Origin of the sequence: Desulfovibrio sp. TomC (assembly GCF_000801335.2) — a bacterium.
Classification (GTDB): domain Bacteria; phylum Desulfobacterota; class Desulfovibrionia; order Desulfovibrionales; family Desulfovibrionaceae; genus Solidesulfovibrio.
On sequence record NZ_JSEH01000008.1, the window covers coordinates 1 to 115,343 of the forward strand.

Below are 115,343 nucleotides of genomic sequence, written 5' to 3' on the forward strand. Positions count from 1 at the left end.
CCCCACCAGACGCTGGCCATGACCAGCCGCACGCCCTGGGCCACGGCCGTATCCGCCGCCCGGCGCATGGCCTCGAGCCAGCGAGGATCACGGTATTCAGGCTGGTTGGCGATGGGCTGGCCCGAGGCTGGATAGTAGTAGACCTCAAAAAAACCCGTGGTCACGGGCCGGCCGTCGATCATGAGCCTGGGCTGGCCGGCATTGCGGACAACGGCGCTGGTCAACGTCAGGCCGGGCGCGGCCGCTCCAAGAAGCAAACCGACAAGCAGGACCAGACAGGCCGGCAACAGATGGGATCGACTGGACATGACACCTCTCCCCGGGACACGCGGCCCCGCCCCATCCCTGGCGGTCAGGCCATGACCACGGCCAGGGACGGCCCGATTGCCCCCTGGGCCGCGCCGGTCCCCATGGTCGCGTTGTCGCTGCTTACAAGCAGCGCGCCGCCGGTCAGGTCCTTGCCCCAAAAGCCGGCAAAATCATAGCCGTAACGCACGGCCTTGAAAATGTTGTTGACCGTGCCAAGGCCCACGGCCGGCACTTCCTCTCCCTGGGCCAGAAGCCCCATGTCCGTGTCGGGATTGACGTATCGCCAGACCTCATGGCCAAGGGCGTCCACTTCGACAACCGTGCCGGTACTGCCCAGGGTCATGAGCGTATTGCCGTTTTCCAGGCGCTGCGCCCCGGAAACGTAGGCGGCATAGAAATTCGGGTCATTGCCGTCGGGATAGCTCCAGACCACGTCGGCCGCGGCAAAGGCCCCGTCGTCGCCCATCAGGTAGTTGCCGGCGGCGTCCTTGGGCAGGGCCACCTCCAGGACGTGGGAAGCGTCCCCTTGGGGACTTTGCCAGCCGTTGTTGAAGATGAGGAGATTGCCGGCTCCGGGCAGGCCCTCGGCGATCCATTGGGCGTCGTGCTGGCCGTAGAGCACCTGATCGGTGCTGTCGCCGGCCCCGTAGGCCTGGGGATTGCCATAGCGGTAGAGGAGGTCGCCGCCGTGACCGGACTTGCCGCCGGTGGACCCGGCCGCTTCGGCCGTGGTGGTGCTGTGATCGATGATCCAGACTTCATTGAGGGTGTGGACGCTTAAGACAATCTGATCGGTTTCGGGATTATAGTCGATGCCGTTTACGTGATTCCAGTCGGGATCGGCGTCGGTCGTGTCCTTGATGGGCGTTCCGGCGTAGTTGACGTCGATGCGCTCGGGAGAATTCACTGCCTGCCCGTAGTTGGCCAGGCCGGGATTTTCGTCCTGCACCAGATGGTCCCAGACATGCCACTCCCAGACCACCTCCCCCGTGGCGGGTCCGGTTTTGGCGACCTCCACCACGGAGTCGACCACAAGGCCCTTGGGCGAAAGCAGCGACGGGTCGCGCCCGGCCAGCCAGGCCTCGGCCGGGGATTTGTATTCCCAGGCAATGAGCAGGACATGGCCGTTGGGCATGACGCTGAAATCGTGGTGCTGGCTGTAGTCCTCGCCGATATATTCATAATCCCAGACGAGATTGCCGGTCCAGTCATACTCCTGGATGCGCCCCCCGGAGGGCGCGTTGAGTTCGAGGTTGTACTTGTTGAGATAGGCGATGCCGGAACGGATGAGGTCGCCGTTGTCGAGCAGATAGGCCGGTCCGGCCCCGACGCTGTCGCTGGTCCAGGAGTTGACGACGCGGCCCTGGTTGTCGATGAGCCAGGTGTCGTAGCCGAACATGGTGGAAATAAGCGTGAGCCCCGGTTGGGCCAAGGCCGTGTCGGTAAAAAGGCCGACGGTCTGTTCATTGACGCTGACGTTGGTCATGGCCTGATCCCTGGGCGAACGGTCGGCCCGCACAAGCGCTTCGGTCGGCGCGGGGTCGACGGCACCATGCGGCGAGGCCATGGGCATCGAGGGCGCACAGTCGGGGCCTCCTGCCGCGGCAAGGTGGACGACGTCCCGACACCCAATGCACGACAAACCCAAAACACCATTACGTGGGTAGCGGCAACCCTCCGCCAAGTCAAGGCAGGCCGGGCAGGACCGAGGCAACCGGCATCCCTCGCCGGCACATTTCCCAAGTGGAACGCGGACGCCGCCCGGCAGTGAAGAGGATTCCCGCTGTATCGCCGGGTTTCTTCAAATCGCTCTCAGGCGGTTGCTGACCAAGGAGCATGGTTGGGGGATTGTCCGGGATTCCCCCTCCCCTGATGCCTTTTGCTGCCGCACAGATCACACGTTCGTCCCCGGGGGCGGGGCAGTCGGATCATAGCCTAACCGGACCATGGCGTCCCGGCAGACGTCGGTGATCATAGCATAGCCTTGGTAGCGGTTGATATGGGCGACACGGCCCGTTCGCGCGCACAGTTCCCGAAATGCGGCGTGGCCCGGGGCAAACCCGGGAAGTTCACAAAAATCCAGGATCGTCTGCACGGTTCCGGCCGGATCAGCCAGGACGTCCTCGAAGCGCACGGTCAGCAACCGTGGCAGGCGCGACGCCTGCTCGTCCAGAAAGGCCGCTGCGTCACGCCATAATCGGGCTGTGGTGCGCAGATCGTCCGGGCCAAACCGATCCATGTATTCCACCAGACGGGGGAGGCGCGGGTAGGGGATGAAGCGGTCAAGCCGCATGGTCAGTCGAGCCCGGCCGGCCTTGAGGGCTGTCAGTTGTTCGTCGCAGCGCACCAGAAGCTTTTGCATGGAATTGGCTGTCAGGCGCGGATCACGCACGAGATGAATAAACGCAGCGTCCGGGAAAAGCTCCGCCAATACCGGAGCATAGGGAATCAACGCCGGGTTCTTGCAGAAAAACCGGGACCGTCCCGGGAACTGAGCCAGGGCGATGCCCATGGTCTGGCGCATGTCCCGGACCGTACCCGGCTCGAGATCTGCCACGGTCAGGGCTTCGTATTGCAGACAGGCAGGGTCGAGTCCGAGCCATTCCCCCCACAGCGCCAGCCCTTCAGACGGACTGCCCAGGCCCTGGACCACCGAATCGCGGATAAACCGCTCTCCCCGGGCCTCCAGGCCAAGCAATCGGGCCAGTGTGCAGGCTTCCTGGATGGCGTTTGGAAAATGGTGCATCAGATGCGTGAAATAGCCCACGTCCGGATGGGCGCACAAGAGTTCCTGCAGCCACGTGGAGCCAGTTCGCGGCAGGCACAACAGGAAAATGGGCTTTCGGATCGGCACAGGATGCTGGCGCGGCAAGACATGCCGCAGCAGACCAATGGCCTGGGCCGTTGCGGCATTGTCAACGATGGGGAAGGCAAATTGCCGGGAAAAGCCTTGGTGCAACAGCAGCCGGGACAGCCAATTGGCGTATTCCATAGCGTCCTTTACGACGGGCGCAACACGCCCGGGAGACGGCGAAAAAGCTGTAACGGCTTCCAGCCGAGTCTGGCCGCGAGATCCAGCACGGAGGCGGCGCACACACTTGTCGTTCCAACGATATGACGCATCAGGTCGGACTTGGCGTGCATGGCGCACCAGGCCGCCATGGGCAGGCTCAAATAGGGGCCGGGGGAGTCGGCCAACTGCAGCAGCATGGTCCGAACGAGACTCGGCCCGTCGATCCGTTGCCGGGTGTCCAGGGTGGCTACAGCGTTGCGAAAAGGTTTCCCGGCCCTGCGCAGCAGTTCCGACGGCGTTTGCTCCGGCAAAAGGCCGTGGGTCCGCACGGCGGCGCGAAAACCAGGCACAAGATGGCGGTAGAAATCCAGCCATGGCCCGATGCTCGCCTGATGCGGCCCGGCTGGGCGACCATAGGCTGCCATCTCAAAACCCGGCAGCATCTCGGCAAACGACGGCGGCAGCATCTGACTCTGGCCCGGCAACCGATCTATCAGCCCGTATTCCCGGGACAGATCCAAAAAATGCTTCGAGCAGGTGCAGTCGAAATATTCATAAAAACCAGCCTCAACCAGGCCGAGAAACCGGCCAAAGGTGTGGTTGGCGATGCCGCACAGCCGGTCGATGCCGGAAAGATCCACGCCAAGCTCGCCCAGGATGGCCGTGAGGAGCGTGGCGCAATTTGAGGATTCGCTCTGGGCCTCGTCGGCTGCCCCATCCCGGCCGTCCGGCAACAGGGAGAAACGGGACCGATCCATGACGCGGCGGGCCGCTTCGCGGCAGGCTGCCGGGTCGAGTCCTGGCCAGCGTAACGCCGCCCACTGGACCATGCCGGCTCCGTCGTCCACGGTGGACCACGCATCCCAGGGCACAAGGCGCGGCCCTCCCGGTGAATCCGGAACTTCGGGATAACAGTCGGCCACCTGCAAGCCATGTTCGATACGCAACACCATTCCACAATGGGAGTAACCTGAAAACATGACCGATGCGATGCCAATTGACGGAGTGCTGGCCGGAAGGCGCAACACGACGTCTCCGTCACGGAGATCCGGCGTCGCCTGCACCGGCAGACGGCGCGAGAAAAGTCCTCCCTGTCGATAAATATGCATATCGCGCCTATAAAGTTGCAAAGCCCTCTGCCCGGCCATCATCATATGCTCCGATGCAGTATCAGAGTTACGAAACAACATGCTCTATGTCTTTTGACGACAGCTGCCCCCGATTCAAAAAGCCAATAAAGAAGTCCGGCACGGATAGGCTATAAGTATAGTTGCCGCCAGCCCCCTTCGCAAGCCCCTCAAAAGGATGCAGGCACAACAGTTCGCAAGAGCAACTCTATCCGCCGCCACGCAAGGCATCAATGGGATCAAGGGAAGCGGCCTTGAGTGCCGGTTTGAGGCCGAAGACCAAGGCGATGGCCAGGGCTGCGGCCAGGGCCAGCAAAATGATTTTCAGGGAAAGGTGCAGACTGAGCAAACCGAAACTGGAGAGAAGGGCTCCCAGCGCCGTACCAAGGACCACGCCGCAAGCTGCGCCCGTCACCGTCAGATAAAGGGCTTCGAACAGAAACTGCAGGGTGATGGCGATTCCGGTTGCGCCCACGGCCTTGCGCAAGCCGATCTCTTCCTGACGTTCGGTGACTCCGAGAAACATCAGATTTGCCAGGACAAAGCCGCCAACCAGCATGGCTACGACCGCGGTTAGGCCCAGAAAAACCACGATGCCGCCGGTAAAGGCCGTCAGGAAGCGCAGGATTTCCGTAGCCGATACAATGGTAAAGTCATCAGGATCGGCCGTTGCAAGCCGGTGCTGATATCGCAACAATGTCCGCAAATTCCGGGAGTAGTCATCCATAAACTGCGGATCGTAAAATTTCACACGAATGCTGTGCACGGTCAGACGATCATGATGGAGACGCTGCGTCAGCGTGGTGATGGGCAAAATGATGCGGTCATCAATGGAGATGTCCGAGCCGCCGCCCGTAATGCCTCGGAAGGCCAGACGGCCGATGATGCGCACTTGCAGCTGGTTGATGAAAATGGTGCGGCCAATGGGCGATGCGTCGCCGAAAAGCTGTTTGGCCGGGGCATCGCCAATAAGGGCCACCTTGGCTCCGCTGTCGACGTCCTCGGCGGAGAGGTCACGTCCCTCGGCCAGCGGCCAATTCCAGATGGCGGCATACCCGGCAGCGGCGCCGACGATGGCCGGGGTTTCGTGGTTTCTGTTGCCGTATTTGACGCGCACGAAGCGAATGGAGCGCATGGGCAACACGGCTTTGACCCCGGGCAGCGAGCGGCTGATGCTCTTGGCGTCGTTGAGGGTCAGGGTGTTGAAGCGCTGGCCCACAGCCTTGCTGCCCATGTCGCCGCCCATGAGCAGCAAGGCGTCCGGGCCAAAGAGACCGACGATCTCCAGAGCTTTTTCCCGGGCGCCATCCACTGCGGCGACAATGACCGTCAGTGTGGCCACCCCCAGGGCGACCGAGGCGATGACAAACAGGCTGCGGGCCTTGTGGGCCAGAACGGCCAGCAAGACGCTGGGCTGGATGCGCCACAGCAGGCGCGGCAGAACCATGAGACTGCGGGCTTCAAGCACAATCGACCTCGTTGCCGGACAGCCGGTGTCCAATGGCGCGGCTGTCCGGGGCCACGCGATGCTCTTACCGGACAGGCCTGCCGGGAATCCCGTTGACTCACGCGGTACGGGAGTCTCCTCCTCGCCCTGTTTCAGGGGCAGCAAGAAGCTATCGCTCCGAGCTGTCGCGTTGTCCCAAGACGGCCGGTCTCCTTGAGAGAGGCGTGCAATGATTGTTCCCTTGGCGGGGCTGTGCGTTGAAGCCCTGTCGCCCCTGACGCTCTGGGTCTGGCGGCCGGGCTGCGAGTGGTCAGACCGTTGTGTTTCCTATGGATGGGTACAGGCGGATGAAAACCGCCTTCCCCAAAAAGAACGGTCGCACCCGGCCGTCTCCCGCTGTGGCGCGGCCCAGGCGTTGACGATTCGCCGGATGCCCCAACCGGTCATCGGGGCATCAGCGCAAACACACCCCAGCCCAGGTATTCGCGCGTGTAAACGGCGTAGCGCTCGGGTTCAGAGGTCAACTTGGCGCGAACCTCTTTCGCCAACTCGTCGTCGGGATTGGCTTCAAGCCAGCGGCGCATGGTGAGCCATTTGGCCGCCTCGTATCTGTCCCAGCCGTCTTGGTCAGCCAGAACCATTTCAACGACGTCGTACCCAAGGCGGCCGAAAGACGCGAGCAGCTCCGGAAGCATGCGAAAGTCGGTGATTGCGCCGGCAAGACACCCCTTGGCGACATCTTCCGTCGGCGGCAACTGCCGCCAATAGGGTTCGCCGACGAGGAGGATCCCTCCGGTGCACAGGCTTCGCGCCAGGAGCTCGAGAGTGCCGGCGACTCCGCCGCCGATCCACGTGGCGCCGACACAGGCTGCCACACTAACCTTCTCGTCAGAGACATAACCGGCAGCATCGCCATGGATGAACCGGACTTGATCGGCGACGCCGAGTTCCACAGCACGGCGTTTCGCTTGCTCGACAAACAACTGGCTCATATCGATGCCAACGCCGATGACGCCGTAATCGCGAGCCCAGGTGCACAGCATCTCCCCCGAACCGCTGCCGAGGTCGAGCACCCGGTCCCCCGACTCCAGACGCAACGCCGCGCCAAGAGTGGCAAACTTTTCAGGGGTGAACGGGTTGTGAATACGGTGCGCGCTTTCCGTAATGGTGAATATCCGTGGAATGTCCACTGTGGAAAATCTCCTTATGGGTGTGAAGGGATTCGAAACGCGCCGCCTTGGCGGCCATGCCCACGGACGACGACGAGGATATTGACCGCCTTGCCAAGACGGCGGGGGCACTGCTGGCGGATGTTGCCGAGTCGTTTATTTCCGCCATGGCGGACTTCAACGATCCGCCCTTGTACGTCCGGTTGCGGGAATATGCGCCATGGTCGGGGCCGGGGTCGAAGCCGACCCGGTGGGCGCTGATCCGGTGGAGGTTCACCATGCGTAACCATATCCATCTGACAATTACGCGCTCCACCGACGACTGTACCAGAATCGGCCGGGGATTACTGGCGTAGGGAGCCGGCCACGGTTGTGGCTTGGTTGGGTGCATAGGCGGTAAAGAGATCGCAAGGGGCGGCCAGCTTCCATTCGGAGGTGGGTCGCTTTCTTTTGCTGGCCCGCCTATTCTATATCGAATTCCACGAACTTCAACACTTCTTGAATGGCTGCCTCACTTGAATCGACATCCGTCAAACGCGAATTCAGTTCGATTGCGTCATCATAGTTGCCATCGGCAAGCAAAGCATCCAGAGCACCAGAAACAACATGCTCAAGCACTATGCCAACTTTGACGTGCACGAGAGGTTTTCCCATTCGGAGAGAGTATCACATTTAGTTCCACCTGCAAGAATTATCACGCATTGCTGTGTCTGTCCCCCGTCTTTCCCCGGCAGGACGATAACACCTTGGAATCGTTGCCGGTTTCAGGCTTGCTGCGGCCAGGGCCACCACGCGCACGGCGCTGGCATCGTTGCGTGGAGGGAGCTTTGCCCTCCCCCGCTCACCGCTTCCGCAGGGGAACGGGCGGCGTCATTTAGGCAGTGGTTCACTGTCCCTGCCCATTGGCATTTTGCAGCAACAGCAGGTCGTTGAGAGCTGGGGAAGAAGGAATGTTGGTATAGGTGTCGCAAAGGCTCCAAGGACTGGTCCCGTCACTGCAATAGGAATGGACGACTATCTTGCCTATTAGCCCTGAATTATCCACATCGACAACAGCATAATTGAATTGAAACTGTTCATTCCAGTTTGGCGGGGCCGTTGGCATTGACGGTTCATCCCCTGTACCGGAAATAGGCGCTCCGCAGGTGCCGGCAACGATTTGCGGTATCGAATTTGTGAAATTGAAGGTTGGATTACTGGCGTTGAAGTTTGAATTGATCATGACCCGTGAGTACAGGTGGGTGTGCCCGTTGAAGACGGCGGTTACGTTTTGGTCGTTTATAATTTGCCAGAACGTACACATGCTTGGGGTCCAACAGGCGTGGTAGGCCTGATCGGTCGGCTCAAAGGCTGGATTGTGCACAATGACGAATTTTGTCTTGGCGGTGCTGGCGGCAAGGGTCGTCTGAAGATAGGTGAGTTGCGCCTGATTCAGAGAGCCGGAGGCCGTGTATGGGATCGAGGATTGACTCGGGTCCACGTAAAAGCCGTCCAGAACGACAAACAACGAATTTCCGCTATCGGCCGTAAATGAATAAGCCAGGTACTTGTATTCATCATTGTAATTCGTGATGCCCGGCATGAATTGGGCTGAGAGGTTGGCGGTTATGAAATCCTGATAGGCCACTTGGCAGGAGCGCATGAGAACGGCTTCCTCAGCCCCGACCGAAGTGCCGCCGGCCTCGTGCAATTCATGGTTTCCGATGGCCAGATAGAGCGGCAGCGAGGCGGGCAGGCCCGTCGGTTGGGTCCGCATGAAGTTCAGCCAGGACGTGTAGGTATATTGGCCGTCGATCTTGGCCCGATAGGACATATCCCCATAAAACATCAGGAATTCTGGAGAAGGATTTAAAGCCGTCACCTGTTGGTTCACGGTGCCCAGGACTGCGTTGTTGACGGGCGCAGCCGTTGTGTACCCACGCGAATCTCCCATGGCTACAAAGCGCAGGGCCAAGGCCTGATCGGGGGCAAGGCCGGCAAGGAAAGCACCAAGCGCAACGAGCCAGAAGGTCAGGGCACTGCGACGGAAGAGATGGTGGCGCGACATGGAAGACCCCCGCGGAGTTAGAGGTTCGATCCGGTCGTCCGGGAGCAAAGGGCGATAGCGAGGCCCATGGCCTTGGCTGCCGCCTGGGTGGTCCCGTAAGCCAGAATGCCGGGAATCTCCTGGACCTCGGCAATGAATCGGCCGTCATCTTTTTGGTCGAAGGCGAGAGTGAATCTGCTGCTTCCCAAATACTCTTTGGGGGCGGTTGTAAGCAAGGCCAATGGCGCTCCTTCGAGCAAGCGGCTGTTGCCTGGGGAAAGCCAAGTCAAAGCCTCGCGTCGATTGGCGGGCTACTCTTTTCCAAACATCGCTTCGATCAGTTCTTCGGTGTCGGCTTCGAGCTTGAGCGCATCCATGGCGTCGCCCGGGATCAGCAGCAAAAACGCCTCCCGCTTCTGCCGGGGCATTCCAGCCTTGGCCCAGGGCCGGGCAGCCTCATAGTCTCGGCACGACACTCGCCGCTTGGCCCAGGGCTTTTCCTGTTTCGGATTCGTGAGCATGGAGGACGGGATGCGCACGGCAGGACGAAGAGGGTTTTCCACTTGCCGTGGATGCCCCGGACCTCCGCAATCTTCACCTGATTTCACGCCACGTAATCCGAAACTGGGGGACAGGCGGGGGACAAAATCGCCTCCCCCAAACAAAAAGGTCACGCCCGGCCGTCTTTGACCGTCGCAACCCTTTGATTTTATTGGTACCCGAGGCCGGAATCGAACCGGCACGTCCCGAAGAACAAGGGATTTTAAGTCCCTGGCGTCTACCAGTTCCGCCACTCGGGCACCGCGTCGGCTTTCTTGCCTCGAATCCGGCCGCGCGTCAATTCGCTGCGTAGCCAGCATCCCCCTTTCCTGCTACACACCCGGCCATGCCACACGATCGCAAACGACTCGTTGTCCTGGGACTCGACGGGCTGCCGCTGACGCTGGCCAAAACGCTCGCCGCCTCTGGCCGCCTCCCCAACCTCGACCGGTTGCTGGCCCTGGACGCCGCCAGCATCGAGGCCGAATTGCCGGAACTCTCGCCGGTCAACTGGACCTCGTTTTTAACCGCCGCCGGTCCCGGAACGCACGGCATCTTCGGCTTTGTCGGCATCGACCCGGCCAGCTACCGCCTCGGTCCGGTGGACGCTTCCACCATCGCCGCCCCGACCATCATGGAGCGCGCCACCGCCGCCGGGCTGACCGCCAAGATGGTCAACATCCCCTGCGCCGCGCCGGTCAGGCCGCTTGCCGGAGCCATCATCGCCGGCTTCCCGGAAACCGACCTGGCCCGGGCCGTGTATCCGCCGGAACTGGCCCAGAATTTAAAGCTCGCCGGCTACCGCATCGAGGCCGACACCACCCGGGGCGCCGCCGATTTCGACGGGCTTGCCCGGGGCCTTCGCGCCACCTTGGCTTCGCGCCGCGCCGCTCTGGAGATGCTTTGGGCCGGCGGCGACTTTGACCTGTTCATGCTGGTTTTGACCGAAACAGACCGCCTGTTTCATTTCTTTTTCCCGGCTGTGGCCCACAGCGAACACCAGCTCCACGGCCCGGTCCTCGACCTGCTGGCCGACTGGGACAGGCTCATCGGCCTCGTCCTTGACCGCTACGAGGCCCTGCCCGGACCCAAGCGGTTTATCGCCCTGGCCGACCACGGCTTTGTGGAGCTTACGACCGAGTTTGACCTCAACGTCTGGCTGGCCTCCAAGGGGCTTTTAAAGACCCAGCCCGGGGCTGCCGACGAATATGACGCCCGCATCGTGCCGCACCACACCGCCGCCTTTGCCCTGGACCCGGGGCGCATCTATATCAACATCAAGGAACGCTTCGCCCGGGGCGTGTTCCACGAGCATGTGGCCGAAAAGCTGGCCAATGAATTGCGCGACGAACTGTTGACCGTCACCCACGAAGGCAAACCGGTCTTTGCGGCCATTCATCTGCGCGGTGAAATCTACAGTGGCCGGCAGGTCCGCCGCGCCCCGGACGTGGTCTGCGTCCCGCGCCAGGGGATCAGCCTTACGGCCAAGTACAACCGCACGGAACTGACCGGACACTACGGCCGTTTCGGCTGCCACAGCCCCTTTGACGCCCTGTGGTGCGACAGTGAGGCCGCCCGCCCGGCCCGCACCTCCGATGCCGGGGCCGTGGTTGCCGCCTATTTCAATCTTCCCGAACCCAAAGAGCAGGCATGGATTTCGAGCGCGAGCTAAACCCCGCCCAACTGCAAGCCGTCACCACCACTGAAGGCCCGGTCCTGGTCATCGCCGGAGCCGGAAGCGGCAAAACCCGCACCATCGTCTACCGCCTGGCCCATCTGGTCAGCCAGGGCGTGGCCCCGGCCTCCATCCTGCTCCTGACCTTTACCCGCAAGGCCTCCCAGGAGATGCTGACCCGGGCCGGGTTGCTGCTGGCCATGGGGTCCCAGGGCGTCTCCGGGGTGGCCGGCGGCACGTTTCACGCCTTCGCCTTTGCCACGCTTCGCCGCTACCACGAGGCGGCCGGCTTTCCCCTGGGCTTTACCTGCCTGGACAGCGCGGACTGCGAGGATGTGCTGGGCCAATGCAAGGACAAGCTTGGCCTTGGCAAGGGCGACCGCTCGTTTCCCCGCAAGAGCGCCCTTTTGGGACTGCTCTCCAAGGCCCGCAACAAGGAATTCGAGGTCGGCGACATCATCACCCGCGAGGCCTTTCATCTGCTGCCCTATGCCGATGCCGTCGGCAGTCTCGGCAAGGCCTACACGGCGTTTAAGGCCGAGCATAACCTGCTCGATTACGACGACCTGCTCTTCACCCTGGAACGCCTGCTGACCGAATCGCCCGAACTGGCCGATGGCATCCGCCAGCGCCACCGCTACATCATGGTGGACGAATACCAGGACACCAACAAGGTCCAGGCCCGCCTGGCCCGGCTCTTGGCCCCGGCCTCGGGCAACGTCATGGCCGTTGGCGACGACGCCCAGTCCATTTACGCCTTTCGCGGCGCATCCGTGGACAACATCCTCGATTTCCCGACCTATTTTCCCGGCACGACGCTCATTAAACTCGAGCGCAACTACCGCTCCACCCAGCCCATCTTAAATCTGACCAACGCCATCCTGGACGGGGCCAGCCGCAAGTTCGACAAGCACCTGTTCACCACCCGCGAAGACGGCCCAACGCCCCAGTACATGCGGCCCTTTTCCGATCTCACCCAGGCGGCCATGGTGGCGGCCAAGGTGCGCGAACTGACCGCCGCCTATCCGCTCCACGAAATCGCCGTGCTCTTTCGGGCCGGCTACCAGTCCTATCCCCTGGAAGTGGAACTGGGCAAAGCCGGCATCCCGTTTCAGAAATACGGCGGCCAGAAATTCTCCGACGCCGCCCACATCAAAGACGTGCTGGCCTATCTGCGTCTGGCCCGCAACACAGCCGATTTCCCGGCCTGGTCCCGGGTGCTGGCCTTTGTGCCGGGCATCGGCCCCAAGACGGCCACCAAGATCTTCGAGGCCATCCGGGCCGGCGACCGCGCGGTGCTGGGCAAGATGGCGGCCAAGACGCCGGAATTCAAGGCGCTCATTGAATTTCTCGACGCCCTGCGGGCGCTGCCGCCCCATCCGGCCGAGCTCCTCTCCAAAGTCATCGAGGCCTATGCCCCGCTTCTGGCCGAGAAATATCCCGAAGACTATCCCCGCCGTCAGGCGGGCCTGGAGCAACTCGAACAGATTGCCGCCAGCTACGCCGACCTCGACGCCCTCTTGGCCGATCTGGTCCTGGAAAACCCGGACGAGGACCGCAAGAAATCCCGCGAAGGCCATCTCGTGCTCTCCACTGTCCACTCGGCCAAGGGCCTGGAGTGGTCGGCGGTGCTGTTAATCGACCTCGTGGACGAACGCTTTCCCTCGCGCCATGCCTTGTCCCGGGCCGATGACCTGGAAGAGGAACGCCGGCTGCTCTACGTGGCCTGCACCCGGGCCAGGGAATACCTGGGCCTTTTTTCCCCGGAAACCCTCTACCAGCGCCAGGGCGGCGGCTGCTCCCCGGCCATGCCGAGTATCTTTTTGCGCGAACTGCCAACCGGCGTCCTGGCCGAGCGCCGTGAACGCCTCAGCGGCAACATGGCCGAGAGCTTTGCCTCCTGCCCAAGCCCCCGGGCCTCGGGCAGCGCCGCCGGACAGACCCTGCGCCAGCCCATCCGCCGGGCCACCTCGGCCCCGATGTCCGCCCGGATGCCGTCCCCGGCCCCGATGCCGGCTTCGGCCATGGGCTACTGCCGCCACAAGATTTTCGGGCGCGGCAAGATCATCGGCGTGCTGGACGGCGGCAAATACCGCATCAATTTCCCGAATTTCGGTCCCAAGGTCATCCTTGCCGACTATCTGGAAATGGAGGATGCTTCCAAGCCTGAGGCCTAACCCTCCTGACCGCCGACCGGAGTCGCCGTGCGCATCCGCTGGAAACTCTTCTGGCTCTTGGCAGCCATCTCCCTGGTGCCGCTCTTGCTGTTGCGCGTCAACAGCCAGCGGGCTTTATCCCATCTGGCCGAGCGGCTCTCCAGCCGCGTCGGCGCGCATCTCGTGGCCGAAGCCAAGACCCACCTGGAACGGCTCGTCGAAGACCATGCCCGGATTCTCGCCGCCCGCCGCCAATCCCTGGTCCTGGCCGCAGCCATGCAGGCGGCAGCCGTGGAAGCCGCCCTGGCCGCCCCTGCGGCCGACGCGCCCAAGGACCTCTCTGGCGCGGTGGTCGTCCTCTCCAGCGCGGCCGGACCGGGCATGGGCATGGGCATGGGCCGCCGCCAGCCGCCGGCCGACGCCGCCGGCTTCACCGAAACCCCGGGCTACTTCCGCATCGAACCCGACGGCGAACGGCTGCCCCTGCCGATTGATTCCTCGCGGGTCCTGCTGCGCCTGCCTCCCGGTTCCACCGCCGCCAACCCGCCGCCGCTCGCCGCCGCCCTGGCCGCCCTGGCCCCGACCTTGACCCGCATCGCCACCCTGACCGGCCCCCTGGCTCATTTCCAGACCGTCGCCCTGACCAGCGGACTGGCCGTCGTTTCCCCGGCCATCCCCGACACGCCCCGGCGCATGGACCCGACCCAGGCCCCCTGGTACCTGGCCGCGGTCACCGCCGCCGCCCCGGTCTGGACCCCGCCCCAGGCCGAACCCGGCACCGGGCGCGTGTCCGTAGCCGTGGGCAGCCCGGTCCATCGCCCGGATGGGACCGTGGCCGGGGCCACGGCCATCTTTACGCCCTTGGACGACCTGCTGGCCTCGGTGACCAGCCCCGGCCATATGGCCGGCGACGTGGAAACACTCCTCGTCCAGGCCGAACCTGGAAACGACGGCCCCCCCCGCCTGCTCGTCGAAGCCGGCGACGTGGCCCGCAGCCCCCGCCACGGCGGCCACGGCTGGCTGGTCTTCGTCACCCCCGCCCCCCTGGCCTCGCCCGACGGCGACGCCCTGGCCGCCATGGCGGCCAACGTGGCCGCCGGCACGTCCGGCGTCGAACGCCTGACCTACAACGGCCGGGATTGTCTGGCCGCTTACGCCAAAACCGGCGAAGGCGAAGCCCTGCTGCAAATCGCCCCGGTGGCCCAAGTGCTGGCCGAAGCCGAGGCCGTGGCCGGCGATGTGGAAGGGAGCATCCGCCGGCTCTATACCTTTGGCACCTTCATCGTTGGCGCGGTCATGCTGGCCCTGCTCTTTCTTTCCCTGTCCGCCTCCCGCGCCGTCACCCGCCCCATCCTGGCCCTCACCGCCGCCGCCCGGCGGCTGGCGGCCGGCGATTTCACCGTGCGCGTGCCGGCCACAGGCCGCGACGAAATCGCCGAACTCGGCCGGGTGTTTAACGATCTCGCCCCCACCCTCGACGCCCACCTCCGCTTGTGTGAGGCCATTGAACTGGCCAGCGAGATCCAGCGCAACCTGCTGCCGGCCACCCCCCCGGCCGTTCCCGGACTGGCCCTGGCCGCGCTTTGCCGCTACTGCGACGAAACCGGCGGCGACTACTACGATTTCCTGCCCTTTGACGGCCCCAAGGCCGGACGGGTCGGACTGGCGGTCGGCGACGTCACCGGCCATGGCCTGGGCGCGGCGCTGCTCATGACCACTGCCCGGGCCTTGCTGCGTCCCCGGGCCGCCGCCCCGGGCACGCCGGCCGAGGTGCTCGCCGACGTCAACCGGGAACTGGCCCGCGACACCATGGGCACAGGCCGGTTCATGACCCTCTTTTATATGGAGCTTGACCCGGTCCGACGCACGGCGGCCTACGCCCGGGCCGGGCATGATCCCGCCCTGCGCCACAATCCGGCCACCGGCCAGACCACGGAACTCTCCTGCCGGGGCATGATCCTTGGCGCAACCGGCGACGCCCGCTACGAAACCGGCCACGTAGCCGATCTGCTCCCGGGAGAAATCCTGCTCATCGGCTCCGACGGCCTGTGGGAAGCCCGAAACGCCAAGGACGAGATGTTCGGCAAGGCACGCACCCGGGCCGTCCTGGCCGCCGCCGCCCCAGACGGTCCCGAAGCGGTGTGCCGCGCCCTCATGGACGCCCTGGACGCCTTCCGGGGTCCGATCCCCCTGGCTGACGACGTCACCCTGCTGGCCGCCGCCCTCACCCGAACCGCCAACCCGTAAAGGAGACCCGCCATGCTGATCGTCGAAAAAGAAGCCAAATTCAAATACTGCCCGCTCCTGACAACCCATGACGACAAGATGAAATTCTGCCAGGGAACCATGTGCATGATGTGGCGCGCCACCGACGCCGAGACCGGCTATTGCGGGCTGGCCGGCACCCCCGTCGCCCTGACCGCCAAAAGCTGAGAAGCCCCTCCCATACAGGAGCGCAACCGTCGAAAATAGGCGGAATCAGTTGACGCCAAGGTCTTTTCTGGTAGGTTTTTGCCGGCAGATGTCTTGGCCTATGTTGCCTCAACAAAGAGAGTTCATGCTGCGCGCCCTCATCGTTGACGACGATCCCGTCAGCAAACGCTTCCTGGCGGAAATTCTTTCTCCCTACGCCACCTGCGATCTGGCAGACAACGGCCGCGAGGGCCTCGACGCCTTTGGCCGGTCACTGGCCGACCACACGCCCTACGACCTCATCTTTCTCGATATCATGATGCCCGGCATGGACGGCCATCAGGCCCTGGAAGGCATGCGCCACCTGGAACGCAGCCAGGGCGTCGGGATCGCCGATACCGCCAAGGTCATCATGGTCTCCGCCTCCGACGACTCCCGAAACGTCTACCGGGCCTTCTTCCAGGGGCAGGCCCTGTCGTTCCTGCAAAAACCCTTCACCATCGATACGGTCCTCGGCGAACTGCGAAAATTCGACATCATTGACGACCACGCCACCCAAAGGAGCAACGCATGAGCCAGACCCCGGACAAGCGATTCACGCCCCAGGAATTGGCCGGCTTCGACGGCAGCGACGGCAAACCCGTCTACCTGGCCCACAACGGCATCGTCTACGACGTGACCACAAGCCGCCTGTGGAAAGCCGGCAAACACATGAACCGACACCACGCCGGCGGCGATATGGGCCTCGAACTCTCCCAGGCCCCCCACTCCCCCGACGTCCTGGAACGCTTCCCCCAAGTCGGCATCCTCGAAGCCGAAGCCCTCAAGCCCGAACCCGTGGCCGACCGGGTCCCAGCCTGGCTCTCCCGCTTCATGAAGCGCTTCCCCATGCTCAAACGCCACCCCCACCCCATGACCGTCCACTTCCCCATCGCCTTTTGCGTGGCGGCTCCCATCTGCCTCGTCCTGGCCCTGGTCACCGGCTGGCCCGGCTTTGCCGCCTCTGTGGCCGTACTCCTCGGCGCAGCCACCCTCTTTACCCCCATCGCCATCGTCACCGGCCTGTTCACCTGGTGGCTCAACTACGCCTCAGCCCGCATCCCGCCCATCCTGGTCAAACTCGCCGCCACGCCCGTCCTGTTTCTCGCCGTCCTGTGGGCCTTCATCGAATGCGTCAAAACCCCGGACATCATGGCCCACCCCGGCGACCACCTCGGCTTCGTCCTGGTCGTGCTGGCCCTGTTCCCCCTGGTGTCCGTCGTTGGCTGGTTCGGCGCTGCGCTGACCTTCCCGCCGCATGATGATTAGTAAATAAAGACAGCAGATGCCGCCGGCGGCCGGGAAACCCACCCAAGGCACGTCCCATATTTCAGAAATGCGGCCGGAGTGGTTTGCGCAAGGCTTTGATTGCGCAAACCACTCCGGCCGCTGGCGAGTTGGGGGCTGGGTTTTGGCTGATGCGTCTGGCGCGGCCTCCGCGTCAGGCGCATCAGCCAAAACCCAGCCCCCATTGATCTCACGCGCACGCCGCCATTCCCGCCAACTGCATACTCACCGCTCTCTCCCATCCGGGGGTCCGGGGGGGGGTGACCTCCCCGGTGGGTCCAGGGCAAAGCCCTGGCAGGGTCCGGGACAGCGTCCCGGCGGGGTCCGGGGCAGCGCCCCGCTATTCCAACGGAAATGTGACGTGGAAGGTCGTGCCGTGGCCGGGTTCGGAGGTGAAGTGAATGGTGCCTTTGTGCTTTTCGACGATGGATAAGGCGATAGAGAGCCCTTGCCCACCGCCCTGCCCGACGCCTTTGGTGGTGAAGAAAGGATTGAAAATCTTATCCTGGAGATGGAGAGGGATGCCTGTGCCAAAGTCGCTTACGGCGACGGCGATGGCATTGCCTTCGAGACGACTGCTTACGCGGATGGAGGCATTGGATGTCTGGCCGTGTTCGCTGGCCTGGGTGGCATTGATGAGCAGGCACAGCAGGAGTTGATTGAAATCACCCGGGACGCATGGCAGTTGCGGCAGATTGTCGGCCAGGTCGGTTTCCACGCCCACGGGATATTCCTGGACGCTTTTGGCCACTTCGATCGTGGCCAGAATGGCTTCGTTGACGTCGATGCAGCGTCGGCCTGTGGCGTCGGACTGGGCGAAGCGTTTGATGGTGCGCACGAAGGAGGCAACGCGTTCGGCTCCGAGCCGGCTTTCGTTCAGGGCCAGGGGCAGTTCGGCCAGCACCATTTCCAGATCATGTTCCTGGCGAAAGGTTTCGATGGCCTGGCGGGCGGTTTCCAGGGCCTGACCGCACTGGGCTTGTTGCAGGGCGACTTCGTATCTGTCGAGCAATTCGATGAGCCGGGTGAGATTGGATTGGGCGAATTCCAGATTCCCGGAGAGGTATTGCAGGGGGGTGTTTATTTCGTGGGCGACGCCCCCGGCCAGCTGTCCGATGGCTTCCAGGCGTTTGGCGGTGGCGAGTTGCCTTTCGAGTTGTCGCAGTTGGCTGATATCGGTGAGGACCTCAAGCGACCCTTGGTAGTCGCCGTCGGGGCCGATCAACGGCGAGGGCGAGACCATGACGGTGACCAGTCGACCGTCGGCCCGGCGCATAGTCAATTCGTAGGGCTCGGCCTGCCCCTGCTGCCGGCCGGCCAGGGACTCCGCAAAGCGCGTGTGGTCTTCTTGCCGGATGAAGGCTGTGGCCGGTTGCCCGACAATGTCGCACATAGGGCGGCCGAGCATGTCGCACAGGGTCTGGTTGGCGAAATCAATACGTCCATCCGGGGAAAGGATCGCCACACCCTGGTGCATGAGGTCAATGAGCGTCCGGTAGAGTCCTTCGCTTTGGGCCAGGGCGATTTCGGTCTTGCGACGGTCGGTGACGTCGCGGCACATGACCACCTTGCCGGTGAATTTGCCGGATACGTCGTGCAGCCGTTCGATGACAACGTTGTAGTGCCGGGCCGTATCGCCGTGTCCGACCGTCTTTTCGATCTCCACTCTGTCGTCGTTAGACTGTTTGAGTTCAGCCAAAACCGGTTCCAGCCAGGGCAACAACTCCTCCAGGGCGCGGCCGCGGATATTCTCATAAACACCAGGCTGTTCCGGCCGGGCTGTTCCATAATACAGCGCCCCGGCCGGGCTGCTGTAACCGATTATCCGCAGCGCGGCCGTATTACAATTCTCCACCCGTCTGTCGGCATCGAGCAGGAACAGACCGTGGGTAATGGATTCAAACACCGTAAGATACTTATTTTTCTCATTTGTCAGAGCAAGATTTTCCCGGGCCAAGGCCTCCTGGGCGTCTTGTCCGGACAGCTCGTTCCAGCGCAGAACGAAAGCGAATTCCATGCGCTCGAAACATGCAGCGACGAAGTCCCGAGCGGCGGCGTGGTGCACGCGCGGCAGTTCATCGACGGCATCCACCAAATCGAGGTAGCTCCGCTTGTAGTATTTGAGCAGCCCCCAGAACATGGGAAGGGTCACGCCGCGGTGGCGATGCACTGCGGCCTCGTGGATGGCGAATGCGGCAATGGGGTCATCGGAAGCAATGGGGATGAGCGGATACTCGTTCGTCCGGCCGTCATGGCATTTGAGGGCAGCGATGATGGCTTCGGTCAGCCCGGCCACGGACACCCGCCAGGCTTCGACCAGGGTCGAGGTGAAGGCCGTATAGCCTTGGGCCTTGGCATAGGCCAGGACACGCTCCATGAGCCAGGTTTCGCCCCGGGAAAGCAGCGTTGCCAGCGTGGAAGTCCAGGGAATGGCAAAGGATTGCGATGGCTCCATAGAGGCTCCCGGGCTTGTCGAACCACGAGGGATTGGCACACCATCCATGATTGCCGAATTGTCTCAAGGCGTCAAATGGCACGCAAGGCCCGGGCCGGGGCGTCTACCGGAAGAGCAGATGGGCCACAAGGACGGCCAGGACCAGGGCCGGGTAGGCGCTGGCCCGGTTGAACAGGGCGGCGGCCTGGGCATCGTCAAGACTTTTGGCCAAGCGCAGGGCCGGGGGCAGCAGGAGCCAGGCCCCGCCAAGGCAGGCGATAAGGGTAAGCGGCGCAGACACGGCCAGGGGCGAGAGGGGCAGGAGGGGCACAGACAGGAACAGGCTGGCGGACAGCATGGCCACAGCCAGCCGGCTGGCTTTGGCGTAGCCCAGGACCACGGGCATGGTGCGCGCGCCGGTCAGGGCGTCGCGGCTGGCGTCGTGCCAGTCGGCGGGGATGTTCTGGCCGCCGATCTCCCAGGTGAAGACCCAGGCGAACAGGCCGACGAGAAACCAGGGCGAGGGGTCCGGGACCACAGCATAGGCGGCGGCCAGAGGCCCCAGCGCCTTGACGACGCCGTTTATGAGGGCGCGCAGGTGGGTGACGGTCAACAGCAGGCAGTAGGTGGTTTCAAGCAGGCAGCCGACGACGAGCAGCCCGGCGCAGACGGGATTTAGGGCATAGGCCCCGGCAAAGGCCACCAGAGCCCACAGGATGAACCAGACGATGGCGCCGGGCAGGGACAGGCAGCCCCGGGCCAGAGGATGGCGGATAAAGGCCGCATCGAGGTAGTTGGCGCGGACGTCCTCGCCGCTGCCTTCGAGCTGGCGCTTGTCGGAGCGGTAGTCCACGATGTCGTTTAGGGCATAGACGGCGGTGTAGCCGGCAAAGACCGTGATGATGCCAAGCGCCACCACGGACAGGGGCGGCATGCCGCCCCGGCACAGCAGGGCCGCGCAAAACGGGCCGGCCAGATCGAGCAGGCCGTGGGGCGTGCGGGACAGGGCCAGATAGACGGTCAGGACAAAGCCCCGGCCTTCGGGAGCGACGCAAGAGGCGGATTTCAAGCGGCTAGACCTCGTCTTCCGGGACCGCCTTGCCGCGAAACACCCGGTACTGGTAGGCATTGTAAAAAAGGACCACCGGCAGGAAGCCGCCGATGACATAGAGCATGATGCGCAACATGGGCGCGGGCGAAGCGGCGGACTCGGCGGTCACCCCCGGCGGCACGATCATGGGGAAAAGGCTTGTGCCAAAGGCCAGAAAGACGAACAGCAGCATGACGGCGCTGTACATCAGCGGCCGGCGTTCCCAGCCCTTGCCCAGGGCCCGGAAATAGAGGGCGGCGTTGAGCACGGCCACGACCAGCAGCAGGATGAACCCTGGCGACAGCCCGGCCCGGCCCGGCCGGCCGACCAGATGGCCGAGATGGCCGTCCAGAAGAATATAGCCCACCAACAGCACCAGACAGCCCACGGCCCCCGAACCGAAGCGCAGGCCCCAGATCCGGGCGGTGTCCTGCAGACCGCCCTCGGTCTTAAAGACCAGCCAGGCAGCGGCGAACATGGGGTAGAGGCACAAGAGCGTGGCGGTCAGCAGGATGGTAAAGGGCGAAAACCAGTCAAACGATCCGCCGACGTAGCGCAGCCCGTCAAAGGCCATGCCCTGGAGGATGCCGCCGAGCAGGATGCCGTGGGCCACGGTGACGGCCACGCTGCCCCAGCCAAAGACCTTGGTCCAAAACCACTTGTCCGCGACCTCGGCCCGGTATTCGATGCCGATGCCCCGGGCCATCAGCGCAAACAGCAGGAACCCGGCCGGCAGGTACAGCGCGGCCAGCACCGTGCCGTAGACCAGCGGAAACGCGCCAAAGAGCACTCCGCCCAGCATGACCAGCCAGGTCTGGTTGGCGTGCCACACGCCTTCAATGCTTTCGACCATGACGTTGTGCCGGGCTTCGCTTTTTTCCAGCAGGCACAGGATGCCAACTCCCAGATCAAAGCCGTCGGTAAAGACGTAAAGCCACAGCAGAAAGGCCAGTATCCAGTACCAGACATCAGCGAGGGTCATCTGTGCGTCCATCTCTGCCGCCTTTGTGCCTGTCCGTGGTTGCCCGAGGGTGACAAGTTTCGTTGCGCATTAGCCGGCCGTGCGCCCCGGCAGATGGCCGGCAGGAGGCATTTCGTCCATATTTGGCCCCCTGCGCAGGAGCTTGCCCATGAAAAAGAGGAAGGCGGCGCTCAAAAGCGTATAGGCCACGATGAACCCGACCAGAGACAGGCCCACTTCGCCGGCGGACAGGTTGGCCGAATGGCCGCCCTCGGTGCGGATCAGGCCATAGGCCAGCCAGGGCTGCCGCCCCACTTCGCGGGTGACCCAGCCCATGACCACGGCCAGATAGGCCCCGCCGGCCATGAGCGCCCAGGCCAGATACAGGGGCTTATTCTCCGAAGCCCGGGCCAGGGTGAGCCGGCCGCGCCGCCACCACCAAAGGGTCCAGGCCATGACCGCGACCATCATGCCGCCAACGCCGACCATGAGGCGAAAGGAATAAAACGGCAGCACAATGGGCGGCCGGTCTTCCTTGGGAAAATCCTTGAGTCCGGGCACGATGCCGGTGGGGGAATGGGTGATGAGCAGGCTTAAGGCATAGGGGATGGAGATTTCAAAAGAGTTGCGTTCATTGGCCGGATCAGGCCAGGCCACCATGTTCCAGGCCGCGCCCTGTCCGGGCTGGTTGGTGTCCCAGTGGGACTCGATGGCCGCCACCTTGGCCGGCTGGAGCCGGCCGATCTCCTGGCCGTTTAGGTCCCCGACAAAGGCTTGGAGCGGGGTCACGACCAGGGCGGCTATGGCGGCGAATTTAAACGAGCGCAGGAAGAAGGCCGGGTGGCGGCCAAGCAGGAGGTTTATGCCGGAGACCGCGCCGATGACGAACAGCGAGACGCTCAGGCATGCCAGATACATGTGGGTGAAGGCCAGGGGCAGGTCCGGGGAAAAGACGGCGGCCAGATAGTCGTCCACCACGAAGATGCCGCCCGCCAGATGGCCGCCGGACGGAGTCTGCATCCAGGAGTTGGCCACCAGAATCCAGAAGGCCGACAGCGAGGCGGCAAAGGCCACCATGATGGTGGCGAAAAAATGCATCCTGGGGCCGACCCGTTTCCAGCCAAAGAGCATGATGTAGAGAAAGGCCGATTCCAGCATGAAGGCCATGGTGCCTTCAAAACCGAGGATCTGGCCGAAGAAGTTGCCGACCGTGGCCGAAAACGGCCCCCAGTTGGCCCCGAACTGGAATTCCAGGGGGATGCCGGAGACCACGCCCACGGCGAAATTGACGGCAAAAAGCCCGGACCAGAAGCGGAACTGGCGGAAATAGGCCAGGTCACGGGTTTTGAGCCACAGGGCCTCGAGACAGACGAGATAGACGCCAAGGCCGATGGTCAGGGTTGGAAAGGTGATGTGAAAGGCCGTGGTCAGGGCGAACTGCAACCGGGACAGCAGGAGCGGATCGGTCAGATAGTCCATGGCAGCTCCCAGGCCCGGTCAGGGGCGCGCGGTTTTGATGGCCACACCGAGGATGAAGAGGCACGACTCGTGGAATCCCGGCAAGAGGCGCAGTCCTTCCTCGGCCAGGGCCGCCCGGAACTCGGGGCCATGGAACCGGTTTTCCCTCGGGTGGGCCAGGATAATCCGGAACAAGGGGTTGGCATAGAGCGGCGGATAGATTTCCTCGAAATAAAACGCGCCTCCCGGCCGCAGCACCCGGGCCGCTTCGGCCACGCCGCGACGCCAATCGGGCAGGTGGTGGATGATGCCGAAGTTGACCACGGCGTCAAAGGCGTTGTCCGGATAGGGCAGTCGCTCGGCGTCGCCCAGGACAAACAGGCGTTTGTCCCACTCGGGTCCCTTGCGCCGGCCGGCAGCCACTTTGACCATGGCCGGGTCCACGTCCAGGCCGTGGTAGAGCGACGGGGCAAAGCGCCGGGCAAAAATGGCGGCCCCGCCGCCGTCGCCGCAGCCGATCTCCAACACCCTGGCCCCGGAGGGGATGGGGTGGGCGGCGCGAAAATAGGACACTTCCCGCCATTGGGCGATTTTGCGGACAAAGCTGCGACAATAGAACCGTTCCGGCCAGTTAACTTCCATGCGTCCCCTCTGCTCCTGCTGTCAGTCTCCCATGTTGCACCAGACAGGCAGGGGCGCTGTCAAGGGAAATCTCTATTGCCGGCTAGCCCTTGCGCCCGGTGAAGATGCGGGCAACGCCGCAGGTGAGGTCGGCGACGCGGCACTGGCCAAACCCGGCCTCGGCCATCTGGGCCAGGAAATCGGGGTCGCGCGGGAAGGCGTCGACGGATTCGACCAGATAGCTGTAGGCGTAATCGGTGCGCGACAGGAAGTTGCCGACCGGCGGCAGGATGCGGTCGAAATAGAAGCGGTACAGGGCCGCAGCCAGGGCGTTTCGCGGGATGCCGAATTCCATGATGTGCATCTGGCCGCCCGGGACGAGCACCCGGTGAAATTCACGCATGACCGCCACCCGCTCGGCAATGTTGCGGATGCCAAAGGCCATGGTCACGGCGGCCACGCTGGCGTCGGCAAGCGGCACGTCCCGGCAGTCGGCCACGCCCAGATGGTAGCCCGTCACATGTTTGCGCTCGCGCTTGGCCCGGGCCTGGGCCAGCATGGCCGGGGAAAAATCCAGGCCGACCACGGTCAGGCGCGGCCGGCGGCGACGAATGGCCAGGGCCACTTCGCCGGTGCCCGTAGCCGCGTCAAGGACGATGCCCGAGGTCGGTTCAAGCATCCCGACCAGCACCCTGCGCCACCAGATGTCGATGCCAAGCGACAGGGCGCTGTTTTGGAAATCATAGGAAAAGGCGATGTCCTCAAACATCCGCCGCACGAGCGTGTCGCGCATGGGTCCCCCCGAAGTTAGCGGCCGGCGCCGGCCGGTTTGACCAGCCGCAAGGTTTGCCATGCCCGGCCCCGGTAGCGCAACCACAAGACCACGGCCATGACGGCGGCGTAGCCGGCAAAGAGCCCCCACAGCCCGACCACCCCGACCCAGCCGTAGGCCACGGCGAAAACGGCCGGGATCACCAGGGCGAACACCGATACCGCCGCCGCCGCCCACATGAGGTAGCGGGTGTCGCCGGCTCCGCGGAGCACGCCAAAGGCCATGTGGATGACGATGTCGCAACAGCCGAGGACAGCAGCCCAGGCAAACAGCGGCCGGCACAGGGCCACGGCGTCGGCAAAGGAGGCGTCGGCGTCGTTTGGCTGAAAGATCCGGGCCAACTGGTCGGGCACGGTCAGGAAGATCACGGCCATGACGCCCATATAGACGGCCATGACCCGCACGGCGCTGCCGGCGGCCCGCACGGCCTCGGCCGGCTTCCCGGCCCCCATGGCCTGCCCGACGATGACGGCCAGCCCCTGGGACAGGCCGATCAGCGGCAAAAAGGCCGGGGTGTTGGCCGAAAGGACGATGCTCGTGGCCGTCAGCTCGGCCCGGCCCAGGCGTCCGGACAGGGCAATAAAGACCATGGCCGCAAACACGTCCAAAAAGACCTGGGCTCCGCCCGGCATCCCCAGCCGCACCAGCCGGGCAAACAGGCCGCCGTCAAAGCGAAAGCCCCGCAAGACGCCGTAGAGCCGGTCGTTGTCCCGGGAAAAGATCAGCAGGCAGTAGACCGCGGCCATGCTGGCCCAGGCCGTGACCGTGGCCAGGGCCGAACCGGCCACGCCCAGGGCCGGCAGCCCGAATTTGCCGAAGATCAGCACGTAATTGAGCGGGATATTGAGGAGCGCGCCGCCGAAATTGACGAACATGATGACCCGCGTCAGCCCCCTACCGCTGAAAAAGGCGGCCAGCGAGGCCTCGAGCACCATGAGTCCGGCCCCGAGCATCAGCACCCGGTAATAGACGATCTCAAGGACGCGCACTTCCGGGGCATGGTCCATGGCCGTAAAAATCGGCCCGGCGGCCAGGGCCAGCAGGGTCAGCGGCACAAAGGACAGCAGGGCGAAATAGATGCCCTGCCAGACCACCCGGCCAACCATGGCGACGAGGCCGGCCCCGACATGCTGGGCCACCAGCACCCCGGCATAGCCGGCTGTGCCCAGGAAAAACGAGGTGAGCAGGAAGAAGGTCACGCCGGCCGGCAGGGACGCGGCCAGGGCGTCCTGGGAATACCAGCCCAGAAAGATGCGGTCGGTCAGGTGCATGGCCGTCAGCGACCCCATCCCGGCCAAAAGCGGCAACCCCAGCCGCAAGACGTGGGCGATGCCGCCCGGGCCGTGCCAGCGTTTCATACTTCGTCTCCGCTGGTCCCGATAAAACCGGGGCCGGATTACAAGGACCGGGCCGGATGGCGGCGGTCTGTCCGAGGGTGGGGGTCTTGGCAAAGTTTTTGCTTGGCGTCAAGGAGCCGGACCGCCGTCCGGGCTCAAACCGAGGAGCCGACCATGCCATCCGCCCCACCGGCCGCAACCGACATCATGGACGCCCTGCTGTGCGCCGACGACGCCACGCCCTACCCGGGCCAGCAGGCCCTGGAACGGCTTATCCGCCGGGCTGCCGCCCCCTTGCCGGCCAAGCCGGCCCCAGGCCCGGAATCCTCCCCGGCCGGTCCCACTCTGCGCCCCGTGCCGGCCAAGGCCAGGCAACGCCAGGCCAAGCGCAAGGCCACCCACTATTTCGCCCCCGAGGCGGTCGGCCGCCTGGAATCAGCCCGCACCGCCCTCGACGTCCTGGCCCGCCAGAGCGCCCCCGGACAAACCCGGCGCGTCAGCAAGTCGGCTGTGCTGGAAGCCGCCCTGACCCTGGCCTGCGACGCCTTTGAAGCGGCCGGTCCCGGCAGCCCGCTGGCCCGCCGCCTGCTGTCGCAGCCCGCGCCCACCCCGCCGAAGACTGGAGGCTGAGCCATGGAAACCGCCCTCTACGCCATCTGCCCCTTCTGCCGGACCAGACAGGATGTCCCGGAAGGCCAGTCCGCAACCGGCGTCATCTGCGCCAAATGCCACCGCCGCTTCAGCATGCGCCGCCCCGAACCGGCCCAGGCTGCGGCCGCCCCGATCCTTCGCTTCGAGCGCCCCCACGGCGCTTTCGAACGCCCGACCCTGGTGGAACGGAGTTTTGAGACCGTTGATCGGCCCGGCGTCGCCCCTTCGGTCACAATGGCCCCTGCCGCCCCGGCTTCCCAGGTCGCCGCAGCCGCCGCAGCCGCCGCAGCCGCGTCCCCGGTTACGGACCTGGAGGAAGAAACCGGACCGCCTATCCTGGCCGAACCCGATGCCGCCGAGGAACTGGCCGCAGCTGCGGCCCTTCGGGCCATCAAAAGCCAGCTCGCCGCCGAACCGGCCCCCTCCCGGCTGCCTGCGCCGGGCGCGGCCAAGGCCCGGCGCATCGGCGTGATGCTCAGCAAAGGCGGGGTCGGCAAAACCACCACCGCCGTCAATCTGGCCGCCGGGCTGGCCGCCCTGGGCCGGCGCGTGCTGCTCATCGACGCCGACACCCAGGGCCAGTGCGCCTTTGCCCTGGGCGTGACCCCGGCCAAGGGATTGGCCGAATTCGTCGAAGGTTCGGCCGATGCCGACACCGCCCTGCTTCCGGCCCGGGAAAATCTCTGGCTGCTTGGCGGCGGCAAGGGACTGGCCGGGCTCAAACGCCTGATCAGCCGCAAGGATTTCGGCGGCGAGCGGACCCTGGATGACGCCCTGGCCGCACTCGACGCCCGCTTTGACGTCATCGTGGTGGACAGTGCCCCGGGCTGGGATGCGCTGACCGTCAACGTGCTCTTCTACGTGCACGAGGTGCTGGCCCCGGTGGCCCTCGAAGCCATGTCGCTGCAAGGCTTTTCCGAATTCCTGCGCAGCTTTGCCGCCGTGTCGCGCTACCGTCCGGAATTGTCCCTGGCCTACATCGTCCCGACCTTTCTCGACAAGCGCGTGCGCGGTCCGGCCGCCCTGGCCGACGAACTGGCCGCGCTCTACCCCGACCGCATCTGCCCGCCGGTGCGCTACAACGCCAAACTCTCCGAAGCGCCGGCCCAAGGCCGCACCATCTTCGAATTCGCCCCCCGCTCCCCCGGAGCCAAAGACTACCACGCCCTGGCCAGGCGCGTCGCGGCTGGTGCGCGAGAGGGAGAATGAGGGGAGGGGGAAGAGAAGGGAGGAAGAGTGCCTCCGGCGGCCAAAGGGCTGAGCCCTTTGGAATCCCACCTGGGGCTCGTTTGACCTGACGGGGTGCGTTGCCAAGTCGACGGGGGAAGTTACGCCGTCAGCCGCAGGCTGCGGCTACCCGAAAACGATTGGGCAGAGACTCTTGTTCGGGGTGCCGGCGACGAAACGTCTTGGCTGCGGGAAAAAAGTTTCACGCAACCCGAAAAAAATTTCCCTCTGCCGCGCCAACGCCGGACGGCCGCCCCACGGGATGTGGAAAGCGGCCGTCCGGTTCGTCTTTTTCAGGAATCAGGTGCAGCTGGAATTTGAGGGGGTTGCCGACCCGAGGCTGACTGCTACTCCACGTTGTGTGGAATGACCTCGGCCGCTTTGGTGGCGCTGACCAGGGTCTTGTCGGTTGGCGCGGCCGGGGCCGGCTTGGCCTTGGCCAGCATGGCGGCGTGGCCGCGCAGCACCGAGGCCAGCACCGGCAGGGACAGCCGGTGGGCCGCAATGCGCGGAATGGCCTGGATCTTGGTCGTGGCCGACACCGGACTGTCGCCGGTGACAAAGAGGTATTCGTAGCCGGCCTCGCGCAACAGCCGGGCGTAGGTCTCGCTCACCGCGCCGTACGGATAGGCAAAGTATTTGGTGTCGTAGCCAAGCACCTGCCGGAAGCGTTCGTGGCTTTTGCGCACGTCCTCCCGGGCGAAGTCCTCGCTTTTGGTCAGTTTCGGGGAATGGCTGAAGGAGTGGTCGGCAAAGGTCGCTTTGGGATAGCTCTTGATCGTGTCGATGTTGGCCTGGGACAGGGTGGCCTTGCAGTACGGATTGGCCGTGTAGGCCATGGGCAAAAACAAGGTAAAGGGCAGATTGCGACGCTTTAAGACCTCGTAGGCCTGCATCACCGTGGCCCAGCCGTCGTCGATGGCGATGACCACCGCCCCGTCGGGCGGATTCTGCCCGGCGGCAACGTCGCGCACCAGTTCATCGATGCCGATGACCTTGTTGCCGTTTTTTTCCAGGAAATCGAGCTGGGCTTCAAACGCCGCCAGGGAAATGGACATGGAGGTGTGAACGCCAAAGCTGTGATACACCAGGATGGTGGCGGCCCGGACTGGCAAGACCTGGGCCAGGAAAAGCAGACAGGTCGCCAGGGAAGTGACGCAAAAAAGCCCCTTGGCGCGCATAGGCACCCCCGATTGAGCGACACCCCGGACGCTCGTTCCGCCGGCCCAACGCCGACAGTACGCCACGGGCCGCATTATGGTTTTGTCGTACCAGAGGCAGGGGCGTCACGTAAACGCCGGGCTGCATCCATAATCGTATTTACGTACACTTGACTGTGATTATAGCCGTAAAAAACCTTGCGTATGGCCTCCTCCGACATAGGCTGTTTCCAGCCCATGGCCCGCAGGATGTTGCCCAGGCTGGCCAGGGCATCCTCGACGTCAAACAGATCGGCCTTGCCGTCGCCGTTGCCGTCCACGGCGTACTTGAGTGCGTTTGACGGCATGAACTGGCAGATGCCGATGGCCCCGTAAATGGAACCGGGGATGGACAGGGCATCAATGCCCTGGGCCTCGGCGTAGCGCAAAAGCGCCCGCAGTTCGCCGTAGGCCCACTCGCCCTTCTCCAGCGCTTTTTTATTGAGCCAGGCCTGACGGTCCGGGGCGGGTTTTTCATAGGTAAACGAGCCGGCCAGCCGGGCCGGGTCTTCGCCGGCCACGAGGCTGGCCAGATTGACCACGGCCACCTCGTCGCCAAGATACCGCCCCACCCGGGTTTCCACCGCCAACAGCGCCACGAGATATTCTTCGGGCACGCCGTAGGTCTGGCGGGTCCGGGCCAGGGCGGCCCGGTTTCGCTCGTAAAATTCCCGGGCCTCGGCCATGCGTTCGGCCGAGAGCACCACATCGTGGACTTCGGCCGTGGGAAAAACAGGAAAGACCAGATCAGCCGGGGCATGGTGCGGGGATTTGTCGAGTTCGGCCAACAGCGCCTCGGTGGCCGTCCCCAGCGGCGGCAGGCCCTCGGAGGCCTGATAGGCCTTGATGGACCAGCGGGTCATGCGATCAAGCTGGCCGTCGGCCGGTCCCGGATGCCAGCCCAGGGCCATAAGCCGGGTCTGGATGTCGGCCACCAGACGCAGGCCGAACTTGCGCATGTACAGGGCGGTCAGTTTGTCGGCCATGGCCTTGGGCGAAAAGACCATCTCGGCCCGGGAGAACAGCCGGCGCAACTTCGCCTCCGGCAGCCCGTCGGCAGCCAGCCGGGTCAGGATCGGCTCAAAGGCCGGATCGACCGTGGAGGCGGCCAGGGCTCCGCTCATGACCAAGGCCACGGTCCCCAGGCCCAAAAACAGGGCCAGGGCGCGCGTGAGGCGAAAAAAAGATCGTCCGGGCATGGCTAGGCCAGCCTCGGCCGGGCCAAGCCGGCGGCCACCCGGGACAGGACGGCCACCACGGCCAGGGAAAAGAGCAACCGGCCGACAAACGTGCCCCACAGGCTGGCCCCGATGAGATACATAAGGAGCGTGTCCTCAATAAGGGCATGGGACAGGCTCATGAGGCTTATGGCCGAAAAGACGTCACGCTGCGCCACCTTGCCTTTTTGCACGTCGTGCAAAATGAGCCCGCTGCCATAGGCCAGTCCCATGACCAGTCCGATGACCGTGATGGTGGCCGCGCCGCCGCCTATGCCCATGAGCCGCAGAAACGGCAGCAGGGCCGCCTCGAAGAGCCTCGTCACGCCAAGCGTCTCAAGCAGGCGCATGATCCCGACCAGGGCGGCGATGACGCAGTAGATCATGCCGAGATTCTTGATTTCTCCAAAAGCCCAGGTCCAAAGGCCGCTGTCTTCGGCCGAGGGGGTAAAGAGCAACGGAGCCGGGTCGGTAAATAGGCCCAGGGCCGAAAAAACGACGTGGAGCAGCATGCCGCAGGCCAGCGCCCCACCCAGACGCAAGACCGCCTGGCCCCAGAACCCCACGCCGCAGCGTTTGGCAATGGCCCCTTCCACAAAGATGTTGTGGGCGATGAGCATCATGGTGGCGATGACGGTCGACTGGGCCACGGTCAGCGGGGCCATGTCCGGGACCAGGGCGGCGTGGACAGCCAGGGCGGCGTAGAGATTGTTGGCAATGGCCGTGGCCCAGGTCAGTCCGCATTCCGGCGGCAGGCCGACCAGACTCATAAGCGGGGCCAGGGGTTTGGCCAGATAGGCGATCCAGCCGAGTTCCTTGAGTATCTTCACGCCAATGAGAATCGGCACCATGACCTTGAACAGATCAAGGCAGATTCTCGCGGCATCGACGGCCACCGCCCGCAGGGCGCGCGGCAGGGCAGAAAAGGCAATTTCCATGGACGTGCGCTATCCGTTTCGCTAGGGCAGGACTTTGTTGCCCCGGGCCATATCCACATAGGCGACGTAGGCGGCATCGCTCATGATGCCGGAGCCGACATAGACGGCCCGCCAGTCCTCGGTCGAAAGGCTCGTGCCTTCCATGGCCGTTTGCAACTGGATGTCGTAGACCATGATGACAAGATATTCCCGGGCAACCGGGCTGCCGGACCGAGCCTGGGCCAGGGCCGCCTCGGTGGTGGCGGCGGCGGAATATTCGCCGGCCCAGGGGGCGACGTAGACGTTTCGGGCCAACCGGACATAGTCGTCGCGGGTTTCGGCCTTGCCGGCCTTGGCCTTGGCTGCGGTGACTTTGGCGCGTACTGCGGCCACGGTTTCCGAGGTCAGGGGCATGGCTTTGGACGGAGCAACCGGAGCGCCGGATTTTGCGGACAGGCCGCCACAACCGCCAAGGAGCAGGGTCAAAGCCAGGATCGCCAGGGCCGCTTTCGCCACCATCTTTGCCTCCGGGGACGTACCGGCCGCAACACCTGTTGCAACCGGCCGCGACAAAATCATTTTCCCGGCCGTTTGTCCATGACGACGGGGCGGATGCACCGCCCCGCCGCAGGGATTTTCGGCGTTATTTGGCGAAGGCGTCGTAGGCGTCAAGGATACGCGAGGAATAGACGAAGGCTGCGCCGGTGTTGAGGGTGATGGCCACGGCCAGGGTTTCGAGGAGTTCCTCGCGGCTGGCACCGGCTTCGACGGCAGCCTTGGCATGGACGGCGATGCAGGTATCGCAGCGGGTGGACGCGGCCACGGCCAGGCTGATGAGTTCCCGGGTCTTGAGATCCAGGGTGCCAAACGCGCTGCCGGCTCCGTCCAGGGCCTTGTAGCCGTCCATGATGCCCGGATTGCCTTTGGCCAATGCGCCCAGGGCCTTGACGGCCTCGCCCAATTTTTCCTGCCAATTCTCTACCATTGCGGCCTCCTGGTTTGTGCCGCCTGCGCGGCGGCGTGGGCCGGGAACACGGACCCCACCGCTCCCGGATAATTCTTGGTGTCCGAGAACGCGGGCGCGGTCAAGGCGGCAGTGGGTCTCAGCGCGTCCCGCACCGGGCCAGGACCTTGTCCACATAGGCTTTGGTTTCCGGAATATCGGGCACGCTGCCGCCCTTCTTCACCCGTCCAGGCCCGGCGTTGTAGGCGGCCAGGGCCAGGCGCACATCGCCGTAAGCCTCAAGCAGGGCGTGCATATAGCGAATGCCGGCTTCCAGGTTGTTGGCCCCGTCAAAGGCGTCGGCCAGGCCAAGATCATGGCCGGTGCCGGGCATGATCTGCATGAGCCCGGCCGCGCCCTTGGGAGAGACGGCCCGCACGGCAAAGCCCGACTCCACTTCCACCATGGCCCGCACCAGCCCCGGGTCCACGCCGTGGCGGCGACAGTAGTAGCGGATAAACGGCATGATTTTGGCGTGGTCGGTCCCGGCCGGCAGACGCATGTAGTCAAACGGCTGAAAGTTCTGGTCGAGTTTCCGGTTACTTAAATGGATGCCGCCTTTGGCGTCGTGGAACTGGTAGATGGGTTCGGCAACGGCTGTTGCAGACACACCGAGGAGGCAGACCAGGGCAAGCGTGGCGTAAGCGGCAGACATGCGGCGATTGTGCTTGGATACGGATGCGTTGGCAACCGTTGCGTTAATGCCGAAAGTCCAGGGAAAAATCGTAGATGGCCACGGTCTGGGTTTGGCCGCCGGTCCCTTCGGTCCAGCCGAAGCGCACCGCGTCCATCCCGGCGTGATCCTGCGAACTGAGGCTTGCGGTGTGATCGAGCAGTGGGGATTCGCCGGTGTAGTCGGCGCTGACGTCGCGGCTGCCTGTCTTGCTCGGGTCGACCCAGGCCAGGACGCGGTAGCGTCCGCGGTTGCCGTCGTCACTGCGATGGACTTCCAGGCGCAGGCTGTGCGCCGTCCCGTCTTCGAGCCAGTTGGGTCCGTTGGCCGGCTTGGCCCGTTGGCAGTAGCCCGAGGAATCCGTAGCCGGGTTGCCCGGGGCGTTGCCGGCTCCATGGGTGTTGTCGTCATAGCTTGTGGAGCCGTCCCCCCAGTACACCACAGCAATATGGTTGGCGTTGCCGGCATCGGCCCGGCTGTTGTTCACTGTCGGCCGACCCTGTCCCGTGTTGGGGAAGGTGTCCACCTCGACGGCGAGTTTGGGCGGCGCTATGCCAAGCCCGGCTGGACCGGGACCGGCATAGCCGAGGTATTCCCCGCGTGACCCGCTCGCCGGACCACCGGCGGCCGTGGCCGGATCATTGGCTGCGGTGACCACGGTGAAGGTGAAACCATCGGCAAAGCGTTTGGAGTCGTCGCTGTCGTCGTAGTTCTGGAAAACGAACACGAAATAGGCGCGTAGTCCCTTGCCAAGCGTACACGCGCCGTTCCGGCAGGTCCCCGCAGGACACACAGCGGTCTGGCAGGAGCCGTAATCGCCGCCGTACCAGATTGCGCCGTTGGAATCAGTCAGTCCGCCGCCCAGACGCAGCCAACCGCCGGCATAGCGGCTGGCGTTTTCGGCCCACAGCGTGGCCCATTCCCCCTCGGCCAGGCCACTGGGCGCATCCGGCAGATCGACGTCAAAGACGAGCATCGACTTGGCGGCGTTGGTGGACTTGCCGACCACAGGCGCGGTAAAATCGTCTATATCGTCATCGAAGGTAATGGGTTTTGCGGATTTGCGCCTGGCGGTGAGCTGGTGGTTGGCTTCGCTTGCGTTGCCGTGGTTGACGCGGCCAAGACTCGTGACGGTATAAAACCCCGAGGCGTCGGGTCCGGCCTGGGACAAGGTGAAGGAACCATTACCCAAGGCGTAAGTGCCGGTCTTGCCAGCGGACCAGTAGTTGAGGCCGGAAAGGGCCATGTAGTAGGCGCTGTGATCTCGGGAGTTGGTGAGCGTTGTCAGGGTCGCGCCCGGGGAAAGTATGGTTACTGCGGCAGACAGTGCGGCAAGGAGTGTAATGCAGACGATGGCGAAAAGCAGGCTGAAGCCTGTTTCATTGTTGTTACCGAACGGGGCACACTTTATGACGAGAGTGCTGACAAACGGGCAACTCACGCAAACATACCTCACCACATGAGCGTTGCGCTTCCTTCGAGAAGAGCGGTACCTTGTCTTTTATTTTATACCCTATACCATGATTGAAGCAAGCATCATCACACCGAGGCCACAATAAACATAAACAAATATAGGCAGTCATCATAAATACAAAAAGGCCTCCCCATTTGCGGGAAGGCCTTTCAAACGGAAAAGGACAACCTCTAGGGTCTTAAAGAAAGGCTAATATTTCGAAAATCAATTTGCTGCGTTGCGACACCGGAACCGCTCGTAAAGCCCCACATGAAATTGGCAAATTTTGTGTTTTCCGCACTTGTTAAAGCCAATGTATCACTAACAGAAACATAGCTTAACTTATCAAGATAACCAGCACTTGGGACAAAATCTCTCTGAGTATCGCTTAACGTACCGGTATGTGACGAAGATTGCGATGCCTTTCCATACACTTGATTAGTACAGCTGGAATTTAAATCACTGCCACTGCATGTTCCAACCCAACTTTTAATAGCGACATTTGTGCCACTCTTCACTACATCCATCCTAAAAAAATAAGTCGTACCCACATTAAAAGAGAAATACTTCAGTTTTGTATTTGAATCAGCAGAAGAATTGCTTGCATTCTTCCCCTCTCCATGCCTAACGTCACTGTACCGTTTAACATTTCCAGCAAAGTTCGCATTAGGACCATAGTATGTTTTCCGATAATATGGGTCGTCCGTTCCCCAATAATCTATTCCGACGTGGTTTGACACCGTACTTCCCCACCCCAAGTCTTTATATGAATCATTCATAAAACCATTATCACTATCACATGAGGCCTTTGTCGCCGTAGGATACCACTCACTGCTGGTATTATTATATGTATCAATTTCAATTCCAAACTTTGGTGGATTCAGTCCTTTTGAAAATCCACTTTGGTCTACATACTCTTTTATTGCACTTGAGAACCCGCCCCCGGTAGAATCGTATACGCGAGAATCTCCGGCATAGCCAAGCATTCCGCCTTCAGCAGAATCACCACCGCTGGAAAGATAATTATTACCCGCAGCATTAAGAAAAGAGACAACAAATCCATCACCAATATTTGTGGCAAATTTAAACGTAAAGAACAGTCTAAACCCATCACCAAAAGGACTCACCCCCTGGGAACTCAACCCAGCATTTGTCCCAGTATACCAAATATTTCCAAATCCGAACGTGTAGTTTTTACCAACAATCAAATTTTTAGTCTTAATATCGGCATTATCGAAACTTTCTGGGATATCCCTGGTCTGACTATCAGAGTACTTGGCATAGTCTGGACGATTGGAAGGATTTAAAAAATTATATTCTCCAAGGTTGGAGGGGGCAATATACGTTACCGTCGCAGCAGATCGGTAATTTGCCTCAGCCCCCGTAGCAGACTGCACAACCCCGAGGGAAACGATCTCATACGTTGTAAAGTCAATAGCCTTCGTAGAAAGAGTAAACTGCTTCCCACTTGAAACTGTATAGGTCGCATTGAGTTTTTCCAAGCCCCAATTACTGCCAAACGCATTTGCGTTGGCCATTTCAACCATGCTCTTTGCGTAATTCAAGCCAGCCAATGAGGCATAATATGCTGAGGATGTCCGCTCACCGGCTAATTTATTCTGCAAAGCTGATGGATTCATGGACGCCGTGGTCGCCGCCAAGCCCCCCAACACGACCAGGGCCGCGATAGCCCAGAGCATTGTCGCACCAGTTGATCGCCCGGAGAACGAGAGGGATCGTCTGATTTGTTTAACCTGTTCAGCGAAAAACCGCATTACGACCCCCTATTGGATTTTATTGACCTTCACGCGGGTCGAATAACTTTGCGACATCCCAACAGAAGTGTCGTCACCCTGCATATTGAAGGAGACACCAATAAGGTTGATACTGGAATTGCTAGAAAAACTCGTCATTGCCGTGGATGAATAGCCCGTATAATATCGAAACTGCAGGCTTCCGGCTGCCACGCCATCAAGAAGCGCATAACTATTCCCACTCTGGCTATAGTATATCGTGTTGCTGTTTTGAGAAATAGTATGGGAAACCCCACCATACGCATACGTCAGATTGGTCGCAGACCCGCTGGACGTTGACGGATCGAGGGCGGAAAACTCGATGGTCATGCGCTGCAAGGCGAGCTGCGCCTTTTGGGCCACCTCGTCGGCGTTGCGCGCCGCCGTGTAACCCCGCACGGCATTGCCCAACATGTTGGTGGCAAACAGTGCGATCATCCCCATAATAACCAGGGCGGCGACCACCTCGATCAGGGTAAATCCCAATCGGTTGGAGAGCTGCGTGTTTTCCCGTCGCATGTCAGCTTCCGCCAGCGAGACAGTTTCCAGCATTGGAACTGAACAGATAGCTCAGCCGGGAACCGGACGTGGCCGTCGGTGCAATGGTGACAAGAAGATACTGATTGACGCTGCTATTCACAAACGTATTTGTTCCATTGAGACAGACGAATCGATTTTCAAGCACATAATAATTCGTTCCACCGCCGTATGTGGACTGATTCCCGCTACCGATACTTGTTTGCAACGCATTAAGATTGCTCACATATGTACTAGTATTTTTTTCAGCAATCATGTTTTCCAGAGCAAGCTGCAACTGTGCGTCGACCTGCAACTGCTTCACGGGGATATCTGATCGTGTCGTTGCCGGATTGAAGAAAGAAACGACCATGACCGAAACGATTCCGAACAAGACGATGGTCATGATCAACTCAAGCAGCGTGAACCCTTTTGCTTTCATGGGATAAGCCCCGTGTACGGCGTCACGGTCACGGTTTGAACCGTCGGTGTTTCCGTGACATTAATATATTGATTGGTGCTTGCAGTGACAGAGGCGCCGCCAATGACCGCGATGTTGGCCGTGACCGGCTGGCCCCGCGAATCGAACAGCACAAGGTTGGCTCCGGACAGGGTGACACCGGTCGGCAGGGTCCGGGAATTGGAAGACTGGCCGGGCAAAATGCCGCCGTTCACATTGGGATTATCTTCCACGAGCTGGTAACTGCCGCTCGATATGCTGATGCCCCAGGTGTAGACATCAGCCATAGCCCGGCTCTGGGCATAGCGGAGGGCGGCCCGCAGAGCGTCCGCTTCGACGATGGCCTGCGTCCCTTTGGTCCCCGGGCGGTTGATGACGGCCAGGGCCAACAGTCCAAGCAGTACCAGCACGGCAATAATCTCAATCAGACTAAAGCCTGCCGCCCGTAACTGCACACAAGACCTCCCTTGTGCTCCAATCAGGCGCAACGAGGATTCGCCCTCGCGGGATGACAATGGCTCCTGCATGCAATCCTCCAGCCTCAATTCAGTCCTAACGCAATTGCCCTGGCCCGGGAAGTCCCGACGACTGCACGCGACCGGATTCACGATTCTCCTGTCAACAGCGTCAGCCCATAACAGCAGGCCCAGGACACAAGCAGTTCCCACCCTCCCTGCCGCCGCGCACAATGCAACAAAACAGAATCAGTCAGAGTCAAAAGGAACACTTTTCACGCCAACACAGCAGAGATACTCAATAATATTCCAAGCGGAGTTTGCGCCAGGCCGCGAGCAGCATCCGCAACATCCGCAGTCCGTTCCAGAAAACCCGGCGCATTTTGGTCACACCAGAAATGCGTTCCTGATAATGAACCGGCAGGTCGTGGATGACCAGTGAGCGCTTGGTGGCCCCAAACAGCAGATCGTAATCACCCCAGAGATCTTCGACGCCCCAGGCACCGATCAAACTTTCGATCCTCTTGAAGTCTTCGCGCCACAGCACTTTTGTACCGCACAGCGTATCCTTGATATAGTGGCCAAAAAGCAGGGAAAAAAGAAAACTGAAGCCCTTGTTGCCCATGAAATTAAGAAACTTCATGGCATTGTTGGCAATGGGATAGACCATGCGACTGCCATTGATCAGATCGCCGGACCCGGCAGCCAGTGCATTGAGAAAATAGGGCAATTCCTCCGGCATAACCGCCAGATCGGCATCAAGAATCATAAGCGCCTCGCCTGTCGCCGCCCGGAAGCCGCACCAGACATTGTGCGCCTTGCAGACGCCAGGGCCGTGAACAAGCCGGATATTTCGGCGCGGATTGTCCCGAATCGCCTGCTCCACGGCGCGCAGCGTCTCATCCGTCGATTTGTCGTCGCAAAAAATGATCTCCGTGCCGCGTCCCATCTCCGGGATGCGGGCCACGGCTGCGGCAATGTTGCCTTCCTCGTTTTTGCACGGAACAATGACCGATACCGAGATGTCCCCGACGGGCCGGGGGCGGGGAACGGGACGGGCCACCAAGACGGAGGTCATACACAAGCTGGAAAGTCCGGGAATCCAGGCCAGGACGCGATTGGCGAATTCGGACAACAGGGGAATCTTTTTCGGCAACAGGACAACCCGAAAGGTCCGGATCAATTCAAATCCGGCCAGATTGAGGAAACACTGCAAATCCTCAATCGACAACCAGTTGGGTTCCATGACCGGCGCACGGCGTCCGCGGCGCGAAGCCCATTCGAGCAGGGGCTGCCACAAATAGTTGTACGAATACAAAATCAACCTGGAACGCGGGCCGCACTGTCGGGCCGCATTTTCCAGAAGCGCCAGCACATCGGGCGTATCCGAAATATTGCTGCAAAGCACATAGTCAAATGGTCCCTGGCCGGCATAGTCCTGGGGCTCGCTACAGACGAATTCCAGATGCGGATAGGCCTTGGCAGCCACCGCGACCATAGCCGGGCTGATCTCCACCCCGATGCCGCGTCCGGGCGCTACGGCATCAAGAAAATACCCTGTCTCGCAGCGCAGATGCAAAACACTGCACCCCGGTTCGATGATATGGCGCAGCAAACGGGCCACTTTCCCGTAATAATAGGGATTGGCATCCACCCAGTGCTGTCGACGGCCAGCCGTGCGCTCCTGAAATTCGCTTCTGGCCCGACGCTCGCCGTCCAGAGCGTCAAGACGCCAGCGTCCACTGTCAACGGGCGGTTCCTGCGACCTCATGTCAACTCCGTAAACGGGCGCGCATCAGCCGCCCGAAGGCTTCCTGCGCAGCAAGAGCAGGCCAAACCGGTTGTCCACCAGCGGTCTTGCGCCGAAAACCGCCACTTCCTCGTACTCTTGTCCGATCCAGCGACATAAGTCCTGACCATAGCCGCGACAGAAAAAATCATAGCCAAACTCTGTCGTATCCCGTTGCATGAAGACAATCCAGTCCGGCGGCGCGGCCTCGTAAATAGCCAGAATATTCTGCGACAAACCAGCCATATAGTCCCAGAGCACAAGATTGACATAGCGGTTGGGATTGGCCCGTCCGGTCAGAAAATTGAGCATCGCCCCTTCCGGCAGGACCGCCAGGGTGTCCTCTGGTCCGGCCAAGTGTTCCAGTTGCGACAGGGCCTCACGCACAAGCGCTCCCCGTGCGTCCCAGGCCATGCTCCCCCGAGCCGTGGTCACCACCTCCGTCTTGCGGGCAAAGGCCAGGACCGAAAGCTGAACCGCTATCAGGGAAAAGAGGCAAACAAACGTCGCGCCAGCGGCAAACACGGAGCGCGGGGCCGTCGCCTTGGCCCCACAAACAGCCGGCAGCACCCGCAACAAGCACACGACCAAAACAAGACACCCCGGGGCAAGCAAAAGCGCCCCATAATGGTACAGATTGGCGTTACAGGCGATTTTGAGGACCAAGGCTGCGGCAAAGCCGACCAGAACCAGCGACATGAGACCCGTCCCGCCCTGCCCCGTACCAGCGCTCCACTGCCCAGCCAACAGCCAGAGCGTCAACGCGGCCAGGAGGAGCGGCCAAGCCTGTGGCAAACGGAAAAACAACTCCGCCTGCTCGGGAAGCGATAAATGCCAAAACACCACAGCCACGCCGGCCATGGCCGCGGCCGGGCCAAGCAGGGAACCTGCCCCGCCGATGCGCCGCGCCAGCACGCCCAGGCACAGCACATAGAGGCAGACCACGCCATTTGCCGCCAGGGACCAGCCCATGGCCTGCAAACTGGCCAGCAGATTACCGCCGCCAAAGACGGTCACGTAGAAGGTATTGCCGTTGATGCTTGGATCAAACATCATGGACCAGGGCTCATAAAAAGCGGCAAACACCTGGGCCGGCGACAGCACCGTGACCAAGGCAGCAAAGGCCAGAACCAGAGGAAGCGCCCAGCCCGCCGCAAACACGCCCAGACAGGCGCCGCCCCGTCCCCGCCGGGGCCAGTCCTGGCGCAAGAGCATCCCCCAACCCAGGGCCAGGGCCAGTCCCAAGGCAAGGCAGATTTCAGGCTTGGTCAGCATGGCCGTCCCGGTCAGGAATCCGGCCCCAAAAGCCGCCCCCATGGTCCGGCGGGCCAGAAATCGCCCAAACAGCGCTAGGGCAAACAGCGCCAGACACAACCCGTAGGTCAGGGCATGGGAATACGGCGTTATGAAATTGTAATTGCCAAGAGACAGAACCTGATTGAGTCCGCACAGCAGCACAAAGGTCCAAACGGCCACCAAGGCGGTGCGGGAGTCGGACTGCGTGCGCACGAGTTTCCACACGGCCAGCGTCGTCGCCAGCAACAGCCCGGCGTTGCTGACCAGCACCACCGACAAGCTCGCTCCGAACAGGCGAAACAGACCAGCCTGAACATAGGGCGACAGCGGACCGTAGGAATACGTGAGATCCCGGTACAGGACGCGCCCCTGGGCCAACTGCCAGGGGATGTAGACTTCCCGACCGAAATCGATCTGCAAATCGCCCCACCGGCCCCAGCCGGCGGACAGCAGATAGGCGCAGACCCCCAGTCCGGCCAGGACACAGAGCATCCAGAAAGCCAGAGCGAGCTGTTTTCTCCCACCCCCGGCTTCCCTGCCGTTTGGCGTGACACCCATGGACTACCGTCCTGCCCGAGTCGTTCGCATCATCCTTCCTTCACGGCCACACCTCGGCGGCTTCAATTCGCCTCAGGGGGCAGCATGGCTGCCATCGCGTCAATATCCTCCACCATCTTGGCGTCGGTCGGCGGAACTTTCAGCCGGGCCAAGGTCAGCAGCACCCGGCCCTGGCGCTCCCGGCCGGAAGCGATGGCAGTCAGGGCCAGATCGTAGAGATCCTTGACGGACGTGGCCGGACGCATGGGATTGGAGATTTCCAAAAGCGTGTTGTAGGCGGCGTTCATCTGGTTAAGCCGGACATGGCTGGCGTAGAGGTTGCGCAGCACCGGCTCTCGTTCGCTGGGCATCGCCCGATCCAACGCTCGTTTTTGCCAGGCAAGGGACTCCTCGAAGCGACCGTTGGCAAACGCCGCCAGTCCCTTGAGGGCGTAACCCATGAACCGATCTGGATACAGGCGCGTGACGACGTCGGCCTGAATCGTTGCCTGGGCCGGGCTGTCGCCGGCCAAGAAGAGCTTGGCCGCAATGGTGTTGGCCGTCAGCCCCCCGGGATACGACTCCAGCAGCCGGCGGCATTCCTCGGCGGCCTTGGTCCGATGTTCCTGATCCATCTGCTCAAAATTGGTGCTTTGCCAGTCTGCATAATCGAGTACCTGCAAGCGAAATCGCTGAACCAGTTCCGGGTACTTCCCGGCATCGGCGTAAACCACCAGGACATCATCAAAATAGACCTGCTCGAATTGGGGAAACTCCGCGATGACCTTTTTAAAGTCCTTGTCGCCAACATGGGCCAGCAGGAATCCGGGGTCGTATTGTCCGATGATGCGGGCCAGCACGTTCTTGTCGCTGAAGGCGGCATTGGCGGCATACAGGTCCTTGGTGGCAAAAAGCATGGTCTGCATATCCATGCCGATCTGGTACTTCGGGTAAAGCCGCCATTCCAGATAACCGCCAGGATTGGCAATATTGTAGACCCGCCCGCCCGGACCCTGCTCCAACAGAAAATTGCACACGCCCTCGGGCAACCGCGATTTATCGACTGGAAAATACGGGCGATGCCCCAGATAGGCGTTGGTACTCCACAGAGTCAGACCGACGCAGACGAGGGAGGCCGCCGCAACAAGCCGCACGTCCCATTGCCGTCGTCTGCGGGCCACCCAGACCGCCAGGGCGTCGCCCAGTATCGGCAGGACCAGCACCATGAATTCAAAGGTGAATCGGATCATCATGGGCAGCATGACCAATGCCCCGGCCAGCAAGACCAGCTGAGCCACCCGCAATTGCCGCAACACGGCCAACCAGATCGCCCCCAACACCGCGCCAACCACCAGGGCGTTGACGGCTGCATCCACCAACCGGCCGTCCAGGGCCAACTGCAGGCCAAGAAATTTCAGAAGCGGCTGGGGAGCCAACTCCATGACCGACAGTTCGTGAAACGGGGGGCTAAAAAAGGGCTTGGGCAACAGATCCAGGCCGGCCGGCGTGGCCAGGATGGCGTAGAGGGAAACGATCAGCGGCCAACGCACCGGCCGCAACGGGTTGGGCTTGGTCTTAAAAAAGAGGCTCTGGCTGAAATATTCGGCCAGATAGGCCCCGAACACCAACAGCAGGACCGGGTATTCCACGCCGTGGATATTGGCCCAGACCACCGTGCAAAGAGGCAGCAGCCAAGCCAGCTTTGGCCGGTAATTGACGATATAGTGGATGAACAGCACAAACAAATAGGTCACAGCGTGCGGCCGCAGGATCAGGTCCCGGGGCTGCAGGGCCAGGGCATAGGCACAGGTCAGGACCAACACGGGCAAAAGCGCGTTTGGCCCATCATCCCGGCAGGCCCGGCGCAGGTAGGCCCAAACGCAGGCAACCGAGGCCAGGAAGATGCAGCCGCGCAGGGCGACCAGGGCCGGATAGCCGGCCAGGGAATACAGGCCGTGGACCAGAAGCTGGTAGAGCCAATAATAATCCAGCCAGGTCTTTTCAGCCTGGATGTAGGAAAAAAACGGTTCGGTCGGCAGGTGCAGATGCTCGGCGATGTAGGCCCCGCCGGTGAGGTGATACCAGAGATCGAAATCCAGAGCGGCGATAGGCCAACGCCCCCAGAGGACGCCCAGACCGAGAAAGAGGAGTACGAACGGAAGGTACGGCCACGTCCTGGTCAGGCGCGGGAACTGTCGCATGGAGCCTCACGAAACGTATTTAAAATGCGGGCGGCACCGGTAGACCGCTGCGGGCTCTTTCCTACGATCAGGAACCGCCAGCCAGGGGGCTCTCCCAGTTTCCAGAGACCTGGACGCCATCAATGGAAGCGTTGATGGACACCGTGCCATCAAGACTCCCAGCACAGGATAAATTCGCAATTGTCGTGGAATCATTGGCAATAACAATATTGCAGGTCCCCTGACTCAGGACGTCCAGAGACAAGCCGGCCACAGTTCTGCGGGCAAAATCCAGGGAGAGTTGGGCCTGGGCAGCGGCCAACAGATTCTCCGCCCCCTGCTTCCGACTTTCTGCTTGCAGCGATTGATACATCGGGATCGCTGCTACGGCCAGGATTCCCAGCAGGACAAGTACCGCGATGATTTCAATAAGGGTGAAACCTTGGGCGGGGTGACGCAACGGCTGTCTGGATGCGTGTGTCTGCATTAGGTACCAAGCGAAAGCGGCGGCGCGGGGGAGAGCGCCGCCGCTTTATAATCAGGCTAGTTGCCGTCCGGATTGTTCCAGTAACCAGTGGCGGTTTGGGGGCCCACGTTGGCAGTGATGGTCACGGCGTTGGTCCCCGTGCAGTTGAGGTTGGCGACAACACCGCCCGCGTTGGAGACGACGACCTTGGCGCATTCCGTGCCCGTGGCAAACGCATACGACGTATTGAGTTTGGAGTTGGCATACCCAAGGCTCAACTGAGACTGGGCCGAAGAGATCAGTCCTCTGGCAGCCTGCATCCGGGCCTGATCCTGCATGTCGAAATACTTGGGCACGGCCACCACGGCCAGGATGCCGAGGATGACCAGGACGGCGATGATTTCAATAAGGGTGAAACCTTTCTGCTCTCTTTTGCGATCACGGGGCTTTAGCATTTCCGTTTTCCTCCGATGGGTTTAGGCCGTTGCGGGCGGCGCTTCATTTCCCTAGCAAGAACCGTGTCACCATTTCAAGGCGGTTCGAAACGACCTGTCTGCACGCCCTGCGAGGCATGCGTAACGCAGGCTGTCTGCCGTTGCGCCCAATGTCCTCCATTTTTTGAAGCCTTGTCCATCAAAATTTGGAGAACACCGCTTAGCCGTTGTCCCGAAAGGCTTCCGGGGCGATGCCGTGCTTTTTCACCCGGTGCCACAGGCTGCGCTCCTTGATGCCAAGCAGCGCGGCTGCCCGGGACTGCACGCCGCCGGTGCGCGACAGCGCCGCCTCAATCAGCGACCGCTCATAGGCCGCCAGCCGGCTGTCGAGATCCGTGGCTTCGTCGGCATCGCCAGCCGTTGCCGCCCCCGCGTCAGACAAGCCGGGCAGATGCCGCGGCAGCACAGCGTCGCCGCCGGCCAGCACCGAGGCCCGCTCCAGCGTGTTTTTAAGCTCCCGAACATTGCCCGGCCAGCCATAGGCCAAAAGTCGCTGCAACGCCTCCAGGGAAAGCGTGGCTCCCGGGCGCAGGGCTTCCAGAAATCGTCCGGCCAAGAGGGGAATATCCTCCCGGCGCTCCCGCAAAGGCGGCAACTGGAGAGGAAAAACGTTGAGCCGGTGGTAGAGGTCCTCACGAAAAGTTCCCTGCCGGATCATGGCGGCCAGATCTCGATGGGTGGCGGCCACCACCCGGACATCGACAACCACCGGGGTGATGCCCCCCACCCGCTCGAACTGGCGCGCTTCCAAGGCCCGTAGAATTTTGGCCTGGGTTTCCAACGGCATATCGCCGATTTCGTCCAGAAACAGCGTCCCGCCGGCCGCCTGCTCGAACTTGCCGATCTTGCGGGCCACAGCGCCGGTAAATGCCCCTCTTTCATGGCCAAACAATTCGCTTTCCAGCAACCCCGAGGCAATGGCGGCGCAATTGACTGCCACGAACGGCCCGCCGGCCCGGGGACTTTTCTCATGCAGGCTGCGGGCGGCCAACTCCTTGCCCGTGCCGGATTCGCCAAGCAGCAGGACAGTCGCATCCGAGGCCGATACCTTGAGAATCTGGGAGAAAAGACCCCGCATCACCCGGCTCTCGCCCACCATGTTCGGGAAAAGGGTCCGGGCGTCCAGTGTTCCCAATACCTCGGCCATCTGCTCGGCCACAAGGCCCAGTCGGTCGAAATCCCCCATGGGCCGCCGCTGGTGCGGGGCGGGAAAGGGGATGGCCGGGACCGTGGAACGCAGCAAGCGACGGATGGGGCGCAAGGCAGCCAAGACAAAGACCAGCGAGGTGCCGGCCACGGCCACACCAGCCGAAATTGCCGCCAGGAATTTGAAAGTATGCGGAAATATACCAGGGAAAAGCTGCGGCAGATACCCGGCGCACAAGACTGCCAGGACGGCAACGCCGCCCAGAATCACGGGTACGAGCACCGCCACACTCACGTCGAACCATTGTCGCATGGTCCTTCCCAGGATGGTTTACCGTTTGAATGCCACCTGCGACATATCCCACATAGGCAAAAAGATGGCCATGGCGAAAAAGCCTACCACGCCGGCCAGACCGACGATAAGCACCGGCCCCAGGGCGTCAGACAGCCGTTTGACGGCGTAGGCCACTTCGGTGTCATAATGTGCGCTTATCGCCGAGAGCATCTCGTCGAGATTGCCCGACTCCTCGCCAACAGCCACCATGGTCACCACCATAGGGGTGAAATACTTGGCCCGCGACAACGGACCGGCCAACCCCTGGCCGGAACGGATCATCTCCTGGATTCGCCGGAATTCACTGGCGATGGCGGCATTGCCGATGGTGCCGACCAGAATGTCAATGGTGGTGAGTACCGGCACGCCGCTGGCCTGCAGGATGGAAAAGATGGAGGCGAACCGCGACATGGCCGCCTTGCGCAGCAACATGCCAATGATCGGGATATGCAGAAAAAACGCATCCCGGGTCACCTTGCCGTGTTCCGTTCGAAACCATAGATACAGGGACACGACGACGAGAAACAGGCTGCCAAAGGTGATAAACCCGTATTTGTCGATGACATCGTGCAAAAGGAGCGCCATACGGGTCGGCCAGGGCAGTTCGATCTTGGCGCTGGCAAAGATGCCGGCGAAGGTCGGTACGACGAATTTGAGCAGAAAGAAAAAAGCGCCGCCCAAGGCAATGACCACGGTGATGGGATATTGCAGGGCGGACTTGATGTCGGTACGCACCTGATGTTCATGGGAAACAATGTAGATGAGACGATCCAGCACGGCCGGCAAGGCGCCGGCGGCTTCGCCGGCCCGGACCATGCTGATGTAGAGTTCGCTGAACACGCCTTTCTGGGCGGCCAGGGCGTCGGAAATGGTCGCGCCTTTTTTGACCGCGTCGGCCATATTGGCGCAGACCTTGCGCAGTCGGGGGTTTTCCGACTGCTGCTCAAGCACCTTGAGGATTTCCAGCATCGACAGGCCGGCCCCAAGCATGGTCTTGAACTGCTTGGTAAAAAGAATCAATTCCTGGGCGCTGACCCGGGACAGCATGGCCTCGAGATTTTCGCCAAAGCCTCCGGCCGATCCACCGACGCCCTTTTGCACGGCCACGGGAATATAGCCCATGCCCGACAGGCGTGCCTTGACCGCATCGGTGCTGTCAGCTTCCAGCACGCCCTTGACCGTGTTCCCGGACTCGTTGATGGCCTCGTAGGCGTATTGCGGCACCGTCTCCGTCCTTTATTCCATCAGACCAGGACCGCCGAGGAGGCTTCCTCAAAGGTGGTCTTGCCTTCCAGGATCTTCAATCGCGCGTCGTCCTGCAACAGCTTCAGGCGGCCCGAATCCGCCGCAAACCGGGTGATCTCCCGGGACGTTGCCCGCTTGGCCACCATCTCCTGGATCTCCTCGTCGATGACCAGGATCTCAAAGAGGCCAAGACGCCCCTTGAAGCCGGAGTCGCCGCACAGATAGCACCCCCGGCCACGCATGAATACGGCGTCGGCGGTATTTTCCAGATTCCAGAAACGCAAGACCTCCGGACGCGGCGTGTAGGGTTCGGCGCAGTTGGGGCATATCCGGCGCACCAGACGCTGGGCAATGGAAACCATGAGGGTGGAGGACACGAGAAACGGTTCGATGCCCATGTCCATCAGCCGCATGACCGCGCCGGCGGCATCGTTGGTGTGGACCGTGGAGAGCACCTTGTGGCCGGTCAGGGCCGCCTGGGTGGCGATGGCCGCCGTTTCGGCGTCGCGGATTTCGCCGACCAGCACCACGTCGGGGTCCTGGCGCAGGGTGGAACGCAGGGCGCTGGCGAAGGTCATGCCGGCCTTGCGGTTAAGCTGCACCTGGCGCACCCCTTCCATCCGGTATTCCACCGGATCTTCCAGAGTGATGACGTTGATGTCCGGGCGGCTTATTTCCCGCAGCAGGGCAAAAAGCGTGGTGGATTTGCCCGACCCCGTAGGCCCGGTGGACAAAAAAAGACCGTAGGGCTTGTCCACCACCAGCCGGACCTTGGCCAGATCGTCGGCGGAAAGCCCAAGATCGGACAGGGCCAGGCCCCCGCCGCTCATGTCGAGCAGACGCAGGACCAGGTTTTCGCCGTAGATGGTGGGCAGGGTCGAGACGCGGATGTTGATTTCCTTGCGGTCGATGGCCACGGAAAACCGGCCGTCCTGGGGAATGCGGCTCACCGAGATATCGAGGTTCCCAAGGATCTTGATGCGGGAAATAATCGGCAGGATCATGGGCTTGGGCGGCGACGGCACGGCTTTGAGCTTGCCGTCGATGCGCATCCGGATCTGCACCTGATCGCGTTCGGGGCTGATGTGGACGTCGCTGGCCCCTTCGCGCACGGCCTGGGACAGCAGCGAATTGACGAAACGCACCACCGGGGCTTCGCCAGCCATGTCCTCCAGGGAACTCAGCTGCATTTCCTCGGAAGCCCGGGGGGCCGCCGGTTCGTCGCCGTCGCGCATGGACTCGATGCTGTCGAGCACGCCTTCGCTGCCAAGGCCCATGCCATAGACGGAACTGGTCAGGTACCCAAGCTCCCGCTCGGTGCAGATGACCGGCTCCACCTCGCAGTTTTTATAGATCTCGATATCTTCGATGGTGGTGATGTCCAGGGGATCGGGCATGGCCACGCGGATCAGGTTGCCGACCTTGGACAAGGGCACGAGCTTGGCCCGCAGGGCCATCTCGGCCGGCAACAGCTCGGCCAGACTGGAGGTCACGGGATAGCGTTCCGGGGTGTACTTGGCCAGCCCCGTCTGTCGGCTGATGAGGTCGACGATGTCGGCTTCCTTGACAATGCCGTCCCGCACGAGCTGCTGGCCAAGGCGCAGACCGCTGCGTTTGCCGGCGGCCAGGCCCTGGCGCAACTGATCGTCAGAGATAAGGCCGGCAGCGACAAGCATCTCGCCCAGGCGCAAACGTTTTCTCGGGTCCATGATCGTGACGTCCTTTACGGCAGCATATCCTGTCGGGCCGGCCCGGAAACGGCCACCTGTCTGGCCCCGGACCGGGCCGGAGCGGCTATTTTCTGCGCGCCCGGCTGTCCCGGCCACAGGGAGACATCGGTCAGGGCCACGGTTCCGGCCGGATATCCGTCCACCACCACGGCCGCGGCGGCCAGGTGGCGGGGCAGCCCGGCCAGAGCGATCTCGGCTTCCTGGCGGTTCTGGAACACATTGGCCAGGACCAGGTCAAAATGCAGGGTTCCCCCGGTTTGCACCGTGCAATACAGCGACAAGCCGGGATCGGCCTCGCGCTGCTGGCCGATTACGGCAAAGGCCTTTTGCAGACTCTCCACCATGCCCACCCGGATCAGGCAGGCCCCCTGCGGCAGCGGCTCGGCGGGAATAGTCGGGAAGACAATGGGGTCGCCGGCGCGCACCCGGTTGAAGTCCATGCCCGGGTTGACCTTGGCAATCCGGGTCATGACGCTGCGCCGGGCGTGGCCGTAGATTCTGGCCGCCTGCCGGGTGACTGCCCAGCCTGAAGGAACGGTGGTTTCGCCGAGGATTGCGGGCAGGGCCGGAGCGGCAACCGCAGCGGCGGCCGGGGCGACCGGGGCGACCGGAACGGCGGCAGGCGTCGCCTGCAAGGAGTCGGCGTATTCCGGCGACACCACAATAATCTGATCGGCCGGTTCCGGCGGCAAGGCTGCGGCGGCCAGGGTCAGGGCCGCGCCAAGTCCCTGGGCCGGAGCGGCCGGGGCGAAGGCCGGCCGGGGAGCGACAACGGCCGGGGACGGGACGGCCTGGGCGGGCGCGGCAGGCACGGTGGCCAGAACCGGAGCGGCAGACTGCACGGCAGGCACGGCAGCCGGCGCAGCCGGCTCCGGACGTCCCAGGCCATGGGAGCGGACCAGGGCCACGGGCTCGGCCAAAGGCGCAACGGCCGGTGCCGCCGGCGCGGTCGCAACCGGAGCCGCAACAGTGGCGGCAGGCGCGCTCGCTGCCGCAGCGTCCGGGGCCTGGGCGAGGGCCGCTGCCGCCGCCCGGACAACCGGGGCGGCCTCGACCGGCGCTTTGGTTGCTGCGGCAGCCGCAGCCTTGGTGATTTGCGCCTCCGCCGTCACCGTCCCAGCCTGGGTCGGCTCCGCCTGGGGGGCGGCATGGCTGGAGGGGCTGGCTGCCACGGCCGGCGTGGCCGCCGGGGCAACCTGGGGGGCAGGCTCAACCGCTTTGTCCCTGACCGGAACGGCCGGGGCGGCCGAGGCCGTCTCGACCGGCTTTTTCGCCGGGGCCGCAGTCTTGGCCACGGTCGGCGTGGCCGTCGGGGCCGACGTCGAGGCGGTCAGGCCCAGGGCCTCTTCACAGGCCGGCACCTCGGCCACGGTCTTGGGGGCCTCGGGCGCAGCCGGCAGGGCGGCCGGGGCCGGGACATTGGCTGCGGCGGCCGAGGCAGCGGCAACCTTCGGGGCAGCCGCCGGCGCAGCCGGATCAAACACGACGGCGGAAAGACTCGTCTGCATCCGGCCCAGGGCGTCCAGAGCGGCTTGGCGGGCGTCCGGCAAAGCCGGGCCGGCAATATGCAGCAGCAGCGCCGCCAACGAACCGGCCGCCCCGACCACAACCAGTCGGCGCAACCAGACCCGGCCAACGCCCAGGGATTCCCGGGAGGCCCGGCCAACCAGGCCCCAGCCGATGCGGCGCTTGCCGAAACCAACCGCCAGAAGCATGGACAGATGGCACAGGCGCACGATCTTTCGCGGATAGCCGCCGGTGAGCTTGTGGATGCGCCGCAGGGCCAGCCGGGTAAAAATTGCGGGAATCTTGCCGTCCGGGGTACACAACAGCAGCCGGGTCTCGATCATGCGCCGGGTCTGGACCCGGTCCAGGGGCGTCAGGCGATAGAGAAAATTCACCCGGTCCTCGAGATTGGGCCGCTCGTGCAGGATCTCTTCAAACTCGGTCTGGGCAAAAATGACGATCTGCAGGAGCTTGTGGGCGTTGGTCTCGAAATTGAGCAGTTCGCGCAACAGTTCCAGACACTCCGGCGTGATCTTCTGGCCTTCGTCGACGACCAGGGCCACGGTGCGCCCGCCGTTTTGGCTCCGGGAGAGCAGCTCGGCCTTGAGCGCATCCTTGAGCAGCGCCGCGTCCCGGCCCTGGGCGGTCGTGTCCAGGCCAAAAAGCCGGGCCAGGGAAAGAAGAAATTCCGTGGTCGAGGGGCAGTAGGGGTCATCGAGCAGATAGGCCTCGATGTCGCCTTCCTGAGCCAGCACCCGGATCAGTTCGCGGCTCAGCGTGGTCTTGCCGGTGCCGACCTCGCCCAGCACCACATTGAGTCCCCGGCGCAGGCGCACGGCGATTTCCATGTGTTGCAGGCATTCCAGATGGGTCCTGGAACGGTACAGCATGTCCGGGTCCGGCGAGTTGGAAAAGGGTTCCCGCGTCAGTCCCAGGGCTTGATAGTAACTCATGACCGCCTCCTCCTGTCCTGTTGCCGGCTGGCCCGCCGGCGCAAATGCGCACTGTTCCCGGATGGACCGCACAGGGGCAACGGCCCCGGCCGCCCGCCCGGTTTGTCCCCGGTCACGGCCGCACCATGGCCGCCGAGGCCACCGGAGGCCCGGCCGCATCGACTGCCGCCGGGGTCGGCGCGATGGGCTTTTCGCGCAAGATCGTCGGCGTAACGAAGATGAAGATTTCATTGCGCACGATGCTCGACCCCTTGGACTTGAACGCCCAGCCCAGGCCCGGAATGTCGCTCAAATACGGCACGCCGGACTGGTTGTCGCTCACCTCGTCCCGGGTCAGGCCGGAGATGACGATGGTGTCGCCGTCTTCCACCACCAGATTGGACTGGGTTTCACGCTTGTAGATAAGCGGGTTGCCCTGGACGGAATTGGCGGTATCGACCTGATCGTCTTTGACCAGGATCTTCATGCGCAGATTGGTGCCGTCCACCACGTGGGGGAGCATTTCGAGCTTGAGGGTGGCGTGGGCGAACTGGACGTTGGTGCCGTTTTGCGAAGTGGATACGTAGGGCACGTCCTTGCCGTTTTCGATGAAGGCCGAGACGTTCTCCATGGTGGTGATGGTCGGGCTGGAGAGGATCTTGACCTTGTTTTCCTCGGCCAGGGCGGTGAGCTGGGCTTCCAGCACGTTGCCGGCGATATTGCCAAACAGGAAGTTGACGCCGGCTCCGGCCGCGCCCAGGCCCGAGGCCGAGGTCAGGGCACTGGAAAGGGCCGGGTAGTTGAGGCCAAAGCCCTGGCCCGAGGTGCCGCCCGGGAAGATGGGCGAGGCCGTGCTGGCCAGCGCGGTACTGCCGGTGGAGGCGTTGGACGCGGCCCCGGTGGCGCCGAGCAGGGCGCTGGCCGCGGCGGCGGCAGCGATGTCCGCAGCGGTGGAGGTCGTCGTGGTCGTCACCGAACCATCGGCGTTGGTTGTGGTGGTGGTCGTGCCGTTAAGGGCATTGTTCCCGGTGGCATTAAGCGAACTGTTCGTCGCGTTGCTGGTGCCGGCGGTATTGCTGCCGGTGTTGTTGGCCGCAGTCGTGGTGGTGGAGGTGCCGGTCTGGGCCGGGGAAACACGCAGATTGGAGTTTTTGAGCAACCCGCCCCACTGCACGCCGAGCTGGCGGCCGGTTGTCTGATCGGTCTGGACGATAAAGGCCTTGAGCTTGACCTGGGGGCGCGGCTTGTCGAGTTCCTCGATCAGCGCCACCAGCCGTTCGGCGTCGTTTGGCGGGCCTTGGATGATGATGGAATTGCTGTGCTGGTCCGGCACGACCGAGCAGTTGAGCTGGCCGGGATGACGGCTGCCGCCGGGAGCGGTGATGCTCATGGCGTCGCCGGCTGCGCCCGTCGGGGTGATGTCCCGGGCGGTCTCGCCGGGTTTGTTCGCGGCCGGGGCGGCAGGCGCGGCCAGGCCGGTCTGGCCCGTCGAGCCGCACATGGCGCTTAGGGTGGCGTAAATTTTCGGCAGTTCGGCGAAGTTGATCTCCACCCGGGCCATGACAAAGGGTTCAAGCTCCTTGGCCTTGGTTTTTTCGGCGAGCAGCTTGTTGCTCGCTTCCTTGAGCTTGTTTTGCTGCTCCATGTCGCCCAGGGTCATGACTTTGATGATGTCGCCTTCCTGGGTATAGGCCAGCCCGTTGGCCGACAGGATGCTCGTAAAGGTCTCATCCCAGGGGGCGTCGACCACGTTGACGTTGATGCGCAGGGGTTTGTCGCTGCCGGCCGAACCAGGGATGGACGAGGACAACACCACATTCTGGTTGGCCGCCCGGGCCATGGCCCGCACCACCGTCACCAGATCGGTGTCGTACATGCGAAGGGTCATGTGCTGCTTGGGCAGAGGCCGCACCGCCTTGGTCTCGACCTTTTCCTCTTTTTTGGGCGTAATGGCGACTTTGCTGAATTCCACCTTGCGCGGCCTCGCCACCGGGGAGTAGCCTTCGGACTTTTGCGCCATGGTGTCCCAGTGCTCCATAAACGCATCCTTCTGGGGCTTTTTCACGCACCCGGCCACGGCCGCCAGCAACACTGCCGTGGCCAGCGCCGCCCACCCCGTCCGGCCAAGTCGCCGTCTGTTCCTGCCCGTGCTTCGCATATTCCTCTCCCATCCCGGCGCGTTTGCGACCAGGCCTATCGTCCCTGGGATTCCTGCCCGTCGTAAGGAAGCTCCAACTTCTGACCATTGGCCAGGCTCTCCAGCGTCACCTTGTCCGGAGAGACGGCGAGTACCTTGTAGCCGCCGCCCTCCAGGCTGTCGCCGGCCTGATATTCATAGCCGTCTATGACCGCCAACCGGCCTGACCCCAACTCCACGTATCCCGTAAACCGAGGGATGGCCGTGGGTTTGGCGGAAGCGTTATGGGCCTCCAGCGGCTTGTCGTAGAACACCTGGGACCGCCAGGGCTTCTCGATGGCGGCCATAAGCGCTGATTCCGTCTTGCCGGCCGTGGCCTGCCGGACCAGGGACATGACGTCGTCCCGGATCTTCCCCACCGCCTCCGTCTGGGCCACCTGCGGCTTCCCCGGCTGTCCGGCCGGCTTGTCGCCCATAAACAGCGAGCCAAAGCCGATGACAGCCACAATGCCGGTCGCGGCCAGGATAATTTTTTCACGCCGGGTCATGCCGCTAACTCCTTATCCAGGCGTCGGCTCATTGCACGGCCAGCCAGCATTTCATGGTGTATTCCCGCCCCTCCCGGCCAAACATGGTGGTGACGGACTCCACTTTGACCAGGGGACCAAAGCCGCCCAGGGACAGCATGAACTGCCGCACTGCGTCGGGCGGCCCAAGAAAGGCCAGACGGACCGCCAAAAGGCCCTCCCGGGTCACCGAGGAGGCATCCGGGGAAACCCCGGTCATCCGTAGCCCAAGCGGCTTGGCCAGGCTGTCGAACACGGCGGTCAACCGTTCCACCTCGGCCAGCGGCAATTTGCTCTGGCCGCCAACAGCGCCCAAGGGGCGCACCTTGGCCTGGGCCTCGGCCAGGGCCTTGGCCACTGGTTCGATTTGGCGATTTTGTTCCAAGAGGCTCTGCATCTCGGCCACTTGGGCTGTTAACGATTCCACTTCCCGGTATTCGGGCAGAAGGAACACCGCAGCAAACCCGAGGGCCACGGCTGCGCCCACAGCCAGGGTGACCAGAGTCCGGGCCGGCAGGGCGTGTCTGATGTCGGCCAGGGTCATGGCTGGACCTCCGAGAGGTTGAGCGTCACCACGAAGCGCAGGGTTGTTGCGCCGCTTTCGAGGTTTTCAAGCTCATTGCGCTTGACCGCCACGTCTTCAAACAGGGGCGACCCCTCCAGGGCCACCACGTAGCTGGCCAGCATGGAGTCGAACAGCCGGGAATCACCGGTCACCACGCCTTCCACCACCAGCCGCGCCACCGGGGCATTGGGGTCCTTGTCGCCCGACGCATGTTGCCCCGCCGGCTTGGCCGGTTTGCCCTGATTACCCGGATTGACCGGATTGGCCGGCTTGTCCGCCGGACCGCATTCCGCCGTCAGCGTGCCGAGCCGCACGCCTTCCGGCGCCAGGGACAACGCTTCCTCCCAAACGCCGACAATGCGATTGCGCGAGACGTAACGCCGCATGGCCTCGACCTTGCCCCGCAACTCTGCGGCCTTGTGCGACAGGGCTGTGGCATCCAGACTCGAACCGTACACGGCCAGTTGCGTCGCCAGCCCATCGCGCACCTTTTCAAGGTCATGGCGCTGCGATACCGCCGCAAAGAAAAAAAGCGCCATGCTGGCAAGCACCGCCGCCAGCCCGACCAGGGACCACTGTTCCAGCAGACGCGAGGTGTGGGTGGCGGAGCGTTCCTTATAGGTCAGAAAGACGCTTGGCGTGATGGCGTTGTCCGACAGGGCCAGCCCCAAGGCCTGGGTGAAAACCGGGGCCGGGGTGTTGCGATCCAGGGAGAACCTGGGCGGCAGTCTGCGCCCGGACAGAATATCCAGGGGCGTGCAGGGCAGGCCGATATTCTCGCGGATAAATTCGATAAAAAGCGCGCTGCCGCCAAGCACCCCGGACACCGTGAGCTGGGTGACCGGCCCATGGCCCAGGGACTCGCGGTAATGCTTGATCGTCATTTCCACCTGCCGCACCAGGCGCGAGGCCACCGGGCGCAGCATCTCCATGACGTCCTCAATTTCCAGACCGTTCCCCGGATGGCATTCCCCTTCGGGCATACAGCCGTAGATGACCGCTTCGACCAGTTCCCGGGCATGGCCGGGCTCCACTGCCACGGACGGGCGGGAAGAGGCGGCCGGCTGGGGTTCAGGTTCGACTGGCGCAGCCTCCGGGGCAGCGTCGAGCTCAAGAATCAGCCCGGTATCGCTTGCCCCCAGGGCATCGAGGTCGAACACCATCTCCTCGCGCGGTCCGGCCGGTTCCTGAGCCGGGGCGATGGTCATCCCCATGGGAGCGGCCGGGGCGGTTGCGCCGGAAACGCCGCGCGTCTCCAGGGCCTCCAGCACGGCCTGCTCCATGCCCGACATGGAGGTCTTGATGACCCGCACGAACATGAGATTGCCGTTGCTGAAAATTTCCAGACGCGACCAGTGCTGGCCCACATGCAGGTTGGCAATGGCCCCGGTCGCGCCTTCGGCGAGGATGCGCCGACGAAAGAGGTTCTGGTGGGCAAAAGGTTCCAGGGTCAGCCCGGCCAGGGGAAATCCGGCCTTGGCGAAATCGTTGCGGATGACCGCCACAGCCTCACGCGGCGTGGTATAGGCCATGGCCCCCAGTCGCATGACCCCTTTTTCAGCCACCTCTCCCCGGCGTTCGAAGTCGAACACCACGGTGTTCTCTTCAAACCCCATCTCTTTTTTGGCCGTCCAGAACACCGCGTTGTCCACTTGCCGCGACGCCACCTTGGGGATGGTCAGAAACTGGAGATTGGCCCGGGCGCTCTGGGCCGCCGCCCAGATCGGAGGAATCGGTCCGGGACCGCACACGGCCCTCAGCGTGCGGCGGAGCAGTTCGAGAAAGGCCTGGCTGCCCGGCTCCACCTCCGAAGGGATGGCCGTCACCTCGGCGGCCAACACCTCGAATCCGGCGTCATGGCCCAGGATCTTCACGCACACCAGTTCGGACTGGGAAATATCCACGCCGACCTGGGTTTTCTTGCCCAAGGAAAACAGGGAACGCCGGGGTCCTGCTGCGCGAACCGCAGCCTTGACTGCTGCCTTGGCCGCCTTGGCCGCCTTGGCCGCCTTGTTCGCCTTGGCGGCAGCCGAATCCGTAGCCGGTGTCGGTGCCGATGCCCGTGTCGTGGCCGCAGCCGGAGCCGGGTCCGCAGCCGGAGCCGGTGTCGCCTCCGGTGTCGGCTCCAGATCCAAGGTCGGTTCCAGATCCAGTGTCGTGGTCGCAGTCGCAGCCGAAGACGATGCCGGGTCCGCAGCCGGTATCGGAGCCACCTCCGGTGTCGGCTCCAGATCCAGTGTCGGTTCCAGATCCAGTGTCGCGGTCGCAGTCGCAGCCGAAGTCGTTGCCGGGTCCACATCCGGTATCGGAGCCACCTCCGGCGTCGGGTCCGCTGCCAATGTCGTTGCCGCAGCCGAAGACGATGCAGGAGCCGCAACCGGTGTCGGCTCCAGATCCAATGTCGGTTCCAAATCCAGTGTCGTGGTCGCAGTCGCATCCGAGGTCGTTGCCGGGTCCACATCCGGTATCGGAGCCACCTCCGGTATCGGGTCCAACTCCAGTGTCGGTGTCGCAGCCGCAGCCGGGGTCGGGGGCGGAGTTCTGGTCGCAGCCGAAGACGATGCCGGGTCCGCAGCCGCAGCCGGTGGCGTGGCCGGACTCGAAACCTGGGCCTGGGGCGCGGGTTTCGCCGCCGGCCAAGCCGCCACGCCCGCAGCGTCCCTTCCCGGCGGCTTGCGGATCAGGTCCAACAGCCGCTGGCTCGGCGTAATTTTGTCTTCCTTGGCCACCGTGTGTCTCCCGTTACAGTGCAGTGCCGCTCGCTTCCCTGCCGCGCCCCCGCTGTCCAATCCGTATGCCGGCCCAGGGACCCCGTGGCGGTTCGAGGTGTGCCCCTAGCCCTGCAAACGCGTCATCCGTACCACTTCATCATGACAAATTCGCCAACTCCGACCGACCTTTGCCCCACGAAGTTCCTTGCCGTTTAAAAACTTGCGCACTGTCTGGTCACTGCACTTGAGCAGTTTTGCCACTTCCCGGACTGTGTACGTCTCCTTCACTTCCTTCTCGCGCTCGTGCATGTCGCATCACTCCTTGTCGTTAACGAACGATAAATACGATGACGTTCGGCCCAAAAAAAAGGATCTGCCCGGGGGTCTGCCCCCTGCCACAGGGCTGCGGGTGTTTCATTTTCTTGCTCACCGGTCGTCCTCGTTTCATTTCGTCAAACGGTTTGACGGTCCTTCCCACCGCCAAACATCCCGGAATTCCTCGCCTGGAGCCTCCCGGCTTCGGACCCGCAATGTTTCAGTTCCTGACAGTACAAGACCCGTGCCCCTGGCAACCACCTCCGGGACGATTCCAAAGCCGGCCACTTCCATGCTAGCGTCGGCCATCTTGTCGCCCCAAGGAGCGCCGGCCCATGGCCCAACTCGACGCCTTTTTTAAAATGCTCAAGGATACCGGGGCTTCAGACCTGCATCTGGCCAGCGGTTCCCAGCCCATGTTGCGTCTTTCCGGCCGGCTGGAACGCATCAAATACAAGGTGCTCGAAGAAGAGGAACTCAAATCCCTGCTCTACGAAATCGCCCCGGAACGCCTGATTGCAGTCTTCGAGGCCACCGGCGACCTGGATTTCGCCCACGCCGCCCCGGGCATCGGCCGGCTGCGCTGCAACTATTTTCGCCAGGAACGCGGCGTATCGGCTGCTTTCCGGGCCATCCCGGAAACCGTGCCCACCCTGTCCGAGCTCGACCTGCCGGCCATCCTGGGCGAGCTGGTCATGCGGCCCAAGGGCCTGATCCTGGTCACCGGCCCGACCGGTTCGGGCAAATCCACCACCCTGGCCGCCATGTTGCGCCACGCCGCCGACAACCGGCGCGACCACATCATCACCGTTGAAGACCCCATCGAATTCGTGCACACCTCCTCCGGCTGCCTGATCAACCAGCGCGAGGTGGGCCGCGACACCCGCTCCTTTGCCACGGCCCTGAGAGGAGCCTTGCGCGAGGACCCGGACATCATCCTGGTTGGCGAAATGCGCGACCTGGAAACCATCGAACTGGCCCTGGAAGCCGCCGAAACCGGCCATTTGGTGCTCTCCACCCTGCACACCGTGTCGGCGGCCAAGACCATCGACCGGGTCATCGACGTTTTCCCCGGCGACCGGCAGGCCCAGATCCGCTCGGCCCTGTCGGAATCGCTCACCGCGGTCATCTCCCAGACCCTGCTGCGGCGCGCCGACGCCCCGGGCCGGGTCCTGGCCATGGAACTGCTCCTGGCCAACACCGCCGTTCGAAACCTCATCCGCGAGAACAAAATTTTCCAGATCGGCTCCGTCTTGGAGACCGGCAAGTCCCAGGGCATGCGCCCGCTCGACGACGCCCTGCTCGAACTGCTGGCCGCCGGACGCATCGACCCGGTCGACGCCTGGCGGAACGCCGCCAACAAGACCCGTTTTGCCGAAGCCGCGCCCAAGGCCGGGGAGGCGTAAGCTCCGTGCCCCGACGCATCCTCGACGCCGTGATCGGCGCGGCCCTGGAGAGCTCCCCCAGGGCGTCGGATTTCCTGTTCCCGGCCGGAGGCACGCCCGGAGCGCTCCTGGACGGAGCCTTTGCGCCCCTGGCCCTGCCCAGCGTGGCCGGCCGCCTCACCCCGCACCAGACCACCGTCCTGGCCCGGGGCCTTGTGGGCAACGATGCCCGGCTGCTTGCCGATCTCTCCCGGCGCGGCAGCTGCGATGCCGGCTACCGCCACCCCGGCGGCACGCGGTTTCGGGCCAACATCCACCGGGCCGGGGGCAGTATCGGCCTCGTCCTTCGCCGCCTGCCGGCCTGTCCGGCCAGACTGCAGGACCTGGACCTGCCGCCGGCGCTGGCGCGTCTGCCGGCCCTGGCCGACGGCCTGGTGCTGGTGGTCGGGGCCACGGGCTCGGGCAAATCCACGACGCTCTCCGCCCTGGCCGCCGCCATTCTGGAGACCCGCCCGGTCCATGTGGTGACCCTGGAAGACCCTGTCGAATGCCTGCTGCCGCCGGGCCGGGGAGCGGTCAGCCAGCGCGAACTGGGCACGGATTTTCCCGATTTTGCCGAAGGCCTGCGCGCCGCCCTGCGTCAGGCCCCGCAGGTCATTGTCCTTGGCGAGGCCCGGGACCGCGACACCGTGGACGCGGCCCTGGCTGCGGCCGAAACCGGCCATCTGGTCCTGGCCACCCTGCACACCGCCGATTGCGCCGGAGCCCTGGAACGGGTCCTGGCCTTTTTCGGGCCGGCCGAGGAAAAGCTGGCCCGCAGCCGACTGGCCGGCTGCCTGCGCTATGTCGTGGCCCAGCGGCTGCTGCCCCGCCTGGGCGGCGGCCGGGCCGTTTCGGCGGAAGTGCTTTTTGCCAATCTGCGGGTGCGGGAACGCATTGCCGGCGGCCAGGAATCGAGTCTGGGGTTTGCCGACATCATCGAACAAGGCGCGCCCCACGGCATGGTCGGCTTTGACGCGGCCACCGCCGCCCTGTTCGGGGCCGGGGTCATCAGCGAGGAAACCGCCCTGGCCAAGGCTTCGGACCGAGCCGCCCTGGCCCGGGCGCTGGACGCCGTCAAGACCGCCCGCGGCCTGCCCATCTCGAACATCGCCGGCCTGACCCTGGAGGGAGCATGACCGCCCAGCCCATGGTCATTGCCTGCCCCTGCGGCGGACACCGCCTGAGCCTCCCGGCCGACAAGCTGCCGGTCGGCGGCCGGGCCGCCTTCACCTGCCCGGCCTGCGGGGTGCGGCGCACCTGTGTGCGCACCGAGCGCGGCGTTGTGGTGGACGACCAGAGCGCCCCGGATGCTTCCTCCGGGCCGTTGACGCAGCCAGCCCCAAGCCCCCAAGCGACGCCGCAACCGGAACAGACGTCGGAGGCGCCACCGGCCAAGCAAGCGCCTCCCCTCCCGGCCGGCGATCTGCCGCCGCCAAGCCCGGCGCCGCCGGCCGCCCGGATCGCCCTGGCCGCCGTGGCCGAGGCCGACTGGGCCGCAGCCCTGGGACATACTCTGGGACCGGACTGGCATGTCCTTTTCCCCGGGACCGCCAAGCAGGCCCTGGCCGATTTCCTGGCCCTGGCCCCGGACGTGGTGCTCCTTGACGACGGCGAGGCGGCCCGGACGGTCCAGGCCGCAGCCGACGCCCTGCCCGGCCGCAGCCGCGAAGCGCTTACCCTGCTGGCCCTGCTCCCCTGCCCGGACGCCGACGCCATGGCCGCTTTTGCCCATAGCGCCGATGCCGTGCTGGACGAGCGCAACCCCGACGCCAAGGTTGAACGCCTCCGGGAAGCCCTGAAACGCTGCGCCGCCCAACCGACGCTTTTGGCCGGGGAACGCGGCTAGCCATGGACCGCATCACCGCCCTGCTTGTGCATCCCGATCCGCTGGTCCGCACCGCCCTGCGTGAGCAGCTGGCCCGGGTGGACTTTATCCGGGTGCTGGGCGAGGCGGCCGATGCCTACGAGGCTTCCGAGCTGCTGCGGGCCATTCCCTACAGCCTGCTTTTTTGCGGGGTGGAGCTTGGCGGCGAGGTCGGCGGTTTTGAACTGGCCGAAGCCCTCATTGCCGCCAAACGCCAGCCAGGGTTAGTCTTTATTGCCGATGACGAAGCCCGGGCCTTCCGGGCCTTCGAGCTGGGGGCGGCCGACTACCTCTTATGGCCGTTTACGCCCCAGCGTTTCAGCCAGACCCTGGAACGTCTGGCCCGCTACCGCCCGGCTTTTCGCGAGGCACCGGCCCCGGAATGGCGGGCCGGCTCCAGCCCGCGCGACGCCGAGGCCGACGCCGAGGACGAGGAGACCGTGCGCCTGCCCCTGGAGGAGGAGGAGGAGGACCGCTTCCTTTCAGCCCTGCGCCAGGCCTGGGACCCGCGCCACGAGCGGCCCGTGGACATCGAAAAGCTGCCCATCACCCTGGACGGGCGCACCATTTTACTGCCCTACACCCAGATTCTTTTTATCGAGGCCTACGAGGATTATTCGTTTGTCCACACGGCCGCCCAAAAGCTTCTGACCTCGTATCGCCTGAAAAATCTTGAAGAACGGCTGCGGCCCCACCGTTTTTTCCGGGTGCACCGCAAATACCTGGTCAACCTCGATCAGGTGACCGAGATCGCCACCCTGCCCGGGGGCAATTTCATGCTGCGCACCGCCGGCAAAACCCGCATCGAGCTGCCTATCGGCCGCCGCCGCATTGGCGAGCTGAAGCAGATACTCGGTTTGTAATGGGCACGCCGCCCTGCCAAGGAGGAGACCGATGACAACGACCGGAACGCTGGATGCCCTGCTCGTGGAACAACGGGTATTTCGGCCGGCCCCGGCCACGGTCATCGAGGCCAACGTCAAGCCGCACGAGCTGGCCGAGGCCAACCGTCTGGCTGAGTCGGACTATCTGGGCTATTGGGAAAAAGCCGCCCTGGAACTGGAGTGGCACCGCAAATGGGATGCCGTGCTCGACGACTCCGACGCGCCCTTTTACCGCTGGTTCCCGGGCGCGCGCGGCAACATCGCCCACAACGCCCTGGACCGCCATGTCAGCGCCTGGACCAAGAACAAGCTGGCGCTCATCTGGGAGGGCGAGGCCGGGGATTGCCGCAAATTCACCTATTTCGAGCTCTACCGCGAGGTCAACCGCCTGGCCGGAGCCTTGCGGGCCCTTGGGGTGGCGCGCGGCGACCGGGTGTGCCTCTATATGCCGCCCATTCCCGAGACGGTGGTGGCCATGCTGGCGGCGGCCAAGATCGGGGCGGTGCATGTCTTCGTCTTTGCCGGGTTTTCGGCCAAGGTGCTGCGCGAACGCTTAAACGACTGCCGGGCCAAGGTGCTCATCACGGCCGACGGCTTTTACCGGGGCGGGCGGCTTATCAATTTAAAGACCGTGGTGGACGAGGCCCTGCCCGGGGTCCGGGGCGAGGTGGCCGAGACCGTGGTGGTGGTGCGGCGCACGGGCGACGACATCGACATGCAGGAGCCGCGCGACCTCTACTACCACGATCTCTTACGCCAGGAATCGCCCGAGGCGGCCACCGAAATCATGGAGGCCGACGATCCGCTCTTTTGGCTGCACACCTCCGGTTCAACCGGCAAGCCCAAGGCCGTCATCCACGGCCACGGCGGCTATATGGTCGGGGCCAACCACACCTTCCGCACTATTTTTGACATCAAGCCCACCGATATCCATTTCTGCACCGCCGACCCGGGCTGGATCACCGGCCACACCTACGGCGTCTACGGGCCGCTTTTAACCGGGGCCACGGTCATCCTGTATGAAGGCCATCCGCTCTATCCCCAAGCCGACCGGCTGCCGAGCATCATCGAACGCTACGGGGCCACCATTTTCTACACCACGCCAACGCTCATTCGCATGCTCATGCGCTACGGGCCGCAGTATCCCAAAAAGCGCGACCTCTCGACCCTGCGCCTTTTAGGCAGTGTGGGCGAACCACTGGGACCCGAGGCCTGGATGTGGCTATACAAGTATTTCGGCGGCTCCAAGTGCCCGCTGCTGGACACCTGGTGGCAAACCGAGACCGGCATGGCCATGATTTCGCCCATGCCGATCTCGGTTTTAAAGCCCGGTTCGGTCGGCAAGGCCTTGCCCGGGGTCGAGGCCGACGTGGTGGACGCGGCCGGGCAGAGCGTGCCGCCGGGCCAGGGCGGCTATCTTGTCGTCAAAAAGCCCTGGCCGGGAATGCTCCTTGGCCTTGAGGGCGATGCGTCCGGCTATGTGTCGGCCTATTGGGAAAAGATTCCGGGCCTGTATTTCGCCGGCGACGTGGCCAGGCGCGACGAGGACGGCTATTTCTGGATTCAGGGCCGGGCAGACGAGGTCTTAAACATCGCCGGGCATCGGGTGGGCACAGCCGAGGTGGAAGCGGCGCTCACCTCCCACCGGTTTGTGAGCGAAGCGGCAGTGGTCGGCCTGCCCGACAAGATCAAGGGCGAAGTGGCCAAGGCCTTTGTCATCCCCGACCCCGGCTGGATCGGCGTCTTTGCCGACGCCGACGCCTTTGGCGCGGACCTGCGCAGCCATGTGCGCCGCGAACTCGGGCCGATTGTGGTCTTGCGGGCGGTGGAATTGCGCGACGCGCTGCCCCGGACCCGGAGCGGGAAGATCTTGCGGCGGCAGTTACGGGAAGAGGAGTTGGGGGAAGGCGTCGCTGGGACGAGGAGTGATGAAGAGTGAATTTACTCCTTTCTGGCGAGCGCCGGAGTCATGCCATGAAGATCATGAAATACAAGGACTTCGTCGGCGAATTCAATACGACGCCGAAGGCCGCGGCTTCCATGGCCGGGTCGTCAACATCCGCGACACCGTGACCTTCGAGGGCGCGTCCGTGCCTGAACGCGAACAGGCGTTGGCTGATTCCGTGGAAGACTCTCTGGAATTTTGCAGCGAACGCGGCCGCGAACCGGACAAGCCCTTTTCCGGCAAATGCAACATCCGCCTCACACCGCAAAACCACCGGCTGGTGGCCACCGCAGCCAAGGCGGCCGGCCTCCCCGTCGCCTCAAAAAATTTGGTCGCGTCCGCCGCACGGCCGCCAAATTTTCATGGCAAAATTCCACCGATACGGTATGCCGCACAATAAGGGATAACGCCCGGCGTCCCATACGGAGGAAACAATCATGAAACGATCTGCCTTCGTCCTTATGGCCCTTGGCCTGCTTTTGGGCCTGTCGGCCCCCGCCTTCGCCCAAACCCCCTTTTACTGCGTCAAGCCCGACGGCCTTCCCTTGGCCACCATCATCACCCCCTTGGGCCTGCGCGATGACCCGAGCGTCGTGTGCAACGCGGTCATCGCCCAATGCAACCTGACCTGCGCCGCCGTCGAACACCTCACCATTGCCGGGTATGTGGTACCGCCCAATCTGCCGGTGGTGACGGTCACGCCGGAGATGCTGCCCACGGACCGCAACCAGTACATGATCGAATCGCCGGCCTATTGCGCCCAGCAATACCAAGCCTGCACGGCGCGCTGCGGCGGCGACCAGGCCTGCCTCGCGGCCTGCAAGAGCGTGCGTTCGGGCTGCGGCCGGGGCAACGCCGGCGACCTTCCCAGACAATGATTTCCGGGAGGGGGAAGGGTTTGCCCGCCCCCTCCCACGCGAAAAACCACCCCTTGAAGCCAGGCCGCAAAAAGGCCGCAATCGGGTTCGACTGTGCATCCTCCCCAGCCAGGATGCCGCCAAACCCGGTTGCGGCCTTGAAAAACACTCCGTCACGCCCCCCCTCGCTCCCTGTGCGGGGGTCCGGGGGAATCATTCCCCCGGCGGGGTTTGGGGCAGCGCCCCAATCTTTATCTTTGTCTTCCCATCATCTCTCTCCACCCTTACGACGACGAGGACGTGCCGCGGTAGGTGGGCGACTTCTCGATCAGGTCGGCCAGAAGCAACACCATGGAAAGGTCGCGCTTGTTGTCCGGGGTCACGGCCGAGAGCACATAATCTTTGAGCGATGCGCCGGTGGCCGGCAAATCCTGCCCGCCGCCTTGTTTGGTGGTGTGGACCGCTTCCATAAACGACAGCAGCAGATACGGCCAGACATCATCATAATACAGGTGGTAGTCCAGGATCTCCTTGATTTTCAAAATGGCATAAAGAATGTTGTCGATTTCCCTGTAGTCCCTTGTCCATAAGTCCCGATCGCTGATGTGCGGCCGTCGCGGAGACAATTCCGTAGCCAAAATCTCCCGGTGCGACCGTATATCTTGGCGGCGGGGTGCGAATTGCAGTATTCGAGCCATACGCCTCCCTCCCTGGCGGCGATATCGTCCGGCCATCCTGCCGAACTCTCGCGTGTACCCCCTTTTCGGCCGCTTTGAGGATTCCTTTAGCGTTTGGGTGGATAGTTTGTAATGATCGTATCTTCCCAAACTCATTAAAAAAAACTATTTCACGCCGCGCCGCGCCACAGGTATGGGTAAAAGGTTCACAACCTTATCCCGGAGGATGCCATGAGTGATGCGGCCCATAAGGCCATGTGGGAGGCCCTCGATCTGGACATCGAGGCCCATGATGCCCTGCTGGCGGTGTTGGGGAAATTTTACGGCGACATCTACATGGCCCAGGAGGGCCGGCTCAAGGGCGCAGAATATCTTGATTTCGTGTTATCGGAAGTCCACGGGCTGCGCATCAAGGAACTGCAAGACGCCAAGGCGGCCGGCAAAAAGATCGTCGGCACCTTTTGCGTGTTCGTGCCCGAAGAGCTGACCCTGGCCGCCGGGGCGGTGCAGGTGGGGCTGTGCGCCGGGGCCAAGGCCGGCACCGAACTGGCCGAGACGCTCGTGCCGCGAAACACCTGCGACCTCATCAAATCCTTCATCGGCTTCAAGCTGGCCCGCATCTGCCCCTACACCGAATCCTGCGACCTCGTAGTCGGCGAGACCACCTGCGACGGCAAGAAAAAAGCCTACGAGGCCTTTGCTGAACTGGCCCCCATGCACATCATGGAGGTGCCACAGTGCAAAGCCCCGGCCGACCGGGCGCTCTTTCGCGCTGAACTCGTGCGCTACAAGGAAGCCCTGGAAAAGCTCACCGGCAAGGCCATCACCGCCGAGGCGCTGGCCGAGGCGACCAGGACCGTCAATGCCAAGCGCCGGGCCTTGCAGCGTCTTTCCGCCCTGCGGGCCGCCGATCCGGCCCCCATTTCCGGCCGCGACGCCCTACTCGTCAACCAGATCAGCTTTTACGACGATCCCATCCGCTTCACCGCCAAGTTAAACGAGCTCTGCGACGAGATCGAAGGGCGCATCGCCAAGGGCGAAGGCGTGGCCCCGGCCAAGACCCCGCGCCTGCTGCTGGCCGGCTGTCCCATGGCCGTGCCCAACTGGAAGCTGCCCTACCTCATCGAAAGCTCGGGTGCGGTCATTGTCGGCGAGGAATCCTGCATCGGCGAGCGCAACACCCGCGATCTGACCGACGAGACGCCGGCCGGGCTTGAGGCCATGCTCGACGCCCTGTGCGACCGCTATATGAAAATCGACTGCGCCTGCTTCACGCCCAATGACGAGCGCCTGGAGCATATCGCGGCCATGGCCCAAAGCCTCAAGGCCGACGGCGTCATCCACTACGGCCTGCTTTTTTGCCAGCCCTACGCCCACGAGGCCATGAAGGTCGGCAAGGCCATGGCCGCCGCCGGCCTGCCCTATCTGGCCATCGAGACGGATTACGGCATGGAAGACGCCGGGCAGCTGAAGACCCGGGTGGAAGCCTTTGTGGAGACCCTGGCGTGACCGCCTATGCGGGCCTGGATATCGGCTCGCGCAGCATCAAGCTGGTGGTGTGGCAGGGAGGCGGGGTGGCCGCCTCCCGCCGCCTGCCCACCACCTTTGACGCCGTGGGGCAGCTTCGAACACTGTTTGCCGCAGGCGTGCCCGAACGTCTGGCCGTCACCGGCTACGGCCGGGAACTGGCCCGGGAACTCTATCCCTTTGCCCGCAGCGTCACCGAAATAAAGGCCCATGCCCTGGGCGCGGGCAGCCTTTTCCCCCAGGCGGCCACGCTGCTCGACATCGGCGGCCAGGACACCAAGGCCGTCTCGCTTTTGCCCGGCGGCCGGGTCGGGCGGTTCGAGATGAACGACCGCTGCGCGGCCGGCACCGGCAAATTCCTGGAATACACGGCCACGGTCTTTGGCCTGTCGGTCGAGGATTTCGGCCGCCTGGCGCTGACCGGCGACAATCCGCCCACCATAAGCTCCATGTGTACGGTCTTTGCCGAAACCGAGGCCACCACCCTGATCGCCCGGGGCGTGTCCCCGGCCAATATCGCCCTTGGCCTGCACAAAGCCGTCGTGTCGCGCACCATGGCCATGCTGTCCCGGGTGGGGCTGGCCGCTCCGCTGGCCTTTGTCGGCGGCGTGGCCCGAAACCCGTGCATGGTCCGCCTGCTGGCCGAGGCGGCAGATACGCCGCTGCTGCTCCCCGACGAGCCGGACATGACCGGAGCCCTGGGCGCGGCCCTGTGGCTCCGGTCGGTTGCTCCCTGAGACTTCGCCTCCTGTACGGTCGGATCGTAACCGGACACGAGGCAGCGTTGCCCGGCCGGAGGTCCAGCCCCCCCTGCCCCCCTGCCGGCCTCCTCGCCGGCCCGGCCGGGCTGTCGCGGACCGGTCCATTCGCTGCGCCCCGACGGTCCTCGGCCGGGCCGCCGCCCCAGTCTGCCGGAACTCCCTCTCGCAGCGGACACCTGCGCCAGCCTGCCCGCGTTCCCCCGATCTGACGGTTGAGCGGTTGCGAACCTGTCTGTCCGGGGAACCCGGTTCCCGCCCCACCCGGGCCGCCCTGGCCCGACACAGCCCTGCGCCTTTTTCAAACAATCTATAATGCACTGAATTTATTTATTTTATGCAACATACCCGGCGTAACCCTTCTCCAAGGCCAAACGACAAGACTCATGCAAGTCAAATTAATTTCAATGAACAATAATTTACTATTTGTAACTTGTTTTCCCTTTCCACCAGGCGTAGCCCGTTGCCATGACAACTTCCGGTACGCCGCCGGAGGTTGCGATGCATCGATGGCAGTTCGCTTGAACCCGCCTGTTTTAGGAGAGGAAGGATTATGAAAAAGCTTGGATGTCTCGCTTTGACCGCTTCGCTGCTTTTCGGAGCAGCCGCTGCGGCCGGGGCCGCCACCGAAGTCAAGATGACCGGCGACGCCCGCGTGTACGGTAGTTTCTTCGAGGCACGCAACTTCACCGGCTGGGATAAGTCCGGAAAGAAGACCTCCGACACCTTTGAAATCTGGGAACGCTTCCGTCTGCGGTCCGATTTCGTGGCCAACGAAGCCGTGAAGTTCCGCCTGGGCATCAAGGTGGAAGACACCTGGGGCCATGGCACCTTCACCGCTGCCAACCCGGATGTCGCCGTCCAGGTCGATCTGGCTTACCTGCAGTTCAAGGTCCCCGGTTGCCAGGACATCGAAGTGACCGCCGGTTTGCAGGACGTGAACCTGCCCCAGAGCGCCCTGTTCTTCGGAAGCCCGGTGTGGAGCGACAAGATGGCCGCCCTGACCATCAAGGCGCCGCTCATTGACAACACCCTGTCGCTGATGACCGGCTTTGGCCGTCTCATCGACACCAACCGCACCTACGACAACACGACCACCCAGGTGGCTGACGAGCTGGACGCCTACTTCCTGGCTCTGCCCGTCACCCTGGAAGGCTTCAAGGCCACGCCTTGGGGCATGGTGGCTGTGGCCGGCCGCAACGCCAACTACAGCTTCAAGGACACCACCGACACCACGGAATCGGGCAACAGCTACGCCAATACCCTGGTTTCGGCCGCCAGCTCCTACAACATGACCAAGAGCCTCGGCTCCGGCCGCTGGAAGAACGACCAGAACCCCTACTACTGGGTCGGCGGCGCTTTTGAAGTGACCGCTCTTGATCCCGTACGTCTCTACGCCGACGTCATTTACGGTGCCGGCGCGAGCAATGACACCAAGGGCGCCAAGCGCGAGGGCTGGATGGTCGACGGCGGCGCGGAATACACCGGCCTCGACATGGTCACCCCGCAGATCTTCGCCTTCTGGTCCACGGGCGAGGACAAGTCCACGTCCAACGGTTCCGAGCGGATGCCCTACATGCGCTCCACCTGGGGTCCGGGCAACAGCTTCCTGTTCGACGACAGCCAGGAACTCGACAAGGGTTCCAACATGTACGTGTCGCCGGTTGGCAACTACGGCATCGGCGCGTCGCTCAACAAGATGTCGTTTATTGAAAACCTGACCCACCGTCTGACATTTGTGTACCTGCGCGGCAACAACTCGGCCCGGGCCATCCGGTTTGCCCGCAACACCTATGCCAACGACTACTTCACCATGGGCCACGATCTGACCACCAACGAGTACCTCATGGGCGCGAACTTCGACACGAAGTACATGATCTATGAAAACCTCGCTGCGGTCATGGAAACGGGCTGGGCCCACGGCCAGTTCCAGGAAAGCGTGTGGGGCCATCGCATGGTGCACGAGGCCAGCGAGAACGGCAACAACGCCTGGAAGGTCGCCTTCGGCCTGACGTATAAGTTCTAGCAGACACTTCGCCATCGGCGCATCGGAGGGGGGCTTTGCGGCCCCCCTTTTTTTTGCATTCGACGCCGGAGAACGGTGGTTCCCGTCAAGGGCAAACGCCGGCTGCTGCGGTCCCGGCCCTTTCTCGTCTTTTCGTGCGCAACTTTCCCTCACCGGCTCGGCAATGCGCCTGGCCAAATCAAATCAACCCCAGGTGGGATTCCAAAGGGCACTGCCCTTTGGCCGCCGAAGGCATTCTTCCTCTTCTCCCACACGCCCCGGCGGCGTCTTCACGGGCGCGGCAATTGGCGTTATACTCATTGCCGGTTGACGCCCCGCCCCAGGCAACGCACACTGCGTCCCGGCCGCAGCGGCGGCTCCACTTTGTTTTGCCAAGGAGGCTTCCCATGCCCAAGCAAGTCGTTGTTGCGGAAGGTTCTTCGCCGCCTATCGGTCCCTATTCCATCGGCGTATGGGCCGGTGATCTGCTTTTCATCTCGGGCCAGACCCCCATTGACCCGGCCACCGGGACCGTGGTCCCGGGTTCGGTGACGGACCAGACCCACCAGAGCATCAAAAACGTGCGCACCATCCTGGAAGCCGCCGGACTGACGCTCGACAACGTGGTCAAATCCACGCTTTTCATTAAAAATATGGACCACTTCACGGCCATCAACGAAGTCTATGCCAGCTATTTCGCCAAGCCCTACCCGGCCCGTTCCTGCGTCGAGGTGGCCCGGCTGCCGCGCGACGTGCTGGTCGAGCTTGAAGTGGTGGCTTCACGCTAGGTTTGACGGTGCGGGCCTGCCCGTGCACTGTTGTTGTTGCCGACACGGGGAGATTGGATGGACGATACGAAGCATGACGCGCCCGAGTCCGGGAGCAAGCGATTTCGCGCGGCCCGGATTTTTTCCGTGCCCGATGACGTCAAGTTTCTCGACACCCTGGAGCTGACCCGGCTCTCGGAAGCCTTTACCGCCTGGACCACCCGGGCCGGACGGCCGGATGTGGCCGTGTCGCGCAACCGGGTGCGGCTCATTTATCTCATGCTGCGCCACACCGGAGCCCGGCTTGGCGAGGTGTTGGCCGTCAACGACCGCACCGACGTCAATCTGGAGACGTTGTCCGTGGTCCTTGGCGGCGGCGAGGAAGGGGTCGGCCGCGAGGTGCAGATCCCGGCCGAACTGGGCGAGGCCCTGGCCGCCGTGTTCGACGACCCGGCCTACGGCTCCATGCGCGGAACGCTGTTGCGCCTGGACCAGGGCCATGTGCGGCGCAAGTTTTACGAGCGGGCCGAGGAGTGCGGCTATACCAAGGAACTGGTCAACCCAAGCACCATCCGCCGCTCCCGGGCGGTGGAACTGTTGCGCGACGACGTGCCGCTCCCGGTGGTCCAGCGCATCCTGGGCCACTCCACCGCCGACCTCACCGCCGCCTTTCTCCATTTGCCCGAAGACCAGCGGCGCAAGGTGGAACGACAAGTGCTTACCCGGGAGACCCGGCGCACCAGCGCCCGAAACGCCTTTTTCGGCCGGGTGGCCCGGGTGCAGCGGGGCGACATCCAGTCCATCGTTACGGTCGAGAGCCTGGGCGGCCATGCCGTCAGCTCCATTATCACCAACGAGAGCCTTAAAAATCTTGGCGTGGTCGAAGGCAGCTTTGTCACGGCCGAGATCAAGGCCCCGTGGGTGGTGCTGGAGGCCGGGGAGGACATGCCGCGCTCCACGGCCGGCAACCGGTTCCTCGGCGAGGTGGAGCTGATCCGCCTGGGCGAACTGACCAGCGAGGCCATCGTGGCCCTGGCTGACGGCACCCGGCTGTGCGCCGTCGTCACCACCCAAAGCGCCCGGGAGCTGGCCCTGGCCGAGGGGCAGAAAGTCTGGGCCATGTTCACCGCCTTTGCCGTGGTGCTCCACGTGGAATAGCGCGGGGCGGCTGGCGAAAACCAGGAGGGATGGGCCATGAAAAAATGCCTCGTATGCCTGGACGGTTCCCAGCCGTCGTTTCGCGCCCTGGAACGGGCCTTTGACGAAGTGGGGTGCAGCGGGGCGCAAGTACTGGCCGTTACCGTGGTCGAGGCCTTGAGTTTTTTCGACTGCGACGTCAAAGACTGCGATACGGCCTTTGCCTCCATTTTGCGTGAGCCGAAAAAAATCCTGGCCGAGGCCGAAGAGATGGCCCGGAGCCGGGGCATTGCCATCCGCACCCGCTACGAACCGGGCCGCCCGGCCGAGACCGTGGCCCGCATCGCCCGCGAGGAAGGGGCCGACGAAATCTATATTGGCAGCCGGGGCAAGGACGACGTGGAACACCTGCTCCTTGGCAGCGTGTCCATGCGTCTGATCCAGATCGCGCCGTGCACCGTGGTGGTGGTGCGCTAGGGCGCTTAAAAGGTCAGGCGCACCCCCACCGACAGGGCCATATCCGAACGCGTGCCGCCGGCCGTGCCGTCGAAACGGGCGCTCACAGCCCGGCCGGCCTCGCCCCGCAGACTGATCCCGGCCCCGAACCGGGCCTGATCCCGGTCGCAGGCACCGCCGGACGCGGCAAATTGCCGGTCCGGCGCACCGGCAAAGGCCGCCCGCACCAACGGGGCCGTATCGGCGTATTCATGCCGCCAGCCGCCCCAGACATCCGGCGTGAGCGTATAGCCCCCCACCTCGAAGGACTTTTCCAGGCGCAACCCCAGCACCGAAGTCACCGACGTGCTGTCGGCGGCCGGAAAATCCAGATTGGCCGCCCCAGCCCCGGATTCGCCGTAGCCGTCGCGGTGCAGGTGGAGATATTGGCCTTCCGCAAACGGCTCGGCCACCACAGCCGCCCCGAGGGCCACGGTGCGGGCGGCCCGCAGATACCCCAGCCACTCGCCCATGGTGCTCCGGCTTTGCGCCGTGGAATTCCACACCGGCCGCTCGGTCGTCACCCGATGCGCGCCGTAGGTGAGCATGGCGTCCACGGTGTACGGGGCCAGATCCAGGCCGAGGTAGGGGCCAAGCCGCCAGACATGGTCGTCGCTCGTCCCCTTGCCGCTAGAAAAATCGGCCCGGGACCAGGCATAGCCGCCGACAAGGCCGAGCCGCGCCCAGGGGGCGACCCGTGCGCCCGCCCCGGCCAGGACTCCGGTCAGGGTGCTGTCATAGCCCGGGGCGTCGCCGCTGGACGCTCCCTGCCCCTTGGCCCCATAGACCGAGGCAAAGGCTTCGATGGGTCCTTCCCGGGACAGCTCCGGCAAGGCCGCCGCCGGCCCGGCCGCGTCCGCCCCGGCGGCGTCTGCCGGCAGGGCCGCCTGCCAGGGCGTCGGGCCAAAGGCCGCCCGGCCAGAGACGACCGACTGGCCAAGGTCGGCCAGTTCGGACAGGCGCAGGTCTTGGGTGCGAAATCCGGCCGGAGCCAGCCCCCCGGACCCAACGCCACTCCCCGTTGCCGGGGCGCGCAGGCCGCGCATCCGGCCGGCAAAGGCGCTGCTCCAGGCCGAGGCCGCATCCACGGCCACGACCATGGCCCGGGTTTGCGGTCCGGGCAGCAGGCGCGACGTGGCGCCGGCCGGGTCGCCGGACTGGTCGAGCAGGCCGATGAGTCCTTCCAGGGCCGGATTGACCGTGGTGGTGATGCCGTCCAGGGCTGCGCCTAGGGAGGCATTGGCGGCCGAGCGGGTATACCAGCCCAGGTCGCGGTAGCCGGCAACGGTCAGGCCGGCGCCGTCCGAGGCTGCCAAAAACCGCACCATGGGCAGATTGCTGGACACGGTAAGCCCGGATTCCGGCACAGACAGGCTGTCGGCCTGGACAATCGTGTACCGCTGGCCGTTTACCACGTAACCGGCGGCGTCAAAGGTCAGGGCCAGGGTGGTGTCGCCGCCCAGACGCACGGTCTCCACGTTCTCAACCGGGGCCGCCGACACCCCCAGGGGCGACAGGCTAAAAGCCAGGGTGGACGCGCCGCTCGTGGTCAGGCTGTCAACGCCCGCACCCAGGTCCACCCGGCCCGAAACCGTGCCGCCGGCCACCTCCAGCCGGTCGTTGCCGGCAGCGGTCTGCACAGCCAGGGAACCGCCCGAAAGGGTCCCGGAATTGATGATGTGCGTATCGCCGGCATCGGCCCGCACGGCCGTGCCCGGGGAGTCGATGCGGCCGGTGTTGACCAGGGTGTTGCCGCTGCCGGCGGGGGCGGCCAGGGTTCCGGCTCCGGGAAGCTGGCCCAGAAACAGCACGGCCACGTCCTCGGTGCCGGCCAGACCGAACTTGGCCGTGGTCGATCCGGTGATGGCGCCGCTATTGGTCACGGTATAACCCGGCGAGGAAATGAGCAGGCCCTGGCCGCCGGAAACGGTCGCCCCGGCGTCGATGCGCACGGTGTCGCCCCGGGGCTGGAAATTGCGGCCGGCCCAGAGGGTGTCCAGGTCGCCGGTGACGGCAAAATCCCCGGACCCGTTGCCGGCGGTGTAGAGGTAGGAGGTCAGGGAATAGACGGCATAGACCGTGTATTTCGAGCTGCCGGGCAGGATGAATTCCGACAAGCCCCGGATGTCGGCCAGGCTGTTGCCGTGGCCCCAGCGGTAGGTGTAGCCGAGCTGGGTCCAGGGAAAATTGTCCGCCCCGTAAGCCGAGGCTTCCCAGTTGTTGTAGTAGGCGGTGAAATTGGCAAAAGCCGCGTCGCTCATGCCGGCCGGCTGGACAAAGGCGGCTAAGCTGCCAAGCGAGGTCGGCTGGGCGGCAATCGACGGGTCCTTGGTTGGCCGCTGGATGGCCTCAAGGGTCGGCGTCACCAGCATTTCCACGATGGCGTCGTTGGTATTGCCGTCTGCCATGCCAACCGCCTGGGAAGTCGCCAGTTTGACGCCGGCCGCCGTGACCCCCATCCGGGACCAGTAGGATTTGAGTTCGCCGCCAATGGTCACCCAGGAGGCGCTTGAGGTCGGAGAGCCGTAGACGCTCATGACTGTGCCGGGAAAGGCGCTGGTGTAATACGAGGATTTGGTAAAGGTGGCCGCCACCAGTTTGCCGTCCACGTAGGTGTTGCCGTCGCCGGACCCGGGGCCGGTTATGACCTTGAGGTCGGTGACGATCCAGGGGCCGGGATCGGCGGCATTGGCCTTGGCCTCGGCCACGGCGGCGTCGTAGACGGGGTTGGCCGCGGCCCAGGCCGGGACACGGCAGACGAGGGAGACGAGAAAACAGCAAAAGAACGCAGAGAAGGGACGCCGCCGTGCTCTCGGGTCAGGCATGGGACACTCCGTGTAAATGACCGGGGGATAATGATTTCGCCTAGTTCAATCGTCACCAAGCGTCAAGGCGGGCCTGCTCTCCAGAGAGCCGGCCAGGAGCCTGGGCTCGGCCGCCAGCCGGACCAGTCCCCGGCTTCAGGCCGCAAACGTCCAGCCAAATAAAACGCGCCCGCCCCGAGAATATCGGAGCGGGCGCGTCCAGAGTCACTGAAGTCGAATGCGGCCTAGAACCGGTCCTGCACGCCCATGGGGTCCTTGAATTCCTGCTCCGGGTGTCCGGGCAGCTTCTTGGCCCCACGACCTTCCAGATACTTGGCCATTTCCAGATCAACCTTCATGGGCACTTCCACGCCGGCCTTGGTCAGGATCTGACGCAGAAAGGCCTCGGACTTGATGGCGAAGGCGATGGAATCGCCCAGCACGCGCATGGCCTCGGTGGGGTTGTGGAAGCCCATGGAATTTTCCGCGCCGATGTACAGCGACCGGTAGAAGGCCTCCTCATAGTAGTCCTTGGCCTGGTCGTACAGGGCCATATCCACGGGCTTGCCGGCTTCCTTGGCCTTATGCACGGCCTCAAACAGCTTGGCCGTGGTGGCGGTGGCGTTGCCGGCCCGGATCTGCAGCGAAGCCGTGCGGTCCTGGATGGCGATGACCTGCTGCTTGAGCCACTCCGGCGTCTCGCTGTGGCACTGGATGCAGGCCTTCATGTCGTTTTTGAGCGGCGACGTCACCCGATGGTCGGACACTTTGCGCACGCCCACCTTGGTGTAGGGCATGTGGCAGTCGGCGCAGGCGGCCCCGGCCTTCCAGTGCACACTGTTGTTGGAGAAGAATTCGAACTCGGGATGGCGCATGAAGGCCAGCTTGAAGCCGGTGACGGTCTGTTTCCATTCCCGGTAGGAATCGTCGCTGCGGATCTTCTTGATGACATCCTCGACCGTGATTCCGCCCCACTTGCCGTATTGCCAGGGGAAGAACAGCCCGACGGACTGCATCTCGTTGTTCTTCGGGATATTGTAGGTCACGTGGCACTGGGCACAGACCAGCGAACGCATTTCCTGGCGGGTCAGCTTCTTCCAGTCCACGCCCATGCCCTCCAGGGCCGGAACCAGACTGAAACCGCGCGAGATGGTGAGGCTCATGTCCTTGTTGTTGTGGCAGTCGATGCAGGCCACGCCCAGGGTACGGAATTTCTCCGGGACCCGGTCGAGGACTTCCTTGTAGGGCATCTTGTAGTAATCCACGCCCATCTCTTTGACGAGCAGCGGCGCATACGGCGTCTTGCAGCTCAAACACACGCCACCGGATTTGATGCGGGCGGGATCGACTTCGAGTTGGTCGCGCAGCATATAGGCATGGCCGCGCGGTTCGTTGTATTCGATGCCAAAGCCCCAGCCGTTAAAGAGCAGGGCCATGTAGGGGAATTCGGCCAGCTTGTCATAGGTGATGCGGTCGGTGGTGAAGCCACGCTTGTATTTGCTCTTGCCGGCCGGGGTCGGCTCCTCGGTCATCTTCCAGGTCTCGTATTCTTCCGGATAGGCCTTGCCCCACACGGCCGGATCGATTTCGCCGTCGGGAATGACGACCGTCTTGACCGGCTCGGGCTTGGGCGGCGAACAGGCATAGGGAACGAATAGAAAGGCGGCGAGCGCCACGCCAAGCGCCATTTTGTACAGGAGTTTGCCCCGCATGGTCATCCCTCTCTCGGCCGCAGCCGGTTGTCGTTACCGGGTAAAGGGCACGCCAACATTCCGGTGCATGACCCGGCGGTGGCAGTCCCAGCAATACCGTTGTTGATTGATCATCTCCACGGCACTTTCGTGGCAGCGGATGCAGTTGGCCTGGACCACTGCCTTGCCGTGATCGGTGATCCGGATGTCGTCCGGCACCCGGCCGGAATTGAAGACCACCACATCCTTCATCCCGTCGATGCTTTTCCAGACATAGTGGCTGGCCAGGTTGTCGTTTGGCAGATGGCAGTCCACGCAACGCAGGCGTTTGTGCGCCCCCTGGTGGAACCAGGCTTCATACTCGGCCTCCATGACATGGCAGGAGGCGCAGAAGTCGGGCGTCTCGGACTTGGCCAAAAGTCCCGGCGGACCCAGGGCCAAAAACAGCCCCACGCCAACGACCACAAGCCCGACAACGACAAGGAGCCGCACGCCCCCTTTGCCGGCATGTCCCATGGTCCCTCTCCTCGCTAAAAGGTTTTGGGACTAGACTACGATAGGTACGCCGACATGACAATGCGGCACAGCGAAATAACCGGTGTATATAAAAAGATAATCAGAGGCATCAGACAGGCGGGCGTATACGCAGAAACGTCATACGGGACAACAGACGGGCTTTTCTTCCGGAGCTTGCCGCGTTTGGCCGACGAAGCCAACAACGCCTTTACGCAAAAAGGGAAAGCAGTCGGTTTTATGCCGGGGTGAGCAGGGGAAGACGGTCAGGATCAGGCCGACGGCGGCCCTTCTTCTTCACGAAGGCCCTGGCAGCCCCGGCAGCGGGCCATGAGGGTCTCGGCAATCCAGATGCCGATAAACACGCCGACGGCATTGGCCACGGCGTCCATCATGCTCGATGTCCGGCCCGGCACAAACGACTGGCCCCATTCAATCAGGCCGCCCATGGGAATCATGCAGTAGGCCACGGCACGGGCCGTATCGCCCCGGGCAAAGGCGTAGAGCGGCAGCGCGCCAAGCCAGGCATAGCACAGCATGTGATAGACCTTGTCGGCGCTCCAGAATTGAAACGGCAGCTCCAGGCCGGGCAAGAGCGACAGATAGATCGTGGAGGCCACGGAAAAAATCCACACGGCCAGCACGGCCCGGCGAAACAGCACGGTACGGTTCATTTCTGGTTCCTTACGGCTGGCGTCTCCCAAAGGGGGGATGCCCGCTATGCGAACACGGCGCAGTGGGAATGTTTGCAAACACGCTGCCGTCCCGCATCGGGGCGGCAGTCAGGAAGGCTATACCGACATCAGGAAGGCGACACAAGGCAGGGGAACCAGCCCGCAACCGAACAGCGTGGCAGTCAACGCCAAGAACCCCTTGAAAGACTTCCCTCTTTGCAGGAAGCCGCAGGGATCATCCGGCCACCGGAGCTCCGGTGGTTCCCGTCAAGGGCACGCGCGGGCTGGTTTCCTCGCCGAGGGCTGAAACTGGCCATGCGCCCCGCGCTCTCTCGCGGCAAGCTCCCTTTCCCCCTCTCAGGGAGGGTCCGGGAGGGGGTTACCCCCTCCCGGCCGCCGGAGGCATCAGCCCTCTTCTCTGATTACTCCCTCTCCCCCTTCTACCGTCCTGCGGCCATGTCGCGCAGGCGGCGGATGCGTTCCTCGGTGGGCGGGTGGGTGGAAAAGAGCGAGGCCATGGACATGCCGGCAAAGGGGTTGACGATGAACATGTTTTCCGTGGCCGGGCTGGCGTCCATGGGGATCTGCCGGGCATAGGCGTCGAGCTTGCCGAGCGCCCCGGCCAGGGCCAGGGGCGTGCCGGACAGTTGCGCCCCGGTGGCGTCGGCCAGAAACTCACGGGACCGGGAAATGGCCATCTGGATGAGCGAGGCGGCGATGGGGGCCAAAATCGCCATGAGCAGGCCGCCGAGCACGCCCGTTCCGCCGCCTTCCTCGTCGCTATTGCGGGCGCCGCCGAAGATGGAGGCCCATTGCAGCATATTGGCCATCATCATGACGGCTCCGCCGAGGACGGCGGCAATGGACTGGACCAGGATGTCGCGGTTTTTGATGTGGCCGAGTTCGTGGGCAATGACGCCGCGCAGTTCCTCAGGGGAGAGCAGGCGCATGATGCCCTGGGTGACGGCCACCACGCCGTGTTCGGGATTGCGGCCTGTGGCAAAGGCGTTGGGGGCGTCCTGGGGGACGATCATGATGCGGGGCTTGGGGATGTTGCCGTTTCTGGCCAGTTCCTCGACCATGGCATGGAGGGCCGGGGCGTCGGCCGGGGCCAGTTCGCGGGCGTTGTACATGGACAGCACGATCTTATCGGAGAACCAGTAGCTGCCGACGTTCATGACCAGGGCCATGGCGAAGGCAATGAAAAGGCCGGTGCGGCCGCCCATGGCTTGGCCGACGATGCAAATAAGGACGGTGAGCAGTCCAAGAAGCAGGGCGGTCTTTAACTGGCTGGTCATGATGCAGTGAACCTCCGGAAGATATCAAAAGACCTCGCCCGGTCCGTGTGGGCCAGGCGAGGTCGCTTAAAGACATGTTCTATATTGCCGAAACCAAGTTCCCAAATGTCGCGGCGTCGGATGTTTCCGGTCTTTGCGACCGGTCCTCGCCCGAAGCACCCGGCTGGGAGGTGGTTCTCCCGGCCCGGCGGGTTCCGGAGAGAACCTCCGGTTCCCGACTTCGCGGCGAGTCATCTCGCCGGGAGTGGGTTTCTGTATGGTTTGGGCGCGACGCTCGCGCTAAAATGCATTTCAGGTTACCGAAATTCCAGGACCTTTCCCCTTGGCGACGCCTCCTCCCCTGAGGTGGTCTCATGTCGCTGTGGCGGGGCATGGGCGATCGGGCAAGTCCTTTCGCCGGTACGGCTATTGATCAGCCGTCTCTACGGGCGACTCAATTCGCCGACTATGCACCTTGTTGACCCATCGGAAGTAACCTCCACCTTGCGCCGTGGCGCGTTGTCTCGGTCCGGTCCTTTCCCGGGGAAGCCGGCGGGTCTCCGTGCGGCCCTTATCCGCCGCGACGCCGACAACCATGTGTGCGATAGGAATCTGTCCTCGCTGTCTGACGGTCCGGTGGTTACCGGCTGCCGTCATCTGTTGGGGGCGACTCGGCTCGCCAGGTATGGGAAACGGCTTTCGTGACGGCGCTTCCTCCTGCTCGGGTTCACCTCTTTCGAGGTTCCGTTGACTCTACAGTTAAGCCTTCCTGCCCCGTTGTAAAGTGAATTTTGCAAGAAATCTTCACCCGACGGTCACCAGCAAAAAGGCTCACCGCCTGCCCGTCGTTGCCGACCAGATCAGCCGGCACGGCAACACCCGCCACCCGACGTCGCCAAGGACCTGGAAGGGTGAGGAAAAGCCGGGTGCCGTCGGTTGGCCCGGCCACCTCCAGCGTCTCGCCACGGCGATCCGAGACAATGGCCCCGGCCGTTCCCCGGGCCAGGGGCCGGGAAAAATGCACCACCAGCCGGCCGGTCTCCAGGGACAGGGCCACCGGCCGGGGGGCCTCGTCATAGCCCGGGGCCGGGTTGGGCGGCGGGCAGAAAACAAAGGGCGGACACGGCGTTGGCGCGCCGCCGGGCTGGGCCGCTCCGGCCACGGCCCGCACTGGGCTGGTCCAGTCGTAGTCTCCGGCCCAATCCAGGGAGGCCCGCAGCACCACCGGCCCGGCCGGCAGGCCCGGCCCGGCCAGGCGCAGGTCCCCGGCAAAGGGATTTCGAAAATGCAGGTCCGGGTCCACCCGGCCGCCAGCCTCGAACCCGGCCGGGCCAAAGGCCGCCGGCCAAGGCCGGTTGGTCAGGTCGCCGTTGAAGCTGATGCCATCCGCCGCCGGATCATCGAGAAAATGCGGCGCAGCCACCAGGGACGGACCGGGTTGATCCGGGGCGACACAGCCAAAGGTCTCGGGATCGGCCGTGTCCGGCGACGGGGCGCAGGGATCGGGACAGGCGGCCGGGAAGGGGCAGGGCGGGTCGGGGTCGTAGCGGCGCAGATCGGCCGGGGTGCAAAAAAGCACCACATTGTCGGCATGGTGGAAATGTTTGGTGCGCCCTTCCTTGATCACGTTGGCCCGCAGAAAAAAGGTGTTGAAGGCGGACAGGACGAAACGATCCGGCATCCCGCCCTCGTCGTCGAACTTGAACACCGCCCCGCCGGTGTTGTCGCCTGCGGGCTGGCCCGGCTTGTCATTGAAGTAGCCGGTATTGCCGCAGAAATACCAGAAGCCGCCGGCCACGCCGTCCAGGGAGAACCAGGCATGGGCGTTGACGATGTGGTTGCCGGTCACATACCAGTTGACGGCCGTGCGCTCCGGCTCGACCGGATTGTCGCGCAGGCGGTGGAACCGGTTGCCGGTGATCTCCACGTTGTAGTTGAGCCGGTCGCCCTTGGCGGCATCGGCCTTGAGGCGCAGGCCGTTAAAGGCGGTGCACAGGGTATTGTCGCGGAAAACCAGGCTGCCGGAGATGTTGACCGAGCCGAAAAATCCGCCGTTGTAGTAGAAATAGCCGGACAGGTCCTCGCGCTTGACCGCTTCCCAGCTGATGTCGCGCCAAAGCGCCCCGGTCGGGTCCTGTCGCCAGCGGTTGCCCTCGAGCAGGATATGGTGGCAACCCTCGCCCCGGGCAAAGACCACGTAGCGGCCGTCAAAGGCCCGCACCCCCCGCACCGTCACATAGCGGCTGTTTTCCATATAGCAAAACGTCGGCCAGCAACCGGCCACATCGAAAGCCTCGAACACGATCCACTGGCAGTCAAAGAGCTTGAAAAAGGCGAACTGATCGGCCGTGGGCAGTCTGGTGTCCGCGATTTCGGCCTTGCCTTCGCCAAAAAGGGCCGTGGTCGGACCAAGGCCCCGGATGGTCACCGGGGCGTCCTCCCGGCCGGCCACGCCGCGCAGTTCCAGGCTGATCGGCTCGGACCGGGCCGGATTTGCGGCGTCAATAATGGTGGGCGGAAAATAGCCGCCCGGCAGCAGTTGCACGGTGTCCCCGGGCCGGGCTGCCGCCACGGCCGCCGCCAGGGTCAGGGTCTCGACCGCCACGCCGTCGACAAACCGCCGGTCCCCCTGGGGAGTGGCATAGATACAGCGGGGTTGCAGGCTCATGAAACCTCCATTTGATAGCATGTATTTACAACGCTATTAAATTGTTCCACACCCTGCAACCCCCGGCCTCGGCCATTGACAATGCCCGCTCCCGTAAGCCACCTCTCCCCCATAAAACTCCAGGCAAAACACCAAGGAATCCAGCCATGCCCCAACACCATGACCCGTCCATCACCATTGCCCGGGGACTTGGCATCATTTTGGTGGTTCTTGGCCACTGCTACGATCCGTTTTCCTGGTATCCCATCTACTCCTACCATATGGCTTTTTTCTTCGTGCTGTCCGGCTTCGTGTTCAACCCGGCCCACCGCGCCGAGGCCAGGGGCTATGCCTTGCGCCGGGCCAGACGGCTGCTTGCCCCCTATTTCCTGTATAATCTGCTTTTTGCCGGTCTGACCTGGGCCTTGGCCGCCGGCGGCGGTCTGTGGACCGACGTTGCCCCCTTTTCCCTGCGCGCCCTGGTCTACGAGCCCCTGACCACCGGCCACCAGTTTCCGCTGTACAACGGGGCCTGGTTTCTGGTGACGCTCTTTTTCGTCCAACTGGCAGCCCTGCCCCTGCCGCGCCTGCTTGGCGGCGACTCCCCGGCCCGGATGCTTGGCGCTACCGGCCTCTTCGCCCTGGCCTGCGTCCTGACCGCCCAGGCGTTCGACCTGTCTCCAGTGGCCACCCAGATAGGCAAAGTCGGCTTCGGCCTTTTTTTCTATGTCTGCGGCAGCGCGGCCCGATCCTGGCCCGGTTTCGAAGCGGTCTTCACCGCCCGGGGCCTGGGCGCAAGCGTCCTTTGCGCCGTGCTCCTGACCTGCCTGGGGGCCACTGTCGACTACAATCTGTCGGCCATGTCCTTTCACGGCAATGCGCTGCTGGTCTTTTTCACCGCCCTTAACGGCTCCTATCTGGTGCTGTTTCTGGCCCGCCATCTGGCCCAGAGCGCCAAGCCCGCCAGCCTGCTCATCCTGCTTGGCGAAAACACCGTCCCCATCATGTGCCTGCACCTGCTCTTTTTTTTCCTGCTAAACCTCGGGCTGATCCCGGCCAGCGGCAGCGACCCGGCCCTGCTTGGCAACACGCTTTATTGCGTCAACGCCCCGCGCCTCTTTCCGCTGTACCTGGCGGCCGGACTGTTTGGTCCCATCGGCCTGACCCGGGCCGCAAGCGCCCTGCAAGCCGCCGTTGTCCGCCGTCTGGCCGGCCGGTAAGCGCCGGGACCGCGCCCGCCCTGGCCCCGGCGACATGACCCCACCCCAAAGGCCGGCTGGCGCAACGTCCTTTTTTTCCAGAGGCAACGGCCCAGGCCCAGTCGGACGCCGGCAGCGTCCAGGCGCAATCCCGGTCCCGCCGGACAAGCCGCGTCGCCCGACGCAATGCGGTTGAACCCCACCTGGAAAATCAGTAGTGTCCGGCCACATGTATTCGAACTGTTCCAAACAAAACGGCGGCTTGATGCCTCGCCCGTCTGTGCTGCCGCTCCTGGTCATTGTCTCGGCCCTCTGGGCGATCCATGTTTTTTTCCTGGCCCATCTGGCCTTTACCGGCGATGAAGTCCGGTATGTGGCCTACGGCCTGGGGCTTTTTTACGGCGAGGGCTTCCACCCCTCCGACGCCAACTGGCTAACGATGCTCGGCCCCCTGGCGGCCCGGCATCCCCTCCAGACCAGCCCGGCCGGCCATGCCGGCCTGCTCATCCATTCCGTCGTCTACCCGGTGCTTGGCGCGCCGCTGATCTATCTGGCCGGGCTGGACGGGGCGCGCTGGTTGTCTTTTGCCGTGGGCGCGGCCGGACTGGCCGTCCTTTTTGCCTGCCTGCGCCGCCGGTTTGCCCCGGAAGCCGGACTGGCCGGCGTCCTGGCCGTGGCCCTGGCCTGCCCGCTGATTTTTTTCATCGGCCTTTTTTTCTCCGAAATCCTGCTCTTTACCGCCAACGCCCTGGTGGTGGCCTTTTTTCTCGACGAGAAGCACCGCAATCCCAAATATCTGCTGCCGGCCGGCCTTTGCCTGTGCCTGCTGCCCTTTCTCCACGTCAAACTGTCCCTGGAGGCGGCCGCCGCCTTCCTGATCCTGCTGGCCAGCGCCCGGCGATACGGCGCTTCGCGCGCCCGCCTGCTCTCGCTCCTGGCTGCGGCCGGCGGTCTCTTCGGCCTGTACCTGCTCTACAACTATACCCTCTTTGGCGCGCCCATCGGCGGCGGCAATCCGGCCTTCCCGACCAGCCCGAGGCTCATTGCCGACCGTCTGATCGTCAATTTCTTCGACATGCGCCACGGCCTGCTGCCCAATGCCCCCCATCTGCTCTTCGGGCTGATCGGCCTGCTTTGGGCCGCGAAAGACCGGGACAGCCGGGTGCGCCCCCTGCTGCCGCTGTTTGCCGCCTACCTCTTCACCATTCTCTGGGCCAACGGCAGCGAGGCCTATGCCGCGCGCAACTGGACCGCAGCCATGCCCTTTGTGGCCGTCGGCTTTGCCAAATGGTACGAAGACAGCGGCCGCCTGAATCAACTCCTGGCCGTGCCGTTCCTGCTGCTGTCCCTGGGTCTGCTGTGCATTCTGCTGCAACATCCCGACGCCTTCCTGGACAGCCGCAACTACTCCGTGCCCTACGACCTGCTCTTTGCCCGCGTCCCCTGGTTCAATCTCGGCTATCTGCTGCCCTACGACTTCCTGGACCATGAAGGGGCCCAGCCCTACGCCGCCTGGGGCCTGGGGCTGGCCGCCGCCGGGGTCGTTGGCCTGTACGTCGCCGGCCAGCTCCTGGCCAACCGGCCGGCCGGTACCGGCCAGAGGGGCCGGATGGCGGCCGGGGCTGCCGCCCAGATCGCCGCCCTGGCCGTCATCCTCGTCTTCTCCCTGGTGGAGCGGGTCGATGTCGGCGCGGCCATCGTCCACGAGCCCGGCCATTCCTATCTGGTCACCACCCCGCAAACGCCGGGGTCCCTGGCCTTTGTGCGGGTGGAAAACCCCCGGGCCATGGTCAAACCGTACGGATTTTTCCTGATCGCCCTGGAAGACGGCGGGACCCTGCGCGCCCATCTGATGACCCGGGCCTCGGCCGTGGTCCCGCTGCCGCCGTTTACCCGGGCCGATGCTGTCCTCATTTCGGAAACCATGGCCAACCCGGCCCAGCACTGGCTGGACACCGCCACCGGGGCCGCCCTCTACCGCCGGTTGATCCCTCTGCCCGGGCTTGATGCCAGCCCCGCGGCCACGCAACCCACCAGTCCAAGGAGCAGCCAATGACCGACCGTCCGCACATCGTCGTCACCCGGGCCATCCCCGAAGCCGGACTTACCCTGTTGCGCGACCGGGCCACGGTCTGGGTCAACCCCGAAGACCGGCCGCTCACCCGCGACGAACTGCTGGCCCAGGCGGCCACGGCCCATGGCGTGATCGGCCTTTTGACCGACCGGATCGACGCCGGCTTTTTCGACGCCGCCCCGCTCCTTCGCGGCTATGCCAACTACGCCGTGGGCTATGACAACATCGATGTGCCCGAGGCCACCCGGCGCGGGCTGCCCGTATCCAACACCCCGGACGTGCTGACCCAGGCCACGGCCGAACTGGCCTTTGGCCTGATCCTGGCCGTGGCCCGCCATCTTGTCGCCGCCGACGCCGCCATGCGCTCCGGCAACTGGCCGGGCTGGGGTCCCATGCAGTTTGTCGGCACGGAACTGGCCGGCAAAACCCTCGGCATCTTCGGTCCGGGCCGCATCGGGGCCACCGTGGCCGGACTCTCGCGCGGCTTTGCCATGCCCATCGTGGCCTGCGGCGGCCGAAAGCCCAACGAGACCCTGGTGCGGGAGTTCGGGGCCAGGTACCTGCCCTTCGAGGAATTTCTGGCTGCTGCCGACGTCATCGCCATCACCGCGCCCCTGACCCCGCAGACCCGCCATGCCTTTGACGCCGCCGCCTTTGCCCGGATGCGGCCAAGCGCCATCCTGGTCAACACCGGCCGCGGCCCTATCATCGACGAGGCCGCCCTGGTGACCGCCCTCACGGAGGGCCGCATTGCCGGAGCCGGTCTTGACGTCTACGAATTCGAGCCGCGCATGGCCGAGGGCCTAGCCGAGCTGCCAAACGTGGTCATCACCCCGCACATCGGCTCGGCCACGGCCACCGCCCGCAACGGCATGGCCAGCCTGGCCGCACGAAACCTGCTGGCCATGCTGGAAGGGGCAACGCCCCCCACCTGCCTCAATCCCGAGGTTCTCACCCGGTCTTGACATTTTTCGCAAACCGGGAGCATCCATCTCTCGCCCGGCCGCTGCCAAACGGCCGGGTCCCAAGGAGCTGCCATGCGCGTACGCGAGATGATGCGGGATTCCCTGGCCACAGTCGGTCCCGATGCCCCTTTTGCCACTCTGGTTGCGGCCCACCGCCGCCGTGACTCCAGACTGGTCTACGTCGTTGACGATGAGACCCGGCTTCTTGGCGTGGTGAGCTGCGCCGATCTGCTGCGCTGCGCCATGCCCTTTTTCGTGGATGCCAATCTGGCCAAGGCCCTGCCCGAAGACGCCTCGGTGATCTGCCAGGGATTTGGCGCTTGCGCCGGCAAGACGGCGGCCGAGGTCATGGTCCGCGAAGTCGTGTCCGTAGCGCCCGACGAGACGCTTTTTGCGGCCGAGGCCCTGTTTGCCGAGGGCAAGTTCCATGCGTTGCCGGTCGTCGATGCCGCCGGCCGGGTGGTTGGCGAAATCACCCGTCGGCGCATCCTCGACTACCTGGCCGGCTTTTGCGGCCTGTAACGCGGAGAATCCCTCATGTTCTGGATCGCCACCGCCATTTTTGTCGCGGCCTATGTCGTCATTGTCTCCGAAAAGATCAACAAGACAAAAGTGGCCCTTTTTGGCGCGGCCTTAACGCTGGCCACCAAGGTGCTCACCCAGCACGACGCCTTCCACGACGTAGATCTGGGCGTGGACTGGAACGTGATCTTTCTGCTCATCTCCATGATGATCATGGTCAACATCATGACCAAGACCGGCGTCTTCCAGTACGTGGCGGTCAAATCGGCCAAAATCGGCCGGGGCGAGCCCTTTGCCATCATGGTCATTTTCGCCGTGGTCACGGCCATAGCCTCGGCCTTTTTGGACAACGTCACCACGGTGCTGCTGCTGGCCCCGGTGACGCTGCTCGTGGCCGAGGAGCTGGAAATCGACCCGGTGCCCTTTCTCATCACCGAGGCCCTGGCCTCCAACATCGGCGGCACGGCCACACTCATCGGCGACCCGCCAAACATCATGATCGCCTCCAAGGCCGGCCTGGATTTCATGGATTTCGTCATCCATCTCACCCCGGCCATCATCGTGGTCATGGCGGCCTGGATGCTGGCCTGGAAAGTCATCTTCGGCAAACGCCTCACGGTCGGCGCGGCCCAGAAGGCCCGCATCCTGGCCATGGACGAGCGGGCGCTCATCCGCGACCCGGCGCTTCTGAAAAAAAGCGGCGCGGTCCTGGGCCTGACCATCCTGGGCTTTACCCTGCACGGCTTTCTCGGCTTTGAGCCGGCCACCGTCGCCCTGCTCGGAGCCGCCACCTTGCTGCTTATTTCCGGAGAGGACCCGCAAAAGATATTCGAGGAAGTGGAATGGCCCACCATCTTCTTTTTCATCGGGCTTTTCATCATCATCGGCGGCACAGTCAAAGCCGGGCTGATCGAGGTGTTTTCCCAAAAGGTCATTGCCCTGACCAACCCCACCAAGGACTCCATGTTCATGCTGTCCATGGTCATGGTCTGGTTTTCCGGCATCGCCTCGGCCATCGTGGACAACATCCCCTTTGTGGCCACCATGAACCCGCTTCTGGCCGAACTGGCCGACAAGGTCCTGGGACCGGCCACCGGACTGAGCGGTCCGGCCCTCTACACCCATCCGACCATGCTGCCGGTGTGGTGGGCCTTGTCGCTTGGGGCCTGTCTTGGCGGCAACGGCACGGCCATCGGGGCCTCGGCCAACGTCATCGTGGTCGGGCTGTCGGAAAAAAGCGGGCACAAGATCACCTTCGGCCGGTTTTTCAAATATGGCGCGCCTGTGACCCTTGGCACCATCATCATTTCCATGGGCTACATCTACTTGCGTTACTACGTGCTCGGCTGGTAGCCCGGAGCGGATGAACGTCCTCCCCCGGCCGGCCGGCCGGTATCTGGCCGCACTGTGCCTGTCGGCCCTGGCGGTGCTGGCCTTTTGGGGCTACCTGCGCACCGGCGCAACCACCAGCGACGACCTCGTGTACGAACAGGCCGTCATCACCCACAGCCTGGGTACGCTGTGCACCGAGCTGGCCACCCGCTCGGGCCGCTTCCACCACTACCTGCATGTGGGCCTGACCAGCCTGCCGTATTCTATCGACAGCCTGCCGGCCCGAAAGGCCCTGTCGCTTGGCGTCGCCCTGGCCGTCGTGGCTGCCCTGGCCGCCCTGGCCGCCCGGCTGGCCGCCAGCCCCGTCCTGGGCTTCCTTGTCGCCACCCTGGGCCTGTCGCTTTACCAGGACAACTGGCACCACAACATCCTGACCGCCTATCCGCTGGTGTTCGATGCCGGCATGTTGTGGCTTCTGGGGGCCGGCTACGCCCTGCTGCGCCACGGCGAAACCGCCAGGCGGCGCTGGCTCGTCCTGGCCAATACCGCCATGTTCCTGGCTTTTTGCCATTTCGAGGCCTTTGTCGCCTATCTGCCCGTCCTGGCCGGCATCGTCTTTTTGACCGGTCGCGGCCGACTGCGGCATCGTCTTGCCGCCTGTTGCGCCGCCTTTGCCGTGGTCCCCGTCTACGCCGGCATCTACCTCGGCTACCGGTTCACCCACCCCTCGGCCTATGACGGCAACGCCCTGGATCTTCAAAACCCCTTGCGGGTCCTTGAGACGGCCCTGGCTTACAGCCGAAGCGCCCTGCCGCTCGGGGCCTTTGACCTCAACCTCGAGTACATAAACCGCTTCCCCCAGGCCACCAGCCGCTACGTCCTGTCTTTTGGCCACTATCTGGCCGATCTGGCCGGCAACTGGCCGCGCTTTGACCCGGCCTGGATCGCCATGGGCCTCCTGGCCGGGGGGCTGACCGCTGTCTGCCTGCGCCGGGCCGAGGCCACCTTTCGGCCACGTTTCCTCGCCGTGGTCCTGGCCGTGTACGCCGTCGTCTGCCCCAATCTGCTGATCGCCCTGTCGCCCAAATATCAGGAACCGGCCGCCGGGGGATTGGCCTGGTATGTCACCTCGAATTTTTCCTTCTACGCCGTGGCCGTGCTCCTGGCCCTTGGCCTGCTGGCCGCCGCCGGCCGGCTGCCCGGGCGGCTGCGGCCGGCGGCCGCGACGCTTCTTGGCCTGTGCGTCGGCCTGACCGTCTTTGTAAACGCCTCGGTCAACGCCTCGGTGCGCGAAAGCAAGATCGCCGCGGCCGGACGCTGGCGCGTGGCCGAACTGGCCGCCCGCAGCCCGGCCCTGGAGGCGGTTCCGGACGGGGCCATCCTGGTGGCCCCGGACCTGTTTGCCGCCGTCAACGTGGAACTGACCGCCCCGGACTACTGGAGCGCCTATTTCGCCCACCGCACCGGGCGGACCTTGACCGTGCTCCCCGGCCTCCCCCCGACAGCCGGCCTGATCAGGCCGGCCGAACCGCCGGTCTATGTCTTGCGCCGCCTGTCCGCCCCGACCGCGACCGTGACCAGTCTGGCCCTGGGCCGGGTGTCGCGCCTCGGTCCGCCGGCCGCCGATCCCTACGCCAAAACCCCGGACGCGCCCCAGCTTCTGGCCGACGACGTCCTGGTGGTGGTGGACGGGGCCAACCAGCTCCTCGACATTTTCTATCGCGACGCCGCCGGCTGGCAGGTCGCGCCAGCCAGGGTGGGCGGACGGCTGGGTTCGTCCCAGACCCGTCTGGCCGGAGACGGCATCGCCCTGTCCTCCCTGGCCCTGCTGCCGGCCCGGACCATTGAAACCGGGGCCGTCTCGCCCCTGGAGCTGCGCTTTGGCCAGGGTTTTTCCGCCCCGGAGCGCGCGATCACGGGCGATGTGGTCTGGGCTGGTCAGACGGCCCAGGCGTCCCTGGACAATGCCGGCCCGCTACCGGTCCGGGTGCGTCTGGCCGGTTCGGTCGTGGCCATGTCCCCGGTGCGTGTCCGGGTGAGCGCACCCGGGTTGGAAACCGTGCTCGACTGCACCGCCCGATCCACGCCCCTGACCCTGGAGCTGACCCTGCCCCCGGGGCGCAGCCGGCTGACGTTTGCCGCCGAGGGCGATACCGGCACAGCGGACAAACGCTTCGGCCTGCTCGGGCTGACCCTGCGCGCCGCACCCTGATACCTGGGAACACCGGCTCCACGGTTGCTGGAACGTCGCTCCGGCACTCCACGCCGGCTGGACCAAAGCCGCCCCGACCATGGATATAATCCTGACATATCAAGTTGTTAAAAAAATGGCCCGCCCTGGCACGGCTCCTGCTTATTGAAAGGCAAGAGACGCACAGGGAACCAAAACAACTTTACATACCAGGAGAACCGCCATGTTGACCGCCATCACCAATTTCATCCGCGACGAAGAAGGGGCCACGGCAGTTGAATACGGGCTTATGGCCGCTCTGATCGCCGCCGTCATCATCACCGCCGTCACCGCCGTCGGCACCAGCCTGTCCAAGCTGTTCGATGGAATCTCCACCTCCCTGACGGCCGCTGCCTCCTAAGTGCACTTGGCTTCGCGAAGCAAAAAGGCCGTCCCCGGCTACCGGGGACGGCCTTTTCCTTTGGAACGCGCCGCTTCTCCCGAGTTTCTCCCCCGTCCCCAAGAGCCGGCCATAGCCGGCAGCACCCACCCCACCCGCCCACGGCCGGGCAGCCGCAGCCGAGCCGCCCACAGCCGGGCTGGCAGGTCCGAGAAGGACCATACCAGGCCAACCGCTGCGCCTGGCCTGTCCTTTGGGCTCCATTTCTCGGGGAGCGGCTCAGGCCCGTTCCATCAATCCTGGAGCGAAAAGCCCGTCAGAATTATTATCCCTTGTATTTAAAGCATGTTAAGATGACCATCCAGATTGGCACAGCCTGTGCTTTCTCTTGGTTCAGAGACGCACGCAGGGAACCAAAGCAACTTTACATACCAGGAGAACCGCCATGTGACCGCCATCACCAATTTCATCCGCGACGAAGAAGGGGCCACGGCAGTTGAATACGGGCTTATGGCCGCTCTGATCGCCGCCGTCATCATCACCGCCGTCACCGCCGTCGGCACCAGCCTGTCCAAGCTGTTCGATGGAATCTCCACGTCCCTGACGGCCGCTGCCTCCTAAGCGCACTCGGCTTCGCGAAGCGAAAAGTCCGTCCCCGGCTACCGGGGACGGACTTTTCCTTTGGAACGCAGCCGTTTCACCCGAGTCCCCCTTCCCTTCCCAACAGCCGGCCATGGACGGCAGCCCCCAACCGTGTCCCCTCCCCGGCGGACAGCCCGGCCAAGCTGTCCGAGCCGCTGTCCCGGCGGCCTCGTCCGAGGAGGACCATACCAGGCCAACCGCTGCGCCTGGCCTGTCCTTTGGGCTCCATTTCTCGGGGAGCGGCCCAGGCCCGTTCCATCAATCCTGGAGCGAGAAGCCCGTCAAAATTATTATTCCATGTATTTAAAGCATGTTAAGACAACCATCCAGGTTGGCACAGCCTGTGCTTTCTCTTGATTCAGAGACGCACAGGGAACCAAAGCAACTTTACATACCAGGAGAACCGCCATGCTGACCGCCATCACCAATTTCATCCGCGACGAAGAAGGGGCCACGGCAGTTGAATACGGGCTTATGGCCGCTCTGATCGCCGCCGTCATCATCACCGCCGTCACCGCCGTCGGCACCAGCCTGTCCAAGCTGTTCGATGGAATCTCCACGTCCCTGACGGCCGCTGCCTCCTAAGCGCACTCGGCTTCGCGAAGCGAAAAGTCCGTCCCCGGCAGCGGGGACGGACTTTTGTTATGGAGCGTACGCCTCTTCGCGTCACCTCCCCCGGCCGGTCTAATTCCTGGAAATCGCCCCGGCATATTCCACTGTTTCTGGATTACCGCCTCAGGACGACCTGTATTCCGCCGGTTATCAAGGCGGTTACCAATTCCATTGCTTTGGCATGGCCTGTGCTATCGTCTCCCCAAAACCCTTCGGGGAGCACGTGCCCTTTCCGGTCGGGAGAAACGCCATGCCGCCAGCCATCACCAGGTTTATCCGGGACGAGACCGGGGCCACCGCAGTTGAATACGGACTCATGGTCGCTTTGATCTCCACGGCCATCCTCGTCGTCGTCACCGCCATCGGCGTCTCCATGGCCACGATCTACCAGCGCATCGCCGATACGATCAGCCCCTAACACCGGGACGTTGGCCCTTTCGCAGAGACAAACAACCGGCAACACGTCGGCATTCCGCGGCTTCCCCAAACAACGCACCCATTCCCCAAGAACTGCACCGGGCGAACGGCCGCTCCAGACAAAACGCCGTCCCCCTCAACGGGAGACGGCCTTTTCGTTTGCCGGGAAAGGCCCCTTTTGGCATTCTGGGTTCAAAGGAGCCTGACTTTGAACGCCAACACCCACCTCCGCATCAATCCCGACCTGTGCGGCCGCCCCATATCCCTGGCCCCGGGGCAGGCCGTGGCGCGGCTGACCGCCACGACGGCCATGGCCGCCGACGACCGGGGCCTGGTCCACGGCGGCTTTGTCTTCGGCCTGGCCGACTATGCCGCCATGCTGGCGGTCAATGATCCCCTCGTGGTGCTCGGCGCGGCCGACATCCGGTTCACCGCCCCGGCGATTGTCGGCGATGAGCTTGAGGCCGAGGCCACGGTGCGGGAGACCGCCGGCAAAAAGCGTCTGGTGGATGTCGTGGTGCGCCGGGAAGCCGAAACCGTGCTGACCGGCAGTTTCACCTGTTTTGTCCCGGCTGCCCACGTCCTTAGCCGCTGAGAACCCTCCAAGGAGCCCGCATGAGCTTTACCGTTCACACCCCTTCCCCCGCGACCGAAGAGCCGCAGTTCGACTGCATGTTCTGCGACAAGCCGGCCCTTGTCTCCTCCGAGGCGGCCCGGACCGAAACCAGCCGGACGGTGGAGGTCTTTTGCCGTCACTGCGGCGCCAGAAAGACCGTGGCCACGCAAAAAAACAGCGACAACACCCAATGGGAACTGGCGGACTGATCCCGGCTCCCGCCCAAGGCGACCGGCCCCGGCCCAACACCCGGCAGCTGAGGGCATACCTCCCGGACGGTTCCCGGTCTGGAAAGAAGGGGGCAAAAAAAAGCGGGGCGTCGCCCCGTCCTTGCGGCCCCGGACCCTGCGGGAATCCTGGCAGGGAGACGCGCCCGGCGTTCCAGGCCAAGGCCCCCTGTGCCGCCGCCTTCCATTCCCACGGACTGCAGGGACCGGTCTCCCAAAGGCCCGCCTCCAGCCCTCAATAACGAAGTCCGGATGCCCCGCCCGCACTCGGCGCATCCGGACCCGTGTGGGATTGGGGACGCTGTTACTGGCCGTCCAACAGCAGGGCAGGGCCGGCGATCGACGAGGCCATGGCCGGCAACGTCATGTTCACGTTGCCGAGAACGCCGCCCCCGGACGTGGCAATGCCGACAGCCTGGGCACAGGTCGACACCCCGGTCGTACCGTTCCAATACTGGTCCAGAAACCGCTGGCTGGTGGCGGCAGCCTTCGTGCCGACATAGACGCTGCCGGCCGGCAGTCCATACATCGAATAGGTGCCGTCATACAGGGACAAGCCTGTGGCGAGGTATGCACCGTCTGCGCAGGCGCTTGCAGCCTTGGCCCAAACAGAAATACAACCCAGCCCGACGTTGCCGGTCTTGGTGAGCCTGCCGCGAATGATCTCGCCATGGGGCATCGTCAGGTTGACGCCGCTGGCGGGCGTTGCGGCCGCTACGGGCACGGCCTGGGCAGCGGAGCAGGAGCCGGAGCCTGTTCCCCCGTTATACCAGGTTATGGCCTGGTCGCTGCGACGTAGAGCCGGACTCGTTGTCACGTAGGCCGTGCCGACCGGCACGCCGCGCAGGGTGTACGTTCCATCCAGATAGCTGATGGCGGATGCGCCAAACGAAAGAGCCGTTGTGGGACAGGCCTGATCGGTTGCCGTGACAATGACGCCGTACAGAGGCTTGTTGTCGGAACCAAGCACGGTGCCGGCAATGGTTCCGCCCACGGGCAACGGCACATCAATCCCGGAAACCGTCTGCCCGGCAACAACAGGGATGACCAGGGAGTCCTGGCTCGTGGCCGCCGCCCCGGTCGCGCTCTTCCACATGGGGACATAGGTCCCGCCGCTCCCGTACACATGGGCCTTGCCCGTCGGTATCCCGACAAGGGTGTAGACGCCGTTTGCGTCGGTGGTGGCTGTCGCGGCCTGGGCCATGGAGCAATCCGTTTCCACTGCGGCCATGACCCCCATCCCAGACAGGCCGTTCAGGTTGCTGTCTGTGATCTTCCCGGTAATGGTCCCGCCCTGGGCCAGCTGCATATTGATGCCCGAAACAGTGGTCGACGGCGAGACCGTCAGGGGCCGGGCATTGGCCGGGCCGAACACGCCACCTGAACCATTCCACCAGGCAGGCACCGCATTGATGCCGGACGAGGCGCTGTTGGCTTCGATAAACACCTGCCCGGGGACACCAGAGAGGGTATAGACGCCACTGGGATTGGTGGTCGTTGAGGTGAAGCTGCTAATGGAATTCACGGGGGCCTCGGCATAGGCCCGGATGCTCATACCAGACAAGGGTGAGCCGTTGTGGTCGACTATGGCGCCGGTCACGGTGCCGCCAGCTTCAAGGACAAAGTCCACGCCGCCAACCGGAGTCGCCGTGGTCACGGAAACGCCTGTGGCCCGGTAGCGGTTCAGGTCGCCCACGCCGCCATCCCACCATTTGCGCACGAAGTTCTGGGAATTGGCCGTGCCGTTGGCATAGAGCAGGGCATAGCCCAAGGGCACGCCGCTGATCGTATAGGTGCCATTGGAGGCTGTAGTGGCCTGATTGATATAGTAGCCCTGAGCGTCGTAGGCCTGGACGGCAATACCACTCAAGGGGTTGGCAGAAACACCATTGACAGTACCGGAAATAGATCCGCCGAGCTGCATGGAGAAATTTGTTCCAGACACTGTTGAGCCGGAACTTACAGCCACAGGCACGGCACTGGAGCAATTAAAATTCCCGGTTGCATCATCTCCCCACAGGGGGATGTATATCCGAGTATTGTAATAATATGCTCTAATAAAATAGCTTTCATTCCCTGGAACAACCAACGAATACTCACCAGATTGATTCGTGTATGCGCTAGCGACGTTATTTGTCTGACCACACGGCGATCCAGTGAATGCATAAACGCTCATATTTGCCAAAGCACTGCCATTAGGCGCCTTGACCGTCCCGGTAATTTTACCGCCAAGGCTAAGCGAGAACTCAATGCTGGACGTCTGGTTGACAGACACTCCAATACCAAGAGCGCCACTACAGTTCGTAGTGCCACTTCCCGCGTTCCACCAGGGCAGGATATAGGACAAGCTGGAATCGTTCGTCCACGGTTTGGCATACACGGTCCCCGGAGGCACGCCATACGCCGTCAGCTCGTTGCTGCCTTGCGTGGCCGGATAACTCGGCAGATTCTGGGTATTGCAGGCAGCTCCGGGATAGAGCAGCAGTCCCAAATTATTAACTGCTGCTCCGGCTGTGTCCTTGAACGTAGCCTTGACTGTCCCGCCGGCCAACAGTTGCATATTGATGTTTGTGGCCGGAGTGCTGCTGACCACTGTCACGGCGACGGAGTCATTGTAGTTGGTGCTTCCGGATACACCGTCCCAATACATCCACTGATAGTTCTTCTCGGCAGTGGCCCCGGACGACTGAATGTAGACAGTTCCTTCCGGAACGCCCGTCATCGTAAAGCTGCCATCCGAGTTTGTCAGCACTGAAGCGATGGGATTACCCCCACCCATTTGTTTCGATGCGTAGGCAGTGACAGAATAACCCGCGATTGGGTTATTTCCAACGTCCATCAAGTGACCTGAAATAGTCCCTGTCCCTGCCATGGCCAGGGTGAAACATAAAAATACCATAACAAAAAACAAGAGAAATGTTCTCAGATACTGCATTAGTTTCCCTCTCTTCAAGTAAATGGCCGCGACTTTGATGTGCGCATCAAAAAAAACATCACTAGTTTGATGAGACAATAAACAGACAAACTTCACAACAAAGTGAACTATTTGCCGCAGACAACGGTCGACGTCAACCAGGAAGAACCGTCTGACAATGTCGCCATCCTCAGACAAGGATTCACCAAAAGGGTACGGCAAAATAGAATTGGCAGCATTACGCCGATCATCAAACCGCTTTCTGCTATAGCACAATACAAATTGGAATACAGACCGCAAATCGAATGCTCCACTGTCTACCAGCATGGAATATTGACCCCCTTGAGGGCGAAATCAGCGTCGAAAATTGACCCCCTTGGCAGCCCCCTTAGATGTCTCGGATCACCAGAGATACAAGGGGTACCGCGAGGAGATGCTGATAGTGGAGACGATCAAAAAGGTCCGGCTGGCGGCGCGACGCGATGGAAAATCCATTAAGCAGATTGCACGAGAACTGAGGTTATCCAAGGATACCGTTCGGAAGATCCTCCGAGAGGATGTCCTTAAGCTACACTACGAACGCCGTATCCAGCCAAGGCCCATGCTTGGCGCGTTTATTCCGTCCTTGGAGAAACGGCTTGTTGAGGATAAGGTCTTCCACAAAGACAGCAGCATTCTGCAAAACGACTTTACGAGGAGATCAAGCAAGAAGGCTACGCTGGTTCCTATGACAATGTGCAACGCTACGTCAGGGCATGGCGACGTGAACAGCAACTTTTGACGAACCAAGCTTTCGTTCCCTTGGTTTTCTCGCCTGGAGAAGCGTTTCAATTCGATTGGAGCCATGAGGACATCCTGCTCGGCGGATTGCCGGCGCGGGTGAAGGTGGCGCATGTCCGGCTCTGCTACAGCCGGCTGTGTTTTGTCGTCGCCTACCCTCGAGAAACCCAGGAGATGGTTTTCGACGCCCACATGCGGGCTTTCGAGTTCTTCGGCGGCGTCACGCGGCGCGGCATCTACGACAACATGAAGACTGCCGTGAAGAAGATCCTCATCGGCAAGGATCGGGACTTCAACGAGCGCTTTGAACAGTTCTGTTCCCACTACCTGTTCGAGCCGGTGGCCTGCACGCCAGCCGCCGGCAGGGAGAAAGGCCAGGTGGAACGGCAGGTCGGCCTGGTCCGGGAACAGTTCTTCACGCCCCGACTGGCCGCAAAGGATTTTGTGGAACTCAATGAAATCCTGCGCGGAAAGTGTCTCGAACAGGCCCGAACCCGTCGCCATTCGACCCAGCAGGACAAGCTGATCATGGAGGCGTTTGCCGAGGAACGACGGCATCTCCTGGCGGTCCCCCGTCCCTTCGACGGGTATGCCGCTGATGAAGCTCGCGTTTCACGCACCTCCCTGGTGCGCTACGACCGCAACCACTACAGCGTCCCTGTCAGCGAGGTCGGTCGGACCGTCACGGTTCGCGCTTATGCAGACAAGATAAAAATCATCAGCCAGGGAAAGGTGATAGCTTTCTATGACCGTCAGCAAGGACGTGGGCATAAGCCTGCTTTCCCAGGAAGGAAAACGTCCGGAGGAGGCAGTGGTCGTCCTGCCGCAAAAACTGATGCTCAACCAGGAGCCGGTGGCCGATTGCGCCCGCTACGACAAACTGCTGCAGGAGGCTCGCCATGTCGCGTAGCGCCATCCTGGAGCATCTGCGGGAACTCAATCTGGCTGGCATGCTCGCTGGATACAAGGAGCTGCTCGATCGGCCGGGGCCGGTCACCGTGGAACAGGCGTTGCTGGAACTCCTGGAAGCTGAAACCGCGCAACGACGGTTACGGGCTATCCGCTACCAACTCGGCCAAGCCCGGTTTCCTGTCTGCAAGGACCTTGATTCCTTTGCCTTTGCCGCGTCACCCGTCGATGAACTCCACATCCGCTCCCTATATGAAGGAAGCTTCCTGGAAGCCCGCAAGAACATCGTTTTCGTCGGCGGTACGGGCACCGGCAAGACGCACTTGGCCATAGCCATCGCCGGCCAAGCGGTCCGGAATGGCGCGCGCGCCAGGTTCTTCAACCTCGTGGAGACCTCGCCAACCTTCTGGAACAGGAGAAGCTTGCCGGCAAGGGCGGACGCCTAGCCAACCAGCTGTGCCGAACGGATATCGTCGCGCTCGACGAGCTCGGCTATCTGCCGTTTTCCCGCGTGAGCGCCCAACTGCTGTTTCACCTGCTCTCAAAGCTCTACGAACGGACTTCGGTCCTGGTGACGACCAACCTGACCTTTGGCGAGTGGGGCCAAGTCTTTGGCGACGCCAAGATGACTACGGCACTCTTGGACCGGGTGACGCATCACTGCGAGATCATCGAGACCGGCAACGACAGTTGGAGGCTCAAACACAGAAGCCAATAGGCTCCCCCTCCCCCCCCCCCCCCCCCCCGACCACGAGGAGAAGTCATGACGCTCAATTCGAGGGGGTCAAAATTGGACGCTGATTGGGGGTCATGTTTCGGTGCTGTTTGACATTTTTGGGCACAGCGGGCAATGCCGACATTACCACCGAACTGCTGACGTGAGGACAGTTCGGGCCTTGTCCATCTCGTCCGCTTTGGGTCAAAATTCTGGTCGCATTCCAGAACGGTCTCTCCCTTCACAAGCCAGGAGCGCAGAATGTTAGCGAGGATACTGATTGCTACAGCGTTGACCGCGATGGTTTTGACTCCTGCCTCGGGCATACAGGCCAAAACCAGATCGGGCTTGACTCCAGCGCCCCCAGCACACCCTGCAGCCCGCCCTACGGAGGAAGGATACGCGGGTTCGCAAAGCTGCAGGCCGTGCCACGAGAAGTTCTATGAACTCTGGTCCACGTCTATGCATGGACTGGCAATGCAGCCATACACCACCGCATTTGCTGGTGCGAAAATTACTCCACAAAAGGATCCTATTTCTATTAATGAAATACAATACCAAGTGGATCTATCGGAAGGTGTCGTCGTCGAAACTATCCCCGAAGGCCAAACGAAATACCCAATAAAACACGTCATCGGCGGGAAAAATGTGTTTTACTTCCTCACACCTCTTGAGAAAGGGAGACTCCAGACCCTTCCCGTGGCCTACGATGTCAACAAGAAGGAGTGGTTCGATACGGCTTCCAGCGGCATGCGGCATTTTCCAGGAGGAGAGCGGGCCCAGGTCGTCAATTGGAAGGAATCCCCCTACACCTTCAATACCGCCTGCTACAGCTGCCACGTGAGCCAACTCTCGACCAACTACGATTTTACAACCGACACCTACCATACGACGTGGGCCGAACCAGGTATCAACTGTGAAACCTGCCACGGCCCCTCGGCAGAGCACAACAAGATAGCCAAGGCTACACCGAAAGGGCAGCCCTTGACGGATTTGCGGCTCATCAGCACCAAGACCATGACCACACAGCAGCGCAACGACCTGTGTCTTAGCTGTCACGCGAAGGCAAGGCCGCTGACCATCGAGTATCAACCCAAAGAGCTGTTCCTTGACCATTTTGATGTGGTCACTTTGGAAGACCCGGATTACTATCCAGACGGACGGGACCTTGGAGAAAACTACACCTACACGTCATGGAGCATGAGCCCCTGTGTCAAGTCCGGCAAGCTCGACTGCCTCCACTGCCATACGTCCAGCGGGCGCTATCGATTCAAGAGGGAAAAGTTCAATGACGCCTGCCTGCCCTGCCACACAGATAAAGTAAACAGCCCGGTCGAGCATACCCACCACCCTGCGGAGAGCGACGGCAACAAGTGTATCAGCTGTCATATGCCGATGACATCCTTCGCGCGCATGGGACGAAGCGACCATTCGATGCTTCCGCCGACCCCGGCGCTGACAATGGCCTATGCGTCTCCGAATGCCTGTAACAACTGTCACCAGGACAAGGACGCGCCATGGGCCGACAAGTATGTGCGTATGTGGCGAACGAGGGACTACCAGGCTCCGCTCCTGCAACGCGCGGCGCTTATCGATGCGGCCAGGAAGCGGGACTGGTCGAAGTTGCCGGAGATGGTCGCCTACATTCAGTCTCATGACCGGGATGAAGTGTTTGCCACCTCCCTTATCAGGCTCATGGCCGCGTCCAATGAAGACCGAATGATCACTCCTGTCCTGCTGGACGCCGTCAAAGACCCTTCCCCCCTGGTTCGATCCGCTGCTATTGAGGCGATTGCCCTCAGACCTTCCCCCGAGGGCGTGCAGGCCCTGCTTGACGCCACAGGCGACGCATCCAGGCTGGTAAGAATCCGAGCCGGTGCCGGGCTGGCATTATTTCCCACAGACCGGCTCGAGGGTGAGACGAAGGCCCGTGTCGAAAAGGCGAACCAGGAATACCTCGCCTTCCTCATGGCTCGGCCGGATCAATGGACATCCCACTACAATATGGGGAACTACCATTTAAATCATGGCGAACTTAAGGATGCCCTCGCCTCATACCAAGCAGCGCTGGAACGAGAGCCCCAGGCAGTCATGGCCATGGTGAACGCATCCATCGCATATGGCCGGTTGCGAGAAAACGGCAAGGCAGAGGAATTGCTGCAGTCCGCCCTGAAACTGGCTCCTGATAACGCGGCGGCCAACTTCAATATGGGTCTCGTAAAGGCCGAAAGTGGTGAACTTCAGTTGGCCGAGAAATATCTTAGGAACACCCTGAAGGCCGATCCCCAGATGGCCCAGGCGGCCTATAACCTCTGTATCCTCCTGTCTAAGGACCGGCTCGACGAGGCCGTGACATGGTGCCGGCAGGCCGCCGAACTCAGACCTCAAGAGCCAAATTATGCGTATACGTATGCCTTCTTCCTCAACCAGAAAGGGGACAGAGAGGGGGCGCTCAGGACGTTAAAGGCCGTCGTGGAAAAATTCCCACGGCACAAAGATTCGGCAATGCTTCTGGAGAAAATATCGTCGGGCGGAAAGGGGCAGTAGTTCTCGGCGTGCAACTTTGTAATGAAAGGGGGAAAGCATGAAATCGAAGCTGCTCGTTGTTTTGGCCTTAGCCCTAGTCGCCCTGGCGGTCATCGCCGGTCCGACTGAGGCGGCTGAAAAGAAGCCGAACATCCTTATCATCTGGGGCGATGATATCGGCCAGTTCAACATTAGCGCCTACAATAACGGCATGATGGGCTACAAGACGCCGAACATCGACAGCATTGGAAAAGAAGGGGCGATGTTCACGGATTGGTATGGCCAGCAGAGTTGCACCGCCGGCCGGGCGGCCTTCATTACCGGGCAGTCCCCCATTCGCACCGGTCTCACCAAGGTGGGACTTCCGGGCGCGCCCGAAGGCTTACAGAAGGAAGACCCGACCCTTGCCGAGTTACTCAAGCCGCTTGGGTATATGACCGGACAATTCGGCAAAAACCATCTCGGTGACCACGACGAAATGCTGCCCACGAATCACGGGTTCGACGAATTTTTCGGCAACTTCTACCATCTCAACGCTGAGGAAGAACCCGAGAACCCTGATTATCCGAAGGATCCGGACTTCAAGAAAAAATTTGGACCCCGTGGTGTTATCCAGTCCAGTGCTGATGGTACGATCGTGGATACGGGGCCGCTGACAAAAAAACGCATGGAAACCATCGATGAGGAAGTCACCGCCAAGACGCTCGACTTCATGGAGCGCGCCAAGAAGGCGGATAAGCCATTTTTTATCTGGTACAATACCTCGCGAATGCATGTTTTCACGCATCTGAAGAAGGAATCGCAGGGGAAGACCGGACTTGGCGTCTATGCCGATGGCATGGTCGAGCACGACGCGATGGTTGGCCAGTTGCTTAATAAGCTCAAGGAACTTGGCCTCGAAGAGAACACCATCGTGATGTATTCCACAGACAATGGATCGGAGTCCTTCTCCTGGCCCGACGGCGGCACGACGATGTTTCGCGGCGAGAAAGCCACGCAATGGGAAGGCGGCTTCCGAGTGCCCACCCTTATCCGCTGGCCTGGAGTGTTGAAGCCCGGCACCATCCTCAACGACATCGGCGCGCACGAAGACATGATTCCGACCCTGCTCGCCGCAGTTGGCGACACTACGGTCAAGGACGATTTACTGAAGGGCAAAAAGATTGGGAATATGACCTATAAGGTTCACCTCGATGGCTACAACCTCCTGCCTGCGTTCAAGGGTGAAGGGGAATGGCCCCGGAAGGAATTCATCTATTGGACCGATGACGGTAGTGTCGCCGCCCTGCGCTACGGGAATTGGAAGGCCACGTTCCTGCGCCAGGACGCCCACGGCATGCACGTCTGGCAGGAGCCGTTCACGAAACTCCGCGCACCGATGCTGACGAATCTGCGTATGGATCCCTTTGAAATCGCTCAAGACATCGGCATGGACTATGATCGCTGGTATGTGGAGCACATGTTCATTTTCGGTCCCGCAGCGAGTTTTGTCGGCCAATGGATACAGAGCTTCCGCGAGTTTCCGCCACGTATGAAGCCAGGCAGCTTCAACCTCGACAACGTCATGGAGGCGATAACAAAGGGGGCGGGCGATAAGTGACGCCGTGCGGAGTGAAATGCTGAAGTGATTTACCGGGCCGCACTCATGAAGATTGAGTGCGGCCCTTTTCGATCTGTCATGCTCATTTTTGAGCGAGTCCTAGAATAATATTCCAGGTCGGGAGATCAGCAAAATTCATTTGGCGCTTGCCCTCACTGGCAACCCTTCCCGAATCTTCTCTGAAAAATCGGGGACATCCCCAATCGCGCGGACTTTGGGGTTCACGTAGCTCCTGGCTTTGAGTTCCTCGAAGGCTAATGAGTCGTCGAGGGAGCCCATCTCGTAAGCATATTCAGGAGCATACCCTGAAAGCAGTATCTTCCAGTTATAGCGCACATTGCCGCCGAAAGCCCGGAAGTTGCGCACCACATCAGTGGTGCAGTTGGTGGTTATCGTGTTGTAGAATTCTGGCTTAACGCGCAGGCCGTTCATCTGCTTCACATATTCCAGAAAGAGTTTGCGCACGTTTTCGGCCGGGACCCGGGTTCGGTAGATGTAAACGTCTTCGGCTGGACGGCGAAAATCAGTGCGCAGGCGGATCACATCCCGTTCATCTGCCGCTACGTATATCAGTTCGTACTGCTTGAAGAAGCCCTTGAGCGAGGAATACTCCTGGCCCACCTCTTTTCTGGTCTCGATGGAGAAGCACAGGTAGTCCTTGCCCGCGAAGCTGAAGCTCATCATCACATGGGCGATGGCGTCGCCCATCCAGTACACAGCGATCAAGTCCACGGAATCGAGCTGTTTCAGGTTAAAGGTCTTGTCGTAGTAGCGAGGCGTGTAGTCGGTCTCGGTCCGGTAGGCGAAGTTGCGTATGTTTCGCACCGTGACTGTGTCCTCATCCACTTCCGCGTATGGGAGCACGGCCACGTCTGGCTGCCAGTTCTTGCCGTTGGAGGGCTCGATTGCGCACCACCAGAACGTGAACAGGACAAAGGCGGCCAGATAGACGAGAAACGCCGCGCTCTTATGGCGGATGAGAACGAAGTTGAGGATTGTAGCCAGCACGATGCTAAAGGCCAGAAACGCACGGGCCGTCGAATTGGGGATGTCCGACCAATAGGCGGCCAGAGCAGCCCAGGTGGTCATGAGCGCGATGGCCAAAGCCACGAGCACCTTCACGAACACAGAGACGAAGCGCGTCAACGGACCTTCTCCCCTTCTATCTTCGCGTGCTCAAGCATAATGCGCCTCACTTCCCGGATAGCCAGAGGATTGTCGTGCGCCCCGTGGCCGGACTTTACGATCAACTCCGACTGCGCCCCGTCCAGATGGGAGCTCCAGTAGGGAACGATCCCGTCCGATCCTCCCGCGACTCCTTCTTTGGCCTCGTTTCCGATGATAGAGTGGAAGGGGACGGCTACTGGTATTGAGGCCGATTCCTTGAGCACAGGGTTCCTCGGGTTGAGTCCGTCGATTCCTGTGGGCAGACCGGATTCAGCCGCTGCGATACCCCAATGACGCAAGGAACTGTTAAAAGCAACGCTGGCTTTGGCTAGGGTGAGCGGCAGGGTGACCAGGGCCTTGCCGATTTGGCCGATGGTGCCCAGAGCCATTTCCGCCCCCCGGTGTGGTGTGGAAATGAACACGACCTCGCTCACGAAGGGCAAGGGCTTGAAAAAAAAGATCCTCTCGACAAGATCACGAACATCCGAGGAAAGCGACAGCTCCGAGGGTGGAATTTTGGAAACTGCGTTCCATAACCTGTCCTGGCTGTCCTGAACCATGGTCTTGGTGAGCAGCCCCCCCATGCTGTGTCCCACGATGATCATGTTGTTGAAGGCGGGATTCGTGCCGTCCGGGTCGAATGCCTCCCGGGCGCTCTCCAGGGATTGGCGCAGCCGCGTGGCTGAATAGAACACCGGGTTGCCGGTGGGATAGGAGAAGTACCAGAACTGGTAGCGTTTGCGCAGTTCGGGATCGCCCATGAGTGCGTTCACCATGGGGAGCCACGTCATGGGGGAACTGATGAGCCCGTGCACGAACACCACGGGGATTTTGTCCTTCTGGTAGGGCTGAAGCATATACAGGCCCTGAACGGCGCTGAGGGCTTGCGGATCCATGAGCCCTTTGATCCCCTGGGGTGGCGGGACGTTGGCGGCCATCCAGGCCAGTGGCGTGGTCGTGTCTGTTTCCAGGGGCACCGTCCTGGAGTTCACCTGAACGGTATTTTCCCGCATGGGGTCGTACAACTCCACGCGACTCCCGTAGACGTGCCCGCCTCCGGCTTCCACTGCGGGTTCTGTTTCGATGCGCAGGAAAAGCGTTGCGGCCAGGACTTGGCGGAAACGAGAGAGGAAACGATCCTCCGGGCGATTGTCCCCCTCCTTGGCTTCACGCACCAGGATGAGCGGAACGCCAATCCCGGGAACGGCGTAGGTGATGTCCAAGCCGGAGACGGCGTATTCATAGGCCAGGTGGCTGCTGGAGAACTCCCCGGGCTCGAAGGGCAGGCCGGATTGCCTCTCTTTCAGCACCACTGTCCCCACCACCATGGGCAGACGCGTTCCCGGGTAGAAGTGGATTCCGGCTGAGTGAACGTAGAGTAGGTACCGGGAGAGAGAACGGTTGTAAAACTCCGAGGCCAGGTGCGCGTTGGGGCGCAGGTAGTCCTGAGCCGGAGCCACGTTTTGGTCGAACAGGAACAGATATGAATAGACGGCGCAGGAGAGGTTGTACGGGGCGGCCTTGTTCGGCTCCGCCGCGTAATGCTGGGCCTGGAGGTGCGTTAGCTCAATGAGGGCGAACAACGTGCCCAGACCCGGATCTCCTTGGTACTTGGCGTCCAGGTGGGCGATGAGCCCGTCCGGATCGCTTTTCCACTGTCCATTCAGGTCGCGCTGCTTGAGGAAGGCCAGGGTGCGTTCGCTAGGCTGCGAGGAGTTGATGGCGGAGCGGTCCAGGGTGTCGTAGCGCTGGGAGACCGGCACGGCCTTGATCGCCACCCTGGCGCAACTGGAAAGCAAGCTTCCCAGGACGATCATGACCACAAGAGCCGGCAGAAAATTGCTGCGGATTTTAGTGGGACGATTTTTTGGACAGCGGAATGCAGAGATGAATTGAATTCCCAACAGTTGGGTGGCGCCACTCATGCGGCTGTCTTTTCCATGACCTTCATGCGAGCGCGCCATATCCCCTCTGGATTTGTATTGGTGGCGTTGGGTCGTGACTTGGCAGCATTACGACGCTGCCCTCCATCTGAATTGGATTACTATTTCAAAACCGAACTCTCCTTGATCGATAGCCAGAAATGCAAATTACGTCCATAGCGAATGCGCGCAAGGTATGGATGAAAGCTGCGGGGTGAATTTCCCAAAAAACTGACAAGAAAGGACGAGCCGGGAATTTCAACGGATGGACACGTGTTTTGCAATTGGGTTACACGTGCATAGTAATCACAAGTTTATGGTCGCCGAATGAAAGGAGAAACCATGTCCACCCGATCCGGACGTCATCTCACGCGTCGTGAATTCATGATCAGTTCCGCCGTGGCGGGCGCGACGGTTTTATTCGCCGGCCATCTCCACGCCGCGCCTATAGAAGGGAAGACTTTCACTATCCTGCACACCAACGACATGCACTCGAACTTGGTAGGGATGGGGCCTGCCCAAGATTACAGCCCGTTCACCCTTGACGACGACAAGACGAGGGGCGGGTATGCCCGGCTGGCTGCCTTGATCGCCACCCGGCGCAAGGAGCGCGAAAGACAGGGGCCTGTGCTCATACTGGACGCAGGCGACTACAGCATGGGCACAGCCTATGGCGCTGCCTCGCGTCAGGCCGGAGCCGAACTCCAGGTCATGTCCCTCATGGGGTATGACGCCACCACCTTTGGCAATCATGAATTCGACCTCGGTCCTGACGGTCTCGGCCAAGCCATTGGCGTTGCGGCCAAGGCGGGGCGCACCCCTGCGGTGCTTGCCTCGAACACCGACTTGTCGAATGACGACCCCGCACTGGATGAATTGCGACGCCTCGCCAAGCAAGGGGTGGTCCGTCGATACGTGGTGATCGAACGGGGCGGAATGCGCTTCGGCATTTTTGGGGTACTCGGCAAGGAAGCGACTTTTTATACCAGCGGTGGTTCGGCTTCGTTCCCTGACGCCATCGGGACCGCCAAAGAAATGGTGCGGATGTTGCGCGACACCGAGAAGGTGGATGTGGTCATCGCGCTCAGCCATGGCGGGGTTGAACTGGGACAGGACGGACGCTGCATCGGCGGCGACGATGTGCGCCTGGCCGAATCCGTACCGGGCATTGATGTGGTCATCGGCGGGCACAGCCATACCGAATTACGCGAGCCCGTCGTGGTCGACGGGCGCACGCCCGTGGTCCAAACAGGGAAATATGGGGAGTGTCTCGGCGAGCTGGTGATTACCCTGCGCGACGGCAAACCAAGCGTCGCATACTACCGGCTCCATCCTATTGACGATGCCATCCTTGGCGACCAGATAATTGCCTCTACCATTGAAGGGTTTAACAAGACCGTTACCGAAGCTGTCTTTGCCTCACGTGGCTACAGCATCTATCAGCCCCTCGCGATCGTGCCGCGCAACCTGCCAAACACCTACGCCGACATCGCCGCCGGCACCATCCTGGCCAATCTGGTCACAGACGCTTTCAGAAACGCCACCAAGGCGGACATCGGGTTCACGGCCAACGGCATGCTGCGCTCTCCTTTGCTTCGGGGAAAGTCCGGGGTGCAGACCGTCTACGACGTGTTCGCCGTGGCCCCCTTGGGGGCCGGAGTCGTGGATTCCACAGCCGGCAGCGCCCTCGTGACAGGCTATTTCACCGGCCAGGAACTGAAAAACCTGCTGGAGTTCCTGCTCATCGAAAACCCGGTTCACCCGGGCGAGTTCTTCCCGCGCGCTTCCGGCCTGCGGTTCCGTTACGACCCGTCTCGCCCGAAATTCGATGTCGTGACCGCCATCGAACTGGGAGACCTGGACCACGGCTACCAGGCCATTGACATCACCGGGAAGGACGAACGCCTCTACAGCCTCACCTGCCCCCTGTATCTCGGCAAGATCCTGGTGGCCATTCCCACGTACACGAAGGGTAAACTGGCCCTCGTGGCCAAGAACAAGGACGGCCGGCCACTCGTCTCGAAAGTCGAGGCCCTTAAAGCCCCTGGTCATTCCACGCCCGACCTGCTGCCACCGTCAGGCACGACAGACACAAGCAGTATAGCGACGAAGCAGGGGGCAGCCCATGTTCAGGAAATCAAGGAATGGCAGGCGATCATGGATCATCTGCGCAACCTCCCTGTCGCAAAGGGGGACGAACTGCCCCTGATTCCGGTGGATGCGCGCGCCGCCGAGATTCGAGCCCTGAAAGCTTAAACAATCCCAGAGATTCTCATTAAAGGAGCCGGTATGACCTCCGCGATAAAAGAGGCTCTCCGCCTGGAAGAAGCTCGGATCGGCAAGACGCCCTGGAAAAAGTGGGGGCCCTACCTCAGTGAACGTCAGTGGGGGACGGTGCGGGAGGATTACAGCGAGGGGGGCGACGCCTGGAACTATTTCACCCACGATCAGGCCCGCTCGCGGACCTACCGCTGGGGTGAGGACGGCCTCGCCGGAATATCGGACGACAAACAACGGATCTGCTTCGCCCTGACGTTGTGGAACGGTAAGGATCCCATTCTCAAGGAGCGTCTTTTCGGGCTTACCAACAGTGAAGGCAACCACGGCGAGGACGTCAAGGAGTACTACTTCTACCTGGACAGCACTCCTACCCATTCCTACATGAAGTACCTCTACAAGTATCCCCAAGCGGCCTTCCCCTACGCCGACTTGGTGGAGACGAACCGCCGCCGCTCCCGAGACGAGATGGAGTATGAACTCCTCGATACCGGCGTCTTCGATGGCGACCGCTATTTCGACGTCTTCGTCGAGTACGCCAAAGGCGAAGCGGAAGACGTCCTGGTGCAAATCACCGCTTGCAACAGAGGCCCGGAAGAGGCCGAGTTGCACCTGCTGCCCACCTTGTGGTTCCGCAACGACTGGGCGGCGTGGATTGCCAGACCTCAAGAGAAACCGAACCTCAAGCAGGTCATGGGAGCGGCGGGAACGAGTGCTGTTGCAGCAGCGCACCCGATAGCTGGGGAGTACACCCTGTACTGCGAGGGCGAGGCGCCGCTTCTCTTCACAGAGAACGAAACGAACTCCGAGCGCGTTTTCGGCACGCCCAATGCGTCTGCGTACGTCAAGGACGGAATCAATAACTGTGTAGTGCTTGGCCAAAAGGACGCAGTGAACCCCGAGAAGACTGGGACAAAGGTTGCCCCTCACTATCGGGCCATGATCGGTCCAGGCCAATCAGCGACCGTGCGTCTGCGCCTTACCGCCCAGGCACCGGCCGAAGCAGGCCAGGAAACCAAAGTTGTTGCAGATCCTTTCGGCACGGAGTTTGAGGAAACCCTCGCCGCGCGACGGCAAGAGGCGGACGAGTTCTACCACTCAGTGACGCCGCCTTCGGTCTCGCCGGATGCTGCCGACGTGATGCGCCAGGCCATCGCCGGCATGCTGTGGTCCAAGCAGTATTATTACTTTGACGCCAATCATTGGCTGCAGGAGCACCACGCCAACCCTCTCCAACCCGGGAGCCGCGAGTTCCGGAACCGAGAGTGGTACCACATGGTAAACGAGGACGTCATCTCCATGCCCGACAAGTGGGAGTACCCCTGGTACGCCGCCTGGGATCTGGCCTTCCATACGCTGCCAATTTCGATCGTGGACCCCGACTTCGCCAAGGAACAGTTGAAATTGATGCTGCGCGGAGTCTACCTCCATCCCAGCGGGCAGCTCCCCGCGTATGAGTGGAACTTCAGCGACGTTAATCCACCGGTACACGCCTGGGCCACCCTGTTCCTGCACCGCACTGAGCAGTTGCTGCACGGCAAGGCAGATGTCGATTTCCTCAAGTGGGCTTTCAACAAGCTGATGCTGAACTTCACATGGTGGGTGAATCGCAAGGACAGGTTCGGCAAGAACGTCTTCGAGGGTGGATTCCTCGGCCTCGATAACATTGGCATCTTCGACCGGAGCGCTCCACTGCCTACCGGTGGCTATCTGGAGCAGGCGGATGGCACGGCGTGGATGGCGCTCTTCACCCAGAACATGGGTGAGCTCGCGGTGGAGCTCGCCGCACATGACCCCATTTATGAGGACATGAGCTCAAAGTTCATAGAGCAGTTCCTCTATATCGCCAGGGCCATGAACCGGCCCGGTGGGGACGGCATGTGGGATGAGGAGGACGGTTTTTACTACGACCTTTTGAGGCTCCCGGACGGGAGTACGCATAGGCTCAAAGTGCGCTCCATCGTGGGGCTGCTGCCTCTGTGCGCCACCACGGTGGTCGAGAAGTGGCAAAGGGAAATCGTTTCGCAGGCAACCTCCATGTTTAACGCACGCTTGGGCCAGATGCCCGAGCTCCTGGAGTCCATCCACCCCACGGGTCCTGGGCATTTCGGCGTAGCCGAGCGGGGGATCATCGCCCTCCTCAAGCCGGAGCGTCTAAGACGGATTCTAACGAAGATGCTCGACGAAAACGAGTTCCTGAGCCCCTATGGCATCCGATCACTCTCCAAATTCCACGAGCAGCACCCGTATGTCTTACACGTGCATGGCCAGGAGTACCGGGTGGACTACCAGCCGGCCGAGTCGAACACAGGCATGTTCGGCGGCAACTCCAACTGGCGGGGCCCCGTCTGGATGCCGGTGAACGCGATCATCATCCGGGCGCTCCTGAGTTTTTATTTGTACTACGGCGACAACTTTACAATCGAATGCCCCACAGGTTCCGGCAAAATGATGAATCTCTTCGAGGTCAGCAAGGAAATTGCAGACAGGCTCAGCCGTATCTTTACCCGCGACGAGCACGGAAAACGACCAGTGTATGGCGGCACGGAGAAGTTCCAAAACGCCCCCCACTGGCGGGATCACCTCCTCTTCTATGAGTATTTCCACGGAGATAATGGCGCTGGACTTGGCGCCAGCCACCAGACCGGCTGGACCGGACTCGTGGCCAAGCTTATCCAGCTTTACGGCCGTCTAGACCCCAATCAGGCCCTTGAGATGGGTAGAGCGGCCTTGTTCCAGCGAGGCACGCCGGGCGTTTAGCGTGGATATCAAAGTCTTACTCAGGGGCAGGTGCTGTAACTCCAGGGCCTGCCCTGCCCTCTCGTTACTCGCTTACTGCTGCTGCAGTGACTGTGAGAGGCTGATAAGGTTTTGAGGGCTCACACGAATCAGCCCCCTATACCACAAAATCGAGTCTACGGATGTAAAACTCGATTGTTCTTTTAACCAAAAGCGGAAAAACTTTGCAATTTTTTATACATCCAATAACGTATCAGGAACAAAAAAAAGGCTCTCGAAGTCTTCAAGAGAGAAATGGGCATGTCGCCATATTGGAAAACGACGCCACGCAATAAATATCCTAACGAATCAAAAAGGTTTAACAGCGCTAGAGCAGCCAAAAATAACCCATAAACCAAAATGACATTTGCAATAATTTTGGCCCAACTGCGGCTTTTCATGACATCAAGAAACAATCGCTTGAGGGCAAGGGCTGCCAACAGGACACCCGCAGTAAACAGTTCCTTGACCGGCCAACCGATTTGGGTCGCTATGCCATAGGCGAACCCTTTTGGCGAACAGAGGGAAAACACAGGGCTTTTTGAAGCCCAGCCGCAACCCTGAAACAAAAAGAAAAAGGGTTACAGCCAGTTAGCTGTAACCCTGAAATCTTGGTGCCGAAGGGGAGACTCGAACTCCCACCCCCTTGCGAGGACTAGACCCTGAACCTAGCGTGTCTACCAATTCCACCACTTCGGCAGTGCGGTGCAGAAGAATGCGTTTATACAACCCCGCAGGGCTTGGCAAGAAAAAAATTGTCTGGCCCGCAATTTTTTTCGGGCCCTGAATCGAGGCCGGTTGAAGCCCGCCGCCTTTTGATATAGCACCAGGGGCGAGACGGGCCTTTACCCGCCACCCATTCGCCCATCGGACCATTCACAACTATGATTGTCGTCACCCGCGTCGAGGATATTCACGAAGCCCTGCATGGCGTTTGCCTCACCATCGGCAACTTCGACGGTGTGCATATGGGCCATGCCAAGCTGCTCCAGCGCGTGCGCGACCGGGCCGCAGCCACCGGACTCGTCAGCGTCGCCCTCACCTTTGACCCGCATCCCAGACGCGTCCTCCTGGGCAACGCCGCGCCGCCGGTCATCACACTCCTTGAGCACAAGCTCGAATGCATCGAGGCCAGCGGCGTCCAGGTCTGCGTGGTCCTGCCCTTTACCCGGGAACTGGCCGCCCTGGAACCGGAGGCGTTCGTGCGCGAGGCCCTGGTCGAAGGGCTATGCCTCAAGCAGCTGGTCATCGGCTACGACTACGCCTTCGGCAAAGGCCGCCGGGGGAATTTCGAGCTGCTCTCGGCCCTGGGCCAGAAATACGGCTTCGGCGTCGAACGCCTGGACCCGGTCATCATCAATGGGGCCGTGGTGTCCTCGACCCGCATCCGCGACATGGTCCAGGCCGGCAATGTCTGGGACGTGCGCCCGTTGCTTGGCCGCTTCCACCAGGTGCGCGGCACCGTGGTCCACGGCCAAAAACGCGGTCGCCAGCTCGGTTTCCCCACCGCCAATGTGGGCGTACGCGACGAGCTTGTCCCCCTGTCCGGGGTCTACGCCGTGTGGGTAGAGGTGGAAGGGACCATCCGGCCGGGCGTGGCCAATATCGGCAAAAATCCCACATTTGGCGACTTCGAGCTGTCTGTCGAGGCCCATATCCTCGATTTCAAGGGCAAAATTTACGATCAGCCCATCCGGGTCCATTTCGTCCAGCGCATTCGCTCCGAAAAGAAATTCTCCGGCCCGGAAGAACTCATCCACCGCATCCGCGAGGATATCGGTCTGGCCCGCATGATTCTGGCCGCACCCGATTCAAGGCCCTGATCCCCCATGGCTACTCCGACGCCGCGATCGAGACCCAAGTTCAGAGCATCATTTTTCAGACGGCCCCGGGTGGTGTGGCGACAGTTGTTGCGCCGCTACACCCATGTCGGCCTCATGCGCTGGCTGGTGCTCGGCATTGTGGCCGGCCTTGGCTCGGGCCTTTTGGCCATCGCCTTCCACGCCAGCCTTGAGGGCCTCACCCACCTGCTCCAGATGCAACTGGCCGGCGTATCCCTGCCCCAGCCCTCGGGCGAGGCCATGGAGGGCGGCTCGATCGGCCCCTACCGGCCCTGGCTCATTCCGGTCTTCACCACGGCGGTCGGCCTCATTACCGGCCTCTTGGTGTCCCGCTTCATTCCCGAGGCCCTGGACGGGGTCACTGACGGCACCGACGCCATGATCCGGGCCTTTCACCAGCAAAGCGGCGTCATCCGGCCGGCCATACCGGCGCTTAAAGGCGCAACCGCCATCCTGACCATCGCCGCCGGCGGCAGCGCCGGCCAGGAAGGCCCCATTTCCCAGCTCGGAGCCGGCCTGGGATCGCTTATCGCCCAGAAACTGCGCCTGACCGCCCGCCAGCGCCGCATCCTGCTCCTGGCCGGGGCGGCCGGGGGACTCGGGGCCATCTTCCGCGCCCCGCTTGGCGGGGCCATCACCGCCGTCGAGGTCCTTTATTCCGAAGATTTCGAGGCCGAGGCCATGCTGCCGGCGGTTGTCTCCTCGGTTGTGGCCTACACCCTTTTTGCCTTCGTCTTCGGCGGCACAGCCATCCTGGCCACCCCGAGCTATCGCTTCACCAACGCCTTCGAACTGCCCTTCTACCTCGCCCTGGCCGTGGTTGTGTCCCTGGCGGCCCGGCTGTTTATCCGCACCTTTTTCACCTTCAAATTCAAGATCTTCGGGGTGCTCAAAAAACGCTACGGCCCGATCCTGCCCATGGTGCTCGGCGGGCTGGCCATGGGCCTTTTGGGCTGGCGGTTTCCGGAATTGTGCGGCGGCGGCTATGGCTGGATCGAGCTGGCGGCCAACGGCCGGCTGGACATGCTGTTTCTGGTCGGGCTCTTTTTCGGCAAGCTGCTCGCCACCTCCCTGACCATCGGCTCGGGCCTAAGCGGCGGCATGTTCGCCCCGGCCCTGTTTCTGGGCGGCGCGGCCGGCAGTCTGGTCGGGCAGATCGGGCATATGCTTCGCCCGAACATCGTCACCCAGCCCGGCGGCTATACCCTGGTCGGCATGGCCACCTTTTTCGCCGGCGTGGCCCACGCCCCCATCGGACCGCTGATCATGGTCTGCGAGATTTCCCAGGGCTATGGCCTGCTGGCTCCGCTCATGCTCTGCTCAGCCATTGCCCTCGTCCTTTGCGACGACATTCACCTGTATGAAAATCAGGTGGACAACAAGTTTGCCTCCCCGGCCCACACCGCCGACGCCACCAATAACATCCTCGAATCCGTGCCCGTGTCCTCGGTCTTCACCCCGGGCCGGTCCACCATTTTAGAGGAAAGCGTCACCCTCAAGGCCCTGGCCGACATCATCGCCGGCACGAGCAATTTTGTCTTTCCGGTTAAAAACCACCAGGGGGCGTTGACCGGCCTTGTGGCGGTGCAGGACGTGCGCCACATTCTGTTCGAGCCAAACCTGCACGAACTGGTGCTCGTGCGCGACCTCATGCGCCAACCAGTGGTGGTCCAGCCGGACATGTCGCTCTATGACGCGCTCATGCTCTTTGTCGAAACGGATTTGAGCCAGTTGCCCGTGGTGGAGGCGACAAACCCCGACGCCGTACTCGGTCTGCTTGACCGCCGCCATGTCTTTACGGCCTATTCCAGCACACTCAAGGCCCTCAAAAATGAAGACTAATCCTCCCTCCGTTCGGTCCTGTGCGCTTGACAGCCCGCGCGGCCAACAGGTATTATTTTATATAGTTATCATATGAATTAACCGGCTATTCCTGCGTCGGCCTCCGCCGGTCCAGTCGCGTAACCGTTTGAGCTGCCGGGACGCATGCATCCCACAGCCAGGTCGCGTGCACTGTTTTGCACCCTCGAAAACCTGAGCGTCGCAGCAGGAGTGGCCATGCAGTTAAAAGCAAAATTCATCATACCAACATTGCTGCTCATCATATGCGGCATGTCCCTGACCACCTGGCTGACGTATACGCGCAGCACCGATACGCTCTCGGCACTGTCTGTTGAGAAAGCCAAAACCAATCTATCGGCCCTGTTGTCCATGGTCGATATCTGGATTGACGGCGCGCAAAATGAAGTCATCACCCTGGCCAAAACCGACGACGTCTCAGAGGCCTTGAGCAACGGCGACGCCGCCAGCAAAGCCCACGCCTTGTCCCTGGCCAAAGACGTCCTTGGCCGTCATCCGACGTTCGACAATATCCTTGTCATCGACGCCAAGGGCATCGTCGCCACAGCCACCAACCCGGTTCTCGTGGGAGTCGACGCCTCCGACCGAGAATATGTCAAAAAGACCCTCACCGGGCAAAACTTCATCTCCAACCCCCTCGTAAACAAGGATATAGGGAAAGTCGTTTTCGTCATCGCCGCCCCGATCCAACGCGACGGCAAGACCATTGGCGTGATCGCCGCCGGCATCCAGATCGAACGCTTTACCGAGCAGTTCGTCGCCCCCCTGGACAGCCCGGCCGGGAACGCCTTTGTCACGACGGCAGACGGCCTGACCCTGGCCCACCCGGACCGGTCGCTGGTCGGCAAATTCAACCTCTTGACCGACACGGACTTCGGCCGCCAGATGGCCGGCCAGTCAAGCGGCATGCTCGACGTCATGTCCCTGGGGAAAGCCAAACTCATTTTGTTCGAGAAATCGAAACGGACCGGCTGGCTGCTCGGCATGTCCGTCAACAAGGACGTCGCCTTTGCCGGCGCCCGCAGCCTGGGCCTGCATATCGTGTGGCTTTCGGCCGGAGTGGCCCTGTTCCTGGCCGCCGGCGTCTGGTTCATCCTCTCGGTCAACGTCCTGCGCCCGGTCGGGGCTTTGGTCGCCGCCGCCAAACGCATCGCCGCCGGCAACCTGGATACGCCCCTTAACGCCGACCGCCGCGACGAAATAGGCAGCCTCCAGCAGGCCATGGCCGCCATGGTCGTCAACCTCAAGGCGAAAATCGGCGAAGCCGAGGAACAAAGCGCCCGGGCCGCCGAGGAGACCGAAAAAGCCAAAACGGCCATGGAAGAAGCCGAGGCCGCCCGATCCCAGGCCGAAAGCGCCCGGGAACAAGGGATGCTCCAGGCAGCGGCCACCCTGGAAGGCATCGTGGCCGCCGTCAGCGACGCCTCCGAAGCCATTGCGACCCAGATAGACCACGTCAGCCATGGCTCCCGGGACCAGTCGC

94 protein-coding genes, 2 tRNA genes and 3 pseudogenes (1 of these 99 running past the window's edge) are annotated in these 115,343 nt (G+C 62.7%); 44 read left to right on the forward strand and 55 right to left on the reverse strand.

Annotated features, from left to right (window positions below; all coding sequences use genetic code 11):
• The 6 genes and pseudogenes from NY78_RS09030 to NY78_RS09060 form a co-directional block, all read right to left on the reverse strand.
• Positions 1-308 (reverse strand): annotated as a pseudogene (locus NY78_RS09030) (beta-galactosidase); the annotation flags it as partial.
• Positions 309-352: 44 nt separating this feature from the next.
• Positions 353-1,876, reverse strand: a complete 1,524-nt coding sequence (locus tag NY78_RS09035; RefSeq protein WP_231583869.1) for an aryl-sulfate sulfotransferase — start codon at positions 1,874-1,876, stop codon at positions 353-355.
• A 327-nt stretch (positions 1,877-2,203) separates the two neighbouring features.
• Positions 2,204-3,301 (reverse strand): sulfotransferase family protein, encoded by a 1,098-nt coding sequence (locus NY78_RS22870; RefSeq protein WP_047960107.1) that lies wholly within the window; start codon positions 3,299-3,301, stop codon positions 2,204-2,206.
• Positions 3,302-3,309: 8 nt separating this feature from the next.
• Entirely contained in the window at positions 3,310-4,269 is a 960-nt protein-coding gene (locus NY78_RS25230) for a hypothetical protein (protein ID WP_197084222.1), read from the reverse strand.
• A gap of 388 nt (positions 4,270-4,657) precedes the next feature.
• The gene (locus tag NY78_RS09055; RefSeq protein ID WP_231583870.1) at positions 4,658-5,917 is read right to left on the reverse strand and encodes an ABC transporter permease; all 1,260 of its coding nucleotides are present in this window, start codon (positions 5,915-5,917) and stop codon (positions 4,658-4,660) included.
• 422 nt (positions 5,918-6,339) lie between these two features.
• Entirely contained in the window at positions 6,340-7,086 is a 747-nt protein-coding gene (locus NY78_RS09060; RefSeq protein WP_043634661.1) for an SAM-dependent methyltransferase, read from the reverse strand.
• 56 nt (positions 7,087-7,142) lie between these two features.
• Between NY78_RS09060 and NY78_RS09065 the strand changes: the two genes are divergently transcribed.
• The gene (locus NY78_RS09065; protein ID WP_043634664.1) at positions 7,143-7,421 is read left to right on the forward strand and encodes a hypothetical protein; all 279 of its coding nucleotides are present in this window, start codon (positions 7,143-7,145) and stop codon (positions 7,419-7,421) included.
• A 106-nt stretch (positions 7,422-7,527) separates the two neighbouring features.
• On the opposite strand, the gene NY78_RS09070 is transcribed toward NY78_RS09065, so the two are convergent.
• The 5 genes from NY78_RS09070 to NY78_RS09090 form a co-directional block, all read right to left on the reverse strand.
• Positions 7,528-7,704 carry a hypothetical protein gene (locus NY78_RS09070; RefSeq protein WP_231583871.1) on the reverse strand — a complete coding sequence of 59 codons (177 nt, stop codon included), beginning with the start codon at positions 7,702-7,704 and terminating at the stop codon, positions 7,528-7,530.
• A 247-nt stretch (positions 7,705-7,951) separates the two neighbouring features.
• Positions 7,952-9,112, reverse strand: a complete 1,161-nt coding sequence (locus NY78_RS09075; protein WP_043634669.1) for a metallophosphoesterase family protein — start codon at positions 9,110-9,112, stop codon at positions 7,952-7,954.
• Between the two features lie 17 nt (positions 9,113-9,129).
• On the reverse strand, positions 9,130-9,300 hold the full coding sequence (locus tag NY78_RS09080) for a type II toxin-antitoxin system HicB family antitoxin (RefSeq protein ID WP_156180905.1): 171 nt from the start codon (positions 9,298-9,300) through the stop codon (positions 9,130-9,132).
• 102 nt (positions 9,301-9,402) lie between these two features.
• A complete protein-coding gene (locus NY78_RS09085) occupies positions 9,403-9,654 on the reverse strand; it encodes a hypothetical protein (protein ID WP_043634672.1) in 252 nt (83 codons plus the stop codon).
• Between the two features lie 150 nt (positions 9,655-9,804).
• Positions 9,805-9,891 (reverse strand) — tRNA-Leu (locus tag NY78_RS09090).
• A gap of 86 nt (positions 9,892-9,977) precedes the next feature.
• Here NY78_RS09090 and NY78_RS09095 point away from each other — a divergent pair.
• The 6 genes from NY78_RS09095 to NY78_RS09115 all read left to right on the forward strand — a co-directional run bounded on the left by NY78_RS09095 (position 9,978) and on the right by NY78_RS09115 (position 17,182).
• Positions 9,978-11,303 (forward strand): alkaline phosphatase family protein, encoded by a 1,326-nt coding sequence (locus NY78_RS09095; RefSeq protein ID WP_043634674.1) that lies wholly within the window; start codon positions 9,978-9,980, stop codon positions 11,301-11,303.
• Positions 11,282-13,483: an ATP-dependent helicase gene (locus tag NY78_RS09100; protein WP_043634678.1), complete on the forward strand. Its 2,202-nt coding sequence runs from the start codon at positions 11,282-11,284 to the stop codon at positions 13,481-13,483. Before NY78_RS09095 ends, NY78_RS09100 begins: the two co-directional genes overlap by 22 nt.
• Positions 13,484-13,510: 27 nt before the next feature.
• Positions 13,511-15,709, forward strand: a complete 2,199-nt coding sequence (locus NY78_RS09105) for a SpoIIE family protein phosphatase (RefSeq protein WP_043634681.1) — start codon at positions 13,511-13,513, stop codon at positions 15,707-15,709.
• Positions 15,710-15,721: 12 nt separating this feature from the next.
• Complete coding sequence (locus NY78_RS25235; RefSeq protein ID WP_197084223.1) at positions 15,722-15,895, forward strand: hypothetical protein; 174 nt, start codon at positions 15,722-15,724, stop codon at positions 15,893-15,895.
• A 124-nt stretch (positions 15,896-16,019) separates the two neighbouring features.
• Positions 16,020-16,448 (forward strand): response regulator, encoded by a 429-nt coding sequence (locus tag NY78_RS09110; RefSeq protein WP_043634683.1) that lies wholly within the window; start codon positions 16,020-16,022, stop codon positions 16,446-16,448.
• On the forward strand, positions 16,445-17,182 hold the full coding sequence (locus NY78_RS09115; RefSeq protein ID WP_043634687.1) for a DUF2231 domain-containing protein: 738 nt from the start codon (positions 16,445-16,447) through the stop codon (positions 17,180-17,182). Before NY78_RS09110 ends, NY78_RS09115 begins: the two co-directional genes overlap by 4 nt.
• A gap of 358 nt (positions 17,183-17,540) precedes the next feature.
• Here NY78_RS09115 and NY78_RS09120 read toward each other — a convergent pair whose 3' ends face one another.
• The 7 genes from NY78_RS09120 to NY78_RS09150 form a co-directional block, all read right to left on the reverse strand.
• Entirely contained in the window at positions 17,541-19,655 is a 2,115-nt protein-coding gene (locus NY78_RS09120; RefSeq protein ID WP_043634689.1) for a PAS domain-containing sensor histidine kinase, read from the reverse strand.
• A 103-nt stretch (positions 19,656-19,758) separates the two neighbouring features.
• Positions 19,759-20,703, reverse strand: a complete 945-nt coding sequence (locus NY78_RS09125) for a UbiA family prenyltransferase (RefSeq protein ID WP_043634692.1) — start codon at positions 20,701-20,703, stop codon at positions 19,759-19,761.
• A gap of 4 nt (positions 20,704-20,707) precedes the next feature.
• Positions 20,708-21,706, reverse strand: coding sequence for a cytochrome d ubiquinol oxidase subunit II (locus NY78_RS09130; protein ID WP_231583887.1), 999 nt, complete (start codon positions 21,704-21,706; stop codon positions 20,708-20,710).
• A 69-nt stretch (positions 21,707-21,775) separates the two neighbouring features.
• Positions 21,776-23,164 (reverse strand): cytochrome ubiquinol oxidase subunit I, encoded by a 1,389-nt coding sequence (locus NY78_RS09135; RefSeq protein ID WP_043634699.1) that lies wholly within the window; start codon positions 23,162-23,164, stop codon positions 21,776-21,778.
• Positions 23,165-23,182: 18 nt separating this feature from the next.
• Entirely contained in the window at positions 23,183-23,785 is a 603-nt protein-coding gene (locus NY78_RS09140) for a class I SAM-dependent methyltransferase (protein ID WP_043634702.1), read from the reverse strand.
• 82 nt (positions 23,786-23,867) lie between these two features.
• Positions 23,868-24,557, reverse strand: a complete 690-nt coding sequence (locus tag NY78_RS09145; protein WP_043634705.1) for a ubiquinone/menaquinone biosynthesis methyltransferase — start codon at positions 24,555-24,557, stop codon at positions 23,868-23,870.
• A gap of 14 nt (positions 24,558-24,571) precedes the next feature.
• Positions 24,572-25,954 (reverse strand): MATE family efflux transporter, encoded by a 1,383-nt coding sequence (locus NY78_RS09150; RefSeq protein ID WP_043634708.1) that lies wholly within the window; start codon positions 25,952-25,954, stop codon positions 24,572-24,574.
• 153 nt (positions 25,955-26,107) lie between these two features.
• On the opposite strand from NY78_RS09150, the gene NY78_RS09155 reads away from it, so the two are divergent.
• Complete coding sequence (locus NY78_RS09155; RefSeq protein ID WP_047960108.1) at positions 26,108-26,563, forward strand: hypothetical protein; 456 nt, start codon at positions 26,108-26,110, stop codon at positions 26,561-26,563.
• A gap of 3 nt (positions 26,564-26,566) precedes the next feature.
• Complete coding sequence (locus NY78_RS09160) at positions 26,567-27,793, forward strand: ParA family protein (RefSeq protein ID WP_043634711.1); 1,227 nt, start codon at positions 26,567-26,569, stop codon at positions 27,791-27,793.
• 365 nt (positions 27,794-28,158) lie between these two features.
• On the opposite strand, the gene NY78_RS09165 is transcribed toward NY78_RS09160, so the two are convergent.
• The 25 genes from NY78_RS09165 to NY78_RS09290 form a co-directional block, all read right to left on the reverse strand.
• A complete protein-coding gene (locus NY78_RS09165) occupies positions 28,159-28,992 on the reverse strand; it encodes a polysaccharide deacetylase family protein (RefSeq protein WP_043634715.1) in 834 nt (277 codons plus the stop codon).
• Between the two features lie 74 nt (positions 28,993-29,066).
• Positions 29,067-30,209, reverse strand: a complete 1,143-nt coding sequence (locus NY78_RS09170) for a lytic murein transglycosylase (protein ID WP_082139943.1) — start codon at positions 30,207-30,209, stop codon at positions 29,067-29,069.
• A 2-nt stretch (positions 30,210-30,211) separates the two neighbouring features.
• Positions 30,212-31,165 (reverse strand): nucleoside recognition domain-containing protein, encoded by a 954-nt coding sequence (locus NY78_RS09175; RefSeq protein ID WP_043634718.1) that lies wholly within the window; start codon positions 31,163-31,165, stop codon positions 30,212-30,214.
• Between the two features lie 21 nt (positions 31,166-31,186).
• Complete coding sequence (locus NY78_RS09180) at positions 31,187-31,663, reverse strand: hypothetical protein (RefSeq protein WP_043634721.1); 477 nt, start codon at positions 31,661-31,663, stop codon at positions 31,187-31,189.
• Positions 31,664-31,787: 124 nt separating this feature from the next.
• A complete protein-coding gene (locus tag NY78_RS09185) occupies positions 31,788-32,129 on the reverse strand; it encodes a carboxymuconolactone decarboxylase family protein (RefSeq protein WP_043634724.1) in 342 nt (113 codons plus the stop codon).
• Between the two features lie 118 nt (positions 32,130-32,247).
• The gene (locus NY78_RS09190) at positions 32,248-32,802 is read right to left on the reverse strand and encodes a lytic transglycosylase domain-containing protein (RefSeq protein WP_043634727.1); all 555 of its coding nucleotides are present in this window, start codon (positions 32,800-32,802) and stop codon (positions 32,248-32,250) included.
• Between the two features lie 43 nt (positions 32,803-32,845).
• Entirely contained in the window at positions 32,846-34,261 is a 1,416-nt protein-coding gene (locus NY78_RS09195) for a hypothetical protein (protein WP_047960109.1), read from the reverse strand.
• Positions 34,262-34,464: 203 nt separating this feature from the next.
• A complete protein-coding gene (locus NY78_RS23655) occupies positions 34,465-36,048 on the reverse strand; it encodes a hypothetical protein (RefSeq protein ID WP_156180906.1) in 1,584 nt (527 codons plus the stop codon).
• 9 nt (positions 36,049-36,057) lie between these two features.
• Positions 36,058-36,585, reverse strand: coding sequence for a PulJ/GspJ family protein (locus NY78_RS09200; protein ID WP_043634729.1), 528 nt, complete (start codon positions 36,583-36,585; stop codon positions 36,058-36,060).
• Position 36,586: 1 nt separating this feature from the next.
• Complete coding sequence (locus tag NY78_RS09205; protein ID WP_043634732.1) at positions 36,587-37,024, reverse strand: type II secretion system protein; 438 nt, start codon at positions 37,022-37,024, stop codon at positions 36,587-36,589.
• Positions 37,021-37,569 carry a GspH/FimT family pseudopilin gene (locus tag NY78_RS09210; RefSeq protein ID WP_082139946.1) on the reverse strand — a complete coding sequence of 183 codons (549 nt, stop codon included), beginning with the start codon at positions 37,567-37,569 and terminating at the stop codon, positions 37,021-37,023. Before NY78_RS09210 ends, NY78_RS09205 begins: the two co-directional genes overlap by 4 nt.
• Before the next feature lie 226 nt (positions 37,570-37,795).
• Positions 37,796-39,268, reverse strand: a complete 1,473-nt coding sequence (locus tag NY78_RS09215) for a glycosyltransferase (protein ID WP_047960110.1) — start codon at positions 39,266-39,268, stop codon at positions 37,796-37,798.
• A gap of 24 nt (positions 39,269-39,292) precedes the next feature.
• Positions 39,293-41,140, reverse strand: coding sequence for a glycosyltransferase family 39 protein (locus NY78_RS09220; RefSeq protein WP_082139947.1), 1,848 nt, complete (start codon positions 41,138-41,140; stop codon positions 39,293-39,295).
• A 62-nt stretch (positions 41,141-41,202) separates the two neighbouring features.
• Positions 41,203-43,320 (reverse strand): hypothetical protein, encoded by a 2,118-nt coding sequence (locus NY78_RS09225; protein ID WP_043634738.1) that lies wholly within the window; start codon positions 43,318-43,320, stop codon positions 41,203-41,205.
• 67 nt (positions 43,321-43,387) lie between these two features.
• Complete coding sequence (locus NY78_RS09230; RefSeq protein ID WP_231583889.1) at positions 43,388-43,759, reverse strand: type IV pilin protein; 372 nt, start codon at positions 43,757-43,759, stop codon at positions 43,388-43,390.
• An 83-nt stretch (positions 43,760-43,842) separates the two neighbouring features.
• Complete coding sequence (locus NY78_RS09235) at positions 43,843-44,220, reverse strand: type IV pilin protein (protein ID WP_043634740.1); 378 nt, start codon at positions 44,218-44,220, stop codon at positions 43,843-43,845.
• Positions 44,221-44,419: 199 nt separating this feature from the next.
• A complete protein-coding gene (locus NY78_RS09240) occupies positions 44,420-45,718 on the reverse strand; it encodes a sigma-54 interaction domain-containing protein (protein WP_043634743.1) in 1,299 nt (432 codons plus the stop codon).
• Positions 45,719-45,736: 18 nt separating this feature from the next.
• The gene (locus NY78_RS09245; protein ID WP_043634746.1) at positions 45,737-46,963 is read right to left on the reverse strand and encodes a type II secretion system F family protein; all 1,227 of its coding nucleotides are present in this window, start codon (positions 46,961-46,963) and stop codon (positions 45,737-45,739) included.
• Between the two features lie 20 nt (positions 46,964-46,983).
• On the reverse strand, positions 46,984-48,693 hold the full coding sequence (locus NY78_RS09250) for a GspE/PulE family protein (RefSeq protein ID WP_043634748.1): 1,710 nt from the start codon (positions 48,691-48,693) through the stop codon (positions 46,984-46,986).
• A 14-nt stretch (positions 48,694-48,707) separates the two neighbouring features.
• Positions 48,708-51,173, reverse strand: coding sequence for an ExeA family protein (locus NY78_RS25465; RefSeq protein ID WP_053062173.1), 2,466 nt, complete (start codon positions 51,171-51,173; stop codon positions 48,708-48,710).
• Between the two features lie 112 nt (positions 51,174-51,285).
• Positions 51,286-53,310, reverse strand: coding sequence for a secretin N-terminal domain-containing protein (locus NY78_RS09265; protein ID WP_043634751.1), 2,025 nt, complete (start codon positions 53,308-53,310; stop codon positions 51,286-51,288).
• A 35-nt stretch (positions 53,311-53,345) separates the two neighbouring features.
• Entirely contained in the window at positions 53,346-53,837 is a 492-nt protein-coding gene (locus tag NY78_RS09270) for a hypothetical protein (RefSeq protein WP_043634754.1), read from the reverse strand.
• Positions 53,838-53,865: 28 nt separating this feature from the next.
• A complete protein-coding gene (locus NY78_RS09275) occupies positions 53,866-54,399 on the reverse strand; it encodes a hypothetical protein (protein ID WP_043634758.1) in 534 nt (177 codons plus the stop codon).
• On the reverse strand, positions 54,396-57,149 hold the full coding sequence (locus NY78_RS09280) for a hypothetical protein (RefSeq protein ID WP_156180907.1): 2,754 nt from the start codon (positions 57,147-57,149) through the stop codon (positions 54,396-54,398). Before NY78_RS09280 ends, NY78_RS09275 begins: the two co-directional genes overlap by 4 nt.
• A gap of 105 nt (positions 57,150-57,254) precedes the next feature.
• A complete protein-coding gene (locus tag NY78_RS09290) occupies positions 57,255-57,440 on the reverse strand; it encodes a helix-turn-helix domain-containing protein (protein WP_043634761.1) in 186 nt (61 codons plus the stop codon).
• A 341-nt stretch (positions 57,441-57,781) separates the two neighbouring features.
• On the opposite strand from NY78_RS09290, the gene NY78_RS09295 reads away from it, so the two are divergent.
• Genes NY78_RS09295 through NY78_RS09325 form a run of 7 tightly spaced genes read left to right on the forward strand, consistent with a single transcriptional unit; the run spans position 57,782 to position 64,444 of the window.
• Positions 57,782-58,852 (forward strand): type IV pilus twitching motility protein PilT, encoded by a 1,071-nt coding sequence (locus tag NY78_RS09295; RefSeq protein ID WP_043634764.1) that lies wholly within the window; start codon positions 57,782-57,784, stop codon positions 58,850-58,852.
• A gap of 5 nt (positions 58,853-58,857) precedes the next feature.
• On the forward strand, positions 58,858-60,009 hold the full coding sequence (locus NY78_RS09300) for a type IV pilus twitching motility protein PilT (RefSeq protein ID WP_043634767.1): 1,152 nt from the start codon (positions 58,858-58,860) through the stop codon (positions 60,007-60,009).
• The gene (locus tag NY78_RS09305; protein WP_043634769.1) at positions 60,006-60,719 is read left to right on the forward strand and encodes a hypothetical protein; all 714 of its coding nucleotides are present in this window, start codon (positions 60,006-60,008) and stop codon (positions 60,717-60,719) included. Before NY78_RS09300 ends, NY78_RS09305 begins: the two co-directional genes overlap by 4 nt.
• 2 nt (positions 60,720-60,721) lie before the next feature.
• A complete protein-coding gene (locus NY78_RS09310; RefSeq protein ID WP_043634772.1) occupies positions 60,722-61,600 on the forward strand; it encodes a LytR/AlgR family response regulator transcription factor in 879 nt (292 codons plus the stop codon).
• A 31-nt stretch (positions 61,601-61,631) separates the two neighbouring features.
• The gene (gene acs, locus NY78_RS09315; RefSeq protein ID WP_043634774.1) at positions 61,632-63,560 is read left to right on the forward strand and encodes an acetate--CoA ligase; all 1,929 of its coding nucleotides are present in this window, start codon (positions 61,632-61,634) and stop codon (positions 63,558-63,560) included.
• Positions 63,550-63,966 carry a type II toxin-antitoxin system HicB family antitoxin gene (locus tag NY78_RS09320; RefSeq protein ID WP_156180908.1) on the forward strand — a complete coding sequence of 139 codons (417 nt, stop codon included), beginning with the start codon at positions 63,550-63,552 and terminating at the stop codon, positions 63,964-63,966. The genes acs and NY78_RS09320 overlap by 11 nt, the downstream gene beginning before the upstream one ends.
• Positions 63,967-64,003: 37 nt before the next feature.
• Complete coding sequence (locus NY78_RS09325; RefSeq protein ID WP_043634778.1) at positions 64,004-64,444, forward strand: hypothetical protein; 441 nt, start codon at positions 64,004-64,006, stop codon at positions 64,442-64,444.
• Between the two features lie 263 nt (positions 64,445-64,707).
• On the opposite strand, the gene NY78_RS09330 is transcribed toward NY78_RS09325, so the two are convergent.
• The gene (locus NY78_RS09330) at positions 64,708-65,121 is read right to left on the reverse strand and encodes a hypothetical protein (RefSeq protein ID WP_043634781.1); all 414 of its coding nucleotides are present in this window, start codon (positions 65,119-65,121) and stop codon (positions 64,708-64,710) included.
• 210 nt (positions 65,122-65,331) lie between these two features.
• Between NY78_RS09330 and NY78_RS09335 the strand changes: the two genes are divergently transcribed.
• From NY78_RS09335 to NY78_RS09360, 6 genes are all read left to right on the forward strand, one after another.
• Complete coding sequence (locus NY78_RS09335; protein WP_043634783.1) at positions 65,332-66,609, forward strand: double-cubane-cluster-containing anaerobic reductase; 1,278 nt, start codon at positions 65,332-65,334, stop codon at positions 66,607-66,609.
• Positions 66,606-67,364 carry an acyl-CoA dehydratase activase gene (locus NY78_RS09340; RefSeq protein ID WP_043634786.1) on the forward strand — a complete coding sequence of 253 codons (759 nt, stop codon included), beginning with the start codon at positions 66,606-66,608 and terminating at the stop codon, positions 67,362-67,364. The genes NY78_RS09335 and NY78_RS09340 overlap by 4 nt, the downstream gene beginning before the upstream one ends.
• Before the next feature lie 574 nt (positions 67,365-67,938).
• Positions 67,939-69,411 carry an outer membrane homotrimeric porin gene (locus NY78_RS09345; RefSeq protein WP_043634790.1) on the forward strand — a complete coding sequence of 491 codons (1,473 nt, stop codon included), beginning with the start codon at positions 67,939-67,941 and terminating at the stop codon, positions 69,409-69,411.
• Between the two features lie 386 nt (positions 69,412-69,797).
• A complete protein-coding gene (locus NY78_RS09350) occupies positions 69,798-70,178 on the forward strand; it encodes a RidA family protein (RefSeq protein ID WP_043634793.1) in 381 nt (126 codons plus the stop codon).
• Between the two features lie 57 nt (positions 70,179-70,235).
• On the forward strand, positions 70,236-71,315 hold the full coding sequence (locus NY78_RS09355) for a TOBE domain-containing protein (protein WP_043634795.1): 1,080 nt from the start codon (positions 70,236-70,238) through the stop codon (positions 71,313-71,315).
• Positions 71,316-71,351: 36 nt separating this feature from the next.
• The gene (locus tag NY78_RS09360; RefSeq protein ID WP_043634798.1) at positions 71,352-71,771 is read left to right on the forward strand and encodes a universal stress protein; all 420 of its coding nucleotides are present in this window, start codon (positions 71,352-71,354) and stop codon (positions 71,769-71,771) included.
• Between the two features lie 5 nt (positions 71,772-71,776).
• Here NY78_RS09360 and NY78_RS09365 read toward each other — a convergent pair whose 3' ends face one another.
• From NY78_RS09365 to NY78_RS09390, 6 genes are all read right to left on the reverse strand, one after another.
• Complete coding sequence (locus tag NY78_RS09365; protein WP_047960112.1) at positions 71,777-74,614, reverse strand: autotransporter family protein; 2,838 nt, start codon at positions 74,612-74,614, stop codon at positions 71,777-71,779.
• 224 nt (positions 74,615-74,838) lie between these two features.
• Entirely contained in the window at positions 74,839-76,305 is a 1,467-nt protein-coding gene (locus NY78_RS09370; protein WP_043634801.1) for an ammonia-forming cytochrome c nitrite reductase subunit c552, read from the reverse strand.
• A 33-nt stretch (positions 76,306-76,338) separates the two neighbouring features.
• The gene (nrfH, locus tag NY78_RS09375) at positions 76,339-76,800 is read right to left on the reverse strand and encodes a cytochrome c nitrite reductase small subunit (protein ID WP_043634804.1); all 462 of its coding nucleotides are present in this window, start codon (positions 76,798-76,800) and stop codon (positions 76,339-76,341) included.
• A 269-nt stretch (positions 76,801-77,069) separates the two neighbouring features.
• A complete protein-coding gene (locus NY78_RS09380; RefSeq protein WP_043634807.1) occupies positions 77,070-77,471 on the reverse strand; it encodes a VanZ family protein in 402 nt (133 codons plus the stop codon).
• 440 nt (positions 77,472-77,911) lie between these two features.
• Positions 77,912-78,769 carry a zinc metalloprotease HtpX gene (locus NY78_RS09385; protein ID WP_043634809.1) on the reverse strand — a complete coding sequence of 286 codons (858 nt, stop codon included), beginning with the start codon at positions 78,767-78,769 and terminating at the stop codon, positions 77,912-77,914.
• A gap of 706 nt (positions 78,770-79,475) precedes the next feature.
• A complete protein-coding gene (locus tag NY78_RS09390; protein ID WP_043634811.1) occupies positions 79,476-81,416 on the reverse strand; it encodes a right-handed parallel beta-helix repeat-containing protein in 1,941 nt (646 codons plus the stop codon).
• 146 nt (positions 81,417-81,562) lie between these two features.
• Here NY78_RS09390 and NY78_RS09395 point away from each other — a divergent pair, with 146 nt between their 5' ends.
• The 12 genes from NY78_RS09395 to NY78_RS09445 all read left to right on the forward strand — a co-directional run bounded on the left by NY78_RS09395 (position 81,563) and on the right by NY78_RS09445 (position 92,553).
• Positions 81,563-82,615, forward strand: a complete 1,053-nt coding sequence (locus NY78_RS09395; protein WP_043634813.1) for an acyltransferase family protein — start codon at positions 81,563-81,565, stop codon at positions 82,613-82,615.
• Positions 82,616-82,859: 244 nt separating this feature from the next.
• Positions 82,860-84,650 carry a hypothetical protein gene (locus tag NY78_RS09400; protein ID WP_156180909.1) on the forward strand — a complete coding sequence of 597 codons (1,791 nt, stop codon included), beginning with the start codon at positions 82,860-82,862 and terminating at the stop codon, positions 84,648-84,650.
• On the forward strand, positions 84,647-85,633 hold the full coding sequence (locus NY78_RS09405; RefSeq protein ID WP_043634818.1) for a 2-hydroxyacid dehydrogenase: 987 nt from the start codon (positions 84,647-84,649) through the stop codon (positions 85,631-85,633). Before NY78_RS09400 ends, NY78_RS09405 begins: the two co-directional genes overlap by 4 nt.
• A gap of 72 nt (positions 85,634-85,705) precedes the next feature.
• A complete protein-coding gene (locus NY78_RS09410; RefSeq protein ID WP_043634820.1) occupies positions 85,706-86,155 on the forward strand; it encodes a CBS domain-containing protein in 450 nt (149 codons plus the stop codon).
• A 15-nt stretch (positions 86,156-86,170) separates the two neighbouring features.
• Positions 86,171-87,508: an SLC13 family permease gene (locus NY78_RS09415; protein WP_043634822.1), complete on the forward strand. Its 1,338-nt coding sequence runs from the start codon at positions 86,171-86,173 to the stop codon at positions 87,506-87,508.
• Between the two features lie 10 nt (positions 87,509-87,518).
• Positions 87,519-89,699 (forward strand): hypothetical protein, encoded by a 2,181-nt coding sequence (locus tag NY78_RS09420; RefSeq protein ID WP_043634824.1) that lies wholly within the window; start codon positions 87,519-87,521, stop codon positions 89,697-89,699.
• A 202-nt stretch (positions 89,700-89,901) separates the two neighbouring features.
• Positions 89,902-90,078 (forward strand): Flp family type IVb pilin, encoded by a 177-nt coding sequence (locus NY78_RS09425; RefSeq protein ID WP_043634826.1) that lies wholly within the window; start codon positions 89,902-89,904, stop codon positions 90,076-90,078.
• A 426-nt stretch (positions 90,079-90,504) separates the two neighbouring features.
• Complete coding sequence (locus NY78_RS24650; protein WP_043634828.1) at positions 90,505-90,678, forward strand: Flp family type IVb pilin; 174 nt, start codon at positions 90,505-90,507, stop codon at positions 90,676-90,678.
• Between the two features lie 429 nt (positions 90,679-91,107).
• On the forward strand, positions 91,108-91,284 hold the full coding sequence (locus NY78_RS09435; RefSeq protein ID WP_043634826.1) for a Flp family type IVb pilin: 177 nt from the start codon (positions 91,108-91,110) through the stop codon (positions 91,282-91,284).
• Positions 91,285-91,561: 277 nt separating this feature from the next.
• Entirely contained in the window at positions 91,562-91,729 is a 168-nt protein-coding gene (locus NY78_RS23665) for a Flp family type IVb pilin (protein WP_082139948.1), read from the forward strand.
• A 207-nt stretch (positions 91,730-91,936) separates the two neighbouring features.
• Complete coding sequence (locus NY78_RS09440) at positions 91,937-92,323, forward strand: PaaI family thioesterase (protein ID WP_043634831.1); 387 nt, start codon at positions 91,937-91,939, stop codon at positions 92,321-92,323.
• Between the two features lie 20 nt (positions 92,324-92,343).
• A complete protein-coding gene (locus tag NY78_RS09445; protein WP_043634834.1) occupies positions 92,344-92,553 on the forward strand; it encodes a hypothetical protein in 210 nt (69 codons plus the stop codon).
• A 322-nt stretch (positions 92,554-92,875) separates the two neighbouring features.
• Here the strand turns inward: NY78_RS09445 and NY78_RS23670 are convergent, their stop codons facing one another.
• Positions 92,876-95,812, reverse strand: a complete 2,937-nt coding sequence (locus NY78_RS23670; RefSeq protein ID WP_082139949.1) for a carboxypeptidase-like regulatory domain-containing protein — start codon at positions 95,810-95,812, stop codon at positions 92,876-92,878.
• A gap of 372 nt (positions 95,813-96,184) precedes the next feature.
• Here NY78_RS23670 and istA point away from each other — a divergent pair.
• The 5 genes and pseudogenes from istA to NY78_RS09470 all read left to right on the forward strand — a co-directional run.
• A pseudogene (istA, locus tag NY78_RS25870) lies at positions 96,185-96,976 on the forward strand (IS21 family transposase); the annotation flags it as partial.
• A gap of 34 nt (positions 96,977-97,010) precedes the next feature.
• The gene (locus NY78_RS24655) at positions 97,011-97,175 is read left to right on the forward strand and encodes a hypothetical protein (protein ID WP_156180910.1); all 165 of its coding nucleotides are present in this window, start codon (positions 97,011-97,013) and stop codon (positions 97,173-97,175) included.
• Positions 97,165-97,892: pseudogene (gene istB, locus NY78_RS09460) on the forward strand (IS21-like element helper ATPase IstB). Before NY78_RS24655 ends, istB begins: the two are co-directional and overlap by 11 nt.
• A 474-nt stretch (positions 97,893-98,366) precedes the next feature.
• Positions 98,367-100,436, forward strand: a complete 2,070-nt coding sequence (locus NY78_RS09465) for a tetratricopeptide repeat protein (protein ID WP_197084225.1) — start codon at positions 98,367-98,369, stop codon at positions 100,434-100,436.
• Between the two features lie 37 nt (positions 100,437-100,473).
• Positions 100,474-102,015, forward strand: coding sequence for an arylsulfatase (locus NY78_RS09470; protein ID WP_043634846.1), 1,542 nt, complete (start codon positions 100,474-100,476; stop codon positions 102,013-102,015).
• Between the two features lie 135 nt (positions 102,016-102,150).
• On the opposite strand, the gene NY78_RS09475 is transcribed toward NY78_RS09470, so the two are convergent.
• Positions 102,151-103,161 carry an Lnb N-terminal periplasmic domain-containing protein gene (locus tag NY78_RS09475; protein WP_043634849.1) on the reverse strand — a complete coding sequence of 337 codons (1,011 nt, stop codon included), beginning with the start codon at positions 103,159-103,161 and terminating at the stop codon, positions 102,151-102,153.
• Positions 103,158-105,146: an esterase/lipase family protein gene (locus NY78_RS09480; protein WP_231583891.1), complete on the reverse strand. Its 1,989-nt coding sequence runs from the start codon at positions 105,144-105,146 to the stop codon at positions 103,158-103,160. The genes NY78_RS09475 and NY78_RS09480 overlap by 4 nt, the downstream gene beginning before the upstream one ends.
• Before the next feature lie 300 nt (positions 105,147-105,446).
• Here NY78_RS09480 and NY78_RS09485 point away from each other — a divergent pair, with 300 nt between their 5' ends.
• Positions 105,447-107,360, forward strand: a complete 1,914-nt coding sequence (locus NY78_RS09485) for a bifunctional metallophosphatase/5'-nucleotidase (protein WP_053062176.1) — start codon at positions 105,447-105,449, stop codon at positions 107,358-107,360.
• Positions 107,361-107,393: 33 nt separating this feature from the next.
• A complete protein-coding gene (locus tag NY78_RS09490; protein ID WP_043635089.1) occupies positions 107,394-110,141 on the forward strand; it encodes an MGH1-like glycoside hydrolase domain-containing protein in 2,748 nt (915 codons plus the stop codon).
• A gap of 182 nt (positions 110,142-110,323) precedes the next feature.
• Here NY78_RS09490 and NY78_RS09495 read toward each other — a convergent pair whose 3' ends face one another.
• Complete coding sequence (locus NY78_RS09495; protein ID WP_156180911.1) at positions 110,324-110,692, reverse strand: hypothetical protein; 369 nt, start codon at positions 110,690-110,692, stop codon at positions 110,324-110,326.
• A gap of 79 nt (positions 110,693-110,771) precedes the next feature.
• A tRNA-Leu gene (locus NY78_RS09500) sits at positions 110,772-110,858 on the reverse strand.
• Between the two features lie 185 nt (positions 110,859-111,043).
• On the opposite strand from NY78_RS09500, the gene NY78_RS09505 reads away from it, so the two are divergent.
• From NY78_RS09505 to NY78_RS25240, 3 genes are all read left to right on the forward strand, one after another.
• On the forward strand, positions 111,044-111,982 hold the full coding sequence (locus NY78_RS09505) for a bifunctional riboflavin kinase/FAD synthetase (RefSeq protein ID WP_043634854.1): 939 nt from the start codon (positions 111,044-111,046) through the stop codon (positions 111,980-111,982).
• Between the two features lie 6 nt (positions 111,983-111,988).
• Complete coding sequence (locus NY78_RS09510; RefSeq protein ID WP_043634856.1) at positions 111,989-113,842, forward strand: chloride channel protein; 1,854 nt, start codon at positions 111,989-111,991, stop codon at positions 113,840-113,842.
• A 216-nt stretch (positions 113,843-114,058) separates the two neighbouring features.
• Positions 114,059-115,343, forward strand: partial view of a methyl-accepting chemotaxis protein gene (locus tag NY78_RS25240; RefSeq protein ID WP_047960114.1) — the 5' portion only. It continues 806 nt past the right edge of the window; the window shows 1,285 of its 2,091 coding nt (coding positions 1-1,285); it begins with the start codon at positions 114,059-114,061; its stop codon lies off the right edge, out of view.

Excerpts from the sequence above, each read along its gene's own strand:
- NY78_RS09145 (WP_043634705.1), bottom strand. The coding sequence starts at position 24,557 with ATGCGCGACACGCTCGTGCGGCGGATGTTTGAGGACATCGCCTTTTCC.
- NY78_RS09490 (WP_043635089.1), top strand. The coding sequence starts at position 107,394 with ATGACCTCCGCGATAAAAGAGGCTCTCCGCCTGGAAGAAGCTCGGATC.
- NY78_RS09405 (WP_043634818.1), top strand. The coding sequence starts at position 84,647 with ATGACCGACCGTCCGCACATCGTCGTCACCCGGGCCATCCCCGAAGCC.
- NY78_RS24655 (WP_156180910.1), top strand. The coding sequence starts at position 97,011 with ATGACCGTCAGCAAGGACGTGGGCATAAGCCTGCTTTCCCAGGAAGGA.
- NY78_RS09310 (WP_043634772.1), top strand. The coding sequence starts at position 60,722 with ATGGACCGCATCACCGCCCTGCTTGTGCATCCCGATCCGCTGGTCCGC.
- NY78_RS09355 (WP_043634795.1), top strand. The coding sequence starts at position 70,236 with ATGGACGATACGAAGCATGACGCGCCCGAGTCCGGGAGCAAGCGATTT.
- NY78_RS09410 (WP_043634820.1), top strand. The coding sequence starts at position 85,706 with ATGCGCGTACGCGAGATGATGCGGGATTCCCTGGCCACAGTCGGTCCC.
- NY78_RS25235 (WP_197084223.1), top strand. The coding sequence starts at position 15,722 with ATGCTGATCGTCGAAAAAGAAGCCAAATTCAAATACTGCCCGCTCCTG.
- NY78_RS09420 (WP_043634824.1), top strand. The coding sequence starts at position 87,519 with ATGAACGTCCTCCCCCGGCCGGCCGGCCGGTATCTGGCCGCACTGTGC.
- NY78_RS09425 (WP_043634826.1), top strand. The coding sequence starts at position 89,902 with ATGTTGACCGCCATCACCAATTTCATCCGCGACGAAGAAGGGGCCACG.
- NY78_RS09265 (WP_043634751.1), bottom strand. The coding sequence starts at position 53,310 with ATGCGAAGCACGGGCAGGAACAGACGGCGACTTGGCCGGACGGGGTGG.
- NY78_RS09435 (WP_043634826.1), top strand. The coding sequence starts at position 91,108 with ATGCTGACCGCCATCACCAATTTCATCCGCGACGAAGAAGGGGCCACG.
- NY78_RS09155 (WP_047960108.1), top strand. The coding sequence starts at position 26,108 with ATGCCATCCGCCCCACCGGCCGCAACCGACATCATGGACGCCCTGCTG.
- NY78_RS09115 (WP_043634687.1), top strand. The coding sequence starts at position 16,445 with ATGAGCCAGACCCCGGACAAGCGATTCACGCCCCAGGAATTGGCCGGC.
- NY78_RS09180 (WP_043634721.1), bottom strand. The coding sequence starts at position 31,663 with ATGGTGGCGAAAGCGGCCCTGGCGATCCTGGCTTTGACCCTGCTCCTT.
- NY78_RS09275 (WP_043634758.1), bottom strand. The coding sequence starts at position 54,399 with ATGACCCTGGCCGACATCAGACACGCCCTGCCGGCCCGGACTCTGGTC.
- NY78_RS09120 (WP_043634689.1), bottom strand. The coding sequence starts at position 19,655 with ATGGAGCCATCGCAATCCTTTGCCATTCCCTGGACTTCCACGCTGGCA.
- NY78_RS09210 (WP_082139946.1), bottom strand. The coding sequence starts at position 37,569 with ATGCAGGAGCCATTGTCATCCCGCGAGGGCGAATCCTCGTTGCGCCTG.
- NY78_RS09385 (WP_043634809.1), bottom strand. The coding sequence starts at position 78,769 with ATGACCAGCCAGTTAAAGACCGCCCTGCTTCTTGGACTGCTCACCGTC.
- NY78_RS09505 (WP_043634854.1), top strand. The coding sequence starts at position 111,044 with ATGATTGTCGTCACCCGCGTCGAGGATATTCACGAAGCCCTGCATGGC.
- NY78_RS09305 (WP_043634769.1), top strand. The coding sequence starts at position 60,006 with ATGACCGCCCAGCCCATGGTCATTGCCTGCCCCTGCGGCGGACACCGC.
- NY78_RS09470 (WP_043634846.1), top strand. The coding sequence starts at position 100,474 with ATGAAATCGAAGCTGCTCGTTGTTTTGGCCTTAGCCCTAGTCGCCCTG.
- NY78_RS09185 (WP_043634724.1), bottom strand. The coding sequence starts at position 32,129 with ATGGTAGAGAATTGGCAGGAAAAATTGGGCGAGGCCGTCAAGGCCCTG.
- NY78_RS09140 (WP_043634702.1), bottom strand. The coding sequence starts at position 23,785 with ATGGAAGTTAACTGGCCGGAACGGTTCTATTGTCGCAGCTTTGTCCGC.
- NY78_RS09160 (WP_043634711.1), top strand. The coding sequence starts at position 26,567 with ATGGAAACCGCCCTCTACGCCATCTGCCCCTTCTGCCGGACCAGACAG.
- NY78_RS09095 (WP_043634674.1), top strand. The coding sequence starts at position 9,978 with ATGCCACACGATCGCAAACGACTCGTTGTCCTGGGACTCGACGGGCTG.
- NY78_RS09035 (WP_231583869.1), bottom strand. The coding sequence starts at position 1,876 with ATGGCCTCGCCGCATGGTGCCGTCGACCCCGCGCCGACCGAAGCGCTT.
- NY78_RS09330 (WP_043634781.1), bottom strand. The coding sequence starts at position 65,121 with ATGGCTCGAATACTGCAATTCGCACCCCGCCGCCAAGATATACGGTCG.
- NY78_RS09325 (WP_043634778.1), top strand. The coding sequence starts at position 64,004 with ATGAAACGATCTGCCTTCGTCCTTATGGCCCTTGGCCTGCTTTTGGGC.
- NY78_RS09100 (WP_043634678.1), top strand. The coding sequence starts at position 11,282 with ATGGATTTCGAGCGCGAGCTAAACCCCGCCCAACTGCAAGCCGTCACC.
- NY78_RS09110 (WP_043634683.1), top strand. The coding sequence starts at position 16,020 with ATGCTGCGCGCCCTCATCGTTGACGACGATCCCGTCAGCAAACGCTTC.
- NY78_RS09175 (WP_043634718.1), bottom strand. The coding sequence starts at position 31,165 with ATGGAAATTGCCTTTTCTGCCCTGCCGCGCGCCCTGCGGGCGGTGGCC.
- acs (WP_043634774.1), top strand. The coding sequence starts at position 61,632 with ATGACAACGACCGGAACGCTGGATGCCCTGCTCGTGGAACAACGGGTA.
- NY78_RS09395 (WP_043634813.1), top strand. The coding sequence starts at position 81,563 with ATGCCCCAACACCATGACCCGTCCATCACCATTGCCCGGGGACTTGGC.
- NY78_RS09370 (WP_043634801.1), bottom strand. The coding sequence starts at position 76,305 with ATGCGGGGCAAACTCCTGTACAAAATGGCGCTTGGCGTGGCGCTCGCC.
- NY78_RS09075 (WP_043634669.1), bottom strand. The coding sequence starts at position 9,112 with ATGTCGCGCCACCATCTCTTCCGTCGCAGTGCCCTGACCTTCTGGCTC.
- NY78_RS23670 (WP_082139949.1), bottom strand. The coding sequence starts at position 95,812 with ATGCTGGTAGACAGTGGAGCATTCGATTTGCGGTCTGTATTCCAATTT.
- NY78_RS09270 (WP_043634754.1), bottom strand. The coding sequence starts at position 53,837 with ATGACCCGGCGTGAAAAAATTATCCTGGCCGCGACCGGCATTGTGGCT.
- NY78_RS23655 (WP_156180906.1), bottom strand. The coding sequence starts at position 36,048 with ATGCGGTTTTTCGCTGAACAGGTTAAACAAATCAGACGATCCCTCTCG.
- NY78_RS09215 (WP_047960110.1), bottom strand. The coding sequence starts at position 39,268 with ATGAGGTCGCAGGAACCGCCCGTTGACAGTGGACGCTGGCGTCTTGAC.
- NY78_RS09400 (WP_156180909.1), top strand. The coding sequence starts at position 82,860 with ATGCCTCGCCCGTCTGTGCTGCCGCTCCTGGTCATTGTCTCGGCCCTC.
- NY78_RS09235 (WP_043634740.1), bottom strand. The coding sequence starts at position 44,220 with ATGCTAAAGCCCCGTGATCGCAAAAGAGAGCAGAAAGGTTTCACCCTT.
- NY78_RS09345 (WP_043634790.1), top strand. The coding sequence starts at position 67,939 with ATGAAAAAGCTTGGATGTCTCGCTTTGACCGCTTCGCTGCTTTTCGGA.
- NY78_RS09290 (WP_043634761.1), bottom strand. The coding sequence starts at position 57,440 with ATGCACGAGCGCGAGAAGGAAGTGAAGGAGACGTACACAGTCCGGGAA.
- NY78_RS09485 (WP_053062176.1), top strand. The coding sequence starts at position 105,447 with ATGTCCACCCGATCCGGACGTCATCTCACGCGTCGTGAATTCATGATC.
- NY78_RS25465 (WP_053062173.1), bottom strand. The coding sequence starts at position 51,173 with ATGAGTTACTATCAAGCCCTGGGACTGACGCGGGAACCCTTTTCCAAC.
- NY78_RS09320 (WP_156180908.1), top strand. The coding sequence starts at position 63,550 with ATGAAGAGTGAATTTACTCCTTTCTGGCGAGCGCCGGAGTCATGCCAT.
- NY78_RS09200 (WP_043634729.1), bottom strand. The coding sequence starts at position 36,585 with ATGCGACGGGAAAACACGCAGCTCTCCAACCGATTGGGATTTACCCTG.
- NY78_RS09130 (WP_231583887.1), bottom strand. The coding sequence starts at position 21,706 with ATGACCCTCGCTGATGTCTGGTACTGGATACTGGCCTTTCTGCTGTGG.
- NY78_RS09220 (WP_082139947.1), bottom strand. The coding sequence starts at position 41,140 with ATGGGTGTCACGCCAAACGGCAGGGAAGCCGGGGGTGGGAGAAAACAG.
- NY78_RS09465 (WP_197084225.1), top strand. The coding sequence starts at position 98,367 with ATGCAGCCATACACCACCGCATTTGCTGGTGCGAAAATTACTCCACAA.
- NY78_RS09360 (WP_043634798.1), top strand. The coding sequence starts at position 71,352 with ATGAAAAAATGCCTCGTATGCCTGGACGGTTCCCAGCCGTCGTTTCGC.
- NY78_RS09365 (WP_047960112.1), bottom strand. The coding sequence starts at position 74,614 with ATGCCTGACCCGAGAGCACGGCGGCGTCCCTTCTCTGCGTTCTTTTGC.
- NY78_RS09350 (WP_043634793.1), top strand. The coding sequence starts at position 69,798 with ATGCCCAAGCAAGTCGTTGTTGCGGAAGGTTCTTCGCCGCCTATCGGT.
- NY78_RS09415 (WP_043634822.1), top strand. The coding sequence starts at position 86,171 with ATGTTCTGGATCGCCACCGCCATTTTTGTCGCGGCCTATGTCGTCATT.
- NY78_RS09205 (WP_043634732.1), bottom strand. The coding sequence starts at position 37,024 with ATGAAAGCAAAAGGGTTCACGCTGCTTGAGTTGATCATGACCATCGTC.
- NY78_RS09240 (WP_043634743.1), bottom strand. The coding sequence starts at position 45,718 with ATGCGACAATGGTTCGACGTGAGTGTGGCGGTGCTCGTACCCGTGATT.
- NY78_RS23665 (WP_082139948.1), top strand. The coding sequence starts at position 91,562 with ATGCCGCCAGCCATCACCAGGTTTATCCGGGACGAGACCGGGGCCACC.
- NY78_RS09390 (WP_043634811.1), bottom strand. The coding sequence starts at position 81,416 with ATGAGCCTGCAACCCCGCTGTATCTATGCCACTCCCCAGGGGGACCGG.
- NY78_RS09250 (WP_043634748.1), bottom strand. The coding sequence starts at position 48,693 with ATGGACCCGAGAAAACGTTTGCGCCTGGGCGAGATGCTTGTCGCTGCC.
- NY78_RS09190 (WP_043634727.1), bottom strand. The coding sequence starts at position 32,802 with ATGTCTGCCGCTTACGCCACGCTTGCCCTGGTCTGCCTCCTCGGTGTG.
- NY78_RS22870 (WP_047960107.1), bottom strand. The coding sequence starts at position 3,301 with ATGGAATACGCCAATTGGCTGTCCCGGCTGCTGTTGCACCAAGGCTTT.
- nrfH (WP_043634804.1), bottom strand. The coding sequence starts at position 76,800 with ATGGGACATGCCGGCAAAGGGGGCGTGCGGCTCCTTGTCGTTGTCGGG.
- NY78_RS09225 (WP_043634738.1), bottom strand. The coding sequence starts at position 43,320 with ATGCGACAGTTCCCGCGCCTGACCAGGACGTGGCCGTACCTTCCGTTC.
- NY78_RS09480 (WP_231583891.1), bottom strand. The coding sequence starts at position 105,146 with ATGGCGCGCTCGCATGAAGGTCATGGAAAAGACAGCCGCATGAGTGGC.
- NY78_RS09510 (WP_043634856.1), top strand. The coding sequence starts at position 111,989 with ATGGCTACTCCGACGCCGCGATCGAGACCCAAGTTCAGAGCATCATTT.
- NY78_RS09295 (WP_043634764.1), top strand. The coding sequence starts at position 57,782 with ATGGCCCAACTCGACGCCTTTTTTAAAATGCTCAAGGATACCGGGGCT.
- NY78_RS09165 (WP_043634715.1), bottom strand. The coding sequence starts at position 28,992 with ATGCGCGCCAAGGGGCTTTTTTGCGTCACTTCCCTGGCGACCTGTCTG.
- NY78_RS09170 (WP_082139943.1), bottom strand. The coding sequence starts at position 30,209 with ATGCCCGGACGATCTTTTTTTCGCCTCACGCGCGCCCTGGCCCTGTTT.
- NY78_RS09135 (WP_043634699.1), bottom strand. The coding sequence starts at position 23,164 with ATGGACTATCTGACCGATCCGCTCCTGCTGTCCCGGTTGCAGTTCGCC.
- NY78_RS09445 (WP_043634834.1), top strand. The coding sequence starts at position 92,344 with ATGAGCTTTACCGTTCACACCCCTTCCCCCGCGACCGAAGAGCCGCAG.
- NY78_RS09335 (WP_043634783.1), top strand. The coding sequence starts at position 65,332 with ATGAGTGATGCGGCCCATAAGGCCATGTGGGAGGCCCTCGATCTGGAC.
- NY78_RS09380 (WP_043634807.1), bottom strand. The coding sequence starts at position 77,471 with ATGAACCGTACCGTGCTGTTTCGCCGGGCCGTGCTGGCCGTGTGGATT.
- NY78_RS09065 (WP_043634664.1), top strand. The coding sequence starts at position 7,143 with ATGCCCACGGACGACGACGAGGATATTGACCGCCTTGCCAAGACGGCG.
- NY78_RS09150 (WP_043634708.1), bottom strand. The coding sequence starts at position 25,954 with ATGAAACGCTGGCACGGCCCGGGCGGCATCGCCCACGTCTTGCGGCTG.